Raw genomic sequence first — 88,690 nt, 5'->3', positions numbered from 1 at the left:
GTGTGCGCCCAGCATGGGCGCAATCTTGTGGGTGAAAGTCCCGCCGTAAGCTGACCACAGCGAACGAAGTGAAGCGCAACTGCATGAGGGTGACCGAGTGTGGGGAGGAAGCGTGAATCGAAGCCATGAGCCGATGTACAAGAACCGGATAAAAGGCGCGGCCGATCAGGGCGAGCGGGCACAAAACCGCGAAGCTCTTGTGGTCAAGGATCAGGCTGTGTAAATCCGGCGGTTGTGTGGTGAAGGATTGCGTTCTTACCTGGGGAGATCTCGCCTTATGCCTGAAAGGGCGACGGTGCCAGCCGGAGCGAGAAGTCAGCAGAGGCCGTAGTAGTCTTTTTTTTTGACGAAGGGCCGAACGAGAGAAAGCGTTATAGGCCATGTTGATACGAAAGACCGGAAGTCAGATGCCTGCCAAACGCGGGGCGGATGGAGACTGCGAGCGGTGAAGCCGTGAGGAAGTCCCGTCAGCGACGAGGTCAATCGCCCGCAAGATGAATCCGACAACGCAGGGCAAGGGCTGCTGGAACGGGCCTTTGCGAGAGAAAACCTGAAGCGGGCGTGGAAACGGGTCAAGGCCAACAAAGGTGCAGCGGGAGTCGACGGTCTGGATATTGATCAGACGGCCGAGTACCTGCTGACCCAATGGGCGGCGATTCGTGAACAGCTTCTATCAGGTGTCTACCGGCCCAGTCCGGTACGGCGTGTAGCCATTCCCAAACCTGACGGCGGTCAACGCGAGCTGGGTATCCCAACGGTCACCGACCGTTTGATCCAACAAGCGCTGCTGCAAGTCTTGCAGCCATTACTCGATCCGACTTTCAGTGAACACAGCTACGGCTTTCGTCCGGGACGCTGTGCGCAGGGCGCCGTTTTAGCGGCTCAGCGCCATGTTTCTTCAGGACGTAAAGTGGTGGTGGATGTTGATCTGGAGAAGTTCTTCGACCGGGTCGATCACGACATCTTGATGGATCGTTTGCGCAAACGGACCACGGATCAGGCGGTTATCCGGCTGATTCGTGCCTATCTGGATGCGGGAACGCTGATCAATGGAGTGGTCGAGAAAAGCCGCTGCGGGGCGCCGCAAGGCGGCCCGCTGTCGCCGTTGCTGGCGAATGTGCTGCTGGACGAAGTGGACCGAGAGCTTGAGCGCAGGGGACATTGTTTTGTGCGCTATGCCGATGATGCGAACGTTTATGTTCGCAGTCAGAAGGCGGGGCAGCGGGTAATGGCCCTGCTGAGGCAGCTGTACGAAAAGCTGCACTTGAGCGTCAACGAGAGCAAGAGTGCAGTGACGAGCGCGTTTGGTCGCAAGTTTCTGGGCTATGAGTTGTGGTCAGCCCGCGGCGAAGTCAAGCGTGCCGCATCCTATAAAGCGCAGAAGCAGTTCAAGCAACGAATACGCTGGTACACCCGACGCTCGTGTGGCCGTAGCTTGCAGCAGATTGTCGATGACCTACAACCTTACATTTTGGGATGGAAAGCTTACTTTGGGTTGTCGCAAACCCCAGCCGTCTGGCGTGCGCTGGACGAATGGATACGACACCGGTTGCGAGCGATCCAGCTTAAACAATGGAAGCGCGGAACGACGACGTATCGTGAGCTGCGAGCACTTGGCGCGAATAACCAGGTGGCGCAGAAGGTGGCAGGAAACACCTGCCGCTGGTGGCATAACAGTCGTCTTGACCTGAATCGCGTGCTTAATATTGCGTGGTTCGACAGGCTGGGATTAGTGCGTTTCTCATAACCTCAATCTCTCGAACCGCCCGGTGCGGACCCGCATGCCGGGTGGTGTGGCAGGGGAGCGGCCTATGAAGGCCGTCCCCTATGCCGATTATCACAGGGTAAAGAGGAGGGCTTAACCCGCCACCAGCACCCGGATAGCTTCCAGTCGCAGTGCCGCTTTGTCGAGCATGGCCAGGCCTTGTTCGCGCTGCTGGCGCAGGGCAACCAGTTCGCTGTCGCGCACCGTCGGGTTGACCGCTTGCAGGGCAGTCAGGCGCGCCAGTTCTTCTTCGGTGTCAGCGGCCAGGCGGCGTTGCGCTTCGGCTACACGTTCGGCGTGGCGCGGGGTGATCTTCTCTTCACCGGCATTGATGCGCGGTGTCAGTTGATCACGCTGGGCCTGGACGAACTTGTTGGCGCTGGCGCGTGGCACGCTTTCGAGCTGGTCGTTGAGGGTCTCGAACGAGACACGGCTCGACAGGTCGTTGCCGTTGGCATCGAGCAGGCAGCGCAGCGCAGCCGGCGGCAGGTAACGGCCCAGTTGCAGCGAACGCGGGGCAACCACTTCGCTGACGTAGAGCAGTTCCAGCAACACGGTGCCAGGCTTGAGTGCCTTGTTCTTGATCAGCGCAACGGCGGTGTTACCCATCGAACCGGACAGCACCAGGTCCATGCCGCCTTGAACCATCGGGTGCTCCCAGGTGATGAATTGCATGTCTTCGCGAGACAGCGCCTGGTTGCGGTCGTAGGTGATGGTCACACCTTCGTCGTCGCCCAGCGGGAAGCTGGCGTCGAGCATTTTTTCGCTCGGCTTGAGGATCAGCGCGTTTTCCGAATGGTCTTCGCTGTCGATGCCGAACGCGTCGAACAGGGTTTCCATGTAGATCGGCAGGGCGAACTGATCGTCTTGTTCAAGGATCGCCTCAACCAGCGCGTCACCTTCGCCCGCGCCACCGGAATTGAGCTCCAGCAGGCGGTCACGGCCGCTGTGCAACTCGGCTTCGAGGTTTTCACGGGTGGTACGGGCTTCGTCGATCAGCGCTTGCCACTCGCCGTCATCGGCGTTTTCCAGCAGCGGCAGCAGGCGCGGGCCGAACTGATGCTGCAAGGCGTTGCCGGTCGGGCAGGTATTGAGGAACGCATTCAGCGCTTCGTGATACCACTGGAACAGGCGCTCTTGCGGGCTGGTTTCCAGGTACGGCACGTGCAGTTCGATGACGTGCTTCTGACCGATCCGGTCGAGACGCCCGATCCGCTGTTCCAGCAGGTCCGGATGCGATGGCAGATCGAACAGCACCAGGTGGTGGGAGAACTGGAAGTTGCGACCTTCACTGCCGATTTCAGAACAGATCAGCACCTGGGCGCCGAATTCTTCGTCGGCGAAGTAAGCCGCCGCGCGATCACGCTCGAGGATGTTCATGCCTTCGTGGAACACCGTGGCCGGGATACCGGAACGTACGCGCAGGGCGTCTTCCAGGTCCATCGCGGTTTCGGCGTGGGCACAGATCACCAGCACTTTGGTGCGCTTGAGCATTTTCAGCTGATCGATCAGCCACTCGACCCGTGGGTCGAAGCGCCACCAGCGTTGTTCTTCATCTATATCCGGCTGAGCCTGGAAGCTGACTTCCGGGTACAGCTCGGCGTGCTCACCCAATGGCAGTTCGAGGTATTCGTCCGGGCACGGCAGCGGGTACGGATGCAGTTTGCGTTCCGGGAAGCCTTGCACCGCAGCGCGGGTGTTACGGAACAGTACGCGGCCAGTGCCGTGGCGATCCAGCAGTTCGCGGACCAGACGGGCGCTGGCTTCAGCGTCGCCAGCGTTGACGGCGGTCAGCAGCGCTTCGCCTTCGTCACCGAGGAAACCCTGGATGGTTTTGTGCGCGGCCGGGGACAAGCGCCCCTGGTCCATCAGCTCCTGAACGGCTTCGGCTACCGGGCGATAGTTTTCGCTCTCGGCGCGGAAGGCCTTCAGGTCATGGAAACGGTTTGGATCGAGCAGGCGCAGGCGTGCGAAGTGGCTGTCCTGACCCAGTTGCTCCGGGGTCGCGGTCAGCAGCAGCACACCGGGAATGGTTTCCGCGAGTTGCTCGACCAGCGAATACTCAGGGCTGACCTGATCTTCGTGCCACACCAGGTGGTGCGCTTCGTCGACCACCAGCAAGTCCCAGCCGGCAGCGAACAGCGCGTCCTGGGCCTTTTCGTCGTCCACCAGCCATTCCAGAGCGACCAGTGCGAGCTGGGTGTCTTCGAACGGGTTGCCGGCATCGCTTTCGATGAAGCGCTCTTCATCGAACAGCGCGACTTGCAGGTTGAAACGACGGCGCATCTCCACCAGCCACTGGTGCTGGAGGTTTTCCGGCACCAGGATCAACACGCGGTTGGCGCGGCCCGAGAGCAGTTGGCGATGGATCACCAGACCTGCTTCGATGGTTTTTCCCAAACCGACTTCGTCCGCCAGCAGAACCCGCGGCGCGATACGGTCAGCGACTTCACGGGCGATGTGCAATTGGTGGGCGATCGGCTGCGCACGCACGCCACCCAGGCCCCAGAGCGAGGATTGCAACTGGCGGCTGGTGTGTTCCAGGGTGTGATAGCGCAGCGAGAACCAGGCCAGTGGGTCGATCTGCCCGGCGAACAAACGGTCGCTGGCCAAACGGAACTGGATGAAGTTCGACAATTGGGTCTCAGGCAGGGTCACCACTTCGTTCTGCGCGTTGAGCCCGTGGTAGACCAGCAGGCCGTCGACGTCGTCGACTTCGCGCACGGTCATTTTCCAGCCTTCGAAGTGAGTGATCATGTCACCCGGCGAAAACCTCACGCGAGTGAGGGGCGCATTCCGTAGCGCGTACTGGCGAGTGTCGCCAGTGGCCGGATAGAGCACGGTCAGCAAGCGACCGTCCTGTGCCAGAACGGTGCCTAAACCTAGCTCGGCTTCGCTGTCACTAATCCAGCGTTGCCCCGGTTGATACTGCTGCGCCATGCTGCCTGACTCCCGCCTTGAAAAAGCCGACTATATTAACGGATGCAGGTCCCGAGGCCAAAGGGTTACTCGCGCAGGAGCGGCCGAAGGTTCGGGCCGCGTTGGCTCGCAAGTTTGCGACCGATGGCTCAAGTCGCCACCTCAGCAGCCGACAGCCTGCTGTCAGGAGACTAATAACTATGCTGCCACCGATGCTCCCCTTGAGTGCCGTGCCGATAACTTCCCAGCAGGATCCGATTCGCCAGCGGCCGGATATTCCGCCGGTGGAGCCGGTGGAGGCGAGCTCCAGCGAAAGTACGATCGACCTGCACAAGCGCCATGCCGAAGAGTCGGCGCAGTTGTTGCGCGAAGAGCAGCGGCGTCGGCAAGAACGCGACAAGCGACGCCGCGAAGCCGCAGAGGATCCTGAAGAGCACCTGGCCGTGCCGGGTGACGAATTGAACGCCGACAACACGGTGCCTGTGGTCCCGCTGATAGACGATCAGCCGCGCCAGGGGTTGTGGGTCGATATCGAGGTCTGACGCTTACACACTTTTTGTTGCGCTGTGATGCGGCTGGCGACTGGTCAGCGCCGGCCATTGGCCGCATTATTGGCAAACCTTGAGCGGGCAGGGTGACGGTGGTCACTGTGCTACGCCTGTATTGACCTTGAAGATGTAAGCCACGCCATGAGCCAAGACGACAAGCTGATCGACCTCAACACCGAGCGTGCCAAGCGCGTGCATGACCTTAATGAAAAGCGCCTGAACGAAGTGCGTCAGGCTTTCGAGCAGGCCATGCCTTTGGGTAAAGCGAAGAAAAAGCCGAAAAACAAACCGAAAAAGCGTTGATCCTCCCTGTTTCCATTGATGCAGGTCAGTTATTTCCCTTCCTTTTACGCCCGGTCTTGGGCGGCATTGATCCCGGTCAATTTTCTTCTGCGCCCGATTGGTTAACTTAGCCCCATCGCAACAGGGCAAGTGCAGGAGGCCAGTCATGTTTTTCGACAATGTGGTGATCGCCGGAGTGCTGACAGTCGGCCTCATGGTTCTGTTTTTTACCGGGTTTGGATTTTTTATCTGGAAAGACGCACATAAGCGCAAAAAGCCTTAGGTCTTTCTGGACGCACGAGCACGCAAGGCATTTTGGGCGACTTCGGTCGCCCTTTTTTTTGCCTGCGGTTTCTTGCGGAGTCAGCGCTTGCAGGTGTACTCGATTCAAATGCGGGAGCTGGCTTGCCTGCGAAGGCGGCCTGACAGCCGACCAATCTCCCGCAGATGTACACCAATCAAAATTGTGGGAGCTGGCTTGCCTGCGAAGGCGGCCTGACAGCCGATCAATCTCCCACAGGTGTACATATCCATTTCTGCGGTGATGGCCGCTTACGGTTTCGCTTTTACAGCGACTCCCTTTGGCAGACGCCCCAAAGGAAGCAAAGGTCTTCGCCCCAAGCGTACGGCACCTCGCCTAGGCTCGGCGTTCCCTCACTCCGGTGTCCATCAGGGGGCATCGCCTACGGTCTGCTGCGCGACGACCTCCTCTCGATGTGTCCGGCTACGCCGTACGGCGCTGCGCGCCCACCCCCTGATGAACACCTCCACTCGGCCTTCCGATAGGGGCGGGTGGATCAAGATCAAAGGCAACAGCACGGCGGCCTACCGGCCGGCCTGAGTGGTTGGGGTGCTGGGCGTGCGATACAAGGAGCTACCGCACGCTGCGAGGTTTTGGGAATCGCGGGCATAAAAAAAGCGCGACCTCCGAGAGGGCGCGCCTTTTGGGTTTGGCTATGAATCAACTGCCGAGTGCCTTCGACGCCAGCCAGAACAGGCCGGCCGACAGGGCCACCGTTGCCGGCAGGGTCAGGACCCAGGCCAGCAGGATGGTTTTCACGGTGCCGCCTTGCAGGCCGCTTTTGTTGGCGATCATGGTCCCGGCCACGCCCGAAGACAGCACGTGGGTGGTCGATACCGGCAGGCTGAAGATGTTCGCCAGACCGATCATGCCCGCCGTGGTGATTTGTGCCGACATGCCTTGAGCGTAAGTCATGCCTTGCTTGCCGATTTTCTCGCCGATGGTCAGTACCACGCGCTTCCAGCCAACCATGGTGCCCAGGCCGAGTGCCAGGGCGACCGCCAGAATCACCCAGAACGGGGCATATTCGGTGGTGGTAGTCAGGTCTTTGCGCAGTTTGTCCAGGTCTGCCTTTTCGCGGGCATCGAGGCCAGGCAACTTGCCGACCTTTTTCGCCGTATCGTCCAGGCAGAGCAGGTAACGACGCACTTCAATGCGGCTTTCTTGCGACAGCGAGTGGTAGTCAGCTACACCCTTGAGGGTGCCAAGCAGGGCGGTGATGGTCGGCTCGGTCTGTTGCGGGTTGCAGCGGAATTTCTCCGGCAAATCGCCATCCAGGCTTTTGCCCAAGGCCAGGAACTCACCCAGGGTATCGGCATTGCGCTTATAGAACTGGCTCAGGTGCAGGGTCGCATCGCGAGTGCGTTCGATCTGGTAGGTGGTGCTGCTCAGGTCGAGTACGAACTGTGCCGGCACGATACCGATCAATACCAGCATGATCAGGCCGATGCCTTTCTGGCCATCGTTGGAGCCGTGAACAAAGCTGACAGCCATTGCCGAGATCACCAGTACCAGGCGATTCCAGAATGGCGGGTGTTTCTTGTCGTCAAGCTTGCGGCGTTGGTCCGGTGTCTTGTGCATCTTGGACAGGGGACGCCACCACTTCAGGGCAACCAGCACCAGCGCGGCTACCAGGAAGCCGGCTATTGGCGAGAACACCAGCGAGGAGCCGATATCGATCGCTTTCTGCCAGTTGACACCGTCAGCCAATGGAATGTCGTTGATCAGGGCGTTCGCCAGACCCACACCCAGGATCGAACCGATCAGGGTATGAGAGCTGGAGGCCGGGATACCGAAGTACCAGGTCCCCAGGTTCCAGGTGATGGCCGCAGCGAGCAACGAGAACACCATCGCCAGCCCGTGGCCGGTATTCACATTGATCAGCAACTCTACCGGCAGCAGGTGGACGATGGCATACGCCACGCCAACGCCGCCCAGCAACACGCCGAGGAAATTGAACACACCGGAAAAGAACACTGCCAGATGAGGCGGCATGGCTTTGGTGTAGATAACAGTGGCAACCGCGTTAGCGGTGTCATGAAAGCCGTTGATGAACTCGAAGGCGAGGACAAAGGCCAGGGCGAGCAAGAGGCTCACAAGCACCCAAGCATCCAGTCCGCTGAATAAATCGATCATGAAGGTTTTCTGACCCGGTCATAAGGGGGCGCGATTATGCCAGAAAACCCTGCTAATCAATGCACTTGCTTCTCATCGGTTACATTCTTCAATGATTTAGTGTGTAACAAGGCCCTAAATCCCAGCGTTGCCGTAGGTTTTTCAAGCCTTTGATTTCATTGGGTGTTGTGGCGCACGCCGGCATTTCAGCGACTTCGATGGAAGGCTGAACGGGGTGTGTGAAATATCTGTAAGGAGGGCCAGCCAAGCGCCAATAACCTCTTCCGATAGGAGTGAGGTGGCAATCGCCGGCTTTTAGCAGGCGCGATATGGGACGCCAATTCATTCAGCGTGTAGCTGAAGGCGACGCAGGCCCTGAAAACTCAAACCTTCGCGATTATGGCTCTTCGGCTTTGAGTTCCTTTTCCATCTTCTGCAGTTCCTGGGTAAAGGCCTGATCGAGGATGCTGGCGCGTTTACGCCAAGGTTTGCGTTCCGGGTCGGGCTGAGCGGCGTAGGTGGTGACTTCCCCGCCGTAAACTTCCTTGTAACGTTGTTCCTGGCGCTCAAGTTCCGCGCGCAGTTCTTCTTTCGTCACAGTGTTACCTAATTGAGTTGAGATAAATTCTGGTGATACGCACTGCTTTCGTTGTGTCGGTCACACGCGTCTCGAGCAGAGAGTCCGGGAAGACACCCATTGCGACAGCGTTGTGCTTGACAGCTTCCTTCGTGCAGGCGGCCACGGCACCAGAGCAGAATTACTGACGTAGCATCAGTTTCTTTATTTTTTTGCAAACGCATGGGTCGGGCATTCGAAATGAGCGTCAGGCGTTTGCCGACAGGAAGCGGGGTTGAAACCTCGCGCTGCCTGAGTGATTGGATCCCGTAGTTGCCAAAAGGCACGGTCATCACTGAGTTGCATTATAGCGGCCGATCGGCAGAACACTATCTCGAATAACTTAAAAGTGCTTCGTTCTGTGAATTTGTTTTGTCACCCGCAAGTTTTGTGTGCGATGCACTTTTTGGCAACGTCTTTACAAGCCCCTTTCCTGGCGCCTTTAAGTCGTACAAGTTGGGTGGATTAGAACGCGGCTGTTATTCAGTGCCAGCTAAAGTGTCAAAATCTGTAATGAGCGGTCCCGTCCTTATCGGAAAATGTACCCGCAGTCCTCATGCCATTTGGCCCTGCTACCAGTTGATTGCGATTATCGATTAATGGTTCGATAATCGCCCAACCTTGACTGCCGATGCTTGTGCGCAAGCTCAGGGGCAGCTTGTAATAGCTATCGAACTCTGGGGAATGACCTGAAATGAACGATCAGTTGCGCAATTCCTTTGCTTCAGTGGCGCCGCCGATCGTTGCTTCGCCGGCCAAGCGGATTCAGGCATTCACTGGCGATCCTGACTTCATGACCTCCCTGGCCCGTGGCCTGGCAGTGGTCCAGGCCTTCCAGGAGCGCAAGCGGCATCTGACCATCGCGCAAATCAGCCACCGTACGGAAATTCCCCGCGCCGCCGTGCGCCGTTGCCTGCATACGCTGATCAAGCTCGGCTACGCGACCACCGACGGTCGAACCTATTCGCTGTTGCCCAAAGTCCTGACCCTCGGCCATGCCTATCTGTCCTCGACGCCGCTGGCGGTATCGGCCCAGCCTTATCTGGACCGCATGAGCGAACAACTGCACGAGGCTTGCAACATGGCCACGCTGGAAGGTGATGACATCTTGTACATCGCCCGTTCGGCAACGACCCAGCGACTGATCTCGGTCGATCTGTCGGTGGGCGGGCGGTTACCGGCTTATTGCACCTCCATGGGTAGGATTCTTCTGGCCGCGCTGGACGATGCATCGCTGCACGATTACCTCGAACATGCCGAATTGCAGGCCAAGACCAGTCGCACCCTGCATACGCGTGAGTCGTTGCTCGAATGTCTTCAGGAAGTTCGGCGCCAGGGCTGGTGCATTGTCGACCAGGAGCTCGAGCAAGGCCTGCGCTCGATTGCCGTTCCGGTGTATGACGCATCCGGTCAGGTGCTGGCTGCGCTAAATGTCAGCACCCACGCCGGACGGGTCAGCCGCAACGAACTGGAGCAGCGTTTTTTGCCCGGGTTGTTGAGTGCCAGCCGTGAGTTGAGTGCCCAGCTGTTTGCGTAAGCTGTTCGATAAACGCCCAGAGTCGCGTTTGGCGAATTGACGCTGTTTCCCTTGCCTCATTAATGTCGCGGCAGCGTCATTTGCTGCTGTTGGCCACTGCTCCTGGCGCCGGAAGACGACCGAATAATAATGAAGCGGCGATTGCCCGCACGCATTCGCCTGCGTTTCTTGCCTGGAATAAAAATAATGAACCAGCCTCAATCCGCTGTCGGGAACTGCCTCGATGTGCAGTCCTTTATCAATGCCCAACCGCTGTCGCGCTATCAATGGCGGGTGGTGATCCTGTGTTTCCTGATTGTGTTTCTCGATGGCCTGGACACTGCGGCCATGGGGTTTATCGCACCGGCGCTGTCTCAGGATTGGGGGATCGACCGCGCCAGCCTCGGCCCGGTGATGAGTGCAGCGCTGATCGGCATGGTCTTCGGCGCACTGGGCTCTGGACCGTTGGCTGACCGTTTTGGACGAAAAGTCGTACTGGTCGGCGCGGTTCTGTTGTTCGGCGCCTTCAGTCTGGCCTCGGCTTACAGCACGAATGTCGAGCAACTGCTGGTGCTGCGTTTCCTGACCGGGCTTGGCCTGGGCGCCGGCATGCCGAACGCCACCACGCTGCTGTCGGAGTACACCCCGGAGCGCAAAAAATCCCTGCTGGTGACCAGCATGTTCTGCGGCTTCAACCTGGGCATGGCTGGTGGCGGATTCATCTCCGCCAAGCTGATCCCGGCATTTGGCTGGCACAGCCTGTTGCTGATCGGCGGGATTCTGCCGTTGATTCTCGGGGTGGTGCTGTTGCTGTGGCTGCCGGAGTCGGCGCGCTACCTGGTGGTGCGCAATCGCGGCACCGACAAGGTGCGCAAGGCACTGGCGCCGATTGATCCGGCGACTATTGCCCAGGCATCGAGTTTCAGCGTGCCTGAACAAAAAACCGTAAAGGCTCGCAATGTGTTCGCGGTGATTTTCTCCGGTACTTACAGCACCGGTACGTTGTTGCTGTGGCTGACCTATTTTATGGGGTTGGTCATCGTCTACCTGTTGACCAGTTGGCTGCCGACCCTGATGCGTGACAGCGGCGCGAGCATGGAGCAGGCCGCCTTCATTGGTGCGCTGTTCCAGTTTGGCGGCGTGCTGAGTGCAGTGGCGGTGGGGTGGGCGATGGACCGGTTCAATCCGCACAAGGTGATCGGCACTTTCTACTTGTTGGCCGGGGTGTTTGCCTACGCTGTAGGGCAAAGCCTGGGCAACATCACACTGCTCGCAACCTTGGTGCTGGTCGCCGGCATGTGCGTCAACGGCGCGCAATCGGCGATGCCGTCGCTGGCGGCGCGCTTCTATCCGACTCAAGGTCGGGCCACGGGCGTGTCGTGGATGCTCGGGATTGGCCGTTTCGGTGCGATTCTCGGCGCCTGGATGGGGGCAACGTTGTTGGGCCTGGGCTGGAATTTCGAACAGGTGCTGACGGCATTGGTGATCCCGGCGGCGTTGGCCACCACGGCAGTGGTGATCAAAGGCTTGGTCAGCCATGCGGATGCGACTTGAGCAGAGTTTTTTGTTGAATGTGCGGGCCTCTTCGCGGGCAAGCCTTGCTCCTACAGGACTTCAGTCGTTTACAAATGGCGTGATCAACATCCCGTCGTAGGAGCAAGGCTTGCCCGCGATGCTTTTCGGTAGCGCAATGGGAACGATAGGAAGACAACAATCTGTTCGATAAACGAACACTTAGTCGATTATCGGATTGTTTGGGTTATTTCGGCGGCTTAATCTTCAGTCATTCCGGCGCTGCTCATCGCGCCTTGTCCTCCACATCGGTTTACTGAGAATCGGGAGTCCAACCCCATGGCTGAAATCCTTTCGCTGCACGACGCGGTGAAGCAATTCGTCAACGACGGCGATACCGTCGCGCTTGAAGGCTTCACGCACTTGATTCCGACCGCAGCGGGTCATGAAATCATTCGTCAGGGCAAGAAAGACCTGACGCTGGTGCGCATGACCCCTGACTTGGTCTATGACCAATTGATTGGTGCCGGTTGCGCTCGCAAGCTGATTTTCTCCTGGGGCGGAAACCCGGGTGTGGGCTCGCTGCACCGTCTGCGCGATGCCGTCGAGAAACAGTGGCCGCATGCGCTGGAAATCGAAGAGCACAGCCACGCCGACCTGGCCAATGCCTATGTTGCGGGTGCCTCTGGCCTGCCGTTCGCGGTGCTGCGGGCTTACGCCGGTTCCGACTTGCCGAAGGTCAACCCGCTGATCAAAAGCGTGACCTGCCCGTTCACCGGCGAAGTGCTGGCGGCGGTGCCATCGGTGCGCCCGGACGTCACGGTGATTCACGCGCAGAAGGCTGATCGCAAGGGCAACGTCTTGCTCTGGGGCATTCTCGGTGTGCAGAAGGAAGCTGCATTGGCCGCCAAGCGCTGCATCGTCACGGTTGAAGAAATCGTCGACGACCTGAAGGCGCCGATGAACGCCTGTGTCTTGCCGACCTGGGCCTTGAGCGCGGTTTGTCATGTGCCCGGTGGCGCGCATCCGTCCTACGCCCACGGTTACACCGAACGCGACAACCGCTTCTATCAGGCCTGGGACCCGATTGCCCGCGACCGTGAAACTTTCACCGCGTGGATCAACGAATACATCCACGGCAGTGCTGACTTCAGTGAATTCCAGGCCAAGCTGGCCGCTGCAATGGAGGCTCAATAATGGCTTACTCCACCAATGAAATGATGACCGTCGCCGCCGCTCGTCGACTGAAGAATGGCTCGGTGTGCTTCGTCGGCATCGGCCTGCCGTCGAAAGCGGCCAACCTGGCGCGTCTGACTTCCTCTCCAGATGTAGTCCTGATCTATGAATCGGGTCCGATCGGTGCCAAGCCGACGGTATTGCCGCTGTCGATCGGTGACGGCGAGCTGGCGGAAACCGCCGACACCGTCGTCCCGACCGGTGAGATTTTTCGCTACTGGTTGCAAGGCGGGCGTATTGACGTTGGTTTTCTTGGTGCCGCTCAGGTCGACCGCTTTGGCAACATCAACACCACCGTGGTCGGCGATTACCATCAACCGAAAGTCCGCCTGCCGGGTGCTGGCGGTGCGCCGGAGATTGCTGGCTCGGCGAAAAGCGTGTTGATCATCCTTAAACAGTCGGCTCGCTCGTTTGTCGACAAACTCGACTTTATTACCTCCGTCGGCCATGGCGAAGGCGGCGACTCGCGCAAGCGTCTCGGCCTGCCGGGCGCCGGTCCAGTGGGGATCATTACAGACCTGTGCATCATGGAACCGGAAGCCGGCAGCAACGAATTCGTGGTTACCGCGCTGCACCCGGGCGTGACCCGCGAGCAAGTGATCGCCGCCACCGGTTGGGCTGTCCGCTTTGCCGATCAGGTGGAGCACACCGCTGAACCGACCGACATCGAGTTGGCTGCGCTGCGTGATCTTGAAGCGCGTACTGCTGCCGCCCACGGCCAAGCACCGGGAGAAGCGTGATGCGCGAGGTTTATATCTGCGATGCGATTCGCACACCGATCGGCCGTTTTGGCGGTGGTTTGTCGACGGTTCGCGCTGACGATCTGGCCGCGGTGCCGATCAAGGCTCTGATGGAGCGCAACCCGAGCGTCGATTGGAGCGCCGTGGACGAAGTGTTCCTCGGTTGCGCCAACCAGGCCGGCGAAGACAACCGCAACGTGGCGCGCATGGCATTGCTGCTGGCCGGGTTGCCGGAAAGCATTCCCGGCGTGACCCTCAATCGCCTGTGCGCCTCGGGCATGGACGCCATCGGCACGGCGTTCCGGGCAATTGCCAGCGGTGAGATGGAGTTGGCGATTGCCGGCGGTGTCGAGTCGATGTCCCGCGCACCGTTCGTGATGGGCAAGGCCGATGCGGCGTTCTCGCGCAACATGAAACTGGAAGACACCACCATCGGCTGGCGCTTCATCAACCCGTTGATGAAGGCTCAGTACGGCGTCGATGCGATGCCGCAGACGGCCGACAACGTGGCCGACGATTACGCGGTTTCGCGTGCTGATCAGGACGCTTTCGCACTGCGCAGTCAGCAACGGACGGCCGCTGCGCAAGCTGCCGGTTATTTCGCCGAAGAAATCGTCCCGGTGCGCATTGCCCACAAGAAGGGCGAAAGCGTGGTCGAGCAGGACGAGCATCCGCGCGCTGACACCACCCTGGAAACCCTGAGCAAACTCAAGCCGGTCAATGGCCCGGACAAAACCGTCACCGCTGGGAATGCCTCGGGCGTGAACGACGGTGCCGCCGCGTTGATTCTCGCGTCTGCCGAAGCCGTGAAAAAACACGGTCTGACCGCCCGCGCTCGGGTATTGGGTATGGCCAGCGCCGGCGTCGCGCCACGGGTGATGGGCATCGGCCCGGTGCCGGCGGTGCGCAAGTTGACCGAACGCCTGGGCGTGGCGGTCAGCGATTTCGATGTGATCGAACTCAATGAAGCGTTTGCCAGTCAGGGCCTGGCGGTGTTGCGTGAACTCGGTCTGGCCGACGACGCGGCGCAGGTTAACCCGAACGGTGGCGCCATCGCTTTGGGTCATCCGCTGGGCATGAGCGGTGCGCGGCTGGTACTGACGGCGCTGCATCAGTTGGAAAAAACCGGCGGCAAGAAAGCGCTGGCGACCATGTGCGTTGGCGTTGGCCAGGGTCTGGCACTGGCCATCGAACGGGTCTGATGCGCCGCCGCGTTATCGAACAGGAAAAGAGGACGTTTCATGACTGACAAGCCTGGTTACCGTCGTCCGCAAGGGGGCACCCAGCCGGAATATTTGCATCCGGCCTATCAATCGACCAACCGCCGTTCGCCGTCCAGGCCGTTAGTGTTTTTGCCTCACTCATTGTCGGAAATTACCGGTCCGACCATTGGCGCCGAGTCTCTGCAAGAACGGGATAACGATCTGACCGCCCAACATCAGGGCGCGCCATTGGGTGAGCGGATCATCATTCACGGCCGCGTGCTGGATGAGAACGGCTTGCCGGTGCCGGGGATTCTGCTGGAGATCTGGCAGGCCAACGCCGCTGGCCGCTACAACCATGACCGCGACCTGCATGATGCGCCGCTGGACCCGAACTTCACCGGCACCGGTCGCACCGTGACCGACGCCGATGGCTGGTATCAGTTCCAGACCATCAAGCCTGGCGCTTACCCGTGGGGCAACCACCCCAATGCCTGGCGCCCGGCGCATATCCATTTCTCGCTGTTCGGGCCGAGCATTCTGACCCGGCTGGTCACGCAGATGTACTTCCCCGGTGATCCGTTGCTGGCCTACGACCCGATTTACAACTGCGTACCCGATACCAGCGCCAAAGAGCGTTTGATCGCCAGTTTCGACCTGGAAAAAACCATCCCGTCCTACGCCCTCGGTTATCGTTGGGACATCGTTTTGCGCGGCCGCGATGCCACGCCGATGGAGAAATAAGATGACGCTGAACGCGACGACGTCCCACACGGTCGGGCCGTATTACCACATCGGTCTGACCTGGTTGAACCGTGAAAACCTGACCGTTGAACAAACCCTCGGCGAACGTGTGACGATCACCGGGCAAGTGGTCGATGGCAACGGCGATTTCGTCAACGACGCGATGCTGGAAGTCTGGCAGGCCAATGCCGCTGGCAAGTATGACCATCCAGAAGATCAGCAGGACAAACCGCTGGACCCGAATTTCGAAGGGTTTGGCCGAGTGCCGGTGGACGCAGAAGGGCGATTCCGTTTCACCACCATCAAGCCGGGGACAGTGCCGGGGCTCAAGGGCAGTACACAGGCGCCGCACCTGGTGGTGCTGGTGTTTGCCCGTGGCCTGGTCAAGCACTTGCTGACGCGAATCTATTTTGACGGTGAACCGGCCAACACCGGCGACCCGCTGCTGGCCTGTGTGCCTGAAGAGCGCCGCACGACCTTGATGGCGAAAGACAATGGCACGGGCACGTTGCAGTGGAACGTGATTCTGCAGGGCACCGATGCCGAGACGGTGTTTTTCGATTACTGAGTTCACCGCGCTTCTGTGGCGAGGGAGCTTGCTCCCGCTGGTCTGCGTAGCAGACCCAAAACCTGGCTGTGCAGTTCTTCATATTGAACTGGTCGGCCGGATTTACGACCGCTTCGCGGCCGAGCGGGAGCAAGCTCCCTCGCCACAGGTTTATCGCAGTGTTCGGGTTTGTTCTGTGGAGCGGGGCTGTTGCAAAGTATGTCTAGACTCTCACTGTCCCCATCGAGTGCAAAAACATGACAACAATAACCAGTCTCTACACCGCTGAAGAGCGTGGCAAAAGGATCTTTGCAATTGTCGGGGCTTCTTCCGGCAACCTGGTCGAGTGGTTCGACTTCTATGTTTACGCCTTCTGCGCGATCTATTTTGCCCCGGCGTTTTTCCCCTCCGACAACCCCACGGTGCAACTGGTTAACACCGCCGGAGTGTTCGCCGCAGGGTTTTTGATGCGTCCCATCGGCGGCTGGCTGTTTGGTCGGGTGGCCGACAAGCACGGGCGCAAGAACTCCATGATGATTTCGGTGTTGATGATGTGCGCCGGCTCATTGCTGATCGCCTGCCTGCCGACCTACAAGGACATCGGCGTCTGGGCACCGCTCCTGCTACTGGTGGCTCGCCTGATTCAGGGCGTGTCGGTGGGCGGTGAATACGGCACCACCGCGACCTATATGAGTGAAGTTGCACTCAAGGGCCAGCGCGGTTTCTTCGCCTCGTTCCAGTACGTGACCTTGATCGGCGGCCAACTGTTGGCCGTGTCGTTGGTGGTGATCCTGCAACAGTTCCTGACTGAGGACGACCTGCGTGCCTGGGGCTGGCGGATTCCGTTCGTGGTCGGTGCTGCGGCGGCATTGATTTCGCTGTTCCTGCGCCGTTCGCTGAAAGAAACCACCAGCAAGGAAATGCGTGAAAACAAGGATGCCGGCAGCATGGCCGCGCTGTTCAAGCACAACACCGCCGCCTTTATTACCGTGCTCGGTTTCACCGCCGGTGGTTCGCTGATTTTCTACACCTTCACCACCTATATGCAGAAGTACCTGGTGAACACCGCCGGGATGCCCGCCAAGACCGCCAGTTACATCATGACCGGCGTACTGTTTCTATATATGTGCATGCAACCGCTGTTCGGCACGCTCGCCGACAAGATCGGCCGGCGTAACTCGATGCTTTGGTTCGGTGCTCTGGGAACACTGTTCACCGTGCCGATCCTGCTGACCTTGAAGTCGGTGACCAACCCGTTCCTGGCGTTTGGGCTGATCACCGTGGCATTGGCCATCGTCAGTTTCTACACCTCGATCAGCGGTCTGGTGAAAGCCGAAATGTTCCCGCCGCAAGTCCGTGCGCTGGGGGTGGGCCTGGCCTACGCGGTGGCCAATGCGATCTTCGGCGGTTCGGCCGAGTACGTGGCCTTGAGCCTGAAATCGGTGGGTATCGAAAACTCCTTCTACTGGTACGTGACGGCGATGATGGCGGTCGCCTTCCTGTTCAGCCTGCGTTTGCCGAGACAGGCAGCGTATTTGGAACACGAACTTTGACTTGTCGGCGCGCGCCTGAAGCGGGCGCGCGCCGCGTAAGGAATCCTCTATGCAACGACCGGGCAATCAATTGTTCGATGCCTATTTCACGGCTCGAAATATGCGTGAGGTGTTCAGCGATCAGGGCCGGGTTCAGGCCATGCTCGATTTTGAAGCCGCATTGGCTCGGGCCGAGGCGCGGGTCGGGCTGATTCCGGCATCTGCCGTTGCCCCGATCGAGGCGGCTTGCCGGGCCGAGCACTACGACTTTGCTGCTCTTGGCGAGGCGATAGCCATTGCCGGTAACTCGGCAATTCCGTTGGTCAAGGTGTTGGGCAAGCAGATCGCCGCGCATGATCAGGACGCCGAACGTTATGTGCATCTGGGCGCAACCAGTCAGGATGTGATGGACACCGGGCTGGTGCTGCAATTGCGCCAGGCACTGCACTTGATCGACAGCGATCTGGCGCGACTCGGCGAAGCGTTGGCGATCCAGGCCCGACGGCATGTGGTCACGCCACTGGCCGGACGTACCTGGTTGCAACATGCGACGCCAGTCACGTTGGGGATGAAAATCGCCGGTTGGCTGGGGGCGGTGACGCGCAGTCGGCAACGTCTGCACGCACTCAAGCCGCGCCTGCTGGTGCTGCAATTTGGTGGTGCCAGCGGAACCCTCGCAGCCCTCGGCGAGCAGGCCATGCCGATTGCCGAAGCGCTGGCGCAGGAGCTGCAACTCACGTTGCCGGAACAACCCTGGCACACCCAGCGCGACCGGCTGGTGGAGTTCGGCGCAGCACTTGGCCTGATCGCCGGCAGCCTCGGCAAGCTGGGCCGCGACATCAGCCTGCTGATGCAGACCGAAGCGGCGGAAGTCTTCGAACCTTCGGCACCGGGCAAGGGCGGCTCCTCGACCATGCCGCACAAACGCAACCCGGTGGGCGCGGCGGTGCTGATCGGTGCTGCGACGCGCGTTCCCGGATTGCTGTCGACACTGTTCAGCGCCATGCCGCAAGAGCACGAACGCAGCCTGGGGTTGTGGCATGCCGAGTGGGAAACCCTGCCGGAAATCTGCTGCCTGGTGTCCGGTGCCTTGCAGCAAGCGCAGTTGATAACAGAGGGGCTGGAGGTCGACGCCGAGCGCATGGCGCAGAACCTCGATTTGACTCAAGGCCTGGTGCTGGCTGAAGCCGTCAGCATCGTCCTCGCCCAACGGATCGGTCGCGACAAAGCCCACCATCTGCTGGAGCTGTGCTGCAAACGCGCGGTGGCCGAGCAGCGACATTTACGTGCGGTGCTCGGTGATGAGCCGCACGTGACTGCCGAGCTATCGAGTGCTGAACTCGATCAATTGATGAACCCTGCGCACTACCTTGGTCAGGCTCAAACCTGGGTTGAGCGTGCGCTGGCCGAACATTTTGCCCTGACTGCCTGAAGGAGAATTTTTGTGGGATTCGTACAACTCGCCGACGGCGAACTGAACTACCAACTCGACGGTCCTGAACACGCTCCGGTGCTGGTGCTGTCCAACTCGCTGGGCACCGATCTGCACATGTGGGACGTGCAGATTCCGGCGTTCACCCAACACTTGCGCGTGCTGCGTTTCGACACTCGCGGTCATGGCCGTTCGCTGGTGACGCCGGGGCCGTACAGCATCGAGCAGTTGGGTCGTGATGTGCTGGCGCTGCTGGATGCCCTGAACATCGAGCGCGCCCATTTTTGCGGTCTGTCCATGGGCGGGTTGATCGGTCAGTGGCTGGGGATCAACGCCGGCGAGCGTCTGCACAAACTGGTGGTGTGCAACACCGCGGCGAAGATCGGTGATCCTTCTGTCTGGAACCCGCGTATCGAGACCGTACTGCGTGACGGTCCGGCGGCGATGGTCGCACTGCGCGATGCGTCGATTGCCCGTTGGTTTACCCCGGACTTCGCCGAAGCCAATCCAGCGGTGGCGAAACAGATCACCGACATGCTCGCCGCCACTTCACCGCAAGGTTATGCCGCCAATTGCGCGGCGGTACGCGATGCCGATTTCCGCGAGCAACTGGCATCGATCACGGTGCCGACCCTGGTCATCGCTGGCACCGAAGACGCGGTCACGCCACCTTCCGGCGGGCACTTTATTCAAGAACGGGTGAGCGGCGCCGAGTACGCCGAGTTCTACGCCGCCCATTTGTCCAACGTTCAGGCCGGCAGCGCGTTCAGTGACCGGGTGCTGGGTTTTTTGTTCGCTGAACAGTCTATCTGAGGAGCGATTTGTGGACGAGAAACAACGTTACGCCGACGGCATGCAAGTGCGTCGCGCGGTGCTCGGCGATGCCCATGTCGATCGCAGCCTGGCGACCCTGACCGAGTTCAATGCCGAGTTTCAGGACATGATCACCCGCCACGCCTGGGGTGACATCTGGACTCGCCCTGGCTTGCCACGCCACACCCGCAGCCTGATCACCATCGCCATGCTGATCGGCATGAACCGCAACGAAGAGCTGAAACTGCACCTGCGTTGCGCGGCGAACAATGGCGTCACCCGCGCCGAGATCAAGGAAGTGCTGATGCAGAGCGCGATCTACTGCGGCATCCCGGCGGCCAATGCAACCTTCCACCTGGCCGAGTCGGTGTGGGATGAGTTGGGTGTCGAATCGCGCGAGTAGTCGCGACCTCCGGCCCTGACACGACTGTCAGGGCCGTGCTGCTTCAGCGACGGTGTGCCTCAATGGGAGTTGCTGTCCCAGAACCAGCTCCACACGCCAGGCAAATGCACCGGTTGCGCGGCATCGCGTACGGTGCGGGCCATGGCGGCCCGTTGCACGGCTGCCTGGTCGTCGTAAAACGGTTTGGCGGCGGTTGTCACACCGGTCTCGCGGGCGCTGTCGAGCAGAATCTGTAGGTACTCCCCCATATGCCAGGACGTGTAGCGATTGAGGTCGTGAAACGTCACCACCACTGGAATAACACCGTCGACCGTCGGCAGTTCGCCGGCCGCAATCCGTTCGCGCACCTCGGACATTTGCCTGAGCATGTTGGAACGCCGGCGCGGGCTGCCATTGAAGCCCCATATTTTTCCGTCATTGGCGCTCAGGTCGGTCAGCAACACATGCAAGCCATGGTGTTGATACGCGGCGAACGTACGTTTGTCGTAATTCCAGAACGGTGGCCGCAACAGTACTGGCGTGCTGCCGGTGATCGCCGCAATGTCCGCAGAGCCTTGGGTGAGCGACTGTTCGAGTTCTTCCGGGGAGAGCGAGCGGTGATTGGTATGCCACTGCGTGGCGGTGTGGAAGCCCAGGGTCTGGCCCTCGGCATGTTCACGCTGCATGATTTTTTTGCCCAGTTCGCTGCCACCGGCCCGGGGGGCTTGTGTCTGCACGAAGAACACGGCCTTGATACCCGGTTCAATCGGGTTGTTGGCGAGTACATCGAGAACGGCACTGGTCGGATTGAAAAAACTGGACGCGCTTGGACCGTCGTCGAAGGTCAGCAGAAAGCGGATCGGCGGGGTCGAGCGCAGAATCTGCTCGGTCTTCGGGGTCAGTTCGATCGGCGGGCCGATACAGCCGCTGAGGCCGACCGTTACAGCAAGGGTTAATAAAACAGCGGCGATCAATTTCATGTTTTTTGGCTTGGCCCGCGATAGATCAGGATGAGCGCAGGCCGTCAGCGCGCAATTATTTACCACGCGCAAGACCATCGCTCCTATGGAAGTCTCCATAGGAGCATAACGGTGCTGAACGGTTCATGTCCTTGCGGTATTTTTATCGCGTCAGAGCAGGCTGATCGGATAGCTGACGATCAGGCGGTTTTCGTCGAACTCATTGTTGCTGTAGTCCCGGCGCATGGTCGAGTTGCGCCACCTGACGTTGAGGTTTTTCAGGCTACCGCTTTGCACGGTGTAGCCGATTTCGCTCTCGCGGCCCCATTCCTTGCCGTTGGTGACGGTCCCGGTGTGCACGTTGTCGCCGCTGATATAGCGGTTCATCAGGGTCAGGCCGGGAATACCGGCGGCAGCGAAGTTGTAGTCGTGGCGCAGTTGCCAGGATTTCTCCCGGGCGTTGTCGTAGCTCGAATTGTAACTGTCGTTGGCCAGCGTCCCGCCGCTGGTGCCGTTGACCCGCATCCAGGCATTGTCGCCGGTGAGCTTCTGCAAGCCGACATAGAAGGTGTTGCCGCCATATTTGGCCGAGAACAGCCCGGACCAGGTTTTGTTATCGAGGTCGCCGGCCCGTGCGCTGCCATCTTCCTTGCCATAGAAGAAGCCAAGGTTGGCGCCCAGCGTCCAGTCGCCCAGTGGCTGGGTGTGGACCAGGTTGATAAATTGCTGGCTGTAGATGTCCTTGAGCTGGGCATTCCACACCCCGATTTGCGTGCGCTTGTCGTTAAAGCTGTATTCGGCGCCCTCAAAGTTGAAACGGTCGGACGTGACGGCGGGTTTGCCGGTCATCGACATGTCACTCATGCTGCTGTCGTCACGCGGGCTGTTGCCGCGCATTTGACCGCCGTAGAGCGTCAGGCCGTCGATTTCCTTCGAGGTGACCTGGCCGCCGCGAAACGTCTGGGGCAACGAGCGTCCATCGTCCGAGCGCAGGATCGGCAACACCGGCATCCATTCACCGACTTTCAACTCGGTCTTGGAAAGCTTCGCCTTGAACGCCACGCCCAGACGTCCGAAGTTATCGGCGGGGCGACCATCGTGGTCCAGCGGCAGCAGCTGCGTCCCGCCAGTGCCGCGTCCACCATCGAGTTTCACCGAGTACAGGCCCAATACGTCCATGCCGAAACCGACGGTGCCCTGGGTGAACCCGGATTTGGCATCGAGGATGAAGCTTTGCGTCCATTCTGCCGCCGTGCCCTGCGCATGGGTCGGGTTGGTGAAGTTGCGGTTGAAGTAGAAGTTGCGCAGGTTCAGGTTGGCTTGGGCGCCGTCTAGAAAACCCGACTCTTCGGCTAGCGCCGGGAGGGCTGCGCTGACCAGTGCGGTGGTCAATAGAGTCGGCAAAAGCTGTTTTGCACAGGTGGAAGGCTTCATGAAGTCGGGTCTCTCTAATTGTTAGGGATGAAGCAGGACGCAGCCGCAACCAAGGGGTTGCAGACAAAAATTCGAATTCGGGTCAACGAACGGGAGAGATCAGCCGGAGCGGGTAGGGTGTGCAGTCATGGTGCCGGACCTGTTGTTATTGGTTCTTGTCGGTGGGGAATGGTGCGGGGGATCAATGGAGGGATTCAATCGGGCGTACCGGGTTTTGGGCGATAATCGAACACTAATAGATGCCTGTCGAGGGGCTGGTGCATGGAACATTGTTAATTAAATCCCCAGGTTATCCGGGTCAATAGTGAGGGCCGGGTTGTGTGATCTATTAATGGCGCGCCTGTGTGTGGGTTGATATTAAGTAGAAGTATTTATTGCTTTGGTTGTAAGCGCTTTCCTACAGTTCTTGTTGTCATTAAACGGCTATTGATAATCGCCAGTTAACCTTAAGAAACGGTGTTGTCGATTATCGTGAAACGGTTTAAAGGGATCCGTGGGTATGGCTGGAAAAGAACAGTGGCCTTGCTATATTCAAAGTCCTCAGGGCGGGCAAGGGAAAGTTTCATGCTTCGTCAGGGGTGCATTTTTCGTCATGCCGAAATAACAAGGAGAAGTACCATGAGCAATAAAGTCAATCAGCAAACCTTGGCCACGGTTGTTGGACGTGCCGTGCTGGATCCGGGGTTTGCCGATGCACTTCACAATGATCCTGCCACGGCAGCTAAAAATATTGGTGTGCATCTAAGTGCTGATGAAATTGCGGCGGTTAAAGGCATTGATGCTGCAAAACTGTCAGCCGCCTCTGCCGGTATTCGAAGTAATCTGGGGACGCGTGCCATATTTGATACCCAGCAACAGCAAGCGCGCATGGATTAACGGCCGGTGATGCCATTTGGCGTACCCCGAAAGGTGGGTCTTTCACGCAGGTACGCCGAATGGCTTTATGAAATGTCATGAGGCACAGCGGTCGAGCGCGGAGTGAATGACTCATGTCTGTCACCTTGGCTCCAATGGATAACGCGGACTTTGCAACGTTCGCCGAAAGAGCCGTTGCTGAATATGGTGACGGTATGGTCGTCGCGGGGGAGTGGGCCCATGAGGAGGCCGGGCAAAGGGCCCGTAGTGTCTTCGAGCAATTGTTGCCGCAAGGGCGGTTGACTGAAAAAAACCAACTCTGGGTGATCAAGGATCAAGCGCGTCGCATTGGCGAGTTGTGGGTCGCCGAGCGACACACCTGTGCCGGCAAGAGTGCCTTCATTCTGGACATTTACATTGACCCCGGAGAGCGCCGCCGGGGTTATGCAAAACAATCACTGTCGGCCCTCGAGTCATGGGCACGCCAGGCGGGATGCGAAGAAGTGCGACTGCATGTCTTTGGTCGCAACGATGCGGCGCGTCGTCTTTATGAACAATCAGGGTATGGCGTCGCCAGTCTGACGATGGCGAAGCCGTTGCCGCCTACCTAAGGGAAGGTTGAAAAATGGAAATCGGGAACAGTGGTCTGCGTGAGCTATCCGATGACGAGTTGTTTCAGGGCACGACATTCCTGCCGGACACGGAGCTTTCACGATTTGAGGTATTGCTGGAACGTGTCAGTCGCAATCGCTACACAAGCTTTGTTGCGCTGTACACCGAACTTTTTCAACTATTTCCCAATGCTCCGCAGCTGGCGGAGTTTTTCGAGCAGGCGTTTAATCTTATCGTGCCGCCGACCCGCGAGCAGCGCGTGATTATTAATGATCCGGTGTTTCAAGTGTGGAGTGTATTGACTGCTCATTATGCCAACCTGGTCATCACGAAAAAGGCGGCGAATACTGAAGCGTTAGAGCAAATGTTGATCGAGTTCCCACTGATGCTGGCGCGGGTGAAAAAAAACGACAGTGTTCACATGAATGATTATTGTCCCCCGGTGTATCAGTTTGATGTTGATCCGTTGGTGACGAGAGTGGCGCCGCCCAGTTATGAATTTCCGGGGGATGAAGCGACCCGTAAACAATTGGAGCGTCATGGTCATTCCGTGAGTTTCTTTTGCGATGTGGTGAATATTGCGCTGTTGCGGATAGAGCACACGTGGCCCGCCTGTCGTGAACAGTTTAGAAAACTGGTCAAGTCCATCTGTTATTTACCCGATGGTTCATTTCGAAGCTGTTCGGCTTCGCGCTTCACCGGGATCATCCTCGTATCGAACCGGGATGATTCAATACTCGACCTGGAAGAGTCGCTGGTGCATGAGGCGACTCATCAATTGCTCTACAACATTGTCGAAGTGTGCCCGGTCGTCAAGGATGAGACCTCGCGGGAGGCGTTGTTCACCTTGCCGTGGTCGGGGCAGAAGCGTGACCTCTATGGCTATTTCCATGCGTTTTTCGTGTACGTCGCGTTGGTCAAATACCTGGAGCGGGTTCGTTCGCGCTCGTCCCATGAACTGCAGCGGGCGCAAAAGCGCCTGGTGTTCATCCTGCAAGGCTTGATCAAGGCGTTGCCCGATTTCGAAGCCAGCACCGATTTCACCCCTCAAGGGCGCCAACTGCTGGAAAACCTGGTTCAAGAAGTCAGAGCGCTGGAAAGTCAGCACGCCGGGTTGTTGGCGATATCGGGGGCTGCGGCAGGGGCTAAACGCATGCTGGGCCTGACCGGTTAACGCCAGGGAGGCGGACATGGCGATGTTTGATGCTTCGCAATTTCCCGAGGCCGGCGTCGGGCTGGAATACCATTTGCCACGGCGCACGCCTCAGGGTGAGTTATCGTGGGAGGGGCTCGACCCGACCGTCGAACGGATTCTCGCCGAGGGCTTGCTGCCCTTCGATTACGTCGAGTTTCAGCCGACGCACTGCATTCTGGAACCGCGTCTGCTTGAGCTCGCTGTGCAAGTACCGAGCTTGCTGCATTCTTCCAGTTTGTCCTTGGGCAGCGTGGGCATCGCGATGGACCGCGAGTTTTTGCAAATGACTCGGCGGCTGTGCGAGAAAACCCGCTCACCCTGGTTGGCTGAGCATATTTCCTGGTCGCGGTTCCACGGTGGCGACACTCAGCATTTCATTTTGCCGACTCTGGCCCAAGAGGTGGCTGACACGGTGGTGGCCAACGCCATCGAATTGCGTGACCTCACGGCAACGCCACTGGTGCTTGAAAACGCGCCACGGTTGTTTTCGTTGCACGATGCACAAGAACCATCTGAAGGCGCGTTCATCTCCAGGGTGGTGGAACGCAGTGGCTCGGGCTTTCTGCTGGACCTCGACAGCGCGATCGCGACCGCCAGAACCCTGGGTTACGACCTGAACAACTACTTGCGTTCGTTGCCGCTGGACCGGCTGATTGAAATACATACCGGCCATCCGCGGCGGGATTGGGACATCTTGCGTCACTTGTTTGATTCATCGCCGGTGAAAGCGATCACCCTTGAGTGGGATATTTCCCGCAAAACCGATGATGCAGAATTGTTGACGTTGATCACGGCCATCAAGTCCCTTCGGCCCAAGGCCTTGTACTGGCGGGGTTTTGCCCGGCAGGAGCCGCAAACGCAACTCGAGCAGGGGGCGCAAACCCTGTTGAAACTCAGGGAAAGCACCTGGCTCAGCGTCGGCTCGGCATCGTTTTTTATCCGGGATCGGCAGTGGGACCTGAGTCTGGAATTCGGTGTGAAGTTTCTGCCGTTGCTGCGCCACTTCCTGACTCCCCAGACACTGGGCAGTGCCTTGTTGCTGCCGGGTGTTTTGCAGAGTCCCGAGCAGGACGACAACCTGGCGTTCCTGCGGGAACTGATCAGCCAGGGTGTCCTGCAACCGGTCGAGACGCCCTCTGACACTGACACTTGCGTTGAGCGTAGCCAGCCGGCCAGCCTTTGGGCCCATTGGGACGCGGCGCTGGAGTTTTACCTGAGCACCCGGACCGGGTCGCATACGCCCTACATCAGCGTCAGCGACCTGGAAACGCAGCTTGAGCAAAAGGCCTCGGCGCGACGCCAGCCGTCGGCGTTCAAGGATTATTTCTCCCATCCTTTCGTTGCCCTGGAAAACCCGCTGCTGGCGCCTTCCTGCGCGATCGCCCAATCGACATTGCTCGACTCGCTGTGCGAGCGCCGCACGTCGCGAACCTTCAGTGACCAGCCGTTGAGCGCGCAGCGATTGTCCCTGTTGCTCTACTACACCTGGGGCGCGACGGTCATGGAGCAGAACCGCATGGGGGATTATTTCCTGAAGAAAACCTCACCGGCCGGCGGTTCGCTGCAGGGCACCGAGGTGTATGCGGTGCTGATGAATGTGCAAGGTTTCGAACGCGGTCTTTACCACTATTCGGTACGCCGCCACGGGCTTGAGCTGCTGTCACGGGAAGACCCGCGAGTCTGGATCAGCGAAGCCTGTGGTGAACAGCCGTGGATCAAGGACGCAGCGGCAGTGTTTGTGTCCACGGCGCGGGTCGAGCGGATGGCCTGGAAGTACGAGTTCAGCCGGGCACTGCGAGTGGCGTTGATGGATGTGGGGCATCTGAGTCAGACCTTTTCACTGGTGGCCACCGCCCTTGGGCTGGGCTGTTTCACCACCGCGGCATTACGCGATGAACTGTTCGAAAACCGGCTGGGACTCAACTATCTGGAGGAGCCGGTGTTTCTGGTCAATGGGGTTGGAGGGTGAGGCGTTCTGTCATTTGAAATGGGTCCCCCAAAAAACGGTGATGAAGGCTAGCTACGGGTGTTTAAGCTTGCCTACGTAGTGCCCATCAGAAGCTACAACGCCTTGCGTCACGGCCTACACCTGCGCCAGAATCCGCCGGCTTGTGCGCTTTGGGCGTCGCCTCTATTGTTTTCGTGTCGCTGATTATCAGTGATCGGGTTTAGTCGCTCGCGGTTCTCCAAGGCGCATCACGCAACAATCAGTCAGGTATTCTTTATCCCTGCACTTGATGGTGGCTGTGCGCAGGGCGCTTCGGCGCGCCGGATTTCCTTGGGTCCCCGGTCGACTAACCTGCGTACAGCCGCCACCCTTTGTTTAGTCGCGAAGTGGTGGCAGCTCCAACCTTAAGGACCCAATACCATGTTCAAAGCCACTCCAAATCCGCCTGAAACCGACCCCGTTTCCCCCTACGCCTCCCTCGACTCAAAAGAACTCCACGCCGCCGCGCACCGTGCGCTCGACCACTACCTGGTACTGCCTGAGACCAAGACATTGTTAGCCGACCGACGCCCCGGCTGCATTTTCGTCATCGCCCCCGACGTCGACTCTGAAACCCTGCTGGCCCACGCCTGCGAAACCCTCGCCTCGGTCAATGTCATGGCCAGCGATCTGGCCTTTGAGCTCGAAGGCCCCAAGCGCAATACCGCGCTGGCGATTCAACAGATGATTTCCCTGGCCGAGTTGGCGGTGAATCGGGCGCTGGATAACCTCGATCCACCTGAATCGACGTAGGCGCAGGCTCCTACGCGGGACACAGCCCAAAAAAAGCCCACCAAATGGTGGGCTTCGTTTTTGCTTCAGAACATTGCTATCAGAACATTTTCAGCTTCGGTGCTTGTTCTTTCACCGGCTCGTTCTTCGCGGTTTGCGCGTTCCAGCCACCGCCCAGTGCCTTGTACAGATTCACTTCGCTGATCAGTTGCGACAGGCGGTCGGTGATCAACGATTGCTGCGCGCTGAACAACTGACGCTGGGCGTCGAGGAAGGTCAGATTGCTGTCGACACCGATGCGGTAGCGACGCTCGGCCAGGCGGTAGTAATTCTGGTTGGCGGCCACCAGATCACGCTGGGCCTGCAACTGTTCGTTGAAGGTCAGGCGTGCGGCGAGGCCGTCGGAGACTTCCTGGAAGGCGGTCTGGATCGACTTCTCGTACTGCGCGATCGTGATGTCTTTCTGGATTTTCGAGTAATCCAGGCTGGCGCTCAGGGCGCCGGCATTGAAGATCGGCAGGTTGATTTGTGGCTGGAACAGCCAGGTCCCCGACCCCCCCTTGAACAGACCGGAGAGATCCGGGCTCAGGGTGCCGGCATTGGCGGTCAGGCTGATGCTCGGGAAGAACGCTGCCCGTGCCGCGCCGATGTTGGCGTTGGCAGCCTTGAGCTTGTGTTCGGCTTCAAGGATGTCCGGGCGACGTTGCAGCAGGTCGGACGGCAGACCGGCCGGTACTTCGCTGAGCAGGTCATCGGACAACGGTTTGCCCGCTGCCAGGTTGGCCGGTAAACCGGTGCCCAACAGCAGCGCCAGACTGTTTTCATCCTGAGCCACCAAGCGAGTGAATTTCGCCTGTTGGACCCGGGCAGTTTCCACGGCCGTACGCGACTGGCTCAGGTCCAGCGCCGACGCCACGCCGACTTCGTTGCTACGGGCGGTAAGCCGGTAGCTTTCTTCGAAGGTGGCGAGGGTGTCCTGGGACAGTTTCAGCTGTTCCTTGTCGGCCTGCCAGGTCAGGTAGGCGTTGGCCACGCTGGCCACCAGGCTGATCTGGGTGCTACGGCGTGCTTCTTCAGTGGCGAAGTACGATTGCAGCGCTTGTTCGTTCAGGCTGCGAACGCGACCGAACAGGTCGAGTTCATAGGCGCTGACGCCCACGGTGGCCGAGTAGGAGCTGGTGATGCCCTCTTTGCCGGTTTGCGACATCCGCGCCGGAACCCGCTGACGGCTGCCGGTGCCGGTCGCCGAGACGGCCGGGAACAGGTCGGCGCGCGAGATGCGGTATTGGGCCGCAAAGGCGTCGATGTTCAGCGCCGCGACACGCAGGTCGCGGTTGTTCTCCAGAGCGGTCTGGATCAGCTGTTGCAGCGCCGGGTCACGGAAAAACTGCTTCCAGCCTTGTTCGGCGGCGGCCTGGCTTGCGGCCTGGGCCGGCGAATACGCCGGACCTTCTGGGTATTGCGCCGCAATCGGTGCGGCAGGCTGCTGATAATCCGGTATCAGCGAGCAGCCACCGAGCACGAACGCGGCGATGGCTAGAGAGAGTAGTGACTTGCTCATTGGCCAGCCTCTTTAGGAGTTTCAATAGCGTCGACATCCTGGTCCGCAGTCTTGCGTTGACCCATCGACGACACGGTGACAAAGAACAGTGGGACCCAGAAGATCGCCAGTACGGTGGCCGTCAGCATACCGCCGATGACGCCGGTACCGATCGCATGCTGGCTACCCGAACCTGCGCCGGTGGAAATGGCCAGCGGTACCACGCCGAGGACGAACGCCAGCGAGGTCATGATGATCGGTCGCAAACGCATCCGACAGGCTTCGATGGCTGCGTCAGTCAGGCTGCGCCCTTGTTCATGCAGTTCCTTGGCAAATTCGACAATCAGAATGGCGTTTTTCGCCGCCAGACCGATGGTGGTCAATAGACCCACCTGGAAGTACACGTCGTTGGACAGGCCGCGCAGGCTGGTGGCGAGCAGGGCACCGATGATCCCCAGCGGTACAACCAGCATTACCGCAATCGGAATCGACCAGCTTTCGTACAGCGCTGCCAGACAGAGGAAGACCATCAGCAACGACAAGGCGTACAGCGCCGGAGCTTGCGAGCCGGACAGACGCTCCTCATACGACAGACCAGTCCAGGAAATACCCACGCCTGCCGGCAGTTTCTGGGCCAGGGCTTCGACTTCGGCCATGGCCTCACCGGTACTGTAGCCAGGCGCCGGAGTACCGAGGATTTCCACGGCCTCTACGCCGTTGTAACGCGCCAGTTTCGGCGAGCCGTAGATCCACTCGCCCTTGGCGAACGCGGAGAACGGAACCATGGTGCCGTGGCTGTTGCGTACGTACCATTTCTTCAGGTCTTCAGGGCTCATGCGAGCACCCGGCTGGCCTTGTACGTAAACCTTTTTCACTCGACCACGGTCGATGAAGTCGTTGACGTAGCTACTGCCCAGCGCGATTGACAGCGTGCTGTTGATGTCGGCCATCGTGATGCCCAAGGCACTGGCCTTTTCATCGTCGATTTCCAGCTGGTATTGCGGTTCGTCGTTCAGGCCGTTCGGACGCACCTGCGACAGCACCTTGCTCTGCGCCGCCATACCGAGGAACTGGTTGCGGGCAGCCATCAACTTGTCGTGACCGATGCCGGCGCGATCCTGCAGGAACACGTCGAAACCGGTGGCGTTACCCAGTTCCAGTACCGCAGGTGGCGCGAAAGCGAACACCATGGCGTCACGGAAGGTGAAGAAGTGCTGTTGGGCACGGGCCGCGACCTTGAACACGCTGTTGTCGGCGTTCCGCTCACCCCAAGGCTTGAGCATGATGAACGCCATGCCCGAGCTCTGGCCACGGCCGGCAAAGTTGAAGCCGGTCACGGTAAACACCGAGTTCACCGCATCGCCTTCACCGCCGTCCTTGCCAGGACGCAGCAGGAATTCCCGCATCTCGTCCACGACCACTTGGGTACGCTGGGAGGTGGAGCCGGCCGGGGTCTGGACCTGGGCAAACAGTACGCCCTGGTCTTCTTCCGGCAGGAACGCCGTTGGAATGCGGGTGAACAGCCAGATCATGCCGACGACGATGATGATGTAGGCCAGCAGGAACGGCGCCTTGTGCTTGAGCATGTTGCCGACACCGCGCTCGTAGCTTTTGACGCTACGGTCGAAGTTACGGTTGAACCAGCCGAAGAAGCCGCGTTTCGGAGCGCCGTGCTCGCCTTTCGGAATTGCCTTGAGCATGGTGGCGCAAAGCGCCGGGGTGAAGATCAAGGCCACCAGGACCGACAACGCCATGGCCGAAACGATGGTGATCGAGAACTGCTTGTAGATCACCCCGGTCGAACCGCTGAAGAACGCCATCGGCAGCAGTACTGCCGACAGAACCAACGCGATACCGACCAGTGCCCCCTGGATCTGGCCCATGGATTTCTTGGTGGCTTCCTTGGGCGAGAGTCCTTCTTCGCTCATCACCCGTTCGACGTTTTCCACCACGACGATGGCATCGTCCACCAGCAAGCCGATGGCGAGCACCATGCCGAACATGGTCAGGGTGTTGATGCTGAAACCGAACGCCGCGAGGATCCCGAACGTACCCAGCAGAACCACCGGTACGGTCATGGTGGTGATGACTGTGGCGCGGAAGTTTTGCAGGAACAGGAACATCACCAGGAATACCAGCACGATCGCTTCGACCAGGGTTTCAACCACACCCTTGATCGACTCGGTCACCACCGGAGTGGTGTCGTACGGGAACACCACTTCCATCCCTTGCGGGAAGAACGGCTTGAGGTTGTCGATGGTCTTGCGTAGCGCTTTAGCGGTGTCGAGGGCGTTGGCGCCGTTGGCCAGTTTCACTGCCAGACCGGAAGCCGGGCTGCCGTTGAACTGGGCGCTGACGCTGTAGTTCTCGCCACCGAGGCCGACATCGGCGACATCAGACAGGCGAACCTGCGAGCCGTCCTTGTTGACCCGGAGCAGGATTTCCTTGAACTGCTCGGCTGTCTGCAAGCGGGTCTTGCCGATGATCGTCGCGTTCAGTTGTTGGCCGGGCAGGGCGGGCAGGCCGCCGAGTTGACCGGAGGAAACCTGGACGTTCTGCGCGGCGATGGCGGTTTTGACATCGACCGGGGTCAGGTTGAAGTTGTTCAACTTGGCCGGGTCGAGCCAGATACGCATGGCGTACTGGGCACCAAACACCTGGAAGTCACCGACACCGGCAGTCCGTGAGATCGGGTCCTGCATGTTGGAAACGATGTAGTTGGACAGGTCGTCCTTGGTCATGCTGCCGTCGCGCGAGACCACGCCGATGACCATCAGGAAGTTTTTCACTGCCTTGGTCACGCGGATACCCTGTTGCTGCACTTCTTGCGGCAGCAGCGGGGTGGCCAGGTTCAGTTTGTTCTGGACCTGAACCTGTGCGGTATCGGAGCTGGTGCCCTGCTCGAAGGTCGCGGTAATGGTCATGCTGCCGTCGGAGTTACTTTCCGAGGACACATAACGCAGGTTATCGATACCGTTGAGCTGCTGTTCGATCACCTGTACCACGGTGTCCTGCACGGTTTGTGCAGAAGCACCCGGGTAGGTGACGGAAATGGCGATCGCCGGCGGGGCGATGCTCGGGTATTGGTTGATCGGCAACTTGAGGATCGATAGTGCCCCGACCAACATGATCACCAGGGCAATTACCCAGGCGAAAATTGGACGGTCGATAAAAAATTTCGACATGGTTTACTCCGCTTTGCCGCCTGCTACTTTGTTTGATGCCTGCGCAGGGGCCGGGTTTTTCGCTGCTATGTTAGTCGCTTCGCTGACTTTGACTTCAACGCCCGGTCTGACGAATTGCAGTCCTTCGGTGATCAGGCGATCGCCGGCCTTGAGGCCGTCTTCAACCAGCCATTGGCTGCCAACGGTGCGACTGGCCTTGAGCTGACGCAGTTCGACCTTGTTGTCCGCACCGACCACCAGAGCGGTTGGCGCCCCTTTGAGGTCACGGGTCACGCCCTGTTGCGGCGCGAGAATCGCCGCCGCGTTCACACCTGCTTGCAGTTGTGCATGAACGAACATGCCCGGCAGCAGGGTGTGGTCCGGGTTCGGGAACACGGCGCGCAAGGTCACGGAACCGGTGGTCTGGTCGACCGACACTTCAGAGAACTCAAGCTTGCCTTGTTGCTTGTACTGGCTGCCGTCTTCGAGGGTCAGCTTGACCATGGCGGCATTCTCGCCAGCCTTTTGCAGACGACCGCTTTCCAGTTCGCGGCGCAGTTCCAGCAGCTCGACCGAGGACTGGGTAACGTCGACGTAGATCGGGTCCAGTTGCTGGATCACGGCCATGGCGTCTGCCTGACCATTGTTGACCAGCGCACCTTCGGTAACCGAAGAGCGGCCGATGCGACCGGAAATCGGCGCATAAACCTTGGTGTAGCGCACATTGATCTGCGCGCTTTTCAGGGCCGCTTCCGATTGCAGGCGGTTGGCCACGGCGGTGTCGTATTCCTGACGGCTTACGGCTTGCTCGCTGACCAGTTGTTTGTAGCGATCGGAAATCGACTTGGTCGATTGCAGATTGGCTTGCGCACTATTCAGCGTGGCTTCATAGACCGAAGGGTCGATCTGATAAAGCTGCTGGCCTTCCTTCACTTCGCCGCCTTCTTTAAACAGGCGCTTGAGAATGATGCCGTTGACCTGTGGACGAACTTCCGCGATGCGGTAGGCCGTTGTGCGGCCCGGCAGCTCGGATGTCAGGGTAAAGGCTTGAGGTTGAAGGGTTACGACGCCGACCTGAGGGGCTGGAGCGGCAGGGGCCGCCTCTTCCTTTTTACATCCGCTGAGCAGCGATGCCAGGGCGACGGCAGTAACCAGAGCGGTAACAGCTGGCTTGAATTGCATGAAGATCCTCGGGTCAGGCGCGCAACAGGCGCACCAGAAAAGTGGAAAGGTAAAAAAATTGTACCGGGTGGATAAGTAGCTTGCTAAGGAATATACTTACGTTCATGGTTGTTTGTAAATAGCCTGACTCAGTAACCACCCGGTTACAAAAGTCGATGCAAGGTGAGAATTGTAGGCTGGGGACGAGACCTCAGAGCGCTCGCCCCCACATTTGTTCAGACGGTGTACAGACATCGCTGAAGCATTCCTGATTGAGGTTTTACTGCCATGGTCCGTCGCACCAAAGAGGAAGCTCAAGAAACCCGCAGCCAGATACTCGAAGCGGCAGAAAAGGCCTTTTACGAAAGGGGCGTGGCGCGCACGACACTGGCGGACATCGCTACCCTGGCCGGTGTTACGCGCGGGGCCATCTACTGGCATTTCAGCAATAAGGCCGATCTGGTTCAGGCCATGCTCGACAGCTTGCATGAGCCGCTGGATGAGATGGCCCGGGCGAGCGAAAGTGAAGAGGAAGAGGATCCGCTGGGATGCATGCGCAAACTGCTGATTCATTTGTTTCATCAAGTTGCCCTGGACCCGAAGACCCGACGCATCAATGAGATTCTGTTCCACAAGTGCGAATTCACTGATGAAATGTGTGATCTGCGCCAGCAGCGCCGGGAGGTCAGCCTCGATTGCAATGTGCGCATCGGCCTGGCCCTGCGTAATGCGGTGAATCGGGGGCAGATGCCGGAAAACCTCGACACTGCCCGTGCGGCGATCAGCATGCATGCCTACATCAATGGCATCCTGTATCAGTGGCTGCTCGCTCCTGACAGTTTTCAACTGCACTCCGAAGCCGAGCGTTGGGTCGATACAGGGTTGGATATGCTGCGCTTGAGCCCCAGCCTGCGCAAATGAAACAAGATGCGTAATCGGATTCGTTTCTGTCAATAGACGCGGGCGAAGGTCAACTCTTCGCCCGCGTTGTCGTAATGGGTGCTTTTATATACGGACGCGCTTCGCGATGACAGGTAGCAAGCTACGTATTTTGTAGGAATTTTGTGTCGTAGATGTGAAAAGGTGAGAGCAATCCGGAATGGGCGCTGCTTCAGCCCAGCGTGATTTCCACCTCGAAATTGAAAGGCTCATTCTCTCCCATGCTCGTGATTTGGGTTGAGCAATTGATTTTGGATGAGCCAATGGAGGTGACGGTGTTTTTTACCCTTGCCCTGTGTGTTGGCGACAGAACGCCGAAGGACGTATTCATTATCATGCCGAGATCAAAACGTACCCCGACGTTCTGATCGATAAAATCCACGAACTGATTGAACATGATTTTGTTTTTTTGCCAAGGATAGGCGTATGTATAGGCGAAATCGGATTTGAATGCTGTATTGCCGTACGCGGGGAGCAGGAATGACTCACGCTCTGATGTGTGCAGTGGCAAGCTGGTCTGTGCAATTTTAAACGTGTGAGAGGAGTTGTTGATGAGTTTGACTATCACGCGAGTGATGTTCGAGCGCTTGTTTTGATTTCGCCACTGTTCGATTTTTTTGTTCTGGGCGTGCTCCGAATTAATTTGATCTAACAGGCTGATCAATTCAACCTTGGCGACCCCAATCAACTCATCCAGTGCTTGCTGGTTTTCCTCGCTGAATAGAAGCGGCGTCAGGTTGTAAAGCACTCCAATGGATGTGTAGTTGAAAAACGAGAACAGGTCTTCGTAGTTGTTGCTGGTGTCTTTGATGTCGTTCATGTCGATTCCTTTCGATTAAGTAAGTGGTTTCAGGGACTTATCGGACCACGGTTCAGCGCTCCATGATGACAGCGAGCACATTGTAGTTGTAGGGGAAGCTGTCGCTTTTAGCTTCAAGAAAGGACTGACTGTAGATCGGTACCTCCCCAACGGACAGCGCGTGGTGCTCCCAAAAGAATTCAACTTTCGGTGGCCGATGATTCAGGCGTTTTCGATGAGTGTATTCAAAGGCTGTTTTGATATGCACGGTTTGACGGTAATTAGTGTAAACGGCCTGAGTGCTAAAGATGGTTTTTCTAATGTTGTAGTCGATATTGATGCTTTGCGGCAGCTGTGGATTGCCTTTCAAAGTAATTAGTTGAGTGCTGAGCGGCATGATTTTGGAGGGGAATGCTGGCGGAGTATCATCCAGGACGACATCGTCCCGCCAGAGTATCGAATCTGTGAGGTTGCTGAGAGTCAGTGTGAACGTGAGGTTGTTGTGTGGTGGTGCGTCCATGCTGGGGCACTTGTTGGTTTTGTTGGTGGTTCAAAGTAACCCCGCTGTAAGTTTTGGTGCAATGCAGATGTTGTTTCATTAGTTGAACGTCTACCCATAAAGCCCGGGTACTTCTACCCGGGCTTTTTTATGAATGGAACTTACAACGTTGGATAGTCGATATAACCAACCGGACCCTTGCCGTAGAACAGCTCTGGACGCGGTTCGTTCAATGGTGCATCGGCTTTCAGGCGTGCCGGCAGGTCCGGGTTGGCAATGAACGGCACGCCGAAGGCGACTGCATCGGCCTTGCCGCTCGAGAGCCAGGCGTTGGCGCTGTCCTTGGTGAATCGTTCGTTGGCAATGTACGGGCCGCCGAAAGCTTCTTTCAATTGTGGGCCGAGGCTGTCGCCGGCTTCTTTCTCGCGCGAGCAAATGAACGCGATGCCGCGTTTGCCCAGTTCGCGAGCGACGTAGGTAAAGGTCTCGGACAGGTTGTCGTCACCCATGTCGTGGGAGTCGGCGCGGGGTGCCAGGTGCACACCGACGCGACCTGCACCCCAGATTTCGATGGCGGCGTCGGTCACTTCCAGCAACAGGCGAGCACGGTTTTCCAGGGAGCCACCGTAATTGTCGGTGCGCTGGTTGGTGCTGCTTTGCAGGAATTGGTCGAGCAGGTAGCCGTTGGCGCCGTGGATTTCCACGCCGTCGAAACCGGCAGCCTTGGCGTTTTCCGCACCGACGCGGTAAGCGTCGATGATATCGGCGATTTCAGCGGTTTCCAGTGCGCGTGGCGTTGGGTAGTCGGCCAGTGGGCGAACCAGGCTGACATGACCTTTTGGCTGGATGGCGCTCGGTGCAACCGGTGCTTCGCCGTTCAGGTAGGACGGGTGGGAAACCCGGCCCACATGCCACAGCTGCAGGAAGATTTTGCCACCGGCGCCGTGCACCGCTTTGGTCACGTTGCTCCAGCCGCGCACCTGGTCGTTGGACCAGATGCCGGGGGTGTCCGGGTAGCCGACGCCCATCGGCGTGACCGACGTGGCCTCGCTGAGGATCAGGCCGGCGGACGCGCGCTGCACGTAGTATTCAGCCATCAGTGCGTTCGGTACGCGGCCTTCGTCGGCGCGGCAGCGGGTCAGTGGCGCCATGATGATGCGGTTTGCCAGTTGCAAGTCGCCAAGTGTGATCGGATCGAAAATAGTCGTCATTTAATACAACCCTCGTGAGGTATCAGTTGGTAGCAGGGGCCAGTTCGGGATTACCGCTCTGACGGAAAGTAATCAGGGTCACCAGCAGCGCCAGGATCGCCAGCGCAGCGGCCGCGAGGGGCACGCTGGTCAGGCCGAAACCGTGGGCGATGACGCTGCCGCCGACCCAGGCACCGAGTGCATTGCCGACATTGAAAGCGCCGATGTTCAGGGTCGACACCAGGTTCGGTGCCGCGTTGCCGAAGGTCACTACATTCACTTGCAGGGCGGGGACGGCGGCAAAGCACGCGGTGGCCCAGAGGAACAGGGTGATTTCGGTCGGGATCAATGCAACGCTGGTCCAGGTCAGCACGGTGGAAACCACCGCCATGCTGATGAACACGCCAATCAGTGTCGCCGCCATGCCTTTGTCAGCCAGCTTGCCGCCGATGATGTTGCCGACCGTCAGGCCCAATCCGATGAGCACCAGGGTCCAGGTCACGCCACGTGGCGAGACCCCGGTGACTTCACCCAGCAGCGGTGCGACATAGGTGAACAAGGTGAAGACCGATGCGGCGAACAGGGCGGTCATGCTCAACGACAGCCAGATACCGGCGCCTTTGAGGGCGCGCAGTTCGGCGCGCATGTCGAGTTTTTCTTCGTCGCGTTTGGCCGGCAGGAAGCGGATCAGGCCGATCAGCGCAATCACGCCGATCACGGTCACCGCCCAGAAGGTCGAGCGCCAGCCGGCTTCCTGACCCAACGCAGTGCCCAGCGGTACGCCCAGCACGTTGGCCAGGGTCAGGCCGGTGAACATCAGGGCCACGGCCGAAGCACGCTTGTTGGCAGGCACCAGACCTGCCGCCACCACTGAGCCGATACCAAAGAACGCGCCATGGCACAGGGCGGTGACGACGCGGGCGAACATCAGCACCTGATAATCACTGGCCAGGGCGCAGAGCAGGTTGCCGATGATGAAAATGCCCATCAACGCGACCAGTGCAGCCTTGCGTGGCAGTCTGGCGGTGGCCAGTGCCATGAACGGCGCGCCGATGGCCACGCCCAGGGCGTAGCCGGTCACCAGCCACCCGGCGCCAGGGATCGACACACCAAGGTCGGCCGCCACATCGGGCAGCAAGCCCATGATGACGAACTCGGTGGTGCCGATGGCGAAGGCGCTCAGGGCCAGAATGAGTAGCGAGAGGGGCATTGTCGATTCCTTATCGGCTAAAGGGTCAGAGCTCTTTGCTGAAGGTGCGGAGGAACTCCTGAATGGTTTCCTCGTTGCGTTTGAAAAAATGCCACTGGCCGACTTTACGGCTGCTGATCAGGCCGGCGCGTTGCAAGGTCGCCAGATGGGCGGAAACAGTGGACTGCGACAAACCGCAACGTTGATCGATCTGCCCGGCACAGACGCCGTGCTCGTTACTGTGGGATTGGTCGGGGAATTCGACGGTGGGGTCTTTGAGCCAGTGCAGGATTTCTCGCCGTACCGGGTGCGCCAGGGCTTTTATTATTTCGTCGAGGTCAATGGTGGGCATGGCAGTGCTCGGGTTGATAAAACGTTATATCGCGATGAGGCGAACTTTAAATCGGTATTTCGCGATATACAAATATGATTTTGATCTGATGTCAGCCTAAATCGGTATATCGAGTTATAACGATATGTTGATTGTAAAAATACAAGGGGGCAGTGCTAAGCTGCGCCCATGAACTATCTCGCACATCTTCATCTCGGTGGCCAGCGTCCCGGTCAATTGCTCGGCAGCTTGTATGGCGATTTCGTCAAAGGTCGGCTGCAAGGGCAGTTCAATCCGGAGATCGAAGCGGCCATTCAGCTGCATCGCAGCATCGACGTGTTTACCGACCGCCATCCGTTGGTCGACCTGGCGTTGTCGCGATTTACGCTGACGCGACGGCGGTATGCCGGGATCGTGCTTGATGTGTTTTTCGACCATTGCCTGGCGCGGGACTGGACGCTTTACGCTGACCGACCGTTGGAACAGTTCACCTCGGATGTGTACCGGGTGCTGGCTGCCGAACCGCAGTTGCCTGGGCGACTGGCGCAGATTGCCCCGCACATGGAGGCGAATGACTGGCTTGGTTCTTATCGAGAGTTTGCGGTGCTGGACCAGGTGCTGCGGGGGATTTCACGGCGCCTGTCGCGACCTGAAGAACTGGCCGCGGCGATGGAGGAGTTGCAGCGGTTGTATGAACCGTTGAGCGATGATTTCCGGTTGTTCTATCCAGAGTTGCAACGGTTTGCGCATAACCATCTGACTGCACAAATCTAATGTGGGAGCAGCCGCCCGGCTGCTCCCACAGGGGATTTGCGTCAGGCCGCGATCGCAGGACGCAAAGGGCGTTGCTGTGTTTCCGGGATTGTCCCAAACAACGCCTTCTGCACCGCTTGCTGCGCCGCAAAGGCCAGTGCCGCGCGTTCCTGGCCGTGGCAGGCAATCGGTGTGAGCAAATGGATCTCGACGTCACCCTGATCGTTGGCGAACAGGCGCATCAAGTGCGAGAGCAAGTCGTCATCGCCAATGAACGGGGCGAGCGGGTCGATCTGGCCGTCGCGCAGATAACGAACGGCCACCGGTTGCAGCGCCACGTCTGCGTCGATGGCCGCGGACAGCAAGCGACCATGAAAGGTGCGCAACGAACGGCCATCGGTGGTGGTGCCTTCCGGGAACATCAGCAACGGATGGGCTTGCTCCAGGTGGCGGCTCATCTGTTTGCGGATCAGTTGGCTGTCACCTGAACCCCGACGAATGAACAGACTGCCAGCCTTGGCCGCCAACCAGCCGGCGACCGGCCAGGTACGCACTTCGGCCTTGGACAGGAAGGACAAAGGCGTAAGCATGCCCAGCAGCGGGATGTCGGTCCAGGACACATGGTTGCTGACCCAGAGCATCGGCTTTTGCGGCAGTTCGCCGTGGACCGTTACGCGAAAGGGCAGGGCGTTGCTCAGCCGCGTCATGAAAAACCGCGACCAGCGTTGGCGCCGCAGCATCGAGTTGGCCACCCCCATGCGCTCGAACAGCCCGAACACGCTGGCCATGCTCAAGCCCAGCGCGACCACCAGCAGCACTCGCGCGATCCGCGCGTACACCCTTAGCCGGCGCATTACACAGCCGCCTTGAAGTGCTTGGCGTAACGCGGGCACAGTTCGTCGCGCTTGAGCAGGATGAACACGTCGGCGACCTGGAAGTCTTCGTCCCAGCACGGCTCGCCGCAGATCTTCGCGCCCAGGCGCATGTAGGCCTTGAGCAGTGGCGGCATTTCGGCGATCACGTTGGACGGGATGTCGAGGGTCGGCAGCGGTTTCTTCGGTTCGGCACGCAGGTGCTCGGTGCACAGATAGCGTTCACGCAAGCGCTGCATGATCGCTTGGGCCTGAATGCCGCCGTCGTGCATCGGGATGCTCGCGCAACCCATCAGGTAGCTGTAGCCGCCCTGATTCAGCACTTCGGCCAACTCGCCCCAGAGCACGGCGATGGTGCCGCCGTTACGGTAGGCCGGGTCGACGCAGGTGCGACCGATTTCCAGGATCGGACCTTGCAGATGGACCAGGCCGTGCAGGCTGAATTCTTCTTCGCTGTAAAAACGCCCCAGGCTGCTGGCGGCCTGATGGTCGAGCAAACGCGTCGTTGCTACCAGGCGTCCGCTATTCAAATCACGCACGCCAATGTGGGCGCAGTGAACATCATAGTCATCCATGTCCAGACCCAACTCTGCGCCTTTGAGCTTGGCATTGAACTCGCCGCTGAAAACGTTGAAGCGCAGGGCCTGGGCTTCCTGCAACGCCTCGGCGCCGATCAGGCGTTCGGCTTGCAGGCGGCGTTCATTGCCGGTGTCGCTGATGCGGGCGATCTGAGTCATTGCGAATCTCCGTACGGGCTGCTCACCCGTCTTGGGTTGCAGTCGATCGACTTTGTTGTGCAAAGTCAGGCTATGTAGCCCCGGTGTCATCGCCATGAAGCTTTGGTGATGCTTGTGTGACAGCCCCTGAGGACCCGTTTATGCCTTGGCAAGCCTTGTTGAACTGTAACCAGCGCCAGCCCGAAAACCCTGATCTGGCAGAGGGGTATGCGACGTTGCTGCATGTATTGGGCGCGGTGACACCGTTCGAATTGGCGGTGCGCGGCGGGCGGATGATGGCAACGCCGGGGTTGGCTTTTCTGGTGGGGTATCAGGCTGCGTTGCGCATGTTGTGGCCCAGCGCACCGCCGAGCCTGGGGGCATTGTGTGCGACCGAACAGCGCAGCCTGCACCCGGCTGACCTGCAAACCCGGCTCAAGGATTTGCGTTTGAGCGGGCGCAAGGATTTCGTGACCGCGGGTGATGCGGCGGACTGGCTGTTGATCGCCGCACGCAGCGAAGAGCAGGGCGAGTCACCGCGTTTGAGTCTGGCGGTGGTGTATCCCGGCGAACCCGGCGTACGGGTTGAAAAATTGCCGGCTATCGCCCTGATGCCGGACATCAGTCACTGCCGGCTGTTTCTCGACAACGCGTTGTGTGAGCTGCTCGCTGGAGATGGCTGGGACGCGTACGTCAAACCGTTCCGCACCCTGGAAGACATCTATGTGCTCAGCGCCATGAGTGCCTGGCTGTACGGTGTCGGTCAGGACAGCGCCTGGCCGCAAAACCTCCAGCTGAAGTTGCTGGCACTGTTGGCCGGGTGTGCGGAAGTCTGCCGCCAACCGCCGAACAGCGGCGCCGGGCATGTGTTGCTGGGCGGGTTGTTTGCGCAGTTTGATGGGCTCAAGGCAGCACTCAATGAAGCCTTTGCCGACGGACCGCCACAATGGGCGGCGTTGTGGAAGCGCGATCAGGCGGTGCTCGATCTGGCGGCGGGGGCCCGGGCCAAGCGGTTGGCCAAGGCGTTGGCGGGATCTTAGTCGCTTTGAAGGGCCTCATCGCGGGCAAGCCTTGCTCCTACGGAATTGAGTCAGGCGCATTCTCCGCAAACGACATAGATCCGTAGGAGCAAGGCTTGCCCGCGATGGCGATCTCATGAGTAACCGAAACTTCAAAATTGTCATCTGGCTCGACTACGCTCAGAGGGTTAATCCCTTTGAGTGTCTGCCGTGTTCAAACGCCTGACTCTGCTGTTCATGTTGCTGGTCAGCCTTCCGGTTCTGGCGGAAAACTGGCCTGCTGAACGATGGTCGCCGGGACCCAAGATCAGCGGTCCGGCGCTTCAGGCCCTGGAGGATTACGCCTTTGCACCGCGCGACGACGGCAGCCGTGCAGGCGTTCGCACCGATGTCTTGCTGGTGATTCGTGACGGGCAATTGATCTACGAACGCTACGCCGGCCCAACCACAGCCGACACACCGCACCTGACCTGGTCCGTCAGTAAAAGCCTGATGGCCACGGTACTGGGCGTGGCCTATGGCGAAGGCTTGTTCAAACTGCAGGACCCGGCGGCCAAGTTTTATCCACCCTTGCAGAGCCATCCGAATGTATCCGTCGCGGATTTGCTGCATTGGGCCTCGGGGCTGGATTGGCAGGAAACCTATGAATATGCACCGCTGAATTCTTCGATAGTGGCGATGCTCTACACCCATGGACGCCAGGACATCGCCGCGTTCGCTGCCGGCCATGACGAGTTCAGCCCACCGGGTCAGGCGTTTCGTTATTCCAGCGGTGACAGCAATCTATTGTCCGCAACGCTGAAGACCATGGTCGGTGCGCAGCGCTACGCCGACTATCCATGGACTGCGTTGTTCGGCCCCTTGGGGATTCGCAGTGCCGTTTGGGAGACTGATGCCACGGGAACGTTTGTCGCCTCGTCCTATGCCTATATGACGGCGCGCGATCTGGCGCGGATCGGCTTGTTGATGCAACGCGACGGTCGCTGGGGTAACCGGCAGTTGCTGCCAAAGGACTGGGTCGAGTTCAACCGCCAACCGTTCATTCGCTTCAAGGCCAATCAGGATGAAGCCGTACCCGGCGGGCATTGGTGGCTCAATCGGGCGGTCGACGGCGCCGAAAGACCTTGGGAGGACGCACCCGATGACACCTTCGCGGCGCTCGGCCATTGGGGGCAGGCGCTTTACGTGGTGCCTAGCGAGAACCTGGTGATCGTGCGCTATGGCGATGATCGCGACGGCAGTTACCAGCACAACGAGTTACTCAGACTGGCACTGGCGGCATTTGCGCAGAAGGTGCAGCCATGAATCCCGGAATTATTCTTCGTCGGCCACGGCTCAGCGTGTTGCTGTTGTTGATCGTTGTGTTGCTCGGCTGGATCTGGCAGGAGCGAGTTGCGTTGTGGGCGTTCCCCGACATCATCAGCGCCTACACTGCCAAGGAATATTGCTCGTGTCGGTATGTCGAGAACAACCCGGCGGACTATTGCCAGGGCTATGTGGCGCAGTACGTACCCGTCAGCAGTTTTCTCGATGACGCTCCCAACAAGCGCGTGACGGTCAGCGGCATGGGGCGCAGTCATATCGCCGCGTGGCTCGGGATTCGTCAGGGGTGTCGGTTGAACCCATAGGTACGGTCTTTTGCCTGGCGCGGTTTGCAAGCGCGTTCACTCAGGCTAAGGTTCGGCTCAGGTTTACTTGCCCATGAGTGTTTATGTTCAAGCGGTTTTGCTGCACAGCCCTGGCCTTGCTGCCGTTGGCTTTCGTTACCTCGCCAGCCCACGCCGACTGGTACCTGGACGGTGAGTCTTCACGTCTGTCGTTTATCTCCACCAAAAACGCCAACCTCTCCGAAGTTCAGCGCTTTCTGGTGCTGCATGGCAAGGTTGACGACAACGGCCAGGCGCAAGTGCAGGTCGAACTGGAGTCGGTCAACAGCGGAATTCCGCTGCGCGATGAGCGCATGCGCAAAGAGCTGTTCGAGATCAAGACGTTCCCTGAAGCGCTGATCAGCACGCAGATCGATTTGCGGCCGATCAAGGATCTGGCCCCCGGCGCGCAACTCGAATTGCGTTTGCCACTGACGGTCAGTCTTCACGGCAAAGTGCACGCTTACAACGCCGAGTTGCTGGCGACACGCCTCGATGATCGACGCTTTCAAGTCGTAACCCTGGAACCTCTGGTACTTGATGCGGAGGATTTCGATCTGCTGCCAGGGCTGGAAACCTTGCGCACAGTCGCCGGCCTGTCGGCCATCAGTTTGTCGGTGCCGGTGGGTGCGGTGCTGATTTTCACGGCGCGCTGACATGAGCGGTGCAGTGTTTCCCTGGCGCGAAGGCAATCGCTATGAGCTGTTGATCGACGGGCCGCAGTTTTTTCCACGGATGCTGGCAGCGATTGCCGCTGCGCAGGAACAAGTCGAACTGGAGCTGTACCTGGTGGAGGCGGGCGCCTGTGCCGAGGCGATGGTTCAGGCGCTGGTACAAGCCGCCGAGCGCGGTGTGCGCGTGCGTTGTCTGTTCGATGATTACGGCAGCCTGGCATTCACCCTGAGTCTGCGGCGACGCCTGATAGAGGCTGACGTGGAGCTGCGTTTCTACAATCGCCTGAGCTGGCGGCGCTGGGTACGCAACCTTTACCGTGACCACCGCAAGTTGCTGCTGGTCGATCAGACACTGGCGGTGGTCGGTGGCACAGGCGTCACCGACGAGTTCTGGACCCCCGGTCGTGACACCAGCGAGTGGCATGAAGTGATGGTGGAAATCGGCGGCCCGCTGGTGCTCGACTGGCAGTTGCTATTCGACCGTCAATGGATTGCCAACCGCCACCGCCGTGCCTGGAAACCTGTGTCGCACTTCGGTTTGCCGCGTCTGCCGCGAGTACCGTCGATGGGTAAGGGAATGGGCCGGGTAGCGTACGCCGACGCCAGGCAACACCGGGACATCCTGCAGTCGCTGTTTCGTGCATTGAACAGCGGTCAGCAGCGAATCTGGCTGGCCACGCCTTACTTCCTGCCAACCTGGAAAGTCCGCCGCTCGCTGCGCAAGGCTGCTGCACGGGGCATCGATGTGCGCCTGCTGCTGACCGGGCCGCGTACCGATCATCCTTCGGTGCGCTACGCCGGGCATCGTTATTACCCGCGCCTGCTCAAATCGGGGGTGAAAATCTTCGAATACCAGCCGTGTTTCCTGCACCTGAAAATGGTCCTGATCGATGACTGGGTGAGCATTGGCTCATGCAATTTCGATCACTGGAATCTGCGTTTCAATCTGGAGGCCAACCTGGAAGCCCTCGATCCGACGTTGAGCCTGGCGGTGGCGGCAAGTTTCGAGAAGGACTTTGCCTTGAGTCAAAGGGTCAGTCTTGAGGAATGGCAACGCCGACCACTGTGGCGACGGGTCAAGCAGCGGGTGTGGGGATGGGTGGATCGGATGGTGGTGAATCTGCTGGATCGGCGGGGTTAGCCGGTTACGTGGAACTGTGGCGAGGGGGCTTGCCCCCGTTGGACCGCGAAGCGGTCCTAAGACCGGCAAACTCGTTCTGTCCTGAGAATGAGTTTGCAGGTTTTATGGCTGCTACGCAGCCAAACGGGGGCAAGCCCCCTCGCCACAAGAGCCCGCCAGATTTCAGGGGGGGGTTAAAGCAACTCGAAGCTCTGCTGCGTCACGTCCTCGGAATCTAGGCCGATCTGCACGTTGAACTTGCCAGGCTCTGCTGCATATTTGAGCTGGGCGTTGTAGAACTTCAGGTCGTCCTCGTCGATGGTGAAGTGGATGACTTTCTGTTCGCCGGCCTTGAGCATCACTTTCTGGAAGTTTTTCAGTTCTTTGAGCGGGCGAATCATCGAACCGACCACGTCCTGAATGTACAGCTGCACCACGGTTTCACCGTCGCGCTTGCCGGTGTTTTTAACGGTCACGCTGGCGTCGATTTTGCCGGACTTGTTCAGCGTGGTCGACGACAGGGCCATGTCCGACAGGCCGAAGCTGGTGTAGCTCAAACCGTAGCCGAATGGAAACAGAGGACCTGTGGTGTCATCGAAATACTGCGAGGTGTAGTTGCCCGGTTTGCCGGGGGTGAACGGGCGACCGATGCTCAGGTGGTTGTAGTAGGTCGGAATCTGCCCCACCGAACGCGGGATGCTGATGGGCAGCTTGCCGGACGGGTTGTAGTCACCGAACAGTACGTCAGCAATCGCGTTGCCGCCTTCGGTGCCGGTGAACCAGGTTTCGAGTATCGCGTCAGCCTGTTCCTTCTCTTCGAGAATCGTCAGCGGACGGCCGTTCATCAGCACCAGCACCAGCGGTTTGCCGGTGGCTTTCAGGGCCTTGATCAGGTCGCGCTGGTTGGCCGGGATGTTCAGGTCGGTACGGCTCGATGACTCGTGAGACATGCCACGCGACTCGCCTACCGCTGCCACGATGACATCGGACTGCTGGGCGGCTTTCACTGCTTCGTCGATCATGACCTGCGCCGAGCGCGGATCATTCACCACTTCCGGGGCGTCGAAGTTGAGGAAGTTCAGGTAATCGAGGACTTTCTTGTCCTCGGTGATGTTGGCGCCACGGGCGTAGGTCAGCTTGGCCTTATCGCCGAGGGCGCGGGTCATGCCATCGAGCAAGGTGACCGACTGCTCCGGTTTACCGGCGGCAGCCCAACTGCCCATCATGTCGATCGGTGCCTTGGCCAGCGGACCGACCAGAACGATTTTCGCGGTCTTCTTCAGGGGCAGGGTTTCGTTCTGGTTCTTCAGCAACACCATGCTGCGACGTGCAACGTCACGGGCCTCGGCGCGGTGCAGACGGCTGTCGGCGTAAGTGTCGGCCGGATCATCCTCAGCCTTGCCGATACGCAGGTACGGGTCCTTGAACAGGCCCATGTCGTACTTGGCGCCCAGCACTTCACGCACCGCGTTGTCGATGTCGCTCTGCTGGATCTCGCCGGACTTCAGCAGCCCAGGCAATTCCTTGCCGTACAGGGTGTCGTTCATGCTCATGTCGATGCCGGCCTTGATCGCCAGCTTCGCCGCTTCACGACCGTCGCGGGCCACGCCGTGCTTGATCAGCTCGAAAATCGCCCCGTGGTCGCTGACCGCCAGGCCCTTGAAGCCCCACTCTTTGCGCAGCAGGTCCTGCATCAACCACATGTTCGCGGTGGCCGGAATGCCGTTGATCGAGTTCAGCGCAACCATCACCCCGCCAGCACCGGCATCAATCGCGGCGCGGTACGGCGGCAGGTAGTCCTGGTACATTTTTACCGGGCTCATGTCGACGGTGTTGTAGTCGCGACCGCCTTCGACTGCGCCGTACAGGGCGAAGTGCTTGACGCTGGCCATGATGCTGTCGGCCGCGCTCGGGGTCTCGCCCTGGTAGGCCTTGACCATCACTTTGGCGATGCGCGAGACCAGATAGGTGTCTTCGCCGAAACCTTCGGAGGTGCGGCCCCAGCGTGGATCACGGGAGATGTCGACCATCGGCGCGAAGGTGATGTCGAGGCTATCGGCCGCGGCTTCCTTGGCGGCAATGCGCCCGCTGCGGCCAATCGCGTCCATGTCCCAGCTCGAGGCCAGGGCCAGAGGGATAGGGAAAATGGTCCGGTGGCCGTGGATCACGTCATAGGCGAAGAACATCGGGATCTTCAACCGGCTGCGCATGGCCGCGTCCTGCATCGGACGGTTTTCCGGGCGAGTGATCGAGTTGAAGGTGCCGCCAATATTGCCGGCAGCGATTTCCTTGCGGATCATCTCGCGGGGCATTTCCGGGCCGATGCTGATCAGGCGCAATTGGCCGATCTTTTCTTCAAGGGTCATCTGCTTCATCAGGTTGCTGACGAAAGCGTCCTTGTTTTCAATCGGTGCGGGCGTTGTGTCGGCCCATACCGAGTGACTGGCCAGGCCGATGGCAAGGCCCAGCAAACACAGCTTCTTCATGAATAGTTTTCTCAAAAGCCTAAACGGACGCAGTGGTTACGCGCCGGTCAGCCAAAAATTAGGGGGCGTCTGTTGTTGTTCGACTAAATGCAGCAAACCTCTAAACTCTTTTTGCGCTGGGCATCTTTTAGCCGATTGGCCCGATGCAATCCAGTGGCGGGGGGGGATTATGCCCCAAGAGTTCGAGTTGAAGGCGCGCAGGAATATTTCCAGGGTAATGGGCAAGGGAGCATCACTCGCATGAATGTACAACAGCGCTATCGTTCGGGCTGGCAAATCGCGGTGTTGATAGTGCTCGGCACGGTTCTGGCCGGCTGTGGCATCAACACCATTCCGACCCTCGACGAACAGGCCAAGGCGGCCTGGTCGCAAGTGCAGAACCAGTACCAGCGTCGCGCCGACCTGATCCCCAACCTGGTGGAAACGGTCAGAGGTTACGCCAGGCATGAAGAGGAGACCCTGACGGCGGTGGTCGAAGCGCGGGCCAAGGCGACCTCTATCCAGGTCGATGCCAGCACCCTCGACAACCCGGAAAAACTCAAACAGTTCCAGCAGGCCCAGGATCAGCTCAGCGGCGCCCTCAGTCGTTTGATGGTGGTGTCCGAGCGTTATCCGGACCTGAAGGCCAACCAGAACTTCCTGGCGCTGCAATCGCAACTGGAAGGCACCGAGAACCGTATCGCCGTGGCGCGCCGGGATTTCATCCTGGCGGTGCAGAACTACAACACCGAACTGCGGACGTTCCCTGGCCGTTTGTGGCACAGCGTGCTGTACAGCGACCTGCCGTTGCGCGACACCTTCGAGGCCACCAGCCCGGGTGCCGACAAGGCGCCGCAAGTGAAGTTCTGATCAGCGCAGGTTCCCGGCGGGCTTTCAGTGCTGTCGGGATACCACCCCATGAATCATGAGGAAAGAGCCATGAGGCATGAGCCATTAGGGATGAGGTGCCAATGCGCGTTTTGAAAATCAGCCTGGTGGTGATGCTTTGGATCTTTTCCATCACCACTCAGGCCGAGCTGAAGTTTCCGGCGTTGACCGGTCGGGTGGTGGATAACGCCCAGATGATCGAGCCGGCGGTGCGCGAGCAACTGACCCAGCAGCTCCAGGCCCACGAACAGGCCACCGGCGAACAGTTGGTGGTGGTGACGCTGCCGGACCTGCAAGGCACCAGCATCGACGACTATGGTTATCAACTGGGGCGTTACTGGGGCATCGGTCAAAAGGACAAGAACAACGGTGCGTTGCTGATCGTCGCTCGCGCTGAGCGCAAACTGCGGATCGAGGTCGGATATGGCCTGGAGGATCGGCTGACCGATGCGCAAAGCTCGGTGATCATCAATCAAGTGATCACTCCGGCGTTCAAGTCCGGCAATTTCAGCAAAGGCATCAGTGACGGCGTTGCCGCGATGCTGGTGGTACTGGGCGGCAACCCACTGGATGAACCGTCGACGATTTATGATTCGGGCGGTGATCGGAGTAGCGACTTTATCGGGCGTCATCCGACATTGTTCGTTTTTTTTGCGGTCCTGTTTATCCTGACGATTTTTATCTTGCAGATGCTCGGCATCCTGCCCCGTAGCGGCGGTCGCGGGGGTTCCGGCGGGTTTGGTGGCGGAGGCTTTGGTGGTGGCTTCGGAGGGGGCGGCGGCTTCAGTGGCGGAGGGGGCAGTTTCGGGGGCGGCGGTTCGTCGGGCGGCTGGTGATAACAATAATGAGTGAGCATTCAAAACCATGGCATTACTGACGGAACACGAACAGCGCAAAGTCGCCGAGGCCATCGCGCGTGTCGAGCGCGACACCGACGCTGAACTGGTCACCGTGCTCGCGGCCCGGGCCGACGACTACGCGTACATCCCGCTGCTCTGGGCCAGCCTGCTGGCGCTGATCGTGCCGGGCATCGTGCACTACGTTTCCGGCTGGCTGAACATGCACACCTTGCTGCTGGTGCAGTGGGTGAGTTTCATCGTGCTGTGCCTGGTGTTCCGGATTCCGTCGATCACCACCCACCTGATCCCGCGGTCGGTGCGCCACTGGCGCGCCTCGAACCTGGCGCGCCGGCAGTTTCTGGAGCAGAACCTGCACCACACCGTCGGCGGCACCGGCGTGCTGATTTTCGTCTGCGAAGCCGAGCGTTATGTGGAGATTCTGGTGGACGAAGGGATTTCCCGGAGGCTGGATAACAAAAATTGGGACCCGATCGTCGCAGCCTTCACCCGGCAGGTGAAACAGGGCCAGACGCTGCAGGGCTTTGTCACCTGCATCGAGGCCTGTGGCGAACTGCTCAAGGTGCATGTGCCGGTGACGCAGGCGCGCAATGAGTTGCCGAATCGATTGGTGGTTCTGGGCTGAAGCTGGTTCTGGGATTTAGAACCGGGAACTTTGTGGCGAGGGAGCTTGCTCCCGCTGGGGCGCGAAGCGGCCCTAAAACCAGCAAACATGGTCCATCAGGTCATCGCGGTTGCCTGTCTTGCGGCTGCTTCGCAACCGAGCGGGAGCAAGCTCCCTCGCCACAGGATGTGCACCGTTCGTAAATAACTGCGTGTCCCGACGCGCCATCCCCCCTAAAATACCGGTCATTCCCCGATCCGCACCGCCCGAGGCGTTTTTTTACATGTCAGTTACCGCAACTCCCGCCAGCCTCACGCCGGATCATCACGCGCAATTCATCGACCTGCTGAGCACCAGCCTGACGCAGAAGGCCTTCATCAAACTGGTACTGGCCAAGTACGTCGGCGCTGAAGTCGACTTGCAGCGCATCATTATCAAGCAGCTGACGGTCAAGGAGCAGCCGTGCCTGTCCTTCGTCTATCGCTACAAGACGCGTGACATCACCAAGAATTTCCCGGTCGAAGAGGGCATCGCGACGATTGCCGCGTTGTTGCCACAGGACTTCAAAAACGCGCACCTGCTGGCGCTGACCGATGAAGCCCAGCTCGAATACAGCAAGAAGGGCAAGAGTTCGCTGTTCAAGAGCAAGCCCCAGCAACTGCGCGAAGTGCCGTCTGCCGAGCACAACCGCGAGAAGAACCGCTTCCTTGACCTGACCCGGCCGTTCCTCGCGGATCTCGGTGTAACGAACAGCAAGCACGAGCTGATCCCGGCGATGTCGCGCAAGTGGAAGCAGATCAACAAGTTCATCGAAGTCTTCAGCCATGCGCTGACGTCTTCTCCGCTGGCGCTGGATAAACCGGTACGGGTGGCGGACTTCGGTTCAGGCAAGGGCTACCTGACCTTCGCCATTCACGATTACCTGCGCAACACCTTGCACGCCGAAGGTATGGTCACTGGCGTCGAGTTGCGCGAAGACATGGTTACCCTGTGCAACACCGCTGCCGCGCGCCTGGAGCATCCGGGGCTGGTGTTCAAATGTGGTGATGTACGTAGCGTGGCGCCGAGCGAGCTGGACGTGATGATCGCCCTGCATGCCTGTGACATCGCCACCGACTACGCGATCCACACCGGCATTCGTTCCGGTGCGGCGATCATCATGTGTTCGCCGTGCTGCCATAAGCAGATTCGCCTGCAAATCCAGAGCCCGGCGCTGCTCAAGCCGATGCTGCAATACGGTTTGCACCTGGGGCAGCAGGCCGAAATGGTCACCGACAGTCTGCGGGCGTTGTTCCTCGAGGCCTGCGGGTATGAAACCAAGGTGTTCGAGTTCATCTCTCTGGACCACACCAACAAGAACAAGATGATCCTGGCGGTCAAACGCGCTGAGCCGGTGGACCCGGCGCAGCTATTGGTAAAAATCCAGGAGCTCAAGGCGTTCTACCACATCACCGAGCATTGTCTGGAAACCCTGCTGCGGGCCGATGGGCTGCTTATTTGAACGGTTTGATCTGAATACCTGTCGGTAACGTGCCTGGTTGTGCCGGGCGCACCGCCGTCTTGCGCCCGAGCATCACGGTGACAATCACCCCGACCGCAAACAGCCAGGTAATCGGTTCGATGTGTTCACCGAAGAACAGCGCCGAGAAGGCGATGGTGAAGAAGATCTGCAGCAGCTGGATCTGACTGACCCGGGCGATGCCACCCATCGCCAGTCCGGCGTACCAGGCGAAGAAGCCGATGAACTGCGAGAACAGCGACACGTAACCGAAGGCCCACCAGGTTTTCGCCGAAATCTCGCCTTGGTGCTGCAGCGCCAGGTATGTCACCGGGCCGATCAACAGCGGTGTCGACAGCACCAGCGCCCAGCAGATCACCTGCCAGCCGCCCATCTCCTTGGCCAACCGGCCACCTTCGGCGTAACCCAGACCACCGATGGCAATTGCCCCAAGCATCAATAAATCACCGGCCTGGATACTTCCGGCACCGCTGATCAACGCGTAACCCAGGACCAACGCGCTGCCCAATGCGGCACAAGCCCAGAAGGCTTTCGACGGCCGCTCATGGGACAACCACGCCGCATACAGCGCCACGCACAATGGCTGTAAACCGTTGACCAGTGCGCCATGAGACGCCGGCAGCGTTTGCATGGCCCAGGCCGAGAGCACCGGGAAACCGAGAATCACTCCAGCGATCACCAACGTCAGGCCTTTGACCTGTTTCCAGGTCGGCCATTTCTCTCGCCGCCAGAGCAACAACATCGCCGCCGGAATCGCCGCGAACAACGCTCGGCCCAGACCATTGAGCAGCGGATGGACTTCTTGCACCACGATCCGGGTGAAGGGCAGGGTCAGGCTGAAGATGACGACGCCGAGCAGGCCCAGAGCCATGCCGGTGTTTTCGCGCGAGGACATAACGGTAACCAGAATTCGAAAGTGGCGGGAGAGCGTTCATCTAGCCATAAACCTGGAGCGCAGCGCTGCTACAGCTAGGCACAGAGTGACACGTACAGTTTGAAGTACAGCACCGACCGCGTGGCGAGGGAGCTTGCTCCCGTCGGCCGGTCCGCGTTCGGGCGAAGCAGTCGTAAGAAGCTTGACTCGGTTTGTCTGAAATACAGTGGTGCATGGTTTTGGGGCCGCTACGCGACCCAGCGGGAGCAAGCTCCCTCGCCACAGAAATATTTCCAGACCACTCATTTGACTTGCTACTCGTAGTAGCTGGTTATTACCCGTCCCGCTGGATTCGGACTACCTTGAATACTCCTTCCTGCCCACGTTTTTACCAGAGGAGTCATCCCCATGGCCGCGAAAAAAATTCTGATGCTGGTCGGCGATTACGTCGAAGACTACGAAGTGATGGTGCCGTTTCAGGCGTTGCTGATGGTCGGTCATACGGTGCACGCAGTGTGCCCCGACAAAACCGCCGGGCAGACCGTTCGCACCGCGATCCATGACTTCGAAGGCGACCAGACCTACAGCGAGAAACCCGGTCACCTGTTCGCGCTGAACTTTGACTTCGCCAAGGTCGATGCCGCGGACTACGACGCGTTGCTGGTGCCGGGTGGTCGGTCGCCGGAATACCTGCGCCTGAACGAAAAAGTCCTGCAACTGGTGCAAGCCTTCGACAAGGCCGGCAAACCGATTGCGGCGGTCTGCCATGGTGCGCAATTGTTGGCGGCGGCGGGGATTCTTGAAGGCCGCGAATGCAGCGCTTATCCCGCCTGCGCGCCAGAAGTGCGTTTGGCCGGTGGCACGTTCATCGATATTGCGGTGACGCAAGGTCACGTTCAGGGCAATCTGGCGACGGCTCCAGCCTGGCCGGCACACCCGAGCTGGCTGGCCGGTTTCCTCGGTCTGCTGGGCACCACAATCACCTTGTAAGCGGAGGCCTGCGCATGTGCGAGCTGTACGTCAAAGCCGACCCGATCCTGTACGAGTCACGCTCGCGCTCGCTGCGCATCTGCGGGGTGGTGACCACGCTGCGGCTGGAAAACCAGTTCTGGGACATCCTCAGCGAGATCGCCGAGGTCGATGGCATGACCACCAACCAGTTGATCGCCAAGCTCTATGAAGAGGTGATGGACTACCGGGGCGAAGTGGTGAATTTCGCCTCGTTCCTGCGGGTCAGCTGCACACGTTACCTGAGCCAGCGCCGGGTGACGACGCCGGAGTTGTCGGTGGTGCGCACGGTGGTGAAGTAGGGTGGCGTGGTCTTTACTCTGAAGCGCGAACCCCCTCAATCGCGAAGGAGAAAAAGCATGTCCGGATGGTACGAGTTGAGCAAAAGCATCACTGGCCAGTTTCGCTTTGTGCTGAAAGCGGCCAACGCCGAGACCATTCTCACCAGCGAGCTGTACACCACGCGCAGCGCCGCCGATGACGGCATCGCCTCGGTTCAGGCCAATAGCCCACTGGATGAACGCTACGAGAAAAAAACCACCAAGGATGGTCATCCTTACTTCAATCTCAAGGCTGCCAATCATCAGATTATCGGCAGCAGCGAGGCTTATTCTTCCGACGCCGTACGGGAAAAAGGCATCGCCAGCGTCAAGGCCAACGGACCGACCAAGGTGATCAAGGACAAAACCTTGCCGGTGCTTTGAATACCCTGAAAATCCCCTGTGTGCGAGCCTGCTCGCGATGGCGTCGCTCCCGGCGCCACTAAACCTCGACTGGAATGGATAACTTCGGGCTACCCAACGCATGGCTCTTCGAATCAAAAAACCTCAACTCCACACCAGTCCCTTCAAACACCTTCGTGTAATGCCGCTTCTGGCTCTGGATGAACGCCGCGCTGCGCGGGTAAATCGAGACGGCCACGGTCTTCGGTTTCGCCTGGCGCAGGGCATGAACGATGTGAGTGTCCTGCTTGCCCAGGCTGTGGCCGAAGATGCACAGCGCGTCGCTTTGCTTGAGTAACTGGTCATAGCAGAACGACAGGTAATCCGAACTGCGGATGGTCTTGAGCTTGTCTTCAGAGCTGCCTTCGCTGACGAACAGCGGCACGTCGTCCAGCGTCTTGATCGTGTTGTTGATCGCAAAACTGCCCAGCAGCGTGCCCTCTGTCGAGGTCAGTTTGCGTGCGGTGCCGTCCTGGTTGCGCACCAGATGCAAGCCGCCGTGCAGGTAGAGCAGGCGGGTTTTATCCGCGGTGCTGGCGCTCAGGTCGAAGCTCGGCTCGGTGCCGTGAAACAGGTCATTGATGACGTCGGGTTGGTGCTGGATCGCCCAGTAATTGAGCAGGTCGTAGTTGGTGGTGAACACCGTCGGATAGGTACTCAACTCCTGATTGATCGCCGCCAGGCTTGAGGCCTGCACCAGGCGCCACGGGATATGCACCGCGTGCACGGTGTTGATCAGCGCTTCCTTGATCGCGTAGTAGCGATTGCGCGGTGCGGCAGAGCTCACGGCCAGGGCCTTGTTGACCCGGCTGGTGGTTTTCAGTGCGCTCAGCACTTGCTCGAAACTGCGGGTTTGCATCGCGTCGAACACGCTCAGTTCGGACTGGCTCAACGGCTTTTCTTCGACCGTGCGGGCGTTCTCGAACAGCGAGTCGTAACCAAAATCATCCCACACCGCACGGCTGGCGCCATTGCCCACCAGCAGGCCGCTGAACGGGGTGGTTGCGCGCAACGCATTCCAGTCTTCTAGTCGGGCATCAAATTCCTGGAAATCGCTCATGCGTCGGTCATCTCAAACGGGTGGAGTGCAGGGCGCAGACTTTATCACGACCGGGTGTTGAGCCAGATCAAGATGCGCGGTAACGGATGGGTCGATCCTTTGGGCCTGCGCTGAATCGGGGTTGCCGGTTCGGCCCTATCGAAGAGGATTGGTGATGACCAGCACGTTTTTCATTCCTGCCGTGAACATCATGGGCACCGGTTGCCTCGACGAAGCCATGAACGCCATTCGCAACTATGGTTTTCGCAAGGCCTTGATCGTGACGGACGCTGGATTGGCCAAGGCTGGCGTGGCAGGGTTGATCGCTGACAAACTGGCGATGCAGGACATCGACTCGGTGATATTCGACGGTGCCAAACCGAACCCGAGCATCGCCAACGTCGAAAGCGGCCTGGAACTGCTCCGGCGCAGCCAGTGTGATTGCGTAGTTTCCCTGGGCGGCGGCTCACCCCACGATTGCGCCAAAGGCATCGCGTTGTGCGCCACCAACGGCGGCAAGATTGCCGATTACGAGGGCGTCGACCAATCAGCCAAGCCGCAATTGCCGCTGATCGCGATCAACACCACCGCGGGCACCGCCAGCGAGATGACCCGTTTCTGCATCATCACCGACGAATCGCGCCACGTGAAAATGGCCATCGTTGACCGCAATGTCACGCCGCTGCTGTCGGTCAACGACCCGACGCTGATGGCGGCCATGCCCAAGGGCCTGACCGCAGCAACCGGCATGGACGCCTTGACCCACGCCATCGAAGCTTACGTTTCCACGGCCGCCAACCCGATCACCGACGCCTGCGCACTGAAAGCCATCGAGCTGATCAGCCGCAACCTGCGCCTGGCCGTGCACGACGGCAGCGACATGATCGCCCGGGAAAACATGGCGTATGCGCAGTTCCTCGCCGGCATGGCATTCAACAATGCTTCGCTGGGGTTTGTGCATGCAATGGCGCACCAGTTGGGCGGTTTTTATGACTTGCCCCACGGTGTGTGCAACGCGGTACTGCTGCCGCACGTGCAGAGCTTCAACGCGCCAGTGTGCGCCGAACGCCTGGCGGTGGTGGCGCAGGCTCTGGGGGCCGACGCGCTCGGAATCAGTTCGCAAGAGGGCGCCCAGGCGGCCATCGTGGCGATCCGCGCGTTGGCCAGGGATGTGGAGATTCCCGGCGGTTTGCGCGACCTCGGCGCCAAGCTGCAAGACATTCCGATCCTCGCCGCCAATGCCTTGAAAGACGCCTGCGGCCTGACCAATCCACGGGCGGCGGATCAGCAGCAGATCGAGGAGATCTTTCGCAGCGCGTTTTGAAGTGCTGTATCGAACGGGTTGAATCGACAGACCGGGCAGGCGATAGTGCATGGCTGATCTTTTATCGATTGATGACGTTCGCAAGGAACAGGGAATGACCTTGAAATACAGCTGGCTGGGATGTGTGGCAATGAGTGGTGCGCTGGGCGCAACCCAGGCGTATGCCGAGTGTGTAACACCACCATTGCCTGAGGGTGTATCGGGTTATTCGGTGTGTAAGGACTGGCCGGCCTATGACGGCCAGACCATCATCGCGCTGTCGCAAATCGAACCGGATCCGACCCTCAGCCAGGAGCCGGACGGCACCGGAATGTACGACCTGAAACTGGCCGTGGTGTCCAATGTCGACGGCAAGCCACTGGCCCGCTATGCCAAAGCCTCGGCGTTCAGCTCCGATGCCGTCCGGTTCGAAGGGCTGAGCATCGACACCGCGCGCTACAAGCTTACTTCCGACCTGCGGGCATTCGGTGTGCGTGCGGGGTTCACCGGCTCGTCACGGGCCAATCCTTTCGACGAGGCCTGGCTGTCGCTGTATGTTCGCGAAGGCAACACACTGCGCCCGGTACTGGAACAATTGGTGATCGAATCCGCAAGCGGTGAGTGGGATACCAACTGCACCGGCGAATTTTCGCGCACCAAACGCACCCTGGACATGGCCAAAACCAGCAGCAATGGTTTCGCCGACCTGATCGTCAAATCGGTAACCACCGGCTCGCAAAACACTATGAAAAACGGTGATTGTGAGTACAAGGATACGGTGGGGAAAACGCTACTGACGACGCTGCGGTATGACGGTCAGCAGTATGTTGTTCCCAAAGAGTTAAAAGGGCTCTGAACCGATGCTCTCAGGACTTAGCCACCTGACCCTGGCGGTCACCGATCTGGACCGCAGCGTGGCGTTCTATCATGGCCTGTTGCACCTGCGCCTCGACACCACCTGGGACCGCGGCGCCTATCTGTGGTTGCCAGGGTTGTGGTTGTGCCTGTCTCTCGATCCGCTGCGTCGGCCGGAAGCCGCAGTCGATTACACCCATTACGCATTCAGCGTGGGCGCCAGCGACTTCCCGGTATTGGTTGAACGACTGCGAGCCGTGAGGGTTCTGGAGTGGCGGGACAATCGCAGCGAAGGTGCGTCGTTTTATTTTCTGGATCCAGATGGGCACAAGCTTGAAGTCCATGTCGGGAATCTGGCGTCGCGACTTGAGGCGTGTCGCCGGAAACCTTATGCGGGGATGCAGATTTTCACGTCGTAACGGGGCGCACTGAAGCGTTCATCATGAGGTATGACTCTAGATCATGGCTCCTTGAGTGTTAGTGGTTACATCGGCTTGAAACCGCTGATACAAACACGCAAATGTGGCTGATTTTTCTGAGCTTCGTTGGCGGTATCGCCGTATGCGCTATTCTGATCGGCATTGTGGGCACTCGTCGGCTGCGCCCGTTGTATCAGCGTCATGAGCTGGCAATTACCCGGATGTGCGGGGTAATGTTCACCGGCTTCGCTGTCAACGCCTTGCTGCATGGGGTTGCGGGGTGTTGGCGAACAAGGTTTGAGGCTGCACGCAAGGCTGCGACAGCTGCATCAGGACATCCTGTTTAGCGATGGCCGGGTCGAGGGATTGATACTCACGGCTGCACTCTTGGACAGTATCCATCTTTGATGACCACCAGTAATTCCGCGCCGCTGGCGAGCTACATCGATCTTTTGCTCGACGTCGTGTGTGCGGTCGATAGTCAGGGACGCTTCGTCTTTGTCAGTGCCGCTTGCGAGCGAGTGTTCGGTTTTACCCAGGACGAGCTGATCGGCCAGCCGATGATCGAGATGGTCCACCCGGCCGATCGCCAACGGACCCTGGACGCGGCCCGGGAAATCATGCGCGGCCAGCCCAACCCGAACTTTGAAAACCGCTACCTGCGCAAGGATGGTCAGGTGGTGCATCTGCTCTGGTCGGCGCGTTGGTCTGAAGTCGACCAACTGCGCATCGCCGTAGCCCGTGATATCACCGAACGCAAACAGGCTGAGTCCCGACAGGCCGCACTGTACGCGATCTCCGAAGCAGCCCATGCCGCTGAGGATTTGCTGGCGCTGTTCAAACGCATTCATCAACTGATCGGCGAATGGTTACCGGCGTTGAACTTCTCGGTAGCGCTCTACGACGAGCACTGCAAGCAATTGAATTTCCCGTACCACGTCGACGATCACGAGCACGATCCGGTGTTTACCGTGACTGGCCAGCTCTGCGCCGAGGTAATTCGCACGGGGCAGTCGGTGTTGGTGACGCCCGACCAACCTGCTGCGATGCCCGGACTTTACGAGGTCATGAATGGCCAGGATCCACCCTGCTGGTTGGGCGTACCGCTGAACTCACAGAAAGGCACCATCGGTGCGCTGATCGTCAAAAGCGTACCCGGTGGCGAACACTATACCGAGCGCGACAAGGAGCTGCTGCAATACGTCTGTGCCCAGGTCGCGGCAGCCATTGAGCGCAAGCAATTGCACAGTCGGCTGCAATACATGGCACAGCACGACCAGTTGACCCGATTGCCCAATCGCGAACTGTTGCGTGAACGCCTGACTGCAGCCCTCGGCAGAGCTAGAAAAGAGTCTGGACGCATGGCTCTGCTGTATGTCGATCTGGACCATTTCAAACAGGTCAACGACACCTATGGCCATGGTGTCGGCGACATGTTGCTGCAAGCCGTGGCTAATCGACTGCAAGGCTGCGTGCGTGAGTCCGACACGGTAGCGCGCATTGGCGGTGATGAGTTTGTCGTCCTGCTCGACAGTGTTCAGGCGACCGAAGACGCGGCGCGGGTCGCGATCAAGATCCGTCAGGTCCTCGGCCAGCCGATGCGTCTGGACAGCCATAGCCTGAACATCATGCCGAGCATCGGTATCGCGCTTTACCCCGAGCATGGCAGTGAGGAAAAGCAATTGTTCAAGCACGCAGATGAGGCCATGTACGCTGCCAAGCGCTTGAGCGGGCGTCTGGACCGCGCCTGATTCGACTTTGGCGCGGGGCACCGTTCGTCGCGGCAGGCTCAACTTTTCTAAACCTTTGTGGTGTTTTAACTTCAGACGTCAGACGGGGGAAACCCGCTGCACTCATTTGCCTGTTCAAGGAGGGCGCGACCATGAAGCATATGGCCAGCCGATTACCGACCATCAGTTTTGCCGTGTTGCTGGGCCTGGGCGCCAGCAATGCTTTGGCCCAGTCGCCAGCCGAATTCATCAACGACGCCTCGGCCAAAGGTATGGCCGACATTGAAGCCAGCCGCCTGGCTCACCAGAAAACCGAATCCAAAGAGGTCAAGGATTACGCGATTGTGGTGATCAACGACCGCACCACGGCCAACCAGCACCTGGCGAAAATCGCCAGGAAACTCGATCTGCCCGTTGCCCCCAGAGACGAGGTGGCCAACAAAGCCAAGGCATTGGTTCCTGAGGTCAAGGACGGCGACTCGTTCGACGCGACCTTTGCCGCCAGCCAGGTACAAACTACCCAGGAAGCCATCGATCAGTTGAAGCAGGAAGCACAAACCACTGACGTGCCGGAGATCAAGGCCTTCGCCGCGGAAACCCTACCCAAGCTTGAAAACCACCTGCAAATGGCCAAGGCCCTTCAAGCCAGCCGTCAATCGGCTCGGGTGGATGGCTGAGTCATGCATACTCACACGATCTGTAGCAGCTGGCGAAGCCTGCGTTCGAGGGTGAAACCCTCGCAAAACCGTGTTATCGGCACCTCAGAAATGATGCAGTGTCAGATTTACGGCCGCTACGCGGGCCGAACGCAGCCTTCGGCAGCTGCTACGGAGTAGGTGACGAGCCAGTACCGCTGTGAGCCTCGCCACAAAAACAGTCCCGGTACTTCAGCCCGACAGCTTCGCCCCAACCGTCCAACTGAAATACCCCAGCACTTCACAACTGCTGTTCACCAGCATGAAGTTCAGCTTGCACTGCTCTACACCGATGCTCAATTGTTGGAAATGCCAGTAGTGATCATCGGCTTTCACCGGGAGTGGTTCGGTGAGGGTTCCGGGGTTGAGGGCGGGCAAGGTCAGGCCCCGGTGTACCTCAAGTTGCGGTTTTGACAGCACCCCGGCATCACCCACGGACAGGTCGTAAAACACCACGCTATGCTCGGCGTGCAGGCCGACGGTTCGGCCCCGTAAATGGACGGTTTTTCCCGAGTTTGTGGCCAGCTCAAGGCAGATACCCTTGGCGGCCGGCGTTGTCCTTTGGGTTGCGCCAATGGTGAAAATGAAGCCGTTGTCGATCGCGGTCGGGTTTTGCGGGTCGAGGCTTGGTTGTGGGTAGCGGGTGAGCAGGGATTCGGCATCGACAATCAGCAACACATTGGTTGCCTGCTCAGTGGTGGGTGACGGGATTGCGCTGGTATCTGTGGACATCACGGCTTCCTTTCATGATGTGGGTGGATCGCGACGCACCGCTGCGGCTTACGCAAGACATCCAGTTCCAGGCGGGACGCGAGGCAGAGGGCAAAGCCCCTTGTCGCCAAGGGGCCGTCCAGATCAGTTACGGATAGTGATGAACGGATCCCACGAGCAGCAACCTACAATCTGGCAGTCCCGGTTCACGATCAGGAAGTTGAAGTGATAGGTCACGCTGCCGGTGGCCAGGGTTTCCGAAGACCAGTAATGGTTATCGACTTTCTGGCAGCTAGGCACCGACGGGTTGCTGGTGTTTGGCACGGCAACACAGGCGGTGGCCTTGCGTGGAGTCGGTGTCGAGATCAGCTCATTACCCGCGTTGCCGATGAACTTGTAGAAAACCACTGCCGTTTCGAAACTCTGCGACAGGCTGGTTTCGCGCCAGCGAATCAGGTCACCGACCGAGGCTTTCAAATTCAGTTCGCCACCGGCCTGGCCATTGATCACGTTGTCCCGGTTGGTGACCATGTACACGTGATTGACATCAATCAATGTTGGCGCGGCAGGGTTTTTGCTGATGTTCGGGTAGTTTTTCAGAATGGATTCGGTGTCGATCGAAACAAGCACATCCGTTACTCGAGACATAGTAAAGCTCCTTGTTCATAGTGAGAGCCTGGCATCTACCAGGCACAACAACGCTTGATTGCCTTGCGGCTGTTGTAAGCGCACTACTATGAGGAACCCACGGATCACAGGGTATGAGCTGGCCTGGCTCCTTGCCTATAAAAGTGATCGGTCCGGGTTCCTTCCAACAGGCCGCGTCTGGACTATAGATGCCGATATGAAGCTGTCAAAACAGAGGGCGTTTCACTCGATGAGCGGTCGTTTTACTTCTAATTTCCGATGATTTGGCGATAAGGAAATGGTGATCCAGAACGTTTCCCAAGCGTTGATCTCCCTCTAAACCGTGTGCCATTGAGCAACGATTACCAATCCCGGCAGCTTCACTTCCAGGGTGTCAGAGAATTAACCGTCGATGGCTTTGAGCAAGCCTTGCGCCGATGTTCGATCCAGGCTGATGGCCTTGAGTCCGGAGCTTGCGACCAGCAGTGCCTTGAGGTCTTTCAACGTAATGCGTTGCGTATTTCTTACGCCGATCAGAGCAACTGCAATGCATCCGGACGTGCACCGGGAAATACGCTCTGCAACTGTGACGCGGATAAGCCCCACGTTCTGCCAAGCAAACCACCGAGCAGGTTCCGATAATTGTTGAGCACCGGGTAATCGCGGTTTTGCAGCAGGCTTTGCGGGTTGACCGCCACCTGTTCGCCAACGATTCGCCCGCCGCGAACATTGCCGCCGAGTACCCAATAGACCGTGCCATGCCCGTGATCAGTGCCCCTGGCGCCGTTTTCACGAAAGGTGCGGCCGAACTCCGAGACCACCACCACGGTGGTGTTGTTCCATTCATCCCCCAGCGCCTGGGCGTAGGCGACCAGACCTTCACCAAGGTTCGCCAGATTGTTGGCCAGTTGGCCACTGGTGCTGCCTTGATTGACGTGGGTGTCCCAGCCGCCGACATCGACGAAACCCAGTCGGTACTGGTCGCGCATCAGTGTTGCCATACGTCGGGTCTGCGCAGCAAAGTTCTGCGCATTCGGCGCACCACGATTGGCCTTGACCATCTCTTCTTGCAGATCCTTTGACACCTGCTGGCGAAGTTCAAGGCCACCGGCTGCGGAGGCGGCATAAGGTGTGTTTTGGTACATCGACGAAAGAATCGCCGATTGCCGAGCATCGAAGGCCGGTTTCGAGGCACCGCGCAATGAGATGTTAGGGATGGCGTTGCCGCCCTGGAAGCTCAGGGGCAAAGCATCGGTGAACGCGATGGGCGCACTGTTTGGCACCTGACGCGACAAACGTGCAAGAAAGCCCGAGTCGTAACGGTTGCGCTGTTGGGTCGGTTCGCCAGACTCGATGTTGTCCTGGGTTTCGAAGTGACTGCGGGACAAATCATCGGTTCCGGCGAATGGCACGAACGCGATCTGCTTGCGTTGCCACAACGGGTAGATCGAATCGCGTAAAACCGGGTTCAGGCCCCAATGGCTGTCCAGTGCAATGGCGCTGTTGGGGTTATGCGAGTCCGGCCGGGCAATGGCGAGAGTCGGACGCGACTCGTAGTAAAAATCGCTGGAACAGGGCACCAGCAGGTTGTTGCAGTCGTAGCCGCCGCGAAGAAAAACGATCAGAAAGCGTGGCGCCGAAACGGGGGCAGCGAACAGCTTTGCACTAAACGACAAGGACGGAAGCGTCGCGGCTGCCGCAGCGGCAATCAGCAGTTCTCGACGATTCATGGCGGCACCTCGTTACGCGGTTTAGCGGTTATTGAAGTCAGGTGAGGCGAGCAAAAAGGTGTTCCATTCCTGAGGCGACACGGCCTTGTTCAGCGCGTCAAGGGTCGCTGCTGAAAGGTGTGGAGAGATGGCCTCGTAGAATAACGGTGTGGTGATCATTGGAAACCCGGGACCGGGCAGGTTGCTACCTTGCGGGGTAAACAAACGGTTATCACCACGCCCGATTGCCCGGGCGATTTCGAAGCGTTTGGACATCTGCCCCGAGCTCGACCAACCGCTGGACGCAAGCGGCCAGCCATCCGGTGTCACGCGACCGAATACTGGCTGTCCCAACTGATTGAGCCAATTGATCATTGGCCTGGCGTTGGCCAGCGGCTTGCCGTCATAGGCCAGCCGCACCGCCGACACCACAAACTGCATCGGGTCCTTGAACTTGGTCCCAGCGCTTTGCAGCAACTCCCTCGACTCGAACAACGTACGCATCACTTGGGCGATATCGCCGTCGCTGTCCTGGAAGGTCTTGGCCATCCGTTCCACCAGCGCGGGCGACGGCCGATCGGCGACGAAGTATTCGGCCAGCTGTTGCGAGATAAAATGCGCACAGGCTTTCTGCCGGGTGATCAGCTCCACGGCCTGACGGATCTCGTCAAAACCGCTGCCTCTGATCAGTTGGCCAAGCAGTACCTTGTCGCTAAAGTCATGACGACGAGGATTGAATTCGAACAGCCCTTCGCGCACTACCAAGGCCTGTAACCGAGGAGCAAACTTCTGCGTACGACCATCGAGCGGCATCAGCCCGGCGCCGGTCAGAATCAACGCCAGTTGCTGCACATCCTGCTGGGTATAGCCTGAACCGACGCCCAGGGTGTGCAGCTCCATTAATTCGCGGGCGTAATTCTCGTTGACCTTGCCCCGGGCATTTTGCACGTTGTCCAGGTACTCAAGCATCGCCGGACTCTTGAGGGTGGCCATCACCAGGTCCTTGAACTTGCCCAATGCGTGTGGACGAATTGCGTGTTCTGCGTAGTCCGCCGTCAGCACCCGTATGCGAGCTTTGCCCTGAAACACGCTGAAGTGGTTGAGCCAGAAACCCACCAACTGCTCTTTGAGCTGATTAGGCCCATACACCGCATGCAACAGCACGGCTTCACGCGCTTGTTCTGCAAGTTCGTTGACGTGTTGTTGTGCATCTTTTTTTGCAGCGTTTTTGGCGTCGCCTTCGGGCATGGCCTTGAGCTGTTCCTGCTGGCTCCTGAATGCCAGCAACAATGATTCAGGCGGCGTGCTCAATACCGGATAACTGTGCAATAACGCGTTGATTGCCGGTGGCAGCGGGGTGTTGATGCGGTCGGCCAATTGGGCTTGAAGCAACCCCCCGCGGCCCATGCTGCGCAAGCGCGCCAGGCTGGCGGCATCCAGATCGAAGCCATCGCGGCGTAGCCAGGCAATGTCGCTCGGGTTGAGCGCTGCGGGTGTACCGGCCAAGGCGAGGGAGGGAAACAACAGCAAACAGGCCGACAGACACAACGGGCGCAAAACGGCATGTGGCACGTGCATGTAGGAGGTTCCCGAATATCAAGAGAGACGTCGACAGCAGCCAGTGTAGTTTCCACCTGTGCAGCTGACGCGATGCTGAATAACGTGCATCTGGAACAGCTCAACAAAGATGGCGTTGCACTTTTTCTTGCAGGTTCTGCGAGCTGTGGAAGGTCAACTTTTCTTTACACAGTTCCTGTGGGTGGGTTCAGGTATTAGACAGATATCTGCTGGTACAAATATTCATACGCCAAGCAGGAGCGCGGCGGTAAAGGGGGCATGGTTTTACGGGGTTACTCTATTGGCCGATGAGCCTCAGGAGGCAGCATGTTGTTACGTTACGCGGCATTGGTAGCAGTGGTCATAGCGGCCTCCGGTTGCGTACAGGAGCGGGTGGTTCATGACCGGCGTCCGCCGCCACGCGAGTACGTCGAAGTCATCGCACCGCAGCCACCACCGGTCCAGGTGATCGAAGTGGAGCCCGCGGGCCGGCCGGGGTATGTCTGGTCGCGCGGTTACTGGCGCTGGGAAGGCGGGCGTTATGTCGCCGTTCGCGGGCACTGGGAACCGGAACGCCGGGGCTATCGTTATGTGCACCCGCATTGGGAACAGCGCAACGATGGCTGGCATTGGCAAGGCGGGGGCTGGGCCCACTAGATCCAGTGTTTCGCTGAATCAAAAACAGCGACCTGTGAAGACAATGCCAGCCAGTTAAGCGCTCCCACAGGTTTGTGCCTTAACTGGCTGGCATTGCCTTCATAGGTTGCTCTTTTTTGTGCAGGTCTTTTGATATGAACCTGCGGGCTCGTCTATCGATCGGACTTGCCCGACATCGGCGTAACCACCTTCACCACATCATCCCCCAACCGAATCTTGACGAACCTGGCAGGGCCGTCGCTTACTGGCGCCCCACGAGCGAAACGCAGAGTTTAGCGCGTCGCTCATGTCCTGACCCATTACAGGAGTACGCGATGAGTTGGTCTGCCAAACAGTATGTGGCTTTCGAAGATGAGCGCACGCGCCCGGCGCGCGATTTGCTGGCCGCTATCCCGAACACCGATGCGCGTTCGGTGATCGACATCGGCTGCGGCCCTGGCAACTCTACCGAATTGCTCGTGCAGCGCTTTGCCAATGCCGCAGTGCGTGGACTGGACAGCTCGGCCGACATGATCGACGCCGCCCGCAAACGCTTGCCGGACGTACGCTTCGACACCGCCGACATTGCCACCTGGAGCGAACCCGGCCCGTTTGATGTGATCTTCGCCAACGCGGTGTTCCAGTGGTTGCCCGACCACGCCACGCTGTTGCCGTCGCTGGTGGCCAAACTCGCACCCGGCGGCAGCCTGGCGATTCAAATGCCCGACAACCTCGATCAACCGTCGCACCGGATGATGCGTGAAGTCGCCAGTAAAGGTCCCTGGGCCAGCAAGCTTGCGGACGTCGCCGGGCAACGGACGACCCTGGACGATGCCAATACTTACTACCGGATGCTGTGTTCGTGCGCCTCGCGGGTCGATGTGTGGCGCACCACCTACCATCATCCGCTGGCGGGCGGTCCAGCGGCCGTGGTCGAGTGGTTCAAGGGCAGCGGTTTGCGACCGTTTCTTGAACCGCTCGACGCGACGGAAAAAGCTCAGTACCTCGAGCATTATCTGGAAGCACTTGAGCCGTTCTTCCCGGTGCTGGCCGATGGTTCGGTGCTGCTGCCGTTCCCGCGTTTATTCATCGTCGCGACCCGCTAAGGTTCTCTGTTGCATCAGACCTGAAGCTGTCGCCCTCAGCGCTGTTGCAACACTTTCAACGCCGCCGAGGCCAGGAAGCCGGAGCGGCTTTTCTCTTCCGGGTGATGCAGCACGTATTCGTCGATACGGGTCAGCAGATAGCCGGGCAGGGTGATGTTGAGTTTCTGAGCCTTGCCCAGGTACTTGGTGACATCGATGTCCACCAATGCCCAAGTCACACCGGCGTACTGCGGATTGGCCGCGTGTACGGTGACCGTGTTGGCGGGCGGAATCGCCGAGCCGTCTTCGGCGAGTATCTCGAAGTGGCCTTCGATGGCTTCGCGCGCCATGGCGATCGCATCGTCCAGGTCATCACCGGCTGAGAAGCAGCCCTTGATATCCGGGACTTCCACGCCCCAGGCGTGTTCGTTATCGCCCATTGAAATCGCAATTGGGTAAAGCATGTTCGTTGTCCTCCGGGTGCTGTTCGCCGATTCAATGCAGCAGGGCCTGTTGCAGGATGCTGACGGCCGTTTTGGTCAGTAAATCCTTCTTCGGGTGTGGGACGGTGACCAGACCGGGCTTCGTGGGATGCTTGAAGTGGTGGTGACTGCCCCTGACCCGTACCAGATACCAGCCGTCTGCGACGATTTGGGTTATCAAATATCGGCTATTCACATCACTTCCCTGTGCTGTGTAGGTGGTTACTATACCTACTGAAAATTAGTTATCAACACTATAACCACCGTTGGTGGCGACAGAATGGATGAGTGGTTGGAAACAGTGTAGGAACCCCCGCAAGGCGGAGCGTTTGAGAACAGCACTGGAGTGTTTCTGATTCCTTCAACGCCAGCGCAATGAGTGTTTTTGTTGAATGGCGGGCATAAAAAAACCGGTCACACAGGACCGGTTTTTTCTTGTCTCTGCATCCCCCGTCAAAACCATCGCGACGTTGGACTCAATTATGTGGAGCGGTGAAGGGAACAGAAGTATTAATGAAATACGGGATGTTTGGGGTGTTTTTAAGTTCAGGTGTACAGCTTGGTGTACAAAAAATATAGAGAGTTATTGGATCAGTTTTCCGTTATCTCGCCAGCTAATTGCACAGGCAGTAGCTGCCGATCGGCATCCATCAGCAGCTCCAGCAGCCCTGCAATGGCTAGCAGGGCGGCGTTTGTTGGCTCGTTCGGCTTGAGCTTCGAAGCAGAAAGATTAAGCAGCTCAACAACTTTAGGGAGGGTGGGAAACTTCTTCAGCGCCCACGCAGTGAACTCGGCCGGGCGAAACCAGTGGAAATCACCCACTATTTGTTTACCTGTGTAGGGGCAAACGCCTGGGTTAGGGAGGGGGCTCATCGATAACAGCCTCCAGTGTGCCTGCCGCAAGCGCCATTGATATATGGGTCAGCACCTGCTCCTGCTTGCGCCCATAAGCTGAGCGAACGGTCAGTGGCGGTCAGTTGCTCTCCGCTTCTTCGTCTTCCTCGGCGCTAACGCCGGTGAGCGATCTCGCTTTGGCGCCTCTCCAGTTGTAAATGGACACCCTTGCGGCTTCATCTGTGATCGCGATGTGTCGGTGTAGCACCTCGACGCTAACTTCCATACTTTCATCCGTGGAGCACAGGGACTCGATCGCGCCAGTTAAGCTGCTAAAGGCAATTGGTTGCAAAGCAAATAGGCTCTGCCGACGGTGCCAGTGCTGCTGCTGAGCGAAAAAACGCGCTAGCGAGCCGTAGAAGTATTTTGGGTAGGTCGCCCCTTGCCGCAGGTTTAGCTCTGTCTGGATCACCGATGGGTCGACGGGCTTGCTGTGGTGCAGCAACACCTCGTTGATGGCTTGGCGCATGGCATCCAGGTCGACGTTTTCATAGCCCAGCTCCGGTGTGGTGTAGAGCATTCGGTCAACTTGTACGAGCTGGTTGGTGAGGGTCAATTCGTTGATGTAAAGCTTAGCGTGACGCAGGCTGCGGCTTTTCAACAGCTGCGCTAGTTCGTTCGTAGTCATGGGCGCCCGCCCGCGCTGCAGCGCTTGCAGAATCACGCTTTTCTGCGAGTACAATTCGAACTCAGGGTTTAGGCTGATCGAGTCAGTTTGCGATTTGCCATTGAAGTAGATGCCATGAGCTTCGCCATGCATTTTTACCAAGTAACGAACGATGTAATAATCGTGTTGCCGTAGCACTGGGGAGTCACTATGGGCTTCGCTCAAGTGGGAAACTTCCCGCTCGAGGTTGGCGAAGTAACCATGCAGCGCGTCAAATATTGCTGTGTCATCGATTGAGTCGAAGTCGATGAAGCGGGTGTGCCGATAGACACCTTTGCCTGAGACGTACATCAGCGGCGAGTCATGCAAACCATGCCCGACGATTTGCTCGGAGAACGGGCTGCGGGAAATGCCGCGGCTGTTGGCATACCGGGTGATGTCCAGCCATGGAAGGCCGTTGGTGTGTTCACTGAGCACTGCGGCGGCGGCCTCGTGCTTCTTCAAGCGCAGCGGGCGTACTTGGCCGTCAGCCAGCGCCACTTGACCTTGGGCTTGCAAGTAGTGCAAAGCGCCATGCGCATTCTTTTCATCGCATCCGAGGCACTTTTGCAGCTCCTGTAGTACGGTCTGCTGCGCGATCGCCGTACCATGTAGGGCAAAGTAGTCTTCGAGGAGCCCCAGCGGCGGCAGTGTTAGGGACGAGAGAGAAGCCAAACGGCCATGGCTGACGAATGTCAGAAACTCATGGAAGTATGCCTGATCGTTGAAACAGGCACATAGATCGCCCATTTGCAGGCGCAGCTCATCATGACGCAGGCCTTGGGCTGCCTGCCAGATGTCATCGGTATCCAATGTCAGGCAATTGTTGAGCTGTTCATTAATTATGCTTTCCAACTGGCGAATGCGCTCGCGGGACACGCCGAACTTGATGCCGACTTCCGATAGGGTCAGACGTTCGTCGACAAAACCCCATCGGTGCTGAAAGATCAGCTGACGTGTCTCGTCGAGCCCTGCGAGGTAACTGTCCAGCCGACCCAGTAAGAAGTGACCAAGCGCCTCGACAGATTCGAACGAGTGCGACCGAGTAGTAATCAGCGAGGTTTGGTCTGTTCGGAAATCCAGGGTTCCGTTGGCGATGCGCTGTAGCTCGTCTATCAACCTTTGCCGCACCTGCAACACTTGAGTCACTGAGCGGTTCCCCCAGGTTTTGACTGCTGCTTGATCCAAAGATCTGAAATTCAGAATAGTTTGGATACTCACAGTACCTATAGAGCGCTCGAGCTTGGCGACAGCTTTGCGTTCGGAGGTGTCCAACTGCATTAAGTTGAGCAGCATGTCGTCATGAACGTCAAAGTGGGTGGGGCTCATGTCGGCGGCCTCCGGCTGCATAGGCAAAACCCCCTCTGAGGCATTCATATACAAGGCTTTGAGCTCATACCAATCGTCCCGATAAGTTTTGCCGACTCCCCCGAGCTTCAGCAAGCTTTCTTCAGAGAGATTCAGGATGTCCTCCAGGCGCTCTATCGGCGCTAGATCCCCGGCGGCTTGGGCCGCGCTTCGCTGCAGCCGCAAAATCAACTTGTCGAAACGCTTGCCCAGGTGGGCATCACGAATGGCTGTGTGTGGATGCGGCAGGCACAGCGGTTCTGCGGCGGGCGCCGGATACTGCTCATCCGACGACGTCTCGACGTCATCAACCGCGTCATCGAGCACGTCAGTAGGCCGCGGCTCGGTCGCTTTTAGGTTGTTGTTCGGTAATTCCCACAGCGCCAGTAGTGCCCAGAAGCCTGGCAAGGTACGTAGAGATAGAAAGCCTTCGGTGTCCAGTCTGGCTACCAACTGGTCCAACCGTGTGGATACTGCGACCAGTGGTAGCAATCCCGCTGCGTTCATCTGTGCATCGAGGGCTTTGAGCGCCGCGGCCACTTCCGTTGTATCAAGCATGTTCACTGCTCCTCAAGCGCATCAGGAACACCGACGTTGAGCGAAACAGGCGTGTGATTTCATCGAGCTGTGTCCGCGATAAGGTCAAAAGATCAGTACGGTTGTTGACGACCCCGCGATAATGCGCGAGCAACGCGTGCTGCGCGTTTTCCTGGGCATTCGCTGAGGCAAGCTTAGGGGGCTCAGTAGGTTTCGGTGTAGCCATTTCGGCCGAGTCCAAGATTGGAGCGTCTTGCTCGCTATCGGCCACACCGTCCAGCGATAACGTTGCCTGCAGTTGCGCGATAATACGCGCCATCTCTGAAACTGTGAGCCAGGGCAATGACTTATGCACAAACTGCAACGCTAGGGCTTTGGGGCTAGGCGGCAGCCCGTGCTTTGCCAAGTCAGCGGCATAAGCCTCGGCCACAGCGTCGGTGATAGGCGCGGTCTCGGCGTGCCAGCCAAATGCAGCAAGAAGAAAGCCCTGGTAGGAGTCGAAGTGCGTCGCTACCTGGTCGACCGAGAGGTCGTCCAGGCTACTTTCCAACGCCTCGATTAGCGGTACGCGACCGGTCACCTCGTAGTAGCGCCGAAGCTGTTCGACCAAAGTCTCACGGCTGTTGAGGCGATAGCTCAGGCGCTCGATCAACTCCAGCACCCGTGCCGCGGACTGGCTGTAGGTCACTTCGATGGTGTCGTCGTGTAGGCTTTGCTGTTCTTCATGGGCCTCATCTAAGTCGCCCTCCACTGGTCCCTGGCGCTTGTTTTGCACAGCCTTTACCAACTGCTGGACATCCTTAAGCCGGTCTAGAGAGCCGACGAAGTCGAGCACGTGCACGCAGTCTTTGTTTGCGGTTTTACGCAGTCCCCGGCCCAACTGCTGCAGCCATACGGTCTTCGAACCGGTGTAGCGCATGAAAACCAGCAGGTTGGTTTCAGGAATATCGATTCCTTCGTTAAACAGGTCGCAGACCAGGATGTAACTGAGCTCCCCCTCGCGAAAATTCCGGATGTTCTCGCGCCGCAGGGCTTCTGGCATTCGCGAGTGTACAGAGGTAGCAGTGCCCGCTTCGAAGAAGCCCAGTAGGTGCTGGAGGTGCCTGATGTTCCGGCAGAATACGATACCTTTGACGCTGCCAAGTTGCTTTTTCTTGATCGTCGCCTCGATCAGGCGCACGACTTCTTGGTCTTTTTTATGCAGGAACAGCCGTTTATCCAAGTCAGAAACCGACAAGCCACTTTCCAGTTGATCGATACGTTCCTGGTCGATGTCATCGAGCATTACCATGTACTTGGGGAAGGCCAGCTTTTTATTCTGTAGTGCCCAGATCAGATCGTAGCGGCCGATGTGGCCGTCAGGTCCTCCGAAGAAATCGCTGACACTCTTGTTGTCGGTGCGCCAGGGCGTTGCGGTGAGGCCAATCAGCAAACGCGGCTGGAAATGCGTCACTACCCCGGCGTAGGTGCGCGCCGGGGTGTGGTGAGCTTCGTCGACGATCACGTAATCGAATCTGTTCACCGACAGGGTGCCCAGTTGACTGTAGAGCGTGTCAAAACTGGCGAACACCAGGTCGGTATCCTCGGGCCGGACGCCCGCAAAACAGGCGGAAAAACTGTAGTTGCCCACGCCCAGAACGTTTTTGAAGGCGGTGACCGACTGCAGCAGTATCTCGATCTGATGGGCAATGAACAGCACCCTTTGGCCTCTTGGACCGCGCTCGAGCAACTGCTTAATCAATAGCGCAACGGTGTAAGTTTTGCCCAGACCGGTGGCCATCTCAATCAGCAGTTTGCGTTTGCCTGCGTCGACGTGCTCCAGGGCCTGCTGGATTACTTGCACCTGGTATTCCCGCGGTTTGATCTTTCGGCCTATCTCCGAACCATGGACCACGAACAAGTTTTTCAGCTCGTCGCGGTCGATTAGTTCGACACCCAAACGCAACGCACGCACCTTTACCTCGGAGGTGAAGTACGAATTGGTGACCAGGATCATCTGCTTTACACCAGCAAGCTTGGCCCCGGTGACCAACTGATTGAGGGCACTGACGTCCACCGTAATGCCCAGCTGGCGTTGCTTGACCTCCACGGCGAACTTGCGCCCACCGCGGTAGGCGAAAATGTCCACCCCACCGTCACCGTGGCGGTAATCACTGCCCACCTCTGTGACCACCGCATCCTGCCAGCCAGAGGCCTCCAGCAAGTCCTTTACAAAATGCTCGAAATCCTTATGGCTCAGGCCATCCACTGACCTGAAATCTTCAATATGCATTGCTTCCCCTAAACACCCATTCAATGCCAGGCACGAGCGTTTCAACGCGGCATTTCGGTGTGCAGAGTAGCAAGTTTCACACGATCCAGCCCCATCTCGCAGCCTTGTCGAACGCCTGGCCAGTGGAACTTGCCTTAGTTCAATCGGCGAGCAGCCAGCCCGATGCCAATTCCGTCGTGCACCAGCACTTTCATACGAGTGGCGCGGCGGTTGGCGAACAAATAAGCGCAGTGCGGCTTCGCCGCACCGAACACCGCCACGACCCTCGCCAAAGCGGCGTCGGCACGTATGTCCATGGGCTCAGTGGCGAGCCAGATGGTGTCGCTGCGGATCATCGCAACAGGTCTCGAAGACAGATCGCGCTGGCAGCAGCGCTTTCGGTCGTCCAGTTCACTTTGACGGTGCCGCGTGAGCGTGGGATTTCGAGGCAGATCATGGCCGGGGTGATATCCGATCGTGACGCCGACGACGGTAATGTCACCGGAATGAAGGCAGGTTGCAGGACGACACTTTTCTGCGATCGCAGCCGAATCCACTTATATACGAGGTTCGTGTTAGGGCCAGGTATGGCAAGGCGACGTGCGTGCTGATGAGTGCCGAAATCAGGCTTTACTTGTCACCGTTTCGTCTGTGGTGATTGACCGGTGATTGACAGAGTATCTTCAAGGGAGGGAGTTACAGGCGTAACTCCTTGATTTTATTGGTGGGCCCACACGGACTTGAACCGTGGACCAAAGGATTATGAGTCGCCGCCTGATGCACCGAGGTCAGTAAAGTCTAGGCTAGTACAGGAAGGGTACAATAGCTTTAACCAGTTGATTACATGTAGGTTTGGCTAGTTTTCGCTAGGGGGGTAAAGCTGGGCACTGTACTGCTGTTGTACCTTCTCATGGGCCTGGAGCAGGCGACAATCACCGGTAGTTCGGCTGAAAACTTAGCCGATGCTCCGTTGCCAAGCAATTCCGGCGCCTGGCCAGAAACTAACCAAGAACCGGGTAGTTCGTCTTGGCAATGTCGCGACACGTTTTCAGAGTTCACAAAACGTGTCGCGTAGCTGCCCACAATCGCATCAAGACTGAGTTGACTGCACCTGCTCTCTAGCGATGTCCTGGGCCATCTTCACGACCAGCTCTAGGTTAACGTCTGCGTCGGGGACATGTTCTACGGCTCGGGACATGCGGCGAGTAGGATGTGGGGGGATTCTTCCCTTGAAGAGTTTCGCCACCAGTGCATATCGCTTTGGTAACCCCCTGGTAGCAAGAAACTCAGGATGTGCAGCGATTTCGATAGCCAGCTTCTCCAACCCATTGGTGTTGCCGAGTAACGCACGTTGCCTGATGTTGGAACGTTCCTCTCTATGTTCATCAATCAGATCCCCAATTGCATCCTCAAGGTTGCTTGACCACAAGGTCTGGAATTTTGCTACCCGATTGGCACCCGCTCCAGGGAACATGGCGCACAGGTAATAGGCCTTTCCCGTTTGCGCCGCTACTGCCGATTCCTCGAGCTGAAGCCTTTCCCGTATCGCCTCAACCGTAGGGAAGCGAGTGTTGGTCTCGTCCTCATCGAACTCCTCCTCCCACCCCTCGGAGCCCATCTCACTCTCGATAAACCTGACGAGATCGAATTTGAACTCGAACCAATAGATGGCACGCGGCTTTTCTGCCCTGATTGCCGCTAAAAAAGGCTCTCTTGATAGGATTAAAGTGGGTGATGCTTCTTGGTTGCCGTAATAGGCTTCAATGCCTGCGATCTCGAGCTCCTCACAGAGCTGCAACACCTGCTGTCGGCGCTGATTGAAAACTGACCCACCCTGCCGATTGAAATTGACCCAGGGCGGATTGCTGATTTGGCATCAGCAATTGTGGATAAGCTTAGCAGTCGTGTCCCGGTGGAAAAGGCATTAAGCCCCACCGCATGTGGGCATGCGGCAGGGTATTTTCGGTGCGGATCAAAACAACTCATCGTCCTCGGCACCATCCTCGTCTTTGCGCTTTCGTTCACGTGATTTGATCTTCGTCTGGGCGACCAAGCTGCTGTGTTGCAGGCGGTAGGACTCGTTGCCCGTTTCGACGATGTGGCAGTGGTGTGTCAGCCGATCCAGCAACGCCGTGGTCATCTTGGCGTCACCAAACACACTCGACCATTCCGAGAAGCTGAGGTTGGTGGTGATCACCACGCTGGTGTGCTCGTACAGCTTGGACAGCAAGTGAAATAACAGGGCACCACCGCTCTGACTGAAAGGCAAATACCCCAGTTCATCGAGTATCACCAGGTCTGTGCGTAACAGCCCTTGAGCGATGCGGCCCGTCTTGCCGTCGTACTTTTCGCGCTCCAGCAGATTGACCAGATCCACCGTGGAGTAGAAGCGCACGCGTTTGTGATGTGTCGTGATCCCGGACACGGCCAAGGCGGTGGCGAGGTGTGTTTTGCCTGTTCCAGGCCCGCCGATGAATACGACATTCTGCGCGGTATCGGTGAACTCCAGGTTGGACAGATCCCTGACCAAGCGAGCGTCTGCGCTGGAAGCGCTAAAGTCGAAGCCGGCCAAATCACGATGCATGGGGAGTTTGGCCATGTTCATCTGGTGGTTCACTGAGCGCACCGCTCGATCCGCATGTTCTTGTTGGAGAAGATGCTCAAGTAGCCATTTCGACGAGGTCGTTGAGGCTTCGCCTTGCGAGGCCAGTTCTTCCCAGGCGCTGGCCATGCCATGCAGACGCAGTTCTTTGAGTTCCGCCATAAGATCACGCATTGCGAGTCTCCTCATCGGTGGTACGGAGCCGGTCGTAGCGTGCCGTATTGGCGACAGGCGCTATCTTGAGTTGCAGGCTGGTTTCGGCGGACGGAGGGGCTGCTGTCGATGTCAGTCGAGCCAGGACATTCAGGATGTGGTCAGCACTCAAGCTGCCTGATTCAAGTACCAACTCCACAGCCACCAACACGGCATCGAGCCCGGCGATGGGGACAGCCGCCAGTACCTGCGTCATGATTCGATCACCATTGGTGTGACGCCTCAGACCGCGTTTTAGCAGTTGCAAAGGCTTCGGCAGATCAGCAAACGGAGCGCCATTGCGCAGCGCTCCGGGCTTGCGCTCGATAAGCGGGATGTAATGCTGCCAGTCGAAACTGACCTGATCTCGATCAAACAGGCGCTCGTGACTGGCAATCGTCGTTTCATCGGCGATGACAACCACCCGAGAAGGATACAGACGGCTGCTGACCCATTGGCCGACCCGCTCACACGGCACCGAATAGCGATTTCGCGCCACGCTGATCAGACAGGTGCTGGAGACCCGAACGGTGCGCTCGACGTAGCCATCAAAGGCAGTCGGCATGGGCATCATTTCCACCCGTTCCAGTTCCAGGACGTCCGCCACGGTCAGCCCGTTGTACTGCGGGTGCACCAGTTCGTCCCAGAGCGCACGGCAGCGTTGGCCGAGCCAGGCATTCAATTCCTCGAAGGTGTGGAACATGCAGTTTTGAGCATCGAGCCAGATGCGCCGTCGGCTGTCTTGGACGTTCTTTTCAACGATGCCTTTTTCCCAGCCGGAGGCCACGTTGCAGAAGTCCGGGTCGAACAGGTAGTGCGCGCACATCACGGCAAACCGGGCATTGACCGTGCGCCCCTTACCCTTGTTGACCTTGTCGACAGCGGTCTTCATGTTGTCGTAGATGCCGCGACGCGGCACCCCACCTAACGCGCCAAACGAGCGGGTATGGGCATCGAACAACATCTCGTGGCCTTGGCTGGGATACGCAACCAACCAAAATGCGCGACTGGCGCACAGCTTCATATGGGAGACCTGGATGCGTCGGAACAGGCCGCCGATCAGCAGACCTTCTTCGCTCCAGTCGAATTGAAAGGCCTCCCCGAGTGCAAAGGTCAGCGGCACAAAGGCCCGTAAAGACTTGCCTTGCTCGCCGCGCCACGAGCGTATGAAGGCGGTGAGCTGGCTGTAGCCGCCGTCGTACCCCTCGGCCTTGATCTGTTCGAAGAGTGCTTTGGCACTTCTGCGATTGTGCTTTGCCCGAAACGAATCGGCCTTGAGCGCCTGCTCCAGCGTCTCGTGAAATGGACTGAGTTTGTTGAAGGTTGCGCACCGTTGGTACGCCGGCTGGGTGGCTTCGGGTGCTCTGACCCATTTTCGGATGGTGTTTCTCGACAGCCCGGTACGCTTGGCTATCTGGTGCAGCGAGAGCTTGTCGCGGAAGTACATCCGCCGGATTTTTCCCAACATTTCCATGCTGATCACCCTGTGTTCTCCTGCTCGGAAAGCGAGCAGAAGCAGTTGAACACCTGGGTCAGTTTTCAGTCGGCAGAACAGCCTTTACTGGGTCAGTTTTCGGTCAGCGGCAACAGATTGGATGCAGTTTGGCCAATCGCTCCAGTTCAACTGGGTCATTTCCAACCATTGGCGTCATGATGTATCCAGGGTGAATGCTGTTGACACGAATCTTGTAGCCACTTCGGCCAGCATGCAACGCAGCTGATTTGGTGAGATTACGGATTGCGCCTTTACCTGCGCAATATGCTGCGTATTCCGGATGGCCAACGATACCTTCGATGGACGACAGATTGATAATCGATCCACCTTTTTCCCGCAGATTTTTGAAGGCATGTTTTACGCCGAAGAAGCTGCCATTGAGGTTGACTGAAAGCTCCTTGCTCCAGTCGTCAAAGCTCATGGTTTCGACATTGCCGGGTACCGCGATACCAGCGCTGTTCATGACGACATTCACGAAACCAAACTTCGATACTCCAGCCTGAAACGCTGAAATCCATTGGCTCTCATCACGAACGTCCAAGCGTGTAAATATTGCCTCGCCACCTGCAGCCCGGATTGCTTGCACAACTGAACTGGCCTTCGCCTCATCGATGTCACAGATGACAATCTTGGCGCCTTCTTCTGCAAAGCGAATGGCGCTGGCAGCACCAATGCCTGATGACGCGCCGGAAATTAATGCAACCTTGCCTTCAAGTCTTTTCATTCTGGTGCACCTCAACGATAGGAATTGTTGAGGAGACGCTATCCGTACTTCGCCAGCCTACCTAGCCAGTATCGGCAACGGGTGCATCGTGCGGGAAACGACTGCGATGCCACGCCGGCTTGCCGATTCTGGATAAAGGAATGCTCACTCGCCTTGTATAAAAGCTCCACGAACACCTGAAGTTTTCCGGAGAGCAAGATGAGTAGCAAAAAAGCGTTGGTCACTCTGCCTAGCAGCGCGAGCATCGACGACATCCTTGAGTGCCTGGAGCGCGATGGTGGGTGCATTGTTAAAAACATGCTCAAGCAAGAGACCATCGACGGATTATGGGCTGATTTGGCTGACGTGCTGGACGTTGCTCCTAACGGCGATGGTTCCTTTGTTGGGCGTAAAACAAGGCGCATATCGGGGTTGTTCTCCCGGTCACTGCACATGCAAGAACTCATCACTCAGCCACAGTTGTACGGCGCAGCAGAGAAGCATCTGTGCAAGCCTTTCAAATACTGGCTCGACGGTGTTCAGCACGTGTCCATCCCAGCGCTGCAGATGTCATTGACCCAGGCAATCATGATCATGCCTGGTGAAGGAGCACAGCCGCTGCATCGGGATGATATTGCACACCACCGCCGTCACCCTGGCCCAGACAGTCAGATCCAGGTGTTGTATGCGTTGAGCGAATACACCGAAGCAAATGGTGCGACGCGAGTTATTCCAGGTAGCCACAAATGGGATGACGATCGTGCGCCAACGTACGAGGAATCCGTGCCGGCTGAGATGAATGTTGGTGATGGCCTAATCTACCTCGGATCGACGTACCACAGTGGTGGTAAGAACACGACCGTGGACAAACCACGTACTGCGATCGCGACTACCTTGGTTTTGGGTTACTTGCGCCAAGAGGAAAACCAATACATCGCGGTGCCTCGTGAGCGCGTCCGTGAGTTCCCAGAGCGTGTTCAGCGCCTATTGGGCTGGAGCACGAACCCACCGTTCTGCGGATGGATCGAGATGCGCGATCCCAATTACCTGGTTGCTCCAGATGCCGCTTTGAACACCACCGCCGAAGACATCCTTTAGCACTCATTAATCGGCGACGACGCTTGGAGAACCAGCAATGCGCAGTGACATTAGCTTTGAAACTACCGATGGCTTGACGCTCCGAGGGTGGCTGTACACTCCTGAAGGACAGGCAAGGAGTCAGTATCCGGCCATCGTCATGGCCCACGGGTTTACTGCTGTAAAAGAGCAGTACCTGGATAAATACGGTGAAGTATTTTCGCAAAATGGTTTTGCCGTATTGATCTACGACAACCGTAATTTCGGATCGAGTGATGGTCTTCCTCGGCAGGAAGTTGATCCCGTCCTTCAGATCCGCGATTACCGAGACGCCATTACGTTCGCATGCACGCTTGAGCAGATCGACAGTCAGCGGATCGGCATTTGGGGGTCAAGCTACAGTGGTGGACATGTTTTACAGGTAGCGGCTTTTGATCGCCGGGTGAAATGTGTAGCGGCACAGGTGCCTGATATAAGCGGGTCGATGGATGTGCGCCTCGCCATTCGCCCCGATTTGCTACCTGCAGTCATTGATGCATTCGAGGTCGACCGGGCTGATCGCTATGCGGGCAAAGCCCCTATGATGCTCGAAGTCGTTAATGAAGACCCTACGAGTGATTGTGCTCTTCCAGGGCAGGATTCCTACGATTTCTTCGTCCACAGCGGACGAACCATCGCTCCTGCTTGGCGCAACGAGGTAACGCTCAAGAGCGTTGAGATGCTCAATGAGTATGAGCCGGGGTCTGTCATTGATCGCATAAGTCCGACTCCGCTGCTGATGCTTGTGGCCAAGCGTGATACGTTGACGGTCACGGATTTGGCGCTCAAAGCATACGAGCAGGCGCTTCAGCCGAAGGCCCTTGTTCTACTTGAAGGTGGTCACTTCGACCCTTACGTCAAATACTTTGAAGCTTCGAGTAAGGCGGCGACGGACTGGTTCTTACAGCATCTGTAGATTTATTTGCGAAGCTAAAAGCCCCGGAAATTTCCGGGGCTTTTTTCGTCAGTGTTCTTGGCTGTCAGGTTGAATGTGATTGGCGTACGTGGCGGCGATCCCAAGGTCTCCGCGACCCTCAGCAACGGCCATCTCCATGCAGTGAAGGTTGGCCGTGAAGAGGCTGGCGCGTTGTCCTGAATCAAGCATGGTCTGGCGCCACGATTTCACTGCCGCTACGTAAATTGAAAGGGTTGCCTGATCAGTTCGATAGTCATCAGACTTGTGGTGCTTGATGACCGCAGTCAGCTCAGTTTTGAGAAGATCCAGGAAATAATTGAGACATCCTTCGAGCTGCTCGATACCTACTCCTGCTTTTTTGGCGAAATCTACGGCCTCCAGAAAGGCGCCGATACTGGTGTTGTAAAATGCGCCAGCCATAGCAGCATCCAACACGTTCGCTGCGCCGACTAACTCCCCTATCCAGCGTGAAGCTCCGCCTGGCATTCGTAGCAAAATCTCATGACGGAGCCAGACTTCCTGGGAGCCTGAATAGTGAATCAGCGTACTCTCATGGCCGATATCGTCAGGGTAAGCTTCAATTGCGGCGTCAAGGTAGTGACCTCCGTTAGCGCGGATATAGGCCTGCAGTTGAGTTGCATCTTTAGCCGATCCAGTCATGAAATTTACGAAATCGCGACCTGCGATCAAGTGCTCCTGACCACTCATGACGGTTCTGAAAACGTTGTAATCCAAAAGTACAACCAGTACTACTGAGCTTGCTTCCAGCGCCGCGCCGATACTTGATGCCTCCCGAGCGCCCTTCTTAACCAGTGGAGCACACCGACGAGGCGTGCGGTTCCAGACAGTTACGTTCACGCCGTTTTTCATATACAGGTTCGCGAAAGCGGAGCCCATCAAGCCTGTGCCGAGTAGCGTTACATTTTGAACCATGGTATTCCCCCGAGGTAATAGTTTGGTTGGGTGTAGCGGTGCAACGACGAAGACAACGGTTGAAGAGGGGGGGTGATTGAGGTGCTCCATGCCTAATAATTTCGAAGTGGATTTCCCTGCCTCTTGGTAAGGCGGCATCAATTGAGTCGACGGAGTTGGCAACGTAAATTCGTGGTGGTTTTGGGCTGATATGCGCCGGCATACTCGTCGAAATTACGGAAGGTCGCAGGTTGTTTGAGACCTCATTGGAGCAGCTCAATGCAACCTTTCATTGATGCTGCGAGGGACTCTACGCTCGGAAAGTCAGGCGGCTTATCCGAATTTGGCAACTCGATGGGGCCAGTTGGTCATACCGCGCACTGTCGACGTTAGTTAGGGTTAAGATGGAGACTAAAGCTGGAATCTTTCCCAGCAAAAACGGGTCACCAACGCTACGAAAGGAGCGGCCACGGCGTGCTACTAGAGTATGAAGAAAGTGAAGCCGGGGACGTCAGCCCCTACAGCCGTGCCGGTAAGCGGCTAAAAAAAATCGAAGAGATCAACGATGCCGCTGCCGTTATCTTTGTGCGGGACGGCTACGCGCAATTCTCCGCCCGAAAGGTTGCCAAGGAGTTGGGCATTAGCCTCAACAATCTTCAGCACTACTGTGGCAACACGGAAAATCTTTGCCGGCAAATGATCAAGGCAAAGCTTGGTCACTTCGTAGAGGCCGTGAATCACCTGGTTGAGAATTCCTCCGCTGAGACACCGATCGAGCGTTTGGCAGTTGCCATTCGAGAAAACTCATCAGCGACATTTGATACAGAAACTGGAAAGTTCTTTTTTCAAATGGGAGCTCTGGCCAGCCACGATGAGTCGATCAAGGATTTAATGGGCAGTCAGTACAATCACTTCCTTAACGGCTTCTGTCAGTTGATCACTGAAATCAATCCCCAGTTACCGGCGGACAAAGTCCGGACTTACGCTGCTCTGATCGCGACGCAAATTGAGGGGATTTTTTTCTACCAGGATCAATTGAGTCCAACGTCAGGGCTTCGCGAACAGATGGTCGAGACCACGATCTCATTTTGGACTGCCACTTTGGCGCCTACATCAGCAGATAACTCTGTTTAGCTGAGTTAGTGCGCCCCGCGCCTGAGGGCGCGGAGTGCAGAGATCAGACCTTGAAGTGTCCTACTTTTTCTTCGAGTGATTTAGCTAGTTGGTCAAGGTGAATGCTGACGGTTTCCAGCTCTTGACCGTTCAACGCCAAGCTCTGGGTGAAGTCCCTGATGTTGCTTACGTTTGCACTAACTTCATCAGCCACGTTACTTTGTTCCTCTGTGGCCGTCGCGATCTGCAGCGTCAAGTCATTTATCTTTCCGACCCCGATGCTCATCTGCTGAAGTGCTTCTCCCACCTTGGCAAATTCTTCTACCGTGGTGCCTGTCAGTAAGTGGCTTTCGCTCATCGCCGAGACCACATTGGAGGTGTTCTGTTGAAGGGCTTCGATGACTTGCTGGCTCTCTGTTACAGAATCTTGAGTGCGCCGAGCTAACGTTCGAACCTCGTCTGCGACAACTGCAAATCCTCGACCGGCTTCGCCCGCGCGGGCTGCTTCGATTGCTGCATTCAATGCGAGCAGGTTTGTCTGTTCGGCGATCCCTCGAATGACCTCTAATACGGAACTGATCTTGGTACTGCTATCGGCGAGCGCTTTGACCTGAGACATGTTCTGGCTCATCCCATTGGAGAGCTTTTGAATTGTTTGGCTCGCGTTGACGATGATTCGATCGGCTTGTGTGCCTGCGAGATTACTATCTTGCGCTGCATCAGCTGCTGATGCGGTACTCCTGGCAACTTCCTGCGCAGTCGCTGCCATTTCAGTAGACGCCGTAGCGACCTGATCGACCTCACTAGCCTGAGAGTTCAACCTGACGCGAGATTCCTGTGCTATCGCGGAGGCGTGCGTTGCGGCCTCACGAGTCTGGTGGGCTGATGCTTGGATCTCTTTGATCAGAGGATGCAGTTTGTCCAGGAAGCGGTTGAACCATCCTGATAGCTCTCCGAGTTCATTAGGCTGGCGGTAGTTGATTCGCTTGGTAAGGTCGCCGTCACCGGTCGCGATTTCCTTGATCATGAGTGTGATCACACTCAAGGGTTGAAGCGATTTATGAATGACTATCGCGCTTAACAAGAGACCTAATGTTCCGAGCAGCGCACCGAACATAATACTTTCCCACATCCCTGATCGGCGTCGTGTATCCAACTGGTCTGCCAGCTTGTCTGCAGGTGCCATCAGCGTATCCCATGGTACGTCTATCTTTACGGCCCAAGGTGCTGACTCGCCAATAGGAGAGAAGGGCAGTAGCAACTGAAAATTGTCGAGATCATGGGCAGCTGATAGCCCTAAAGTAAACGTAGCAGCCTTAAGTTGTGCACCATTTCCGGGCCATACCTGGGAAGCTAATTTGCCAGCTGAACTAGCCGAGGCGCTGTTAGCAGCGACTATCCCTTGGTCGCTCACGATGCTGACGGCAGAATGCCCATCGTATATATCTCGGGAGAGCTTTTCGCTTTGCTCCTGAAGATCAGTCAGACTCAAGTCGACGACCAGCACGCCGACATACTTGCCCTTTTCCAAGTAGGGAACGGCAAGCGATACGAGACCTTCAGTTTGGCCATTCAGAGTGTCGAAGTAAGGGGCAGTAATGCAGGGCTTAAGCGTACTTTTCGAGCAGCTGTACCAATAATTCATCGGTTGGCCGCTAGCATTCGGTTGATCGCCGTTGATAGTTTTTTCGTCTAATGCTGCTAATTCGAAGGTAGCGCTGCCGTAACGAGAGTAATAGGTTGAGAAGCGGCCTATTTCGTTTGAGCCGAACTCTGTCTTGCCTTTGAAACCTTCATCTTCACCACCTGCTTGATTGGGTTCAAAAGCTACGTATAGCCCCAAGAAAGCAGGGTTGGCCGCAATCGCTTGATGAATGCTTTTGACCATATCTTGCCGCAGGTTTCCGGCGCTGATCCTGCCCTCTGAGTATTGATCTCGAAGCGTACCCATCTGCAGAGCTACCTGTTGAGCTAGGAGCTTGGCATCGCTGAATTTTTTCTCTATTCGAGCTTGCTGGGCTCTACCGTTGCCGATGAGCTGATCGCGAGCTGCGACTTCTAAGAGAGAACTGCTCTGCGTTCGGATTTCATCTGAAGATACCTCTCCCTGGTAGGCGTTTAGGGCTACGACGCTCGCAAGTGTCGTCACCAGGCATAGTCCTGTTAGAGCTAGCATCCTGAACTTCATTGAGTACATCGATAGCATGAGCAACGCCTCTGTTGGGCGCAATGAGCTGCGCGCATTGCATAAAAAAGGGCGCCTAGAAGACGCCCTGAGGGAAACCTGATTTAGAGCTCAGCTACAGCTGAGGCTCATAGGAGGGGGACCGTTTTGGCAGCTATAGGCCGACCCTCACTGTTCCCGGTTTTGGCTGTGGATCGAGCGTTGGACGACTGGTGATCGCCGTCCCCTTCGTATAGCTTCCTTTCCCCATTGGAGCCACGATGAGTCTCACGGCCAAGTAGTAGGAGAATCCAGAAATAGCAATCACAGGGATGGAAGCGCCCAAGTAGCGGAACCATCCACTCATTGCGACTGTTACAGGGTCGTATAGAGCCAAGTAACCAACCACCGCGACAATGCTGATTAATACAGCTGCCCAGTTCACGCCGCCCCAGTAGGCATAGTTGCTGTTGCGAGTCGCGAAAAGACTGGAAGCATCGAGCTGCTCGCGTCTCAGGATGAAGTAATCAACCAGCGTGATCCCGGAGATGCCCACAAACATCACGCCGTTGTACGACAGCCAACTCATAACCTTGGACAGCAACCATTCGGTCTCAAAGGCAAAATACACACCAGGCAGCAGGAGGAGGGCAAGAAGCATTTCCCATTTCAATCTTGCGAAGAATTTGACCTGCTGAATTGAAACCCCTGCCAGGTAGATCATCACAACCATCGTGGCAATGTTCGCCGTCAGAACGATGGTCATCACGATTGAGCCGAACACTTGCCCGCCAACCGCGATCATCCAAATCGTTGGGTCGTAAGTGCCTGCGCTAATGGCTGCAAGGGCCGCGACGGTAGAGACAACCGCTGCTCCGAGGATTCCAACGCCAATGATTGAGGGGCCCATGACATGATTTTTGCTTTTTACCAGGCGGGTAAGACCACCCATGACTGGCCACCAAGTCATGGCATTGGAGACGCCAAACTCAACGGCAAGTGCCAGGCCCTGTACGGGATCATGCGATAGCATCTGATCTGGGGCCACTTGGTTGTGCCACAGATTTTCGAGCCCGAATTTATGCACCAGGATGCCAAACATCACTAGGGTGATCAGCATATGCAACGGCCCGATGTAACCGTTGAGACGTTCAAAAAACTTCGGGCCTTTGCATGCAATAAACCAGACAAGGAGCAATGCAGCCAACGCAACGCCAATCACCAAGTGCTCATGTGAGTCGCCGGTAACCTGGCTTCCTGTAACCGTGGCGGCGACGTTCGCTGCTCCCCTGGCGGTCAATGCTTCAACTACGTAAGACCAGCCGATCAAGGTTGCAAGCAAGCCAAATAGGGGAACGATGATTCCTCTGTAGCCGAAAGAAGCTTTAGCGGTATCAATAGGGTCGGTACCGTATTTGTAGCTAGGTACCCCGGAGGCGAGCGAAACCAGTGCCATGCCGATGATGAGGCCGATCACATACCCCATCACGCCGAGTCGCCAATCTCCTACATAAGGTAGATAGCTACCTATCAGGAATGCCCAAGTGGCTGCACTGAAAGCACAGCATGTCCAGAGGAACGAGCCATAGGTTTTATATACCCGGTTACCTGCCAGAACTGGCAGTCGACCCGCAAGTGCTTCTTGTTCGACACTATGTGAAGTGCTCATGCGTTTGCTCCTACTGCAAGCAAGGTACCAATCCAAAGGACAGCACCAAAGAGGATCCATACAGACGCCTCTCGAACTAGCGAAGCCGCGCTACTCCAGCATTCGGAGGAGGTGTGCTCGGGCTGGTTCATGGCCTCCAGTTGTTTCAACAGATCCGTGTTCAAGCTTTCGCTTGTATTCATCATTCCTGTGCCGTGTTCAACGTCAGCTTTGCTCATGTCGTTGCTCTCTGGACGAGTTCTTACGATGCCGTCCGCTTTGGCTGTTTTAGAAAATTATTATGGCAGCGGTAGTAAGTGTTGCTGGACGCTTTGTTATTGCTTCCCTTCGACGGTCAGTGAACCTGTCCATAGCGCCCTGTATTCAGCGTACGCTTGGCGGCTATTACCTCGTATCCGTTTTTGGCAATCCATTTCAAGACTGTCTCCTATTGGTAACCTCCTTTTGCTTTGCCGATATTGGCTATGGCCAGGTACCTACCTGTCGTTACTTTAGGGACTCAGCCTAAAAAATGTGGAGTACGTCCATGAGCACTGAAATGCGTATTGTGGTTATTTCTGGAGCGGGTTCTGGAATTGGCCAGACGACCGCCATCCATTTTGCCCAGCATGGTTACTGCGTAATCGGCTGTGACCTATCGCAATCTGGTTTGGATGAGACGGCCCAAAAAGTGGAGTCTGGGAGCTTTCATGCACGGCTTGTAAATGTTTCTAAAGAGGATGAGGTACGAGGACTCTTTGAGTTCGTCAAATCCTTCAATTTCGCGCTTCATGCCGTTATCCCTTGCGCGGGTGTAGCTCGCACAGGACTGGTTCATGATCAAGCGAGGGAGGATTGGGACTTCATGTTGGGCGTTAACCTGACGGGTACCTGGTTAATGTCGAAGTACTCGATGCCGATTTTCATGGAACAGAAAGGCGGCGCTTTCGTTGCCGTGGGATCCGATGCATCAGTGCGCGGTGCATCGGGATATGCGGCTTACTGCGCGTCAAAACACGGAGTTTTAGGGCTTGTGCGGTGCCTGGCTTTGGACTATGGGCCTTGGGGAGTGCGTAGTAATGCGGTGTGTCCAGGCTTCGTACAGACTCGGATGATGGACAGCTTATTTGCGGAGGCGAGTGACCCTGAAGCAGAGATGAAGTCCTACGCTAAAGAGGTACCTTTGGGCAGATTTGCTCAGCCTGCTGAGGTGGCGAAGGTCATCTATCACCTGGCTTCTGAGGAAGCTAGTTACACGAATGGGATCGTTTATTCTCTGGATGGAGGAGCGACCGCTGGGCATTTTGGATAACCAGGTTTCGCGAGCATTTGGGTAGTTTCTTCTCGGATCCGTCGTCAAGGAGTGAGTAAATTCGCACCAGTCTGGGTCGTCTGACCCAATAAAATGCACAGTCGGTATCACTTCACAAAAAACGCAAAGCCCAAAGCGGCGTTGCGTTTTTTTTTGCTCGGTCTACAGCGCGCGTTTTAGGCACCTTTCTGTGCATAAGCGGGGGAGTAAGAGAGATTTTGATGGGGGCGGCATGAAGCTTGCAGTTGAGTATATGTCACCTAAGTTAAGCGAGATTTCATGATGGCCATGCACACACCTCAGAACGACACCAGGTTTCGATTTATGGAGTCGCATGATGCGTTTGAGCACGCTTGTGGCCTAAATGAATGGGACGACAATCGCTACCATCAGCTTGAGAAAAAAACACAGTTCCATGGAGCCATTGCGAGCCATTCCATTGCCGGTAAGGTTCAAGTAACTCGCGAGACAATGGACAGTCCATGTGTCGAGCAAATTTGTCATGTTCCGCTTGATTCGATAGTCATCGTTAACGTGCGATCCGATGAGGATGTGCTTCTCAATGGCAGGTACGTTAACGCCAACACTTTTCACATTTCGTCTGGGCGCTCTTTCCATGCGGTATCAAAAGCGCCTATCGAAGCATTGATGCTTACCGTCAGTAAGGCTGCTTTTCTCGAAACATTCAAAACTGAAACTTTCCTGAATATCGAGTCGAAGCCATTCGAGCGATTTATTCAGCCCTCGACCGAAACCCAGATCGATTTCGAGCTGAATCTAAAATCACATTTGAGCAACGTTCAGGCTGGAGTCGGGCAAGATCCATTCAGTTCGAGTCTGGATAAGGTTTTTAGCTGCGTCCAAGAGATTTTGGATTTTGAAACTTCTACTCGGCTCGTCGTTCCTCCTTCGACACGGACGTACATCGTCGAAAAGAGCTGCGAATTTTTCGCTCACCATGTCCAGGATGAAGACATTGGAGTGCTAGACCTGTGTAACCATCTCAGGATCAGCCGTAGAACGCTTCAATACAGTTTCGAAGATGTATTGGGCATGACTCCGCTGAACTATGTAAGGTCAGTGCGACTGAACACCGCACGAAAATTGCTGATGTCCTCACCACAGGAAACAATCCAAGGCGCTGCGCTTGATGCTGGCTTCAGCCATCTGGGTAGATTTTCAAAATACTATCAGGAGTTTTTCGGAGAGCTACCATCTCAGACTGTGAGCAGATTGGGCGTGCACCGACGTAATCATTAAGAGACACTCAAATGTAAAAAGCCGGCTCATTCGGAGCCGGCTTTTTATCGCATAATCCTTAGCCCTTTACTCCTGCCACCAGATATTGCGAGTTGAAGCCCAAGGCACCGTGACCGGCATCCTGAGCGATCTTGAGGTCATCCGCGAGTGCCGAGATATGGCTGGCCCGCAGTCCGCTTGCCTTAAGTGCGTCGCGCCACTGAACGACG

At 57.8% G+C, this 88,690-nt stretch carries 82 protein-coding genes and 2 pseudogenes; 47 read left to right on the top strand and 37 right to left on the bottom strand.

The genetic code is table 11. The annotated features are described in order from the left end of the window. The first annotated feature begins 520 nt into the window (after positions 1-520). The gene (ltrA, locus tag HK44_RS28315; RefSeq protein ID WP_431357352.1) at positions 521-1,747 is read left to right on the top strand and encodes a group II intron reverse transcriptase/maturase; all 1,227 of its coding nucleotides are present in this window, start codon (positions 521-523) and stop codon (positions 1,745-1,747) included. Between the two features lie 111 nt (positions 1,748-1,858). Here the strand turns inward: ltrA and rapA are convergent, their stop codons facing one another. After that, the gene (gene rapA / locus HK44_RS28310) at positions 1,859-4,705 is read right to left on the bottom strand and encodes an RNA polymerase-associated protein RapA (protein WP_019692190.1); all 2,847 of its coding nucleotides are present in this window, start codon (positions 4,703-4,705) and stop codon (positions 1,859-1,861) included. Between the two features lie 179 nt (positions 4,706-4,884). Between rapA and HK44_RS28305 the strand changes: the two genes are divergently transcribed. The 3 genes from HK44_RS28305 to ccoM all read left to right on the top strand — a co-directional run bounded on the left by HK44_RS28305 (position 4,885) and on the right by ccoM (position 5,797). Then, entirely contained in the window at positions 4,885-5,226 is a 342-nt protein-coding gene (locus tag HK44_RS28305; RefSeq protein ID WP_019692191.1) for a hypothetical protein, read from the top strand. Between the two features lie 147 nt (positions 5,227-5,373). Beyond that, positions 5,374-5,535, top strand: a complete 162-nt coding sequence (locus tag HK44_RS28300; RefSeq protein WP_007906621.1) for a hypothetical protein — start codon at positions 5,374-5,376, stop codon at positions 5,533-5,535. Positions 5,536-5,680: 145 nt separating this feature from the next. Beyond that, complete coding sequence (ccoM, locus tag HK44_RS30260) at positions 5,681-5,797, top strand: cytochrome c oxidase subunit CcoM (protein WP_019692192.1); 117 nt, start codon at positions 5,681-5,683, stop codon at positions 5,795-5,797. Between the two features lie 678 nt (positions 5,798-6,475). Here the strand turns inward: ccoM and HK44_RS28295 are convergent. Beyond that, the gene (locus tag HK44_RS28295) at positions 6,476-7,951 is read right to left on the bottom strand and encodes an inorganic phosphate transporter (RefSeq protein ID WP_019692193.1); all 1,476 of its coding nucleotides are present in this window, start codon (positions 7,949-7,951) and stop codon (positions 6,476-6,478) included. Positions 7,952-8,327: 376 nt separating this feature from the next. Then, positions 8,328-8,528, bottom strand: a complete 201-nt coding sequence (locus tag HK44_RS28290; protein WP_019692194.1) for a hypothetical protein — start codon at positions 8,526-8,528, stop codon at positions 8,328-8,330. A 712-nt stretch (positions 8,529-9,240) separates the two neighbouring features. Between HK44_RS28290 and pcaR the strand changes: the two genes are divergently transcribed. The 11 genes from pcaR to pcaC all read left to right on the top strand — a co-directional run bounded on the left by pcaR (position 9,241) and on the right by pcaC (position 20,223). Next, on the top strand, positions 9,241-10,083 hold the full coding sequence (gene pcaR, locus HK44_RS28285; protein WP_019692195.1) for a pca regulon transcriptional regulator PcaR: 843 nt from the start codon (positions 9,241-9,243) through the stop codon (positions 10,081-10,083). Positions 10,084-10,269: 186 nt separating this feature from the next. After that, positions 10,270-11,616 carry an MFS transporter gene (locus HK44_RS28280; protein ID WP_019692196.1) on the top strand — a complete coding sequence of 449 codons (1,347 nt, stop codon included), beginning with the start codon at positions 10,270-10,272 and terminating at the stop codon, positions 11,614-11,616. A gap of 297 nt (positions 11,617-11,913) precedes the next feature. Continuing rightward, positions 11,914-12,771: a CoA transferase subunit A gene (locus tag HK44_RS28275; RefSeq protein WP_019692197.1), complete on the top strand. Its 858-nt coding sequence runs from the start codon at positions 11,914-11,916 to the stop codon at positions 12,769-12,771. Then, positions 12,768-13,550 carry a CoA-transferase subunit beta gene (locus tag HK44_RS28270; RefSeq protein WP_187682509.1) on the top strand — a complete coding sequence of 261 codons (783 nt, stop codon included), beginning with the start codon at positions 12,768-12,770 and terminating at the stop codon, positions 13,548-13,550. The genes HK44_RS28275 and HK44_RS28270 overlap by 4 nt, the downstream gene beginning before the upstream one ends. Further along, complete coding sequence (pcaF, locus tag HK44_RS28265) at positions 13,547-14,752, top strand: 3-oxoadipyl-CoA thiolase (RefSeq protein WP_187682508.1); 1,206 nt, start codon at positions 13,547-13,549, stop codon at positions 14,750-14,752. The genes HK44_RS28270 and pcaF overlap by 4 nt, the downstream gene beginning before the upstream one ends. A 39-nt stretch (positions 14,753-14,791) precedes the next feature. Then, positions 14,792-15,496 (top strand): protocatechuate 3,4-dioxygenase subunit beta, encoded by a 705-nt coding sequence (pcaH, locus tag HK44_RS28260; RefSeq protein WP_019692200.1) that lies wholly within the window; start codon positions 14,792-14,794, stop codon positions 15,494-15,496. 1 nt (position 15,497) lies between these two features. After that, positions 15,498-16,064, top strand: coding sequence for a protocatechuate 3,4-dioxygenase subunit alpha (gene pcaG / locus HK44_RS28255; RefSeq protein ID WP_019692201.1), 567 nt, complete (start codon positions 15,498-15,500; stop codon positions 16,062-16,064). A 236-nt stretch (positions 16,065-16,300) separates the two neighbouring features. Further along, positions 16,301-17,596 (top strand): MFS family transporter, encoded by a 1,296-nt coding sequence (locus HK44_RS28250; RefSeq protein WP_019692202.1) that lies wholly within the window; start codon positions 16,301-16,303, stop codon positions 17,594-17,596. Positions 17,597-17,645: 49 nt separating this feature from the next. Next, the gene (locus HK44_RS28245) at positions 17,646-19,007 is read left to right on the top strand and encodes a 3-carboxy-cis,cis-muconate cycloisomerase (RefSeq protein WP_019692203.1); all 1,362 of its coding nucleotides are present in this window, start codon (positions 17,646-17,648) and stop codon (positions 19,005-19,007) included. Positions 19,008-19,019: 12 nt separating this feature from the next. Then, positions 19,020-19,820 (top strand): 3-oxoadipate enol-lactonase, encoded by an 801-nt coding sequence (pcaD, locus tag HK44_RS28240; protein WP_019692204.1) that lies wholly within the window; start codon positions 19,020-19,022, stop codon positions 19,818-19,820. 10 nt (positions 19,821-19,830) lie between these two features. Further along, positions 19,831-20,223, top strand: coding sequence for a 4-carboxymuconolactone decarboxylase (gene pcaC, locus HK44_RS28235; protein WP_019692205.1), 393 nt, complete (start codon positions 19,831-19,833; stop codon positions 20,221-20,223). Positions 20,224-20,282: 59 nt separating this feature from the next. On the opposite strand, the gene HK44_RS28230 is transcribed toward pcaC, so the two are convergent. Then, on the bottom strand, positions 20,283-21,182 hold the full coding sequence (locus HK44_RS28230; RefSeq protein WP_031319753.1) for a polysaccharide deacetylase family protein: 900 nt from the start codon (positions 21,180-21,182) through the stop codon (positions 20,283-20,285). Positions 21,183-21,332: 150 nt separating this feature from the next. Next, a complete protein-coding gene (locus tag HK44_RS28225) occupies positions 21,333-22,595 on the bottom strand; it encodes an OprD family porin (protein WP_019692207.1) in 1,263 nt (420 codons plus the stop codon). Positions 22,596-23,213: 618 nt separating this feature from the next. Here HK44_RS28225 and HK44_RS28220 point away from each other — a divergent pair. The 5 genes from HK44_RS28220 (at position 23,214) to HK44_RS28200 (ending at position 27,997) form a co-directional block, all read left to right on the top strand. Next, positions 23,214-23,471, top strand: coding sequence for an Os1348 family RiPP precursor (locus tag HK44_RS28220; protein ID WP_019692208.1), 258 nt, complete (start codon positions 23,214-23,216; stop codon positions 23,469-23,471). Between the two features lie 113 nt (positions 23,472-23,584). Next, positions 23,585-24,061 carry a GNAT family N-acetyltransferase gene (locus tag HK44_RS28215; protein WP_019692209.1) on the top strand — a complete coding sequence of 159 codons (477 nt, stop codon included), beginning with the start codon at positions 23,585-23,587 and terminating at the stop codon, positions 24,059-24,061. Between the two features lie 14 nt (positions 24,062-24,075). After that, the gene (locus tag HK44_RS28210) at positions 24,076-25,236 is read left to right on the top strand and encodes an aKG-HExxH-type peptide beta-hydroxylase (RefSeq protein ID WP_019692210.1); all 1,161 of its coding nucleotides are present in this window, start codon (positions 24,076-24,078) and stop codon (positions 25,234-25,236) included. A 16-nt stretch (positions 25,237-25,252) separates the two neighbouring features. Beyond that, the gene (locus HK44_RS28205) at positions 25,253-27,226 is read left to right on the top strand and encodes a multinuclear nonheme iron-dependent oxidase (RefSeq protein ID WP_019692211.1); all 1,974 of its coding nucleotides are present in this window, start codon (positions 25,253-25,255) and stop codon (positions 27,224-27,226) included. A gap of 399 nt (positions 27,227-27,625) precedes the next feature. After that, positions 27,626-27,997, top strand: coding sequence for a DUF6124 family protein (locus HK44_RS28200; RefSeq protein ID WP_019692212.1), 372 nt, complete (start codon positions 27,626-27,628; stop codon positions 27,995-27,997). 79 nt (positions 27,998-28,076) lie between these two features. Here the strand turns inward: HK44_RS28200 and adeC are convergent, their stop codons facing one another. From adeC to emhA, 3 genes are read right to left on the bottom strand one after another with little or no spacing between them, the layout of a single operon-like run. Further along, on the bottom strand, positions 28,077-29,537 hold the full coding sequence (gene adeC, locus HK44_RS28195; protein ID WP_019692213.1) for an AdeC/AdeK/OprM family multidrug efflux complex outer membrane factor: 1,461 nt from the start codon (positions 29,535-29,537) through the stop codon (positions 28,077-28,079). Continuing rightward, on the bottom strand, positions 29,534-32,701 hold the full coding sequence (gene emhB, locus HK44_RS28190; protein WP_019692214.1) for an efflux RND transporter permease subunit EmhB: 3,168 nt from the start codon (positions 32,699-32,701) through the stop codon (positions 29,534-29,536). The genes adeC and emhB overlap by 4 nt, the downstream gene beginning before the upstream one ends. A gap of 3 nt (positions 32,702-32,704) precedes the next feature. Next, positions 32,705-33,862, bottom strand: a complete 1,158-nt coding sequence (gene emhA / locus HK44_RS28185) for an efflux RND transporter periplasmic adaptor subunit EmhA (protein ID WP_019692215.1) — start codon at positions 33,860-33,862, stop codon at positions 32,705-32,707. Between the two features lie 267 nt (positions 33,863-34,129). Here emhA and emhR point away from each other — a divergent pair, with 267 nt between their 5' ends. Beyond that, complete coding sequence (gene emhR / locus HK44_RS28180; RefSeq protein WP_019692216.1) at positions 34,130-34,762, top strand: efflux system transcriptional repressor EmhR; 633 nt, start codon at positions 34,130-34,132, stop codon at positions 34,760-34,762. 190 nt (positions 34,763-34,952) lie between these two features. Here the strand turns inward: emhR and HK44_RS28175 are convergent, their stop codons facing one another. The 5 genes from HK44_RS28175 to HK44_RS28155 all read right to left on the bottom strand — a co-directional run bounded on the left by HK44_RS28175 (position 34,953) and on the right by HK44_RS28155 (position 38,809). After that, positions 34,953-35,600 carry a hypothetical protein gene (locus HK44_RS28175; protein ID WP_019692217.1) on the bottom strand — a complete coding sequence of 216 codons (648 nt, stop codon included), beginning with the start codon at positions 35,598-35,600 and terminating at the stop codon, positions 34,953-34,955. A 52-nt stretch (positions 35,601-35,652) separates the two neighbouring features. Continuing rightward, positions 35,653-36,099, bottom strand: coding sequence for a hypothetical protein (locus tag HK44_RS28170; protein ID WP_019692218.1), 447 nt, complete (start codon positions 36,097-36,099; stop codon positions 35,653-35,655). A 140-nt stretch (positions 36,100-36,239) separates the two neighbouring features. Further along, positions 36,240-37,289, bottom strand: coding sequence for an alkene reductase (locus HK44_RS28165; protein WP_019692219.1), 1,050 nt, complete (start codon positions 37,287-37,289; stop codon positions 36,240-36,242). A 22-nt stretch (positions 37,290-37,311) separates the two neighbouring features. After that, positions 37,312-38,478 (bottom strand): MFS transporter, encoded by a 1,167-nt coding sequence (locus HK44_RS28160; RefSeq protein WP_019692220.1) that lies wholly within the window; start codon positions 38,476-38,478, stop codon positions 37,312-37,314. A 25-nt stretch (positions 38,479-38,503) separates the two neighbouring features. Beyond that, entirely contained in the window at positions 38,504-38,809 is a 306-nt protein-coding gene (locus tag HK44_RS28155; RefSeq protein WP_019692221.1) for an ArsR/SmtB family transcription factor, read from the bottom strand. Positions 38,810-38,977: 168 nt separating this feature from the next. Here HK44_RS28155 and HK44_RS28150 point away from each other — a divergent pair, with 168 nt between their 5' ends. Continuing rightward, on the top strand, positions 38,978-39,562 hold the full coding sequence (locus tag HK44_RS28150) for an ACP phosphodiesterase (RefSeq protein WP_019692222.1): 585 nt from the start codon (positions 38,978-38,980) through the stop codon (positions 39,560-39,562). A gap of 41 nt (positions 39,563-39,603) precedes the next feature. Here HK44_RS28150 and HK44_RS28145 read toward each other — a convergent pair whose 3' ends face one another. Beyond that, the gene (locus tag HK44_RS28145) at positions 39,604-40,395 is read right to left on the bottom strand and encodes a lysophospholipid acyltransferase family protein (protein ID WP_019692223.1); all 792 of its coding nucleotides are present in this window, start codon (positions 40,393-40,395) and stop codon (positions 39,604-39,606) included. Beyond that, positions 40,395-41,150 carry an L-ornithine N(alpha)-acyltransferase gene (olsB, locus tag HK44_RS28140; RefSeq protein WP_019692224.1) on the bottom strand — a complete coding sequence of 252 codons (756 nt, stop codon included), beginning with the start codon at positions 41,148-41,150 and terminating at the stop codon, positions 40,395-40,397. The genes HK44_RS28145 and olsB overlap by 1 nt, the downstream gene beginning before the upstream one ends. 140 nt (positions 41,151-41,290) lie before the next feature. Between olsB and HK44_RS28135 the strand changes: the two genes are divergently transcribed. From HK44_RS28135 to HK44_RS28115, 5 genes are all read left to right on the top strand, one after another. Next, positions 41,291-42,169 (top strand): acyl-CoA dehydrogenase family protein, encoded by an 879-nt coding sequence (locus HK44_RS28135; RefSeq protein ID WP_019692225.1) that lies wholly within the window; start codon positions 41,291-41,293, stop codon positions 42,167-42,169. Between the two features lie 189 nt (positions 42,170-42,358). Continuing rightward, entirely contained in the window at positions 42,359-43,453 is a 1,095-nt protein-coding gene (locus HK44_RS28130) for a serine hydrolase domain-containing protein (RefSeq protein WP_019692226.1), read from the top strand. Then, positions 43,450-43,776 carry a hypothetical protein gene (locus HK44_RS28125; protein WP_019692227.1) on the top strand — a complete coding sequence of 109 codons (327 nt, stop codon included), beginning with the start codon at positions 43,450-43,452 and terminating at the stop codon, positions 43,774-43,776. Before HK44_RS28130 ends, HK44_RS28125 begins: the two co-directional genes overlap by 4 nt. An 83-nt stretch (positions 43,777-43,859) precedes the next feature. Next, positions 43,860-44,450, top strand: a complete 591-nt coding sequence (locus HK44_RS28120) for a YceI family protein (protein ID WP_019692228.1) — start codon at positions 43,860-43,862, stop codon at positions 44,448-44,450. A 1-nt stretch (position 44,451) separates the two neighbouring features. Next, positions 44,452-45,609 (top strand): phospholipase D-like domain-containing protein, encoded by a 1,158-nt coding sequence (locus tag HK44_RS28115; RefSeq protein ID WP_019692229.1) that lies wholly within the window; start codon positions 44,452-44,454, stop codon positions 45,607-45,609. A 173-nt stretch (positions 45,610-45,782) separates the two neighbouring features. On the opposite strand, the gene bglX is transcribed toward HK44_RS28115, so the two are convergent. Further along, the gene (bglX, locus tag HK44_RS28110; RefSeq protein WP_019692230.1) at positions 45,783-48,074 is read right to left on the bottom strand and encodes a beta-glucosidase BglX; all 2,292 of its coding nucleotides are present in this window, start codon (positions 48,072-48,074) and stop codon (positions 45,783-45,785) included. Between the two features lie 240 nt (positions 48,075-48,314). Here bglX and HK44_RS28105 point away from each other — a divergent pair, with 240 nt between their 5' ends. The 4 genes from HK44_RS28105 to HK44_RS28090 all read left to right on the top strand — a co-directional run bounded on the left by HK44_RS28105 (position 48,315) and on the right by HK44_RS28090 (position 51,903). Next, a complete protein-coding gene (locus HK44_RS28105) occupies positions 48,315-48,923 on the top strand; it encodes a LemA family protein (RefSeq protein ID WP_019692231.1) in 609 nt (202 codons plus the stop codon). A 101-nt stretch (positions 48,924-49,024) separates the two neighbouring features. After that, the gene (locus HK44_RS30255) at positions 49,025-49,777 is read left to right on the top strand and encodes a TPM domain-containing protein (RefSeq protein ID WP_019692232.1); all 753 of its coding nucleotides are present in this window, start codon (positions 49,025-49,027) and stop codon (positions 49,775-49,777) included. A 28-nt stretch (positions 49,778-49,805) separates the two neighbouring features. After that, the gene (locus HK44_RS28095) at positions 49,806-50,423 is read left to right on the top strand and encodes a TPM domain-containing protein (RefSeq protein ID WP_019692233.1); all 618 of its coding nucleotides are present in this window, start codon (positions 49,806-49,808) and stop codon (positions 50,421-50,423) included. Positions 50,424-50,685: 262 nt separating this feature from the next. Further along, the gene (locus HK44_RS28090) at positions 50,686-51,903 is read left to right on the top strand and encodes a class I SAM-dependent methyltransferase (RefSeq protein WP_019692234.1); all 1,218 of its coding nucleotides are present in this window, start codon (positions 50,686-50,688) and stop codon (positions 51,901-51,903) included. On the opposite strand, the gene HK44_RS28085 is transcribed toward HK44_RS28090, so the two are convergent. Beyond that, positions 51,896-52,816: a DMT family transporter gene (locus tag HK44_RS28085; protein ID WP_019692235.1), complete on the bottom strand. Its 921-nt coding sequence runs from the start codon at positions 52,814-52,816 to the stop codon at positions 51,896-51,898. The two genes, HK44_RS28090 and HK44_RS28085, sit on opposite strands and share 8 nt — an antisense overlap. A gap of 387 nt (positions 52,817-53,203) precedes the next feature. Between HK44_RS28085 and HK44_RS28080 the strand changes: the two genes are divergently transcribed. From HK44_RS28080 to HK44_RS28070, 3 genes are read left to right on the top strand one after another with little or no spacing between them, the layout of a single operon-like run. Further along, entirely contained in the window at positions 53,204-53,785 is a 582-nt protein-coding gene (locus HK44_RS28080; RefSeq protein WP_019692236.1) for a DJ-1/PfpI family protein, read from the top strand. Between the two features lie 14 nt (positions 53,786-53,799). Then, positions 53,800-54,105 carry a ribbon-helix-helix domain-containing protein gene (locus tag HK44_RS28075; RefSeq protein ID WP_019692237.1) on the top strand — a complete coding sequence of 102 codons (306 nt, stop codon included), beginning with the start codon at positions 53,800-53,802 and terminating at the stop codon, positions 54,103-54,105. Between the two features lie 57 nt (positions 54,106-54,162). Beyond that, positions 54,163-54,507, top strand: a complete 345-nt coding sequence (locus HK44_RS28070) for a YegP family protein (protein WP_019692238.1) — start codon at positions 54,163-54,165, stop codon at positions 54,505-54,507. A gap of 58 nt (positions 54,508-54,565) precedes the next feature. Here HK44_RS28070 and HK44_RS28065 read toward each other — a convergent pair whose 3' ends face one another. Next, a complete protein-coding gene (locus HK44_RS28065) occupies positions 54,566-55,585 on the bottom strand; it encodes a DUF4917 family protein (RefSeq protein WP_019692239.1) in 1,020 nt (339 codons plus the stop codon). Between the two features lie 154 nt (positions 55,586-55,739). Here HK44_RS28065 and yiaY point away from each other — a divergent pair, with 154 nt between their 5' ends. The 6 genes and pseudogenes from yiaY (at position 55,740) to HK44_RS28030 (ending at position 60,548) form a co-directional block, all read left to right on the top strand. Then, entirely contained in the window at positions 55,740-56,888 is a 1,149-nt protein-coding gene (gene yiaY, locus HK44_RS28060) for an L-threonine dehydrogenase (protein WP_019692240.1), read from the top strand. Positions 56,889-56,982: 94 nt separating this feature from the next. Continuing rightward, the gene (locus HK44_RS28055; RefSeq protein WP_019692241.1) at positions 56,983-57,723 is read left to right on the top strand and encodes a hypothetical protein; all 741 of its coding nucleotides are present in this window, start codon (positions 56,983-56,985) and stop codon (positions 57,721-57,723) included. A gap of 4 nt (positions 57,724-57,727) precedes the next feature. Further along, positions 57,728-58,141 (top strand): VOC family protein, encoded by a 414-nt coding sequence (locus HK44_RS28050; protein ID WP_019692242.1) that lies wholly within the window; start codon positions 57,728-57,730, stop codon positions 58,139-58,141. Between the two features lie 104 nt (positions 58,142-58,245). After that, positions 58,246-58,488: pseudogene (locus tag HK44_RS28045) on the top strand (hypothetical protein); the annotation flags it as partial. A 60-nt stretch (positions 58,489-58,548) separates the two neighbouring features. Next, positions 58,549-59,892: a sensor domain-containing protein gene (locus HK44_RS28035; RefSeq protein WP_019692245.1), complete on the top strand. Its 1,344-nt coding sequence runs from the start codon at positions 58,549-58,551 to the stop codon at positions 59,890-59,892. A 131-nt stretch (positions 59,893-60,023) separates the two neighbouring features. After that, positions 60,024-60,548 carry a DUF4142 domain-containing protein gene (locus HK44_RS28030; protein WP_019692246.1) on the top strand — a complete coding sequence of 175 codons (525 nt, stop codon included), beginning with the start codon at positions 60,024-60,026 and terminating at the stop codon, positions 60,546-60,548. Between the two features lie 210 nt (positions 60,549-60,758). Here the strand turns inward: HK44_RS28030 and HK44_RS28025 are convergent, their stop codons facing one another. From HK44_RS28025 to HK44_RS28010, 4 genes are all read right to left on the bottom strand, one after another. Continuing rightward, on the bottom strand, positions 60,759-61,298 hold the full coding sequence (locus tag HK44_RS28025; RefSeq protein WP_019692247.1) for an AidA/PixA family protein: 540 nt from the start codon (positions 61,296-61,298) through the stop codon (positions 60,759-60,761). A 123-nt stretch (positions 61,299-61,421) separates the two neighbouring features. After that, positions 61,422-61,925, bottom strand: coding sequence for an inclusion body family protein (locus HK44_RS28020; RefSeq protein WP_019692248.1), 504 nt, complete (start codon positions 61,923-61,925; stop codon positions 61,422-61,424). 512 nt (positions 61,926-62,437) lie between these two features. Beyond that, positions 62,438-63,634 carry a DUF1501 domain-containing protein gene (locus tag HK44_RS28015; protein WP_019692250.1) on the bottom strand — a complete coding sequence of 399 codons (1,197 nt, stop codon included), beginning with the start codon at positions 63,632-63,634 and terminating at the stop codon, positions 62,438-62,440. Between the two features lie 21 nt (positions 63,635-63,655). Further along, entirely contained in the window at positions 63,656-65,191 is a 1,536-nt protein-coding gene (locus tag HK44_RS28010; protein ID WP_019692251.1) for a DUF1800 domain-containing protein, read from the bottom strand. A 306-nt stretch (positions 65,192-65,497) separates the two neighbouring features. Here HK44_RS28010 and HK44_RS28005 point away from each other — a divergent pair, with 306 nt between their 5' ends. After that, positions 65,498-65,827: a YXWGXW repeat-containing protein gene (locus HK44_RS28005; protein WP_019692252.1), complete on the top strand. Its 330-nt coding sequence runs from the start codon at positions 65,498-65,500 to the stop codon at positions 65,825-65,827. Between the two features lie 314 nt (positions 65,828-66,141). Further along, positions 66,142-66,912, top strand: a complete 771-nt coding sequence (tam, locus tag HK44_RS28000) for a trans-aconitate 2-methyltransferase (protein ID WP_019692253.1) — start codon at positions 66,142-66,144, stop codon at positions 66,910-66,912. A 35-nt stretch (positions 66,913-66,947) separates the two neighbouring features. Here tam and HK44_RS27995 read toward each other — a convergent pair whose 3' ends face one another. From HK44_RS27995 to HK44_RS27950, 10 genes are all read right to left on the bottom strand, one after another. After that, positions 66,948-67,355 carry a type II toxin-antitoxin system HicB family antitoxin gene (locus tag HK44_RS27995; protein WP_019692254.1) on the bottom strand — a complete coding sequence of 136 codons (408 nt, stop codon included), beginning with the start codon at positions 67,353-67,355 and terminating at the stop codon, positions 66,948-66,950. Positions 67,356-67,386: 31 nt separating this feature from the next. Continuing rightward, positions 67,387-67,569: a type II toxin-antitoxin system HicA family toxin gene (locus tag HK44_RS27990; protein WP_019692255.1), complete on the bottom strand. Its 183-nt coding sequence runs from the start codon at positions 67,567-67,569 to the stop codon at positions 67,387-67,389. A 395-nt stretch (positions 67,570-67,964) separates the two neighbouring features. Beyond that, positions 67,965-68,195 (bottom strand): hypothetical protein, encoded by a 231-nt coding sequence (locus HK44_RS27985; protein ID WP_141651780.1) that lies wholly within the window; start codon positions 68,193-68,195, stop codon positions 67,965-67,967. A gap of 151 nt (positions 68,196-68,346) precedes the next feature. Further along, positions 68,347-70,818, bottom strand: a complete 2,472-nt coding sequence (locus HK44_RS27980; RefSeq protein WP_019692257.1) for a sigma factor-like helix-turn-helix DNA-binding protein — start codon at positions 70,816-70,818, stop codon at positions 68,347-68,349. After that, complete coding sequence (locus tag HK44_RS27975) at positions 70,811-73,069, bottom strand: DEAD/DEAH box helicase family protein (RefSeq protein WP_019692258.1); 2,259 nt, start codon at positions 73,067-73,069, stop codon at positions 70,811-70,813. The genes HK44_RS27980 and HK44_RS27975 overlap by 8 nt, the downstream gene beginning before the upstream one ends. 134 nt (positions 73,070-73,203) lie before the next feature. Further along, positions 73,204-73,605 (bottom strand): IS66 family insertion sequence element accessory protein TnpB, encoded by a 402-nt coding sequence (gene tnpB, locus HK44_RS30030; protein ID WP_242031606.1) that lies wholly within the window; start codon positions 73,603-73,605, stop codon positions 73,204-73,206. Between the two features lie 533 nt (positions 73,606-74,138). Further along, a complete protein-coding gene (locus tag HK44_RS27965; RefSeq protein ID WP_024265224.1) occupies positions 74,139-74,849 on the bottom strand; it encodes a hypothetical protein in 711 nt (236 codons plus the stop codon). A 171-nt stretch (positions 74,850-75,020) separates the two neighbouring features. Continuing rightward, positions 75,021-75,824, bottom strand: coding sequence for an IS21-like element helper ATPase IstB (istB, locus tag HK44_RS27960; protein ID WP_024264730.1), 804 nt, complete (start codon positions 75,822-75,824; stop codon positions 75,021-75,023). Beyond that, positions 75,817-77,316 (bottom strand): IS21-like element ISPpu27 family transposase, encoded by a 1,500-nt coding sequence (gene istA / locus HK44_RS27955; protein ID WP_141651662.1) that lies wholly within the window; start codon positions 77,314-77,316, stop codon positions 75,817-75,819. Before istA ends, istB begins: the two co-directional genes overlap by 8 nt. A 103-nt stretch (positions 77,317-77,419) precedes the next feature. After that, positions 77,420-78,061: an SDR family NAD(P)-dependent oxidoreductase gene (locus HK44_RS27950; protein ID WP_024265223.1), complete on the bottom strand. Its 642-nt coding sequence runs from the start codon at positions 78,059-78,061 to the stop codon at positions 77,420-77,422. Positions 78,062-78,259: 198 nt separating this feature from the next. Here HK44_RS27950 and HK44_RS27945 point away from each other — a divergent pair, with 198 nt between their 5' ends. Next, positions 78,260-79,138: a phytanoyl-CoA dioxygenase family protein gene (locus HK44_RS27945; RefSeq protein WP_019692261.1), complete on the top strand. Its 879-nt coding sequence runs from the start codon at positions 78,260-78,262 to the stop codon at positions 79,136-79,138. A 37-nt stretch (positions 79,139-79,175) separates the two neighbouring features. Beyond that, positions 79,176-80,072 (top strand): alpha/beta hydrolase, encoded by an 897-nt coding sequence (locus tag HK44_RS27940; protein ID WP_019692262.1) that lies wholly within the window; start codon positions 79,176-79,178, stop codon positions 80,070-80,072. Positions 80,073-80,120: 48 nt separating this feature from the next. Here the strand turns inward: HK44_RS27940 and HK44_RS27935 are convergent, their stop codons facing one another. Continuing rightward, positions 80,121-81,005 carry an NAD(P)-dependent oxidoreductase gene (locus HK44_RS27935; RefSeq protein ID WP_019692263.1) on the bottom strand — a complete coding sequence of 295 codons (885 nt, stop codon included), beginning with the start codon at positions 81,003-81,005 and terminating at the stop codon, positions 80,121-80,123. 453 nt (positions 81,006-81,458) lie between these two features. Between HK44_RS27935 and HK44_RS27930 the strand changes: the two genes are divergently transcribed. Further along, positions 81,459-82,118 carry a TetR/AcrR family transcriptional regulator gene (locus HK44_RS27930; RefSeq protein ID WP_019692264.1) on the top strand — a complete coding sequence of 220 codons (660 nt, stop codon included), beginning with the start codon at positions 81,459-81,461 and terminating at the stop codon, positions 82,116-82,118. A gap of 43 nt (positions 82,119-82,161) precedes the next feature. Here HK44_RS27930 and HK44_RS30765 read toward each other — a convergent pair whose 3' ends face one another. From HK44_RS30765 to HK44_RS27915, 4 genes and pseudogenes are all read right to left on the bottom strand, one after another. Beyond that, a complete protein-coding gene (locus tag HK44_RS30765) occupies positions 82,162-82,917 on the bottom strand; it encodes a methyl-accepting chemotaxis protein (protein ID WP_431357351.1) in 756 nt (251 codons plus the stop codon). Between the two features lie 102 nt (positions 82,918-83,019). Next, positions 83,020-83,985: pseudogene (locus tag HK44_RS30760) on the bottom strand (HAMP domain-containing protein); the annotation flags it as partial. A 451-nt stretch (positions 83,986-84,436) separates the two neighbouring features. Then, positions 84,437-85,930, bottom strand: coding sequence for a cytosine permease (locus HK44_RS27920; protein WP_080690695.1), 1,494 nt, complete (start codon positions 85,928-85,930; stop codon positions 84,437-84,439). Then, the gene (locus HK44_RS27915; RefSeq protein WP_019692267.1) at positions 85,927-86,148 is read right to left on the bottom strand and encodes a hypothetical protein; all 222 of its coding nucleotides are present in this window, start codon (positions 86,146-86,148) and stop codon (positions 85,927-85,929) included. Before HK44_RS27915 ends, HK44_RS27920 begins: the two co-directional genes overlap by 4 nt. A 308-nt stretch (positions 86,149-86,456) precedes the next feature. On the opposite strand from HK44_RS27915, the gene HK44_RS27910 reads away from it, so the two are divergent. Together HK44_RS27910 and HK44_RS27905 are read left to right on the top strand one after the other, a co-directional pair. After that, entirely contained in the window at positions 86,457-87,221 is a 765-nt protein-coding gene (locus HK44_RS27910) for an SDR family NAD(P)-dependent oxidoreductase (protein WP_052014785.1), read from the top strand. 279 nt (positions 87,222-87,500) lie between these two features. Continuing rightward, positions 87,501-88,481 carry a helix-turn-helix domain-containing protein gene (locus HK44_RS27905; RefSeq protein ID WP_019692269.1) on the top strand — a complete coding sequence of 327 codons (981 nt, stop codon included), beginning with the start codon at positions 87,501-87,503 and terminating at the stop codon, positions 88,479-88,481. The last annotated feature ends 209 nt before the right edge of the window (positions 88,482-88,690 follow it).

The sequence above is a fragment of the Pseudomonas fluorescens HK44 genome, assembly GCF_000217955.3.
GTDB classification, from domain to species: domain Bacteria; phylum Pseudomonadota; class Gammaproteobacteria; order Pseudomonadales; family Pseudomonadaceae; genus Aquipseudomonas; species Aquipseudomonas fluorescens_AQ.
The sequence above is the reverse complement of the archived record's forward strand: the minus strand, read 5'-3'. Positions and strand labels throughout refer to the sequence as shown.

Excerpts from the sequence above, each read along its gene's own strand:
- rapA (WP_019692190.1), bottom strand. The coding sequence starts at position 4,705 with ATGGCGCAGCAGTATCAACCGGGGCAACGCTGGATTAGTGACAGCGAA.
- HK44_RS28305 (WP_019692191.1), top strand. The coding sequence starts at position 4,885 with ATGCTGCCACCGATGCTCCCCTTGAGTGCCGTGCCGATAACTTCCCAG.
- HK44_RS28300 (WP_007906621.1), top strand. The coding sequence starts at position 5,374 with ATGAGCCAAGACGACAAGCTGATCGACCTCAACACCGAGCGTGCCAAG.
- ccoM (WP_019692192.1), top strand. The coding sequence starts at position 5,681 with ATGTTTTTCGACAATGTGGTGATCGCCGGAGTGCTGACAGTCGGCCTC.
- HK44_RS28295 (WP_019692193.1), bottom strand. The coding sequence starts at position 7,951 with ATGATCGATTTATTCAGCGGACTGGATGCTTGGGTGCTTGTGAGCCTC.
- pcaR (WP_019692195.1), top strand. The coding sequence starts at position 9,241 with ATGAACGATCAGTTGCGCAATTCCTTTGCTTCAGTGGCGCCGCCGATC.
- HK44_RS28280 (WP_019692196.1), top strand. The coding sequence starts at position 10,270 with ATGAACCAGCCTCAATCCGCTGTCGGGAACTGCCTCGATGTGCAGTCC.
- HK44_RS28275 (WP_019692197.1), top strand. The coding sequence starts at position 11,914 with ATGGCTGAAATCCTTTCGCTGCACGACGCGGTGAAGCAATTCGTCAAC.
- pcaH (WP_019692200.1), top strand. The coding sequence starts at position 14,792 with ATGACTGACAAGCCTGGTTACCGTCGTCCGCAAGGGGGCACCCAGCCG.
- pcaG (WP_019692201.1), top strand. The coding sequence starts at position 15,498 with ATGACGCTGAACGCGACGACGTCCCACACGGTCGGGCCGTATTACCAC.
- HK44_RS28250 (WP_019692202.1), top strand. The coding sequence starts at position 16,301 with ATGACAACAATAACCAGTCTCTACACCGCTGAAGAGCGTGGCAAAAGG.
- HK44_RS28245 (WP_019692203.1), top strand. The coding sequence starts at position 17,646 with ATGCAACGACCGGGCAATCAATTGTTCGATGCCTATTTCACGGCTCGA.
- HK44_RS28230 (WP_031319753.1), bottom strand. The coding sequence starts at position 21,182 with ATGAAATTGATCGCCGCTGTTTTATTAACCCTTGCTGTAACGGTCGGC.
- HK44_RS28225 (WP_019692207.1), bottom strand. The coding sequence starts at position 22,595 with ATGAAGCCTTCCACCTGTGCAAAACAGCTTTTGCCGACTCTATTGACC.
- HK44_RS28220 (WP_019692208.1), top strand. The coding sequence starts at position 23,214 with ATGAGCAATAAAGTCAATCAGCAAACCTTGGCCACGGTTGTTGGACGT.
- HK44_RS28215 (WP_019692209.1), top strand. The coding sequence starts at position 23,585 with ATGTCTGTCACCTTGGCTCCAATGGATAACGCGGACTTTGCAACGTTC.
- HK44_RS28210 (WP_019692210.1), top strand. The coding sequence starts at position 24,076 with ATGGAAATCGGGAACAGTGGTCTGCGTGAGCTATCCGATGACGAGTTG.
- HK44_RS28205 (WP_019692211.1), top strand. The coding sequence starts at position 25,253 with ATGGCGATGTTTGATGCTTCGCAATTTCCCGAGGCCGGCGTCGGGCTG.
- HK44_RS28200 (WP_019692212.1), top strand. The coding sequence starts at position 27,626 with ATGTTCAAAGCCACTCCAAATCCGCCTGAAACCGACCCCGTTTCCCCC.
- adeC (WP_019692213.1), bottom strand. The coding sequence starts at position 29,537 with ATGAGCAAGTCACTACTCTCTCTAGCCATCGCCGCGTTCGTGCTCGGT.
- emhB (WP_019692214.1), bottom strand. The coding sequence starts at position 32,701 with ATGTCGAAATTTTTTATCGACCGTCCAATTTTCGCCTGGGTAATTGCC.
- emhA (WP_019692215.1), bottom strand. The coding sequence starts at position 33,862 with ATGCAATTCAAGCCAGCTGTTACCGCTCTGGTTACTGCCGTCGCCCTG.
- emhR (WP_019692216.1), top strand. The coding sequence starts at position 34,130 with ATGGTCCGTCGCACCAAAGAGGAAGCTCAAGAAACCCGCAGCCAGATA.
- HK44_RS28175 (WP_019692217.1), bottom strand. The coding sequence starts at position 35,600 with ATGAACGACATCAAAGACACCAGCAACAACTACGAAGACCTGTTCTCG.
- HK44_RS28170 (WP_019692218.1), bottom strand. The coding sequence starts at position 36,099 with ATGGACGCACCACCACACAACAACCTCACGTTCACACTGACTCTCAGC.
- HK44_RS28165 (WP_019692219.1), bottom strand. The coding sequence starts at position 37,289 with ATGACGACTATTTTCGATCCGATCACACTTGGCGACTTGCAACTGGCA.
- HK44_RS28160 (WP_019692220.1), bottom strand. The coding sequence starts at position 38,478 with ATGCCCCTCTCGCTACTCATTCTGGCCCTGAGCGCCTTCGCCATCGGC.
- HK44_RS28155 (WP_019692221.1), bottom strand. The coding sequence starts at position 38,809 with ATGCCCACCATTGACCTCGACGAAATAATAAAAGCCCTGGCGCACCCG.
- HK44_RS28150 (WP_019692222.1), top strand. The coding sequence starts at position 38,978 with ATGAACTATCTCGCACATCTTCATCTCGGTGGCCAGCGTCCCGGTCAA.
- HK44_RS28145 (WP_019692223.1), bottom strand. The coding sequence starts at position 40,395 with ATGCGCCGGCTAAGGGTGTACGCGCGGATCGCGCGAGTGCTGCTGGTG.
- olsB (WP_019692224.1), bottom strand. The coding sequence starts at position 41,150 with ATGACTCAGATCGCCCGCATCAGCGACACCGGCAATGAACGCCGCCTG.
- HK44_RS28135 (WP_019692225.1), top strand. The coding sequence starts at position 41,291 with ATGCCTTGGCAAGCCTTGTTGAACTGTAACCAGCGCCAGCCCGAAAAC.
- HK44_RS28125 (WP_019692227.1), top strand. The coding sequence starts at position 43,450 with ATGAATCCCGGAATTATTCTTCGTCGGCCACGGCTCAGCGTGTTGCTG.
- HK44_RS28120 (WP_019692228.1), top strand. The coding sequence starts at position 43,860 with ATGTTCAAGCGGTTTTGCTGCACAGCCCTGGCCTTGCTGCCGTTGGCT.
- HK44_RS28115 (WP_019692229.1), top strand. The coding sequence starts at position 44,452 with ATGAGCGGTGCAGTGTTTCCCTGGCGCGAAGGCAATCGCTATGAGCTG.
- bglX (WP_019692230.1), bottom strand. The coding sequence starts at position 48,074 with ATGAAGAAGCTGTGTTTGCTGGGCCTTGCCATCGGCCTGGCCAGTCAC.
- HK44_RS28105 (WP_019692231.1), top strand. The coding sequence starts at position 48,315 with ATGAATGTACAACAGCGCTATCGTTCGGGCTGGCAAATCGCGGTGTTG.
- HK44_RS30255 (WP_019692232.1), top strand. The coding sequence starts at position 49,025 with ATGCGCGTTTTGAAAATCAGCCTGGTGGTGATGCTTTGGATCTTTTCC.
- HK44_RS28095 (WP_019692233.1), top strand. The coding sequence starts at position 49,806 with ATGGCATTACTGACGGAACACGAACAGCGCAAAGTCGCCGAGGCCATC.
- HK44_RS28090 (WP_019692234.1), top strand. The coding sequence starts at position 50,686 with ATGTCAGTTACCGCAACTCCCGCCAGCCTCACGCCGGATCATCACGCG.
- HK44_RS28085 (WP_019692235.1), bottom strand. The coding sequence starts at position 52,816 with ATGTCCTCGCGCGAAAACACCGGCATGGCTCTGGGCCTGCTCGGCGTC.
- HK44_RS28080 (WP_019692236.1), top strand. The coding sequence starts at position 53,204 with ATGGCCGCGAAAAAAATTCTGATGCTGGTCGGCGATTACGTCGAAGAC.
- HK44_RS28075 (WP_019692237.1), top strand. The coding sequence starts at position 53,800 with ATGTGCGAGCTGTACGTCAAAGCCGACCCGATCCTGTACGAGTCACGC.
- HK44_RS28070 (WP_019692238.1), top strand. The coding sequence starts at position 54,163 with ATGTCCGGATGGTACGAGTTGAGCAAAAGCATCACTGGCCAGTTTCGC.
- HK44_RS28065 (WP_019692239.1), bottom strand. The coding sequence starts at position 55,585 with ATGAGCGATTTCCAGGAATTTGATGCCCGACTAGAAGACTGGAATGCG.
- yiaY (WP_019692240.1), top strand. The coding sequence starts at position 55,740 with ATGACCAGCACGTTTTTCATTCCTGCCGTGAACATCATGGGCACCGGT.
- HK44_RS28055 (WP_019692241.1), top strand. The coding sequence starts at position 56,983 with ATGACCTTGAAATACAGCTGGCTGGGATGTGTGGCAATGAGTGGTGCG.
- HK44_RS28050 (WP_019692242.1), top strand. The coding sequence starts at position 57,728 with ATGCTCTCAGGACTTAGCCACCTGACCCTGGCGGTCACCGATCTGGAC.
- HK44_RS28035 (WP_019692245.1), top strand. The coding sequence starts at position 58,549 with ATGACCACCAGTAATTCCGCGCCGCTGGCGAGCTACATCGATCTTTTG.
- HK44_RS28030 (WP_019692246.1), top strand. The coding sequence starts at position 60,024 with ATGAAGCATATGGCCAGCCGATTACCGACCATCAGTTTTGCCGTGTTG.
- HK44_RS28025 (WP_019692247.1), bottom strand. The coding sequence starts at position 61,298 with ATGTCCACAGATACCAGCGCAATCCCGTCACCCACCACTGAGCAGGCA.
- HK44_RS28020 (WP_019692248.1), bottom strand. The coding sequence starts at position 61,925 with ATGTCTCGAGTAACGGATGTGCTTGTTTCGATCGACACCGAATCCATT.
- HK44_RS28015 (WP_019692250.1), bottom strand. The coding sequence starts at position 63,634 with ATGAATCGTCGAGAACTGCTGATTGCCGCTGCGGCAGCCGCGACGCTT.
- HK44_RS28010 (WP_019692251.1), bottom strand. The coding sequence starts at position 65,191 with ATGCACGTGCCACATGCCGTTTTGCGCCCGTTGTGTCTGTCGGCCTGT.
- HK44_RS28005 (WP_019692252.1), top strand. The coding sequence starts at position 65,498 with ATGTTGTTACGTTACGCGGCATTGGTAGCAGTGGTCATAGCGGCCTCC.
- tam (WP_019692253.1), top strand. The coding sequence starts at position 66,142 with ATGAGTTGGTCTGCCAAACAGTATGTGGCTTTCGAAGATGAGCGCACG.
- HK44_RS27995 (WP_019692254.1), bottom strand. The coding sequence starts at position 67,355 with ATGCTTTACCCAATTGCGATTTCAATGGGCGATAACGAACACGCCTGG.
- HK44_RS27980 (WP_019692257.1), bottom strand. The coding sequence starts at position 70,818 with ATGCTTGATACAACGGAAGTGGCCGCGGCGCTCAAAGCCCTCGATGCA.
- HK44_RS27975 (WP_019692258.1), bottom strand. The coding sequence starts at position 73,069 with ATGCATATTGAAGATTTCAGGTCAGTGGATGGCCTGAGCCATAAGGAT.
- istB (WP_024264730.1), bottom strand. The coding sequence starts at position 75,824 with ATGCGTGATCTTATGGCGGAACTCAAAGAACTGCGTCTGCATGGCATG.
- istA (WP_141651662.1), bottom strand. The coding sequence starts at position 77,316 with ATGGAAATGTTGGGAAAAATCCGGCGGATGTACTTCCGCGACAAGCTC.
- HK44_RS27950 (WP_024265223.1), bottom strand. The coding sequence starts at position 78,061 with ATGAAAAGACTTGAAGGCAAGGTTGCATTAATTTCCGGCGCGTCATCA.
- HK44_RS27945 (WP_019692261.1), top strand. The coding sequence starts at position 78,260 with ATGAGTAGCAAAAAAGCGTTGGTCACTCTGCCTAGCAGCGCGAGCATC.
- HK44_RS27940 (WP_019692262.1), top strand. The coding sequence starts at position 79,176 with ATGCGCAGTGACATTAGCTTTGAAACTACCGATGGCTTGACGCTCCGA.
- HK44_RS27935 (WP_019692263.1), bottom strand. The coding sequence starts at position 81,005 with ATGGTTCAAAATGTAACGCTACTCGGCACAGGCTTGATGGGCTCCGCT.
- HK44_RS27920 (WP_080690695.1), bottom strand. The coding sequence starts at position 85,930 with ATGAGCACTTCACATAGTGTCGAACAAGAAGCACTTGCGGGTCGACTG.
- HK44_RS27915 (WP_019692267.1), bottom strand. The coding sequence starts at position 86,148 with ATGAGCAAAGCTGACGTTGAACACGGCACAGGAATGATGAATACAAGC.
- HK44_RS27910 (WP_052014785.1), top strand. The coding sequence starts at position 86,457 with ATGAGCACTGAAATGCGTATTGTGGTTATTTCTGGAGCGGGTTCTGGA.
- HK44_RS27905 (WP_019692269.1), top strand. The coding sequence starts at position 87,501 with ATGATGGCCATGCACACACCTCAGAACGACACCAGGTTTCGATTTATG.